This window comes from Pseudomonas sp. FG35, from assembly GCF_057809295.1.
Genome location: NZ_JBMDJR010000016.1, coordinates 1 through 99,405 on the forward strand (window position 1 = coordinate 1; position 99,405 = coordinate 99,405).

The window sequence follows — 99,405 nt, forward strand, 5'->3', positions numbered from 1 at the left end:
GGCCGCCCCCCCCCCCCCCACGGCTGTCAGCTCAGATAGTCGGCGAGGCCGCGGTAGCAGGTCGCCAAGTGATACGGCGTGGTCGACGGCATGTCCTTGCGGCTGACCTCGCCCTGTTCGTCGCGGCATTCATGCCAGCCACCGGCATGCAGGAAGCGCTGCTGCAACGCCTGCAACTGGCGCAGCACGGCGGCTTCGCTGTCCGGACGCAGCGTCAGCGCGCGCAGGTATTCGGCCTGGGCCCAGATGCGTTGGGTCGAATCCTTCGGACGCCCGCCCATATTCAGATCGAGCATGGCCCGCACCGCGCCGGACGGCTGCACCACGCCGTACTGCTCGGTGAACGCAAAGGCCCGGTCCAGCGCGGCATGCAGTTTCGAGCCGCGCAGCAGGGGCGAGGATTCCAGCAGGAAATACCACTCGAACTGGTGGCCCGGCTCATACCAGTTATCCACAGCACCCAGCGGTTTTTCCATCAGCACACCGGCCTGAGGATCGACGAAACGCTTGTGCATGGCTGTGCATAACTCGCTCAGCGCTTGCTTGACCTGTGCATCTTCGCGCACGGCCAGAGTGGCCAGGAACGCTTCGGCCAGGTGCATCAATGGGTTTTGCAGCGGGCCGGTTTCCAGCGTGATCCAGTCGCGGTCGAGGCAGGCTTCGTAGAGGCCGTCACCGGTGGCGAAACGTCGGCCGATGACTTCCAGCGCGGCATTCAGGGTCGATTCGACCAAGGGCTCGCGGGACTTTTCCCAGTAATGCGCGCAGGCAAACAGGATGAAGGCGTGGGTGTAGAGATCCTTGCGCTTATCCAGCGGTTTGCCCTGCGGATCGATGCTGTAGAACCAGCCGCCGTGCTCGGCATCGTGGAAGTGCCGTTGCAGGGAACGGAACAACGCAGCCGCGCGGACTTCGGCGTTATCCACAACCCCGATCAGGCTTGAGAACAAGTACAGCTGCCGTGCGCAGGCCATCGCCCGGTAGCGCTGTGGTGGCAGCGGCTGATGTGCAGCGTCCAGCGCCTCATAAGGCAACGCCATGTCGGCGTTCCAGCCCGGCCCTTGCCAGAGGGGCACGATCACGTCGAGAAAGTGCTGTTGCACTTCACCGAACAGGGCGGTCAGTTCAGGCAGGGAGGTGGAGCGGGAGGCGTGGGGCATGGGCGGACGTCGTCACGGCAGGGGCGATTGCGCGACATGGTAGCAGAGAGTGGCGATCGATCGTTCCCGCGCCATACGCGGGAACGATCAGAGGTGCAATTCAGCCGGCCAGCAACCACGCGCCCGTCACCGCCGAAGCGGCGCCGGCCAGTCGCACCAGCGGCGCGGCCGCCTGAGGCAGAAAACGCACGACCGCATAACCCGCCGCATGCAGCGCAGCCGTTGCGACCACGAATCCGGCGGCATACGCCCATGGGCTCGACATGTCCGGCAACTCCAGGCCATGGGCCACGCCATGGAACAGCGCAAACAGCGCCGTCGCCGCCACCGCCATCACCAGCGGTGGACGCACGGCCAGCGCCACCGCCAGGCCCAGCGCCAGCACCGAGGCGGCAATCCCGCTTTCCAGCGCCGGCAGCTCCAGCCCTTCAAAGCCGAGCAAACCGCCGATCAGCATGGTGCCGACAAAGGTGCACGGCAGCGCCAAGCGCGCGGCGCCTTGCTGCTGCGCGGCCCACAGACCGACGGCCACCATCGCCAGCAAATGGTCGAGGCCACCGATCGGGTGGCTGATGCCGGCCACCAGGCCAGAGTCGCCGTGGCCGGGGTGAGCGAAGGCCAGGGCCGGGGTCAGCAGCAGCGCGACGGCGCCGAGAATGCGTTTGAGTGTCATGGATAAGCTTCCTTGTTGATCAGTGAATCAGGCTGCAGTCAGCAGGCCCTGGCGTTCGATGAAGGCGATGATTTCTTCCAGGCCTTGCCCGGTTTTCTGATTGCTGAACACGAACGGCTTGCCGTTGCGCATGCGCTGGGTGTCGCTGTTCATCATCTCCAGCGAGGCGCCGACCAGCGGTGCGAGGTCGATCTTGTTGATCACCAGCAGGTCGGATTTGCAAATGCCGGGCCCGCCCTTGCGTGGGAGTTTGTCGCCGGCCGACACGTCGATCACGTAGATGGTCAGGTCGGACAGTTCCGGGCTGAAGGTCGCGGACAGGTTGTCGCCGCCGGATTCCACCAGAATCAGGTCCAGCCCCGGAAAACGCCGGTTCAGCTGATCCACCGCTTCGAGGTTGATCGAGGCGTCCTCCCGAATCGCGGTGTGCGGGCAGCCACCGGTTTCCACGCCGATGATGCGCTCCGGTGCCAGGGCCTCGTTGCGCACCAGGAAGTCGGCGTCTTCGCGGGTGTAGATGTCGTTGGTGACCACCGCCAGGTTGTAACGCTCGCGCAGGGCCAGGCACAGGGCCAGGGTCAACGCGGTCTTGCCGGAACCGACCGGGCCGCCGATGCCGACGCGCAGGGGTTGTGTGTTCATGTGATTCTCCTGATAAAAGGCCCTAGGAACGGAACAGGCGGCTGTACTGGCGCTCATGGGCCATGCACGCCAGGGACAGACCGAACGCGGCGCTGCCGAGGTGTTCGGGATTGATTCGGGTGGCGTCCTGCTGGGCCTGTTGCAGTAGCGGCAGCAGTTCGCTGGTCAGGCGCTGGGCGGCTTGCTGGCCCAGCGGCAGGGTTTTCATCAGCACCGCGAGCTGGTTTTCCAGCCAGCTCCACAGCCACGCGGCGAGGGCGTCCTGCGGGGTGATCTGCCAGGCGCGCGCGGCCAGAGCCCAGCACAGGGCCAGGTGCGGCTCGGCGCAATGTTCGAGAAAATCCCGCGCTGGCTGATCGAGTTCGGGCAGGCCGTTGAGCAATTGCTGCAACGAGTAGCCCATCTGCCGGCTCTCCAGATGCAGCTCGCGGGTTTCGCGGCTGGCGCGGTGGCTTTCGCAGAGCTTGCGCAATTCATCCCAGTGTTCGTCCGCGGCGGCCTGGCAATGGGCGAGCAGCAGGGGCGCTTCAAACCGCGCGAGGTTGAGCAGCAATTGATCGCTGATCCAGCGGCGGGCGCTGTCCGGGCTGTCGACACGGCCGTTATCCACAGCCATTTCCAGGCCCTGGGAATAGCTGTAGCCGCCAATCGGCAATTGCGGACTGGCCAGGCGCAGCAGCGCCCAGGCCGGGTTCACAAACGGACGCCGAACTGATGGAGTTTCGGCGCGTAGTTGAAGTCTTCGTCACCGTGCCGCGAATGATGATGGCCGCCACCGTAGGCGCCGTGTTCCGGCTGGAACGGGGCTTCGATCGATTCGACCTGCGCACCCAGTTGTTCAAGCATCGCCTTGAGCACGTAATCGTCGAGCAGCCGCAACCAGCCGTCACCGACTTGCAGCGCGACGTGGCGATTGCCCAAGTGATAGGCCGCGCGGGTCAGTTCAAAGGCGTTGGCGCAGGTGACGTGCAGCAATTGTTCAGGGCGGGCACAGACCCGGACGATCCGGCCATCTTCGGCTTGCAGGCACTCGCCGTCATACAGCGGCGGCTGACCGCGCTCCAGAAACAGTCCGACGTCCTCGCCTTCGGCACTGAAACAGCGCAAGCGGCTTTTGCTCCTGGCTTCGAAGGTCAGGTGCAACTCGGCGGCCCAGACGGGTTGGGGGTCGATTCTGCGATGAATCACCAGCATCGGAAAGCTTCCAGCAGTGGACAATGCTCAGGCTAGAGCAAGGGGCTTGCCAATCGGACAAGACGTAGGAAATCCCTGTCGGAGCCTAGTGGATGTTTCAAGATGTTGCAGGATTGTGGGGCGTTTTGGTGCATGAAGTTTTTTACATGCACCAATTTGCGGCGCAAAAAAAATCGCAGCTCCAGGCTGCGACTTTTTTTGCTTTCTCACTCGGTACTGCCGAGCCCTTGCCAGTGCTTCAACCCGATAAAGATGAAGCGCAACTGCTGGGTGATCTTCGCCTGTGGCGTCAGATGCTCCGGCAGAGCTTCGGCGGGCGGGTCGATGATGTCCGGCAGGGTGGCGAACACCGATTTGACGATCAGGTCGGCCATCACGCTCAGACCCTCGCGATTGAGGTGCTGAAGTTTGGGCATCAGGGCCAAGTCCGCCGCCAGGTCGGAGCTGATGTCCTCACGCAAGCGGCCAATGGCCTGACGCACCGGCAACGATCCGCCGTACTGCTCGCGGGCCAGAAACAGAAATTGCGAACGGTTGGCGCTGACCACGTCGAGGAAGATCCGCACCGACGCATCGATGATCCCGCCCATGACGAATTCGTTGTGGCGCACCAGGCGGATGGTTTCGCGGAAGGTCTGGCCGACTTCGCTGACCAGTACCAGGCCGAGTTCGTCCATGTCGGCGAAATGCCGGTAGAAACCGGTGGGCACGATGCCGGCGGTTTTTGTCACTTCACGCAGGCTCAGGCTGCCGAATCCTCGGCCGCTTTCCATCAAGTGGCGGGCAGCGTCCATCAGGGCGTTGCGGGTCTGTTGTTTCTGTTCGGCGCGGGGCAGCATCGCAAGGGTGTGTTCTTAGGCAAGACAAGCGCCGCACTCTAGCAAATCGGCTTTGTCGGCGTCGAACGGCAGCGGGGGAGATGGAGCAGGGAAATCGCGACTTCTTTATACCGGCTTATGAAAAGTCAAAAGCCCAATCCGGGGATTGGGCTTTTTTTCCAGGCCGCCATGGGCTTAGCTCAAAGCGCTGTTGCGTTCGATTACACGGTCACCACCACCTTCGGCCAGGGTTTGACCTTGTGGGGTTTTGTCGTAACCGTCAGCAGCGAGGGTCTGGCCTTGTGGGGTGCGGTCGCCACCGTCAGATGCCAGGGTTTGACCTTGTGGAGTGCGATCCGAACCGTCTTGCACCAGACCTTTTTCTTCCAGACGATCACGGCCGCCTTCAGCTACGGTTTGACCTTGTGGGGTTTTGTCATAGCCATCTTGAACCAGACCTTTTTCTTCCAGGCGGTTACGACCGTTTTCAGCCAGGGTCTGGCCTTGTGGAGTGCGGTCCGAGCCATCAGCGGCAACAGTCTGGCTGAACACCGAGTGGTTGGTTTTGACTTGCGGAGTCGCTTGATCGGCAGCTGGCAGAGCGAAAGCGGTGCTGGCCAGCATCGAGAGGGTAAGACTGAACAGAAGTTGGCGTTTCATGATGGGTTGCTCCTTGGGAGGGCGATAAAGTGGGTACGAAGCTAATGCTACTCTCGATAAGTCGATATAAAAGTTCATAAACACAATGGTAATAATCAACAGAATTGATTGTTCCATTGGGAGGCTCTAGCTCGGGCGTTTCAGGCGGGCGGTTTTGCACTGCGGTGGGTATTTTCCACCCACTTGCGCCCCGCAAATGTGCGGGGCCGGTAACGCCAAATCGACCGATCGGTCAGAATGGCGACCGTTTTTTCCCCTCGCTGGGGCTTTGGATTAAACCTGCGGGCTGTTTGTCAGTCACAGATTTCATGAGGGCCATCATGGCCTGCCGTTTCAGCTGCGTCGTGCCTATGGATGCAGTCGTCTTCAGGAGCTTTGTGCATGACGCGCACCCGTAAAATCTTCGCCTGGACCTTCGCCACCCTTGTGCTGCTTCTGGCGGTGCTGGTGTTGGTCATCGTGTTTTTCGACTGGAACCGGATCAAGCCGCCGCTCAATGCCAAAGTCTCGGAAGAATTGCACCGACCGTTCGCCATCAACGGCAACCTGTCGGTGGTCTGGCGGCGCGAAATCGACGAGGGCGGCTGGCGCGCCTGGGTGCCGTGGCCGCATGTGGTGGCCGAAGACCTGACGCTGGGCAATCCGGACTGGTCGAAACAGCCGCAGATGGTCACCCTCAAACGGGTCGAGCTGCGCATCTCGCCACTGGCCTTGCTGGCGCAACGGGTGACGATCCCTCGGATCGACCTGACTGAGCCGAACGCACAATTGCAGCGCCTGGCCGACGGTCGCGCCAACTGGACCTTCAAGTTCGATCCCAAGGACCCGAACGCCGAGCCCTCGAACTGGGTGGTCGACATCGGCGCCATCGGTTTCGACAAGGGCCACGTCACCCTGGATGACCAGACCCTCAGGACCAACCTCGACTTGCTGATCGATCCGCTGGGCAAGCCGATTCCGTTCAGCGACATCGTCGGTGACAAAGCCGCGAAAACCGCACAGGACAAGGGCGGTGCACCGCAGGATTACGCCTTCGGCCTGAAAGTCACCGGCCAGTACCACGGCCAGAAACTTGCCGGTCAGGGCAAGATCGGCGGCCTGCTGGCGCTACAGGACGCGAGCAAACCGTTCCCGTTGCAGGCCCAGGCGAAGATCGGTGATACCAGCGTCGAACTCGCCGGCACCCTGACCGATCCGCTGAATCTCGGCGCCCTCGATCTGCGCCTGAAACTGGCCGGCGCCAGCCTCGGCAATCTGTATCCGCTGACCGGCGTAACCCTGCCGGACACCCCGCCTTATGCCACCGACGGCCATTTGATCGCCAAGCTGCATGAGCCGGGCGGCGCGCAGTTCCGCTACGAACAGTTCAACGGCAAGATCGGCAGCAGCGACATCCATGGCGATCTGGCCTACGTCGCCAGCCAGCCACGGCCCAAGCTGAGTGGCGCGCTGCTGTCCAATCAATTGCTGTTCGCTGACCTCGCGCCGCTGATCGGTGCCGACTCCAATGCCAAGCAGAAGGCCCGTGGCGGCGAGAGCAAGCAGCCGGCGGACAAGGTGTTGCCGGTGGAAGAGTTCAAGACCGAGCGCTGGCGCGACATGGACGCCGACGTTGAATTCACCGGCAAACGCATCGTCCACAGCGAAGAACTGCCGTTCACCGACCTCTATACCCACCTCAAACTCAACGACGGCGAACTGAGTCTGGAGCCACTGCGCTTCGGCGTGGCCGGCGGCAATCTCGACGCGCAGATTCGTCTCAACGGTCGTACCGAACCACTGGAAGGCCGGGCCAGACTGACCGCGCGCAAGTTCAAGCTCAAACAGCTGTTCCCGACCTTCGAACCGATGAAGACCAGTTTCGGCGAGCTCAACGGCGATGCCGACATCGCCGGTCGCGGCAACTCGGTGGCCAAGTTGCTGGGCGGCGCCAACGGCAACCTGAAGATGCTGATCAACGACGGCGCGATCAGTCGTGAGTTGATGGAGCTGGCAGGCCTCAACGTCGGCAACTACGTGGTCGGCAAGATCTTTGGCGACAAGGAAGTGAAGATCAATTGCGCGGCGGCGGACTTCGATATCAAGACCGGTCTGGCGACGACAAGACTGTTTGTGTTCGATACCGAGAACGCAATCATCTACATCGACGGCACGGCGAACATGGCCACCGAGCAACTGGATCTGACGGTGACGCCGGAATCCAAGGGCTGGCGCCTGATTTCCCTGCGCTCGCCGTTGTATGTACGGGGCAAGTTCATCAAGCCGGATGCGGGGGTGAAAGCGGTGCCGTTGATGTTGCGCGGGGCGGGGATGGTGGCGCTGGGCGTGATCGCTGCGCCGGCGGCGGGGCTGCTGGCGCTGGTGGCGCCGAGTGGTGGCGAGCCGAATCAGTGCGCGCCGTTGCTGGAGCAGATGAAGGCGGGCAAGGCGCCAGCGACTGTCAAACCGACCAAATGATTTTGTAGCGTTTAGAAGAAAGCAATCGCGGGCAAGCCCGCTCCCACAGGTTCAGTGAAATCCTGTGGGAGCGGGCTTGCCCGCGATTGGATCTGGAGGACTCAGAGGTCTTTCAGAATATCCGCCATGTCATCCGCATGCTCTTCCTCCTGAGCCAGGATGTCTTCGAAGATCCGGCGCGTGGTCGGGTCCTTTTCACCGATGTACTGGATGATTTCGCGGTAGCTGTCGATGGCGATCCGCTCGGCCACCAGGTCTTCGTAAACCATTTCCTTCAAGGTGTTGCCGGCCACGTATTGCGCGTGGGACATCTTCGACAGCAGGTCAGGGTTGAATTCAGGCTCGCCACCCAGTTGCACGATGCGCTCGGCGAGACGGTCGGCGTGTTCGGCTTCCTGAGTGGCGTGCTCGAGGAACTCGTCGGCGGCGACGTTGGCTTTCAGGCCGTTGGCCATGAAGTAGTGGCGCTTGTAGCGCAAGACGCAGACCAGTTCCGTGGCCAGCGATTCGTTGAGCAGGCGCAGCACTTCTTCACGGTTGGCGCTGTAGCTTTCGGTCACCGCGCCATTTTCCACGTGCTGGCGGGCGCGCTCGCGCAGGGTTTGAACATCAGACAATTGCAGGTCACTCATTTCAGTCTCCTGGAGGCTAATCCGATTGGCGTCACGTTCTGCTGACGTGATCGTTACCAGGTTGTGAGTGATGAATGCTGCAAAAAGTTTTGTCGGATTCAGCGCGGCACATGCCCGGAAAGCTGTGCCTCTTCGCGCAGCCAGGCAAAAAACGCCTTCACCGGTGGATGCCGCTCGCGACCCGGTACGCAAAGTGCGCTGTAACCGGCGCCATCGACCTGGACCTCGCCCTTGTACGGCACAAGCAGACCGCTGGCGACGCTTTGCGACACCAGGATGTTGCTCGCCAGCACCAGCCCTTGTCCGGCAATGGCCGCTTGCAGGGCGTAATGCTCTTCATCGTATTCGCGGACGGCCGGGTGCTGATTCAGCCAGTTCTCGCCCGACTGCGCGCACCAGGCCTCCCAGCCGTGGGCGTAGAGCTTCGAATTGTGCCAATGCACGCTGATCAGCGCCGGAGTGCGGCGGGCGGCCAGCGCCACCTGTTCCGGCGAGCCGTATACGCCGAACGATTCATCGAACAGGCACAACCCATAGAGGTTCGGGTAATCGTCGAGGCTGTAGCGCAGCACCAGATCGACGCTGGCGTCCTGATGCAGGTCGATGACTTCGCAATGCGTGTCCAGCCGCACATTGATGTTCGGATGCTTCGCATAAAACCGCCCCAGCCGTGGCACCAGCCACAACGCGGCGAACGCGGCGGTGGTCGACAGCGTGAGGCTGCTGCCGCTGCGTTGCGGGCGCAGGGTGTCGACGCTTTGCGCCACCTCCAGAAATGCGCCGTGCAGGCTGCGGAACAGCCGCTCGCCGCCCTCGGTCAGGCGCACCTGACGCGGCAGGCGTTCGAACAGCGCCACGCCGAGCCAATCCTCCAGCGAGCGGATCTGATGGGAAATCGCCGTCGGCGTCACCGCCAGCTCTTCGGCGGCTGCCTTGAAACTCAGCAGACGGGAGGCGGATTCGAACGCGCGCAGGGCGGTCAGCGGCAATGAAGCGAACATGGAAACTCCACGGATGAAATCAATTCATCCCGACTGATTTTTGCTCATTTGAGGCGATGAGGTGATGCCTGCAATCTGGCGCCACACAGTCACTCAAGTCTAGTCCCAAGGAGATTCAGATGAGCAAGATTCTTGCGATCCATGCCAGTCCACGCGGTGAGCGTTCTCATTCGCGGCGTCTGGCAGAAACCTTTCTCAGCGCCTGGCAAGTCCGCCATCCCCAGGCGCAGGTTACCCGCCGTGAAGTCGGGCGGGCGCTGATTCCGGCGGTTAATGAGGCGTTTGTCGCGGCGGCGTTTTACCCGGAGCCCGAAGCACGACCGCTGACGATGCAGGCCGATCTGGCGCTCAGCGATCAACTGGTGGGCGAGCTGTTCGATCACGACCTGCTGCTGATTTCCACGCCGATGTACAACTTCAACGTGCCCAGCGGCCTCAAGGCCTGGGTCGATCAGATCGTCCGGTTGGGCCTGACGTTCGACCACACCCTGGACAACGGCATCGCCCAATACACGCCGCTGCTGCACGGCAAAAAAGCGCTGATCGTCACCAGTCGCGGCGGCTTCGGTTTCGGCCCGGGCGGCGAACTGGAAGCGCTGAACCACGCCGATCCATGGCTGCGCACCGCGCTGGGCTTCATCGGCATCAACGATGTCACGGTGGTCGCCGCCGAGGGCGAGGAATCCGCCGAGCGCACCTTCGCGGTGTCGGTGGCCGAGGCCGAGCAGCGCTTGCTCGACCTGGCCCGGGAGTTCTAGGTGGCCTGGCTGTTTCTGCTGATCGCGGCCGGGTTCGAGGTCACATTCGCCATGGGCATGAAGTACGCCGAGGGTTTCACCCGGCTCTGGCCGTCGTTGATTACGGTCGTCGCGGCAGTGGGCGGGGTGTACTTCCTGACCCTGGCGATGCGCGAGTTGCCGGTGAGCATCGCCTATCCGATCTGGACCGCCATCGGCTCGCTCGGCACGGTGTTTCTCGGTTTCGCCCTGCTGGGCGAGAGTCTGACGCTGGTGAAGTTGCTGTCGGTGGGGCTGATTGTGGCGGGGGTGGTGGGGCTGAAGTAGGCTGGTCGTGGAGTTGTCATCATCGAGGAGGATGCTTGGCGGGCGTTTTGCACGCCCTGCATCCACTCACCGACCACAAGGATGTTTGCCCATGTCGCAAGATTCGGCCACACGTTACCCACTGGTGCTGGTGCCGGGAATGCTCGGTTTCATCCGTCTGGTGCTGTACCCCTACTGGTACGGGATCATCAAAGCGTTGCGCCGGGGTGGGGCGACGGTGATTGCGGTGCAGGTGTCGCCGCTCAATTCCACCGAAGTGCGCGGCGAGCAGTTGCTGACGCGCATCGATGAAATCCTGCGCAAGACCGGCGCGGCCAAGGTCAATCTGTTCGGCCATAGCCAGGGCTCGCTGACGGCACGTTACGCGGCGGCCAAGCGTCCGGATCTGGTGGCATCGGTGACCTCGGTGGCCGGGCCCAATCACGGTTCGGAACTGGCCGACTACCTGGCGAAACACTACCCGGCGGACAGTGCCAAGGGGCGCATTCTGGAAGCGCTGTTACGCTTTGTCGGCTGGCTGATGGCGCTGCTGGAAACCGGCTACCACGGGCCGAAACTGCCGGTGGATATCCACGCCTCGCACCATTCCCTGACCACTGAAGGCGTGGCGCTGTTCAACCAGCGTTATCCACAGGGCTTGCCTGAGACCTGGGGCGGGCACGGGCCGGAAGAGGTCAACGGCGTGCGTTATTACTCGTGGTCCGGCACCTTGCAGCCGGGCAAGACCGACCGTGGGGGCAACCTGTTCGATGGCACCAACCGCAGTTGCCGGTTGTTCGCCAAAACCTTCGTGCGCGAGCCGGGGCAGTGCGACGGCATGGTCGGCCGCTACAGCTCGCACCTGGGCACGGTCATCGGCGATGACTACCCGATGGATCACTTCGACATCGTCAACCAGTCACTGGGACTGGTCGGCAAAGGCGCGGATCCGGTGCGGCTGTTCGTCGAGCATGCCGCGCGGTTGAAAGCCGCCGGGGTCTAGGCGGTGCTCGGGGGGCGGGAGCGACCGAGGACGGTGGTCCAGCGCTCGGAAAGAATCACCCCACCCAGTGTCAGCAAACCACCGACCAGGTGATACATCGCCAGTTGTTCCTTCAATACCACCGCAGCAATCAGCGCGGTGATCAACGGCAGCAGGTTAAAGAACAGTGTGGTCCGGCTCGGGCCCAGACGCTGCACGGCCTGCATCCACGCCAGCGGCGCGAGCATCGAGGCCAGCAGGCACGCATACAGCACCAGCGGAATGTTCTGCAGGGTCAGGCCGGTTTTCGGCGACACGGCGTACAGCGGAAACAGCACCACCACCGCCACCAGCACCTGCAAATACAGCAACACCAGCGGCGGCAGGCGCAGCTGCCACTTTTTCAGCAGGGTGCTATAGATCGCGTAGGCGAGGGTGGCGACCAGCATCATCGCGTCACCCAGGTTCACCCCGTGTTGCAGCAGTGCGCCGAGGCTGCCGGAGGACACCACCACCAATACACCCGCGAATGAAAGTACGGCTCCGACCAGTGCGCCGGCGGTCAGGCGCTGGCCGAGGCTGATGATCGCCATGGCCAGCGACATCAATGGCATCAACGACAGGATGATGCCCATGTTGGTGGCGCTGGTCATGGTCGCAGCGAAGTAGGCCAGGCTCTGATAGACCGCCATGCCGAGCACGCCGAGGATGAAAATCTTGCCCAGATTCGGGCGAATCTGCGGCCAGTGCGCGATCACTTTCTTGAGCATGAACGGCGTGAACAGCAGGCCGGCGAGCAGCCAGCGATAGAAGCCGATCTCGGCGGGGAAGATCGCACCGACCGCAAGCTTGTTGATCACGGTGTTGCCGGCCCAGATGAAAATCGCCAGCAGGGGAAACGCGTATTGCATGGGAGGAGAAACCAGAACGTTGATGAACGGTGATTATCCCTTGTCTGGATGCAGGCCTATACTGCGAACCGGACAACCCGCCCCTGATTCCGGACAGCATGAACAGTAAACACATCGATCTGCTGGATTTCAGCGAACTGCCGTCGGCGGTGTATTTCCGCTATGCCGACTTCAACGCCCATGAATACGCCGCGCCGCACCGCCATCCGTGGGGCACGCTGGAGTACGCGGCCCACGGCGTGCTGCACATGGATGTCGACGGCAGCCGCTTCATGTCGCCGCCGCAATACGCGGTGTGGGTGCCGCCGCAGGTCGAGCACAGTTTCTACAGTCATCAGCCGGTCAATTATCGGGCGGTGTGCCTAGCGCCGGATGTGTGTTCCGATTTGCCGGCGCAGGCCTGCACCCTGGCGATCAGCGACATTCTCAAGGCGATCCTCAAGGACTTCGCCGCCCGCGATGTGAAGATCCCGGCGTTCGAAGCCGACCAGCGCCTGGCCCAGGTGCTGGTGGATCAATTGCGCCAGGCCCCGGTTCATCAATGCTATTTGCCTTACGCCAGCAGCCCCGGTTTGCTGACCATTCTCGAAACCCTGCAGGCCGAGCCCGGCAACAATCAGCCGCTGGCGCACTGGGCGGCGCAGGTGCATGTCAGCGAGCGCACCCTGGCCCGGCAATTCGTGCGGGAGCTGGGGATGAGTTTCGGCGAGTGGCGTCAGCGCCTGCGGTATCTCGCGGCCATCGAGGCGCTGGAAAGTTCGCGCAGTGTGCAGGAAATCGCCTTCGATCTCGGCTACAGCAGCGGTTCGGCCTTCATCGCCATGTTTGCCCGGCAGGCCGGATGTACCCCGGAACAGTATCGGCGCAGCCATCTTGAGGCTAGGAAGGTGTAACAAGCTTTGACTACACTCCAGCAGAGGCCACCTCCATCGAGGCGGCGCCAAGGAGAAAACTCCATGAAGATGTTGCGTGTCCCTTTGTTGATGATCGGTCTGCTGCTGTGCTCCCAGGGTTTCGCCGCCACGGCGCAACAGAACAAGATGACCACCTGCAACGCCGACGCCACGGCCAAGAGCCTCAAGGGCGACGAGCGCAAAGCCTTCATGAGCACCTGCCTCAAGGCAGCTCCGGCGGCCAACGACGCCAAGGCCCTGACCCCGCAGCAACAGAAAATGAAAACCTGCAACGCCGATGCGGCCACCAAGGCGCTGACGGGTGATGCGCGCAAGACGTTCATGAGTGATTGCCTGAAGAAAAAATAAAGCGGGTTTGAGTGGTGACCGGCAGATGTGTCCGGCTTGGGATCCAGGCCCTCACCCTAACCCTCTCCCAGAGGGAGAGGGGACTGACCGCGTTGTTTCCAGACATTCTTCGACCTGAAACATCCGGTCGATTATGGATTCGATACAGAGCTTTCAGGTTGCCGGATCACCCGAGCATCCCGCAATCAGTTTCCCTCTCCCTCCGGGAGAGGGCTAGGGTGAGGGTTGGGCCGCAAGTCAGACACCAAACCCCAAACACCGCATATCCCTAGTGCTCCCCAAGGATCGCTGGCAGACTGCCAATCCTTTTACGCCGTTCGTTTTGAGGCTGTATGCCAACGTTTTCTGAGCGTCATGTAGTGTTCTGGGTCAGTTGCATCATCATTTTCGGCGGTCTGTTGCTGGTGTTGCCATTGCGTTTGCTGCCCAGTCTGCTGGCCGGGTTGCTGGTGTTCGAACTGGTCAACATGCTCACCCCGCAACTGCAGCGGCTGATCGAAGGTCGCCGTGCGCGGTGGCTGGCGGTGGCGCTGCTGGGCACGCTGGTGGTGAGTGTGCTGACGCTGGTCTTCGCTGGCGCCATCAGTTTCCTGCTGCACGAGGCGGAAAACCCTGGCGCTTCCCTCGACAAATTCATGGGCGTGGTCGACCGAGCGCGTGGACAGTTGCCGCCGTTCATCGACGCCTACCTGCCGGCCAGCGCTGCCGAATTCCGGGTGGCCATCGGTGAATGGGCGAGCAAGCATTTGTCCGAACTGCAACTGGTGGGCAAGGACGCGGCGCATATGTTCGTGACCTTGCTGATCGGCATGGTGCTGGGCGCGATCATCGCCTTGCAGCGCGTGCCGGACGTCACCAAGCGCAAGCCGCTGGCGGCCGCACTGTTCGATCGTCTGCACCTGCTGGTTCAGGCGTTTCGCAACATTGTGTTCGCGCAGATCAAGATTTCCCTGCTCAACACCTTCTTCACCGGGATCTTCCTGGCGGTGGTCCTGCCGCTGTTCGGGATAAAGCTGCCGCTGACCAAGACCCTGATCGTGCTGACCTTCCTGCTCGGTCTGCTGCCGGTGATCGGCAATCTGATGTCGAACACGCTGATCACTATCGTCGGCCTGTCGCTGTCGATCTGGGTGGCGATTGCGGCGCTGGGTTACCTGATCTTTATCCACAAGCTCGAATACTTCCTCAACGCACGCATCGTCGGCGGGCAGATCAGTGCCAAGTCCTGGGAGTTGCTGCTGGCAATGCTGGTGTTCGAGGCCGCGTTCGGCCTGCCGGGAGTGGTGGCGGGGCCGATTTATTACGCATATTTGAAGAGTGAGCTGAAGCTGGGCGGGATGGTTTAGAAGCCGCAATGATCGTTCCCGCGCGGAGCGTGGGAACGATCAACTGTGTCAGTTTACTGAGCCGTAACGTTTCATGGCCTCAATCGCCAGACCGCTACCAATGCTGCCAAAAATATTCCCTTCCACATGCCGCGCGTTCGGCAGCATCGCCGAGACGCTGTTGCGCAGTGCCGGAATGCCGCTCGAACCACCGGTGAAGAACACCGTATCGACCTGACCCACCGCCACGTTGGCGTCTGCCAGCAACTGGGTGACGCTGCCGCGCACGCGCTCGAGCTGCGACTCGATCGCCGATTCGAACAGCGCCCGGGTCAGTTCCACGCTCAGGCCCGACTCGATGCGATCCAGCGGCACGTGGCGACTGTCGTTGTGGGTCAGGTGGATCTTGGTTTCTTCCACTTCCATCGCCAGCCAGTGCCCGGCGCGCTGTTCGATCAGCTTGAACAGACGGTCGATGCCGCCGGTGTCTTCGATGTCGTAACGCATGCTGCCCAGGGCCAGGGTCGATTTCTGCGAGTACACCGAGTTGATGGTGTGCCAGGTTGCCAGGTTCATGTGGTGGCTGGTCGGCATGAACGCGCCGCTTTTCATCCGGCTGCCGTAGCCGAACAGCGGCATCAGGCCTTGCAGGCTCAGCTGTTTGTCGAAGTCGGTCCCGCCGATGTGCACGCCGCCGGTGGCAAGGATGTCGTCGTGACGGTTATCCACACCACGACGCTCGGGCGACAGGCGCACCAGCGAGAAGTCCGAGGTACCACCGCCGATGTCGACGATCAGCACCAGTTCTTCCTTTTCGATGGTCGACTCGTAGTCGAAGGCTGCGGCAATCGGCTCGTACTGGAACGACACGTCCTTGAAACCGAGTTTGCGCGCCACTTCCACCAGGGTGTCTTCGGCTTCCTGGTCGGCCAGCGGATCGTCGTCGACGAAGAACACCGGGCGGCCCAGCACCACCTGCTCGAACTCCCGACCGGCGGCGGCTTCGGCGCGGCTCTTGAGCTGGCCGATGAACAGCCCGAGCAGGTCCTTGAACGGCATTGCGGTGCCGAGAACGCTGGTGTCGTGCTTGATCAGCTTGGAACCGAGCAGGCTCTTGAGCGAGCGCATCAGTCGGCCTTCGTAGCCTTCCAGGTACTCGTGCAGCGCCAGACGGCCGTATACCGGACGGCGCTCTTCGATATTGAAAAAGACCACCGATGGCAGGGTGATCTTGTCGTCTTCCAGCGCGATCATCGTTTCCATGCCGGGGCGCAGCCAGCCGACGGTGGAGTTGGACGTGCCGAAGTCGATGCCGCAGGCACGGGCTGGAGAGGCGTCTTTCATGGTCTTTCGGTTCCGGTCAAAAAAACGGCCGCGCAGTGTATGTCAGTGCGCGACAGATTCGAAGGCCGGTCATCTGCTATTTCACGACTAAGCTTGCTTGAAACTCGGCGGTTTGCCCCAAACTTGCTGGCATGGGCCGGCAGACATACCGGCGGTCGCAAGAACCGCCGTCCACTGCCGATAAACTTCTGCTGCGCCACCCGGTCACAAACTTGAGATCGGTCAACCCGGCACGCGCGAATAGGCGCATGCTGGGATCGGCGCGAAATCGATAACGGATGGTGATTCCTTCGATGGACTTCAAAGACTATTACAAGATACTCGGCGTGGAGCCGACGGCTGACGACAAGGCAATCAAGGCTGCCTATCGCAAGCTGGCGCGCAAATACCACCCCGATGTCAGCAAGGAAAAGGACGCCGAGGCCAAGTTCAAGGACGCCTCGGAAGCCTACGAAGCGCTGAAAAGCGCCGACAAGCGCGCCGAATACGACGAACTGCGTCGTTATGGTCAGCACGGCCAGCCGTTTCAGGGCCCACCGGGGTGGCAGAGCCGTGGCGGCTTTGGCGGCGGCGGTGGCGACACCGGCGACTTCTCGGACTTCTTCAGTTCGATCTTCGGCAATCGCGGCCCCGGTTTCGGTGGCGGCGCTGGCCGGCAATCCCGCAGCGCCGGACGGCGAGGGCAAGACGTGGAACTGGAACTGCCGATCTTTCTGGAAGAGACGCTTTCGAACGAATCGAAAAAGATCAGCTTCCAGGTGCCGCAATACAACGGTTCGGGCCAGCACGTCAGCAACACCAGCAAAAGCCTGAACGTGAAGATCCCGGCGGGCGTGACCGATGGCGAGCGCATCCGCCTCAAGGGCCAGGGCGCACCGGGCATCGGTGGCGGCGCCAATGGCGATCTGTACCTGACCATCCGTTTCGCGCCGCACCCGAAATTCGACGTTGAAGGCGAAAACCTGATCATCACCCTGCCGCTCGCTCCCTGGGAGCTGGCGCTGGGCGCCGAAGTGGCCGTGCCGACCCTGACCGGCAAGATCAACCTCAAGGTCCCGGCCGGCAGCCAGAACGGCCAGCGCATGCGCGCCAAGGGCCATGGCTTGCAGAACAAGGCCGGCGAACGCGGTTATCTGTTCGTCCAGCTCAAGGCCGTGATGCCGAAAGCCAACGGCGATGACGTCAAGGCGCTGTGGCAGGAACTGGCGAAGAAGGCCGCCTTCAATCCGCGAGAGAACTTCTGATACTGACGACGGAGTAGCCCATCATGAGCAGCCCCCTGATCGTTCAACTGGACATGGCAGAATTCTGTGAGGCGGCCGACCTGTCGGACGTCTACGTGATCGAAATCGTCGAGCACGGCATCCTCGAACCTCAGGGCACGCAGCCCAGGGAATGGCGCTTCACCGACTACGAACTGGCCCTGGCCAAACGCGCCGCCAAGCTGCGGCGCGACCTGGAGCTGGAATGGGAAGGCGTCGCCCTGGCGCTGGACCTGCTGGAAGAAGTGCAGGAGCTGCGGGCCGAGAACCGGATGCTCAGGCAGCGCCTGGCGCGGCTGGTGGTCGAATAGTTCTCGGATGTGATTGAGGGCCCCATCGCTGGCAACCCAGCTCCCACAAGTTCATCGCCGATCGAAACTTCTGTGAACTTCGCAGAACCCTGTGGGAGCTGGCTTGCCAGCGATGAAAGCGCCGCGTTTTTCCTGCTTAAACCTGTCGGGGCAGCATCACGCTGAACAGCGTGCCGTTGGCTGCGCTTGAGCTGACTTCGATCGTCCCGCCATGGGCGGTCACCACTTCCTTGACGATGAACAGGCCCAGACCCAGGCTGGTCGACGGCTGGCCGAGTTTTTCGTCGGCGCTGCGTACCAAGGGGTCGAAAATGGTGCCGATGGCCTCTTCGGAAATGGGCGGGCCGTAATTGTGCACGGTCAGAAGCACCTGCCTGGCTTCCCCCTTCAACGTCACGATCACTTCGCGCGGATCAGAGCCATGCTGCAAGGCATTGCCGATCAGGTTCTGCAGCAGTTGATCGATCCGACCAGCGTCCCAGACACCACGGGTGTCACCCTCGGTGTTCAATGTCGGGTCACTGTCCGGATTGCCGGCGCACGCTTCGGCAATGGCTGCTCGCGCCGCGTCGGCCAGATCCATTGGCGCCGGTTCGATCGGCAGGCTTCTGCCCAGGCGGCTGCGTACCAGTTCCAGCAGGTCGCTGACCATGGCCGCCATGTGCCGCGCGCCCTGTTTGATGTTCAGCGCACAAGTCAGCGCATCGCCTTCCAGCGTGGTTTTGCGCATCAGCAACTCGGTGGACATGCTCACCGCTTGCAGGGGCGCGCGCAGGTCATGGCCGAGAATGGCGAGAAAAATGTCCCGTGAGCGGTTGACCTGTTCGGCATAGGCGGCGGTCGATTCGGCCAGGGCTTCGTCGATGGCTTCGTTGAAGCGGATCATGTCCTGGAAGCAGGTGGTGTCCGGTAATTCGATATGCTCGACCCAGCGTCGGATCACCACGGCGCGCAGGTGGCGAAACTCCGAGGTCATCTGTACCAGATCGAAACCGACGGTGTGGCGCAGCTCGCCATGGCTGGCTCCGGCTTCATCCAGGCTCGGGCTTTTCTCCGGGCCTTCGCCCTTGGCCTTGGCGACCTGTTCGTCGCGGCTTTGCGGTTTGCTCATGTCGCGAGCGGCGGCCCGCAGGATGGCGCTGGCGTGATCGCGCAGACCGGCCGAGTCCAGATGGTCGGCGGGCGGGGTAATGGTAGCGGCAAACTTTTCCCATTCATCGACGATTGCGTCGATATTGGCCAGGATGAACTCGGAAAGACGCATGGGCAGTTCCTGAATAAAGGCGACAGCGAATCGAATATTAGTCCCTTTGGCGAGAAATACACGACCCATTGCCCAGTGGTTTTCCAGCATCACGAAAAAGGCCCCGAGACCGTGCGTCAGGCAGGTGCTCGGGGCCTTTTTTGCGTTTGTCGGTTGTCAGAACAGGAAGTAACGCTGCGCCATCGGCAGGGTTTCGGCCGGTTCACACCAGAGCAGCACGCCATCGGCCTTGACCTGATAGGTCTGCGGGTCGACGTCGATGTTCGGCAGATAGTCGTTGTGGATCAGGTCGGTTTTCTGCACGTCGCGGCAACCTTTGACCACCGCGATTTTCTTCTTCAGGCCCAATGCTTCGGGCAATCCCGACGCCTGCGCCGCCTGACTGATGAAGGTCAGGCTGGTGGCGTGCAGCGAGCCGCCGTAACTGGCGAACATCGGGCGGTAGTGCACCGGTTGCGGGGTCGGGATCGACGCGTTGGCGTCGCCCATCAGGCTCGCGGCGATGGCGCCGCCCTTGAGGATCAGCGTCGGTTTCACGCCGAAGAATGCCGGGCGCCACAGCACCAGATCGGCCCACTTGCCGACTTCCACCGAACCCACTTCATGGCTGATGCCATGGGTGATCGCCGGGTTGATGGTGTACTTGGCGATGTAGCGTTTGGCGCGGAAGTTATCGTTGCCTTCACCGTCCTGAGGCAGCGGGCCGCGCTGCTTTTTCATCTTGTCGGCGGTCTGCCAGGTGCGCGTGATGACTTCGCCGACGCGGCCCATGGCCTGGCTGTCGGAGCTGATCATCGAGAACGCGCCGAGGTCGTGGAGGATGTCTTCGGCGGCAATCGTTTCGCGGCGGATGCGGCTTTCGGCGAACGCCACGTCTTCGGCAATGCTCGGGTCGAGGTGGTGGCAGACCATCAGCATGTCGAGGTGTTCGTCGATGGTGTTGCGGGTGAACGGCCGGGTCGGGTTGGTCGAACTCGGCAGTACGTTGGCGAAACCGCAGGCCTTGATGATGTCCGGCGCGTGGCCGCCACCGGCACCTTCGGTGTGATAGGTGTGGATGGTCCGGCCCTTGAACGCGCCGAGGGTGGTTTCGACGAAACCGGACTCGTTGAGGGTGTCGGTATGGATTGCCACTTGCACGTCGTACTGGTCGGCGACGCTCAGGCAGTTGTCGATGCTCGCCGGGGTGGTGCCCCAGTCTTCGTGCAGCTTGAGGCCGATGGCGCCGGCCTTGACCTGTTCGATCAACGGCTCCGGCAGGCTGGCGTTGCCCTTGCCGGTGAGGCCGATGTTCATCGGGAACGCGTCGGCGGCCTGGAGCATCCGCGCCAGGTGCCACGGCCCCGAAGTGCAGGTCGTTGCATTGGTGCCGGTGGCCGGACCGGTGCCACCACCGATCATGGTGGTGACGCCGCTCATCAGCGCTTCTTCGATCTGCTGCGGGCAAATGAAGTGGATGTGGGTGTCGATGCCGCCGGCGGTGAGGATCATGCCTTCGCCGGCGATCACTTCGCTGCTGGCGCCGATGGCGATGGTCACGCCGGGCTGCACGTCCGGATTGCCGGCCTTGCCGATCGCGGCGATGCGTCCGTCCTTGAGGCCGACGTCGGCTTTGACGATGCCCCAGTGGTCGATGATCAGCGCGTTGGTGATGACGGTGTCGACCACTTCGGCCGCCAGCAACTGGCTCTGGCCCTGGCCGTCGCGGATCACTTTGCCGCCGCCGAATTTCACTTCTTCGCCGTAGGTGGTGAAGTCCTGTTCGACCTCGATCCACAGCTCGGTGTCGGCCAGGCGCACCTTGTCGCCGACGGTGGGGCCGAACATGTCGGCGTAGGCTTGTCTGGAAATCTTCATCTGGCGTCCTTCAGGAAAATAGCGGTGAGCCATCGACCCTCACCCTAACCCTCTCCCAGAGGGAGAGGGGACTGATCGCGGTGGGGCAGTTATCGGTGGTTGGCTCCCTCTCCCCTGGGAGAGGGCTGGGGTGAGGGGCTGCGGTACACGCGGACTCAGAGGTCACCCATGACCCGCCCGGCAAACCCGAACACCCGCCGGTGCCCGGCGTAATCCACCAGCTCTACCTCGCGGCTCTGGCCCGGCTCGAAGCGCACCGCGGTGCCCGCGGGAATGTTCAGGCGCATGCCACGGCTGGCGGCGCGGTCGAAGGTCAGGGCGTCGTTGGTTTCGAAGAAATGGTAGTGCGAGCCGACCTGGATCGGTCGGTCGCCGCTGTTCGCCACTTTCAGGCTGATCGTGCGGCGACCGACGTTGAGTTCGATGTCGCCGGGCTGGATCCGGTATTCGCCGGGAATCATCAGTTCGCTCCTTGCAGGACTTTGTAATAGAGGGCCGTCGGGCGATAGGTGCCGTTCGGGTCGCAGGCGTAGTCGGGGATTTCCCCGGCGCGGGTGTAACCCAGGGCCTTGTAGAAATCTTCGGCGGGGGAGCCGGCCTCGGTGTCGAGGTAAAGCATGCCGCGCTTGTACTGGCGGGCCGTCAGCTCCAGCGCTTCCATCAATTGCTGACCGAGGCCGCGCCGCCGGGCGTGTTCGCGAACCAGCAGTTTCTGCACTTCGGCGCGGTTCAGGCCGTTGGCCTTCTGGCACAGGCCCAGTTGCACGCTGGCCTGCACCTGTTCGTCCTTGACCACCACCCACAGCAAGACGTTGCCCTTGTTCAGGTTGTCCTGCACTTCATCGAAATAGGCGCGAGCCTGGGTGGCATCCAGATCAGCCATGAAGCCGACGCTGGCGCCATAACCCACGGCGTCCAGCAGCAGCTCGATCAGGCCCTGACGATAGTGCGCAAAACTTTCCGCATTGACGCGTCGCAGTTGGGCGGGGTTCATCGGTGTCACTCCTTGTTGGCGGGCGGCGGCTCCGCGCCAGGATTGAGGGTCAGTTGCATGAACGTCAGGTCGAGCCAGCGGCCGAACTTGGTGCCGACCTGGGGCATCTGCCCGGTGGTGATGAAACCGGCGCGCTCGTGCAGGCGGATCGATGCGGCGTTGCCGCTTTCGATGGCGGCGACCATGACGTGCTTGTCGCAGGTTTTCGCGCGTTCGATCAGCGCGGTCATCAGTTGCGGGCCGAGGCCGTTACCGCGCTGGTCGCTGCGCACGTAGACCGAGTGCTCGACGGTGTGGCGGAAACCGTCGAACGGCCGCCAGTCGCCGAACGAAGCGTAGCCGAGGGTGGTGTTGTCGGCGTTGACGATCACCAGGATCGGATAGCCCTGGGCCTGGCGTGCGCTGAACCACGCCTGACGGTTGCCGAGGTCGACGGCGGATTCGTTCCAGATTGCCGTGGTGTTGAGCACCGCGTCGTTGTAGATGTCGCGGATCGCCGGCAGGTCAGCGTGCAGGGCATCGCGGATGGTGTAGGTCATGGCACGGCCTCAGACGATCGGTTGGTGGACGGTGACCAGTTTGGTGCCGTCGGGAAACGTCGCTTCGACCTGGATCTCCGGGATCATTTCCGGGATGCCTTCCATCACCTGATCGCGGGTCAGCAGGGTGGTGCCGTAGTGCATCAGTTCGGCAACGGTCTGGCCGTCACGGGCGCCTTCGAGCAGCGCCGCCGAGATGTAGGCCATGGCTTCCGGGTAGTTGAGCTTCACGCCACGGGCCAGTCGCCGCTCGGCCACGAGGCCGGCGGTGAAGATCAGCAGCTTGTCTTTTTCGCGTGGGGTCAGGTCCATCGTTTGAAATCCATTGTCGGCAGTTGAAGAAAATCAGGTGTTCCAGATTCGGGGGGGCAGGGCTTCGCGGCCAAGCAGCGCAGGCCTGAGCAATCGCCACAGATCGATCAGCCACGCCCGCGCCAGCAACGCTTCACTGGCCAGGCAACGGGCGACCAAAAGACCGGGCAATTGCGTCAGATCCCCGCGTACTTCGTGGCCCAGCGAGCGGCAGCGTTCCAGCAATTCAGCATCGATCTCACCGGTCACCAGCAAGGTCGCAAACACCGGATGGCCATCCAGCCCGATCGGCGAATCCAGCAAGCCGTCAGCGCCAACGATGCGCTGGCGCTCATGCCACAACAACCGGCCATCACGGCGAATATCCAGATGTGCCTGGAAATGCCCGAGGTCGAAACGCTCGCCACTGGCCGGCCGCCCGAGGGCTACCACGTCCCAGTAGAACAGCCGCGCATCGCCTTCAAGCTCAATCGATGTCGTGAGTTCAGCCTGGGCGGCGCTGTAGACGATGGTTTCCTGGGGCAGCCATTCCAGTGTCGCGCCATCAGCGACATGCAGCTTCAGCGACTGATAAGCGGGCCCCGCCGCGCGATACCACTTGGCCGCGCCGGGGCTGGTGATCTGTGCCCAGGCGCCTTGTGCGACGCGGGCGCTGATGTCGAGCCGGTCACCGCCGGCAATCCCGCCCGGCGGGTGGACAATGATGTGCTGGCAGACCTCGGGCCCTTCGGCGTACAGATGCTTTTGCACCCGCAGCGGACCGAGGTGGCGACGACGGGTAGGGCGCGTGCAATCGCCGAAGCGGGCATAGGCCAGCTCAAGCTCGGCATGCCAGCTCGGGGTAAACAGGGCAGTCGCAACAGGTAAGTTCATGTTTTCTGATTATCGTTAGGACGCTACAGGTTAGATCGTAACCAGTCCGCGTACACCCTCGCTTTCCATATTTTCTCCACGGCCCTGCTGCACGATCTCGCCCCGGGACATCACCAGGTACTGATCGGCCAGTTCGGCGGCGAAATCGTAGAACTGCTCCACCAGCAGAATCGCCATGTCGCCACGGGCCGCGAGCTTCTTGATCACTGCGCCGATTTCCTTGATCACCGACGGCTGGATGCCTTCGGTGGGTTCGTCGAGGATCAGCAGACGCGGACGGCTGGCCAGTGCACGACCGATGGCCAGCTGTTGTTGCTGTCCGCCGGACAGATCGCCGCCGCGCCGCTGTTTCATTTGCAGCAGCACCGGGAACAGCTCGTAAATGAACGCGGGAACCTCTTTGGCTTCGCTGCCGGGGAAACGCGACAGGCCCATCAGCAGGTTTTCTTCCACGGTCAGTCGGCCGAAGATCTCCCGGCCCTGGGGCACGTAGGCGATTCCGGCGTGCACCCGTTGATGCGGCTTGTACGTGGTGATCGGTTGGCCTTCCCAGTTCACCGCGCCTTCCTTGGCCGGCAACAGGCCCATCAGGCATTTGAGCAGCGTGGTCTTGCCCACGCCGTTACGGCCGAGCAGGCAGGTCACTTCGCCGACCTTCACCTCAAAGCTCAGGCCGCGCAGGATGTGGCTTCCGCCGTAGTACTGGTGCAGCTTGTCGACTTGCAGCATGTTCAAATTCCTTCTGTTGCACACAGAACCCTGTGGGAGCTGGCTTGCCAGCGATAGCGGTGGATCAGTCGATATCAATGCTGGATGTGCCGGCCTCATCGCTGGCAATTCGGAGCGCCGAACCGCAGCTCCCACAAGTTTTGTATTTGCAGGTTTCAGCGGCCGAGGTAAACCTCGATCACGCGCTCGTTGTCCTGCACCTGTTCCAGCGACCCCTCGGCCAGCACGCTACCCTGATGCAACACCGTGACGTGGTCGGCAATCGAGCCGACGAAGCCCATGTCGTGTTCCACCACCATCAGCGAATGCTTGCCCGCGAGCGACTTGAACAGCTCGGCGGTGAACTCGGTTTCGGCGTCGGTCATGCCCGCCACCGGTTCATCGAGCAGCAGCAATTGCGGGTCCTGCATCAGCAACATGCCGATTTCCAGAAACTGTTTCTGTCCGTGGGACAGCAGCCCCGCCGGGCGATTGACCGAGGTGGTCAGACGAATCGTGTCGAGCACTTCGCTGATCCGGTCTTTCTGCTCGCCGCTCAACTTCGCCCGCAGGCTGGCCCACACCGACTTGTCGGTTTTCTGCGCCAGCTCCAGGTTCTCGAACACGCTCAGCGCTTCGAACACCGTCGGTTTCTGGAACTTGCGACCGATGCCGGCCTGGGCGATCTGCACTTCGCTCATCTGCGTCAGGTCGAGGGTTTCACCGAACCACGCCTTGCCGTGGCTCGGCCGGGTCTTGCCGGTGATCACGTCCATCAGCGTGGTCTTGCCCGCGCCGTTGGGGCCGATGATGCAGCGCAGTTCGCCGACGCCGATGTACAGGTTCAGATTGTTCAGCGCCCGGAAGCCGTCGAAGCTGACGCTGATGTCTTCCAGCGTCAGGATTGTGCCGTGGCGGGTGTCGAGGCCCGGACCGACGCGTTGCCCGAGGCCGATCGAGTCGCGGCTGGTGCCTTCGTCCTTGTTCGGTTCCACCGGGAAAAACGCCGGTTCCAGCATGAATTCAGCGCTCGCCGTGACTCTCATGATTCACCTCGTTTCTTCAGCAGACCGATCACGCCCTTGGGCAGGTACAACGTCACGACGATGAACAGCGCGCCGAGGAAGAACAGCCAGTATTCGGGGAAGGCCACGGTGAACCAGCTCTTCATGCCGTTGACCACCCCAGCGCCGAGCAGCGGGCCGATCAGCGTGCCGCGCCCGCCAAGGGCCACCCACACGGCGGCTTCGATCGAGTTGGTCGGCGACATTTCGCTCGGGTTGATGATCCCTACTTGTGGCACGTACAACGCACCGGCCAGGCCGCACAACACCGCACTCAACACCCAGACGAACAGCTTGAAACCGCGCGGATCGTAGCCGCAGAACATCAGGCGATTCTCCGCATCGCGCAGGGCAGTCAGCACCCGGCCGAACTTGCTGCGAGCCAGGCGCCAGCCGATGAACAGACTCGCCACCAGCAACAGCACCGTCGCCAGAAACAGCACCGCGCGCGTGCCGGGTTCGGTGATGCCGAAACCGAGGATCGTGCGGAAATTGGTGAAGCCGTTGTTGCCGCCGAAGCCGGTCTCGTTGCGGAAAAACAGCAGCATCCCGGCGAAGGTCAGGGCCTGGGTCATGATCGAGAAATACACGCCCTTGATCCGCGAACGGAAGGCGAAGAAACCGAACACCAGTGCCAGCAACCCCGGCGCCAACACCACCAGGCACATCGCCCAGAGGAAGCTGCCGGTGCCGCTCCAGTACCACGGCAACTCGGTCCACGACAGAAAGGTCATGAACGCCGGCAGACCATCACCGGCGGCCTGACGCATCAGGTACATGCCCATCGCATAACCGCCGAGGGCGAAGAACAGACCGTGGCCCAGCGACAGGAGACCGGCGTAACCCCAGACCAGATCCAGCGCCAGGGCGACGATGGCGTAGCAGAGAATCTTGCCCACCAGCGTCAGGGTGTAAGCCGAGACATGCAGCGCGCTGTCTGCCGGCAACAGCGACAGCAGCGGCAGGGCGACCAGCAAGGCGAGGACCACCGCGCCGATGGCGAGCGTGACTTTCGGGCCGGCCTTTTGTGTGGCCGTGACTAGTAGAGGCTGGTTCATCAGTCGATCACCCGTCCTTTCAGTGCGAAGAGGCCTTGCGGACGTTTCTGGATGAACAGAATGATCAGCGCGAGGATCAGGATCTTGCCGAGCACCGCACCGATCTGCGGTTCGAGAATCTTGTTGGCGATGCCCAGGCCGAACGCGGCGAACACACTGCCGGCCAGTTGGCCGACGCCGCCGAGCACCACCACCAGGAACGAGTCGATGATGTAGCTCTGGCCGAGGTCCGGGCCGACGTTGCCGATCTGGCTCAGGGCCACGCCACCGAGCCCGGCGATGCCCGAACCGAGGCCGAAGGCGAGCATGTCGACGCGCCCGGTGGGCACGCCGCAGCAGGCGGCCATGTTGCGGTTCTGGGTGACGGCGCGCACGTTCAGACCGAGGCGGGTCTTGTTCAGCAGCAGCCAGGTCAGCACCACCACAAACAGCGCAAACGCGATGATCACGATGCGGTTGTACGGCAGCACCAGATTCGGCAACACCTGAATCCCGCCGGACAGCCACGCCGGGTTCGCCACTTCAACGTTCTGCGCACCGAACACCAGACGCACCAGTTGAATCAGCATCAGGCTGATGCCCCAGGTGGCGAGCAGGGTTTCCAGTGGGCGGCCGTAGAGGTGACGAATCACCGTGCGCTCCAGGGCCATGCCGATGGCGGCGGTGACGAAGAACGCCACCGGCAGGGCGATCAGCGGATAGAACTCGATGGCTTGCGGGGCGTAGCGCTGGAACATCAACTGCACGACGTAGGTCGAGTAGGCGCCGAGCATCAGCATCTCGCCGTGGGCCATGTTGATCACGCCGAGCAGGCCGAAAGTGATCGCCAGGCCGAGTGCCGCGAGCAGCAGAATCGAACCGAGGGACATGCCGCTGAACGCCTGACCGAGCAGTTCGCCGATCAGCAGTTTGCGCTTGACCTGGGCGAGGCTGGTTTCGGCGGCGGTGCGCACGTTGGTATCGGTTTCGACACCGGGTTCGAGCAGGCCTTCGAGGCGGGTACGGGCCAGCGGGTCGCCGGTTTCACCGAGCAGACGCACGGCCGCGAGGCGTACTGCCGGGTCAGTGTCGACCAGTTGCAGATTGGCCAGCGCCAGGCTCAGGGCGGCGTGGACGCTTTCGTCTTGTTCGCCAGCCAGTTGCCGGTCGAGGAATTTCAGCTGCGCCGGTTTGGCGCCTTTCTGCAATTGCTGCGCGGCGGTCAGACGGGTTTTGGCGTCGGCGGCGAGCAATTGGTGGCTGGCCAGCGCGGTGTCGATCAGACCCCGCAGGCGGTTGTTCAGGCGCAGGGTCTTGGGTTGGCCGTCGACGGTCAGTTCGCCTTGTTGCAGGGCGTTGATCAGTTCGACACGCGCCGGATCGGGCTGCGCGGCCCAGGCTTCCAGCAGTTTGGCCTGTTGCGTGGGGTTGGCGGCGACGAAGTCTTCGGCGTCGCTGGCGTGGGTCATCATGGGCAGCAGGAGCAAGATGGCCAGGATAACGCGGTAAAAGGCAGTGGGCATGGGTGGTGCTTCCTGTGTTGCGGTGGCCGATGGAGCGGTGTCCGACTGCGAAATCCAGCCCTCACCCTAGCCCTCTCCCGGAGGGAGAGGGGACTGACCGAGTTGTCTGTTCATCAAGCATCGACCTGAAAAAACAGAGTCGAACTCAGGCTTTGAAAACGATGGAGATCTGCTCCCTTTCCCCCTCTCCCTGAGGGAGAGGGCTGGGGTGAGGGGGGAAGGTCTCAAGTCCGCCTCAAGGTCTGAATCCGCCTCAGTTGCTCTTCACCGCATACTCCGGCTTCTTGTCATTACCCGGAATGAACGGACTCCACGGTTGCGCCCGAATCGGCCCCTCGGTCTGCCACACCACGTTGAACTGACCGTCGCTCTGGATCTCGCCGATCATCACCGGTTTGTGCAGGTGGTGATTGGTCTTGTCCATGGTCAGGGTGTAACCGGACGGCGCGGCGAAGGTCTGGCCGCCGAGGGCTTCGCGGACCTTGTCGACGTCGGTGGATTTGGCTTTCTCCGCCGCCTGCGCCCACATGTGAATGCCGACGTAAGTGGCCTCCATCGGGTCGTTGGTCACGGCCTTGTCGGCGCCCGGCAGGTTGTGTTTCTTCGCGTAGGCTTTCCAGTCATCGACGAACTTCTTGTTCACCGGGTTCTCCACCGACTCGAAGTAGTTCCATGCCGCGAGGTTGCCCACCAGCGGCTTGGTGTCGATGCCGCGCAGTTCTTCTTCGCCCACCGAGAACGCCACCACCGGTACGTCGGTGGCTTTCAGGCCCTGGTTGGCCAGCTCTTTGTAGAACGGCACGTTGGAGTCGCCGTTGACGGTGGAGATCACCGCGGTCTTGCCGCCGGCCGAGAATTTTTTGATGTTGGCGACGATGGTTTGATAGTCGCTGTGGCCGAACGGGGTGTAGACCTCTTCGATGTCTTTGTCCGCGACGCCTTTGGAATGCAGGAACGAACGCAGAATCTTGTTGGTGGTGCGCGGGTAGACGTAGTCGGTGCCGAGCAGGAAGTAGCGCTTGGCGCTGCCGCCTTCTTCGCTCATCAGGTACTCAACCGCAGGGATCGCTTGCTGGTTCGGCGCGGCGCCGGTGTAGAACACGTTCGGCGACATCTCTTCGCCTTCGTATTGCACCGGGTAGAACAGCAGGCCGTTGAGTTCTTCGAACACCGGCAGCACCGATTTGCGCGATACCGAGGTCCAGCAGCCGAACACCACCGCGACCTTGTCCTGAGTCAGCAACTGGCGGCCCTTTTCCGCGAACAGCGGCCAGTTCGACGCCGGGTCGACCACCACCGGTTCCAGCATCTTGCCGTTCACCCCGCCCTTGGCGTTGATCTCGTCGATGGTCATCAACGCCATGTCCTTGAGCGACGTTTCGGAGATCGCCATGGTGCCGGACAACGAATGCAGAATCCCGACCTTGATGGTCTCGGCGGCCTGTACGGTCCAGGTCATGCCCATCGCGGCAATGGATGCCGTGAGTGTGAAAGCCTTGATCAAACTGCGACGCTTCATTGTGCGATCTCCATGAACGTTAAAGTTTTTTATGGTTGGCAGATGCGAACGACTGAAGGCTGTTTTGCAAGGGCTGTGCCCGGTCGGGTTTGAGCAGGGAAATGTCGGTTTAGAGCGGTCGCGCGCGGAGGCGGCGCACCATGAGGGGACGTGTTGCATGCAAAGGTGCAACGGGGTGCGCCAGGTTGGGGCGCACCCGGAGGATTCAGCGGCGGCGCATCAGGCCGATGAAGAACAGGCCGCCAAGGGCTGCGGTAGCGACGCCGATGGGCAGGTCTTCGGGGGCGATCAGCGTCCGCGCCGCGACGTCGACCCAGACGAGGAAAACGCTGCCGAGCAACACGCACACCGGCAGCAGACGCCGATGCTCGGCACCGATCAGGCGCCGGGCAATGTGCGGCACCATCAGCCCGACAAAGCCGATGGAGCCGCTGATCGACACCAGCACTCCGGTCATCAACGAAGCAATCACGAACACCCGCAGACGCACCGCCCGGGCATTCAGGCCAAGGGTGACGGCGGTCTGTTCGCCGGCCATCAAGGCGTTCAGCGGACGGGCCATGCCGATCAGCAGAATCAATCCGAGCAGGACGCTCAACGCCGGCACCGCCAACAATTCCCAGCGGGCCAGTCCGAGGCCACCGAGCATCCAGAACATCACCGCCGAACTGGCCCGGTGATCGCCCATGAACAGCAGCAGATTGGCGATCGCCATCATTACGAACGACACCGCCACGCCACACAGCAGCAGACGATCACTGTCCAGCCGGCCCTGACGGTTGGCGATGCCCAGCACCAGAAACATGCTCAACAACGCGCCGATGAACGCGGCAATCGGCAAGGTCAGCAGGCCGACGATTTCACCGACGTGCAGTACCACGATCACCGCGCCGAGGGTTGCGCCGGAAGTGACGCCGAGCAGGTGCGGATCGGCCAGCGGATTACGCGTGACTGCTTGCAGCACCGCGCCGATCAACGCCAGCCCGGCGCCCACCAATGCACCGAGCAGCATGCGCGGCACACGGATCAGCCAGACGATGTGTTCCTGGCCGGCGCTCCAGTCCGGCACGCCGAGGCCGAACAGTTTGTGCAGCAGAATCCGCCACACAACGTCCACCGGCACCCGCGCCGGGCCGAAGCCCAGCGACACCACGCACGACACCAGCAGCACGGCACCGAGGGCGATCAGCAGCAGCGCATAGCGACGATCGATCATTCGCCGTGGAAACCTTTGGCCAGGGTTTCAACCGCCAGCACGTTGTCGATCCCCGGCGTGGCCTGCACGTAAGGGATGACGATGAAGCGCTGGTTGTTGATCGCGTCCACCGATTGCAGCGCCTTGTTCTTCAGCAGGAATTCAATCTTCTGCTCGGCGGTGATTTCGCTGTAGTCGACGATCACGATCACCTGCGGATTGCGCTCGACCACGGTTTCCCAATTGACCCGGGTCCAGCTCGCTTCGACGTCATCGAGAACGTTGCGCCCGCCGGCGGCGTCGATCAGCGCTTGCGGCATGCCGAGGCGGCCGGAGGTCATGGCGCGGTCTTCGCCGCTGTCGTACAGGAATACCCGTGGTTTTTCGGCAGGCAGGTCTTTGCGAATTTCCGCGACCTGACTTTGCATGTCTGCGATCAATGCGTTGGCACGGTCCTGCACGTCGAAAATCTTTCCGAGGTTGCGCAGGTCGTTGTAAGTGTCGTCCAGCGTGGCGGCCGGGCGTTTCATCACGAAGGCGCAGGACTCGGTCAGCTCATAGACGTTGATGCCCAGCGGTTGCAGGGTCTGCGGGGTGAGATCGCCACCGACGCGCATGCCGTAATCCCAGCCGGCGAAGAAGAAATCGACGTTGGCGTTGAGCAGGGTTTCTACCGACGGGTACTTGGCCGCCAGTTCCGGCAAACCGTCGAGCAGCGACTGCATTTCAGGCGTCACCGATTTCCAGCCACTGACGCCGCTGTAGCCGGCCATCTTCGATTTGAGGCCGAGGACGAGCATCATCTGGGTCATGTTGATGTCGTGACTGACCGCGTGTTTCGGCGCTTGCTTGAAGGTCACTTCGCGATTGCAGCTGTGGATCGTCAGCGGGTACTTCGTGGCCTCGGCAAAGGCTTGGGTGGTGCCCAGCAACAGGGCGAGGCAAAGCAGGGAGCGCACAGTCATGGTCGGGTTATCCAGGTGATTCGCGGGTAGCCGTGGAGGGGGTGGGAATCGATCAATGCTTCGACGCCGAACACGTCGCGCAGCAGTTCTACGGTGAGCACTTCCTGCGGCGTGCCGCTGGCGACGATCCGGCCGTGGTTGATCACATACAAACGGTCGCAGAACGCGGCAGCCAGGTTCAGGTCGTGGATGCTCGCCAACGTGCCGATCTGCAAGCGCTTGACCAGTTGCAGCAGCTCCAGCTGATAGCGCGGGTCGAGGTGGTTGGTCGGCTCGTCGAGGATCAGCAGTTGCGGTTGCTGGGTCAGGGCGCGGGCGAGGATCACTCGCTGTTTTTCTCCACCGGACAGCGTGGCGAACGCGTGGTCTTCGAAGCCGTCGAGGCCCACGGATTTGAGGGCCTGGGTAGCGAGATTGCGGTCTTCCAGCGTGTCGCCATCGAACAGGCCTTTGTGCGGCGTGCGGCCCATGGCGACCACTTCTTCGACGGTCAGGCCGAAGGCGTCGGGGAACTCCTGCAGCACCACAGCGATGCGTTGCGCGCACCAGCGCGAGGATTGTTTCCACACGTTGTGGTGATCGAGCCTGACCTCACCGTGTTCCGGCTGACTGAAGCGATAGGCGCAGCGCAACAGGCTGGTCTTGCCGCTGCCGTTGGGCCCGATCAGCCCGACGAACTCACCGGCGGCCACTTGCAACGAGGCGTCACGCAGCTGGAACTGGTGATGGCAATGGCCGTGGCCCAGAGGTGTCCAGGCGAGATCGGTGAGGGACAGTGAGCTCATTTCGTTCCTGTTCTAGAAGGTGTAGTCAGCGGTGACAAAGAACGAACGAGGCTCACCCAGAATCCACTGCTGGCCCTCATTGTATTGGCTTTGCGCGTACGTCCGGTCAAACAGATTGTTCACCTGCAAGCCCAGCGTGGTGTTGCGCAGGGCTTTCCACGACAGCGTTGCATCGACCACGGTGTAGCTCGGCAGCTCGTTGCGGTTGGCCATGTCGGCGTAGCGCGCATCGACATAACGCACGCCGGCACCGGCTTTCAGGTCATCGGTCAGCGCCTTGCTCAGCCACAGATTGGCAGTGCGGCGTGGCACGTCCACCGGGCGATTGCCGTTGCGCGACACGGGCACGCCACCGACCACTTCTTCGAAATCGTCGTACTTGGCCTTCACGATTGCAGCGTTGGCTTGCAGTTGCCAGGCGTTCTGCAGTTGCAGGTCGAGGCTGGCCTCCACACCGTTCGACGATTGCTGGCCGACCTGCTGCTTGAGCGTCGGGTTGCCCGGGTCGTCAGTCAGCAGCTTCTTCTTCACGATGCGATACGCCGCCAGGGTGAACTCACCACGCTGATCCCAGAACAACTGCTTCAGGCCGATCTCGGTTTGCCGCGCGGTCGACAGGTCATATTGCTGCTGGCTCGGGCTCAGGGAAATCAAACCGCCGATGCCATCGGTGCTGGTGGCGACCTGGCCGTAGAACGAGGTGTCCTGGGTCAGCGCGAACACCAGACCGGCCTTCCAGTTGTTGCCGGTCAGGGTCTTGTCGCTCTGGCTGCCGTCGACCAGGTTGTTGCGATCCACGTGTACGTAGTCGCGGCGCACACCGGTCACCAGCGACCAGCGTTCGCTCAGTTGCGTGCGGTTTTCGGCGAACACCGACATCTGTTTGGTGGTGCTGTCGAACTGATCGCGATACGGATCGGCGCTCTCGAAATAGCCGGTCTGCGGGTGATAGCGATCCAGCGGCTGGCCGTTCGGCAATACGTCGTTGAACGGCGAGTTGCTGTCGAGCTGGAAGCGGATGCGGTTGTAATCAACGCCGGTCACGGTCTGGCTGTCGAGGCCGAACAGCGAGTGCTTGAAGGTGAAGGTCTGGCGGTCGCCGACCTGTTCCTGTTGGTGGCCGATACCGAAGTAGCCGCTGCGGCTGAGCTGCTGACTTTCAACGTCGAAGTTGTAGTTCTCGGCGTTCTGCCAGCGGCGCTGGGCCTTGAGGTAGTACAGCTCGTTGTTGGCGCTGACTGCATCGTTGATCTGCCAGTCGCTGGTCAGGCGCGTCCATTGATCGTTGTAGTGCTGTTTGTCGTCGCGCACGTTGTAGTTCTTGTTGCGCAGGCTGTCCTTCAACTGGCCGTTGATCAGTGGCGTACCGAAGTAGTTCTGCGGGCGCTGATCGCCGTAATCGTGAGCGAGGGTGAAACTCAGATCGTCGGTGGCCTGCCAGCGCAGGGCGGCGCTGATGAAGTCGCTGGACGAATCACCGCGATCGACCCAGCCGTTGCTGCGCAGGCGATTGAGGTTGAGGCGATAGCTCAGGGTGTCGGTCAGCGAGCCGCCGCTGTCGAACGCCTGCTGCTGGCGGTCGAACGAGCCGTAACCGACGCGCACGTGGTTTTCGATTTCGCCTTCGAACGGCTTTTTCGGGATCACGTTGACCACCGCGCCGGTCGCGCCTTCGCCGTACAGCACCGAGGCCGGGCCGCGCAGGACATCGACGCGTTCTACCGACCAGGTGTCGACCGGGAACGTCACGGTGCCCATGCCGGTGTACAGGCGGTTGCCGTCATACAACTGCATCACCGAGCTCTGCCCGGTAAAACCCCGGGCCTGCAACGAGGTGCCGCCATCGCCCGGCGTGCCGGTGCGGCTGATGCCGGTGCTGCGCGACACCGCGTCCTGCACGCTGCGGTCGCCACGGGCGCGGACTTGTTCGCCGCTCAGGCTTTCGACACTGGCCGGGGTTTCCATGGCGCTGAGGTTCAGACGCGAGCCGGCGCTGGTTGGCGTGCTCAGGCTGACGGTCTGGTCGTCATTGGCCAGGGCGGTGATGGTGCCGGTGGGCAGCGTCAGCGGGGCGTTGTCGGCGTGGGCGCTGTGGTTCAGGGCGAACAGACAGAGGCTGGACAAGAGGTACTTGTTCATCGGGACGGTGAATCACTTCTTCAAAAGAAAAGCCCGCAGCCTCATGACAGTGCATGGCTGCGGGCAGAGCAGCAAATTTGCGTTATACAGTAACACTAAAAATTGCCGGAGATTAAGCCCCGGCAGTTTAAAGATCTGTCTGGATCGCGCATCTCGCGAGATTCACGATGAAGTTGAGGCAGATTCAGTTTGCCGGGCCAGACGCGACAACAGCAGCCGATCCAGCAACCACACCACCACCAGCGAAGCCCCCACCAGCGGAAACACCACCGCCAGAACCAGCATGATCGCCACCCCGGTTTTCCACTTCGGCAGATCGTGGCGCAGCGGCGGCACGCCGAACTTGCCCTGTGGTCGACGCTTCCACCAGATCACCACGCCGCTGACGGCGCTGAGCAAAATCATCAGGCAGATCAGCAGCACGATGATCTGGTTGAAAGTGCCGAACATCTTGCCTTCGTGGAGCATCACGCCGATCTCGGTGGCCCGGGCAACCGCGCCGTACTGCTCGAAGCGCACATCGGCGAGAACCTTGCCGGTGTACTGATCGATGTGCAGGGTCGCGTCGTTGCGTGGGTCGTCGGCGAACACGGCGATGGTGAACACGCCGGCGGCGGTGGTCGGCATTGTGATGCTGTAGCCCGGCTCGACCTTGCGCTCAACGGCGATGTTTTGCACGTCCTGCAGGCGGATGGTCGGTGCAGCGGGGCCGTGTTGCATACCGCCGTGGGCCATGTGTTCGGCGTGGTCGCCGGACATCGGCATCGGGGTGTTTTCCATCGCCCACGGCACGGTCTGGCGCGCGGCGTTATTGAGGCTGCCGGCCTCGACATCGGAAGTCGGCACGTTGTCCCACATCGCCGCCGGGAACACGTTCCACACCTGCGCGTACTGCTTGCCCCAGAAACCGGTCCAGGTCATGCCGCTGAGCAGCATCACCAGCAGCAACGCGGCGCCCCAGAATCCGGTAACGGCATGCAGGTCACGCCACAGCACGCGGCCGCGACTGCTCAGGCGTGGCCACAGAATCCCCGCTGCCTGACCTCGCGGCCACCACAGGAAAACCCCGGACACCACCAGCACCACGCCCCAGCCGGCGGCCATTTCGATCAGTCGGTCACCGACGGTGCCGATCATCAACTCGCCGTGAATCGCCCGGGCGATGGCTTGCAGGTTCTGCCTGGCATCCTGCTCGCCAAGGATGTCGCCGTGGTACGGATCGACGAACACGTTCAGCTCATGGCCGGCATTGGCCACGACAAACTGCGCGCTGCGCTCGGCATTCACCGGCGGCAGGTACTGGGTGACCTGGCCCTGTGGATAAGCGCTTTTGACCTTTTGCAGCAAGTCATCGGCCGGCACCGTGTGATGCCCGGCGGGGACGTTCAGCAGGCTGCTGTACATCAGCGAATCGAGCTGCGGCTTGAACAGGTAAATGATGCCGGTCAGGGCCAGCATCACCATGAATGGGGCGACGAACAATCCGGCATAAAAATGCCAACGCCAGGCCAGGTTGTAGAAATTCGGTTTGGGCTGTTTCATCACGTGTGCTCCGCTTGGCTTGGATCTTCTCGTTGTCTGTTGCCGCCCGCTCCCTGAAGGGAGCGAGCGCCCTTCAGGGTTAGAAACTCATGTCCACCTTGGTCCAGAGCGTGCGCCCCGGTTCATTGATCGCTTGCGGGTCGTTGGCCGGGTAGCCGAACCCGGCGTTGCCCGCCAGGTTCAGGTGTTCGGCGTAAGCCTTGCCGAACAGGTTGTCGACGCCGGTACTGACCTTCCAGTGTTTGTTGATCCGGTAGGCGCCGTTGAGCGAGAACACGCCGAAGCCCGAACTCTTGTCGTAATCCTTGCCGACCACGTTGCCCTTGTTCTGGTCGATACGGTTTTGCGCGGCAACCACCCTCCACAGTGCGCCGGCGCTCCAGTTGTCTTCGCTGTAGGTCAGGCCGAAGCGGGCATCCAGCGGCGGCATCTGCGGCAGTGCCTTTCCGTCGCTGCTGTTTTTGCCCCAGGCGTAGGCCAAGGTCGCATCGGCTTTCCAGTTGTCGGTGAGTTTGTAGGCGGCACCGAGTTCACCGCCCATGATCCGCGCGTCGATGTTCTCGGCGCGGGAAGTGCTCATGCCCATCATCGTCGGGGTGTAATCGAACAGGATGTAGTCGCGCACCACGCCGATGTAGCCCGAGGCCCAGGCTTCGAGATTGGCGTCCTTGTAGTTCACGCCGAAGTCCAGCTGAGTGGTCTTCTCCGGTTTGATCGAATCGAACGCATTGACCGAACCCGCCGGGCCGGACTTGGGCGAAAACAGCTCCCAGTAATCCGGAAAACGTTGCGCGTGGCCGAGGCCGGCGTAGAGCGTGGTCGGGCTGTCGGCGAGGTCATGCTCGTAACGGATGAAGCCGCTCGGCAGGGTGTCGGCACGGGTATCGCCGGCAGTCGGATTCGGCCGGGACATCATTCCCGAGCCGGTGCTCTGCCGATAATCCTTGGCCAAGGCGCGGTCGACCCGGGCGCCGGTGATCAGCCGGTCGCGGTCGGCGGCGTACCAGGTCATTTCGCTGAACACACCGTAGTTATGGAAGTCGGCGTCCTTGGTGTACGGCTGATCCTTGTAGGTATCGATGCCCATGCCGCTGCGCTGCCGGTGTTCGTTGGTCTGCGCATCGAGGCCGGTGATCAGCTGGATATCGGCCCAGCGCCAGGTGGCCTTGATCCGGGCGCCGAGGGTGCGGCGGTCGACGTTGGACGCCATGGGACCTGCCATCATCCCGGTGCCGGACGGCGTGCGCAGGGTGTAGTTATCCATCACGTGGTCGGCGTAGTTGTAGTAGACCTGCGCTTCGAGCTTCTCCAGCACATCGGTGATGTTGGATTTCTCGACGCGCAGGCCGAGGCTTTCGCGCAGGAATTGCGAGCCGTCCATGCCGCGTCCGGCGTAGCGCGCTTCGCCGTCGCCCTTGCCGGCAGTGAGTTCGATCAGGGTGTCGGCATCCGGGGTCCAGCCCAGCGCCACGTCGCCGTTCCACTTGTCATAGCGCGAGGCAACGATGTCGTTGTTGCCGTCGCGGTAGTCGTCGGAATGCGCGGTGTTGCCGATCACCCGCACATAGCCCAGCGAGCCGCCGGCCGCCGCATCAACGACCTTGTCGAAGCGCCCGTGGGAGCCGGCCAGCACGCTGGCGTTCACCCGGGTGCCGAGTTCGCCGAAGCTTTCTGGCTCGCGGTCGAACAGGATCGTGCCGGCCGACGCGCCCGGTCCGTAGAGCACGGTTTGCGGGCCTTTGATCACGGTGAGTTTGTCGTAGGTTTCGGGCGAGATGTACGAGGTCGGCGCGTCCATCCGGCCGGGGCAGGCGCCGAGCATCATGCTGCCGTTGGTGAGGATGTTCAGGCGCGAACCGAACATCCCGCGCAGCACCGGATCACCGTTGGTGCCGCCGTTGCGCACCAGGGCGAAGCCTGGAATGGTCTTCAGGTAGTCGCCGCCGTCGCTGGCGGGCACCGGTTGGCGCGGGTCTTTCGGGTTGGTGACGATGGTCAGCGGCGAGCTCGGAGCGATGGCGGTAATCACCGTCGGGCTCAGTTCGTCAGCATGGCCGGCGTGTTCGTCGGCGTGGACCAGCGGGGACAGCAGGACGCCGCAAAGGACGGCGGTAGCGTGTCTGAAGCGAACGCGGGATTCGTTCAGGGCAAAGGACGCCGGGGCAGAACCCGGGCGTGGGACAGCAGAAAACCTGGACATGACAATTTCCATCGAACAGTCGTAAACGACACGGCCGGCAGCCTGAGGCTGTCTTCTCAACCGTGTGCAATCAGAGGTGGGTGTTTACGCTGCGATGGGCGGGGCGCGGGTGCGGGCGCCGGGGAAGAAAGTCTGCCGGGCATGGCCCAGGCGCGGGGAGGGTGGGGTGAAGGTGTTGACCAGTGGAATGCTGAAAGTGGCGAAGCTGCCACCGCCGGTCAGCGCCGGGCAGTTGAACAGCAGGCTGCAATAGCCGCACTTTTCCCACAGCACGTGGTGTGCGGATTGCGGCGGACAGTGTTCCGCGGAGGGCTGTGCACCGTGCCCGGAATGATCCATGCCCGGCATGTCCATCGACATGTCCATGCTCATCGGCATGGAGGTCGAGGCGTGCTGATCCATCGGCATCGACTGGGAAATCAGCGGGCCGATGAAGATCATCAACATGGCGAACAGGGCGATCCAGCTGCCGCGGGTCAGGTGTTCAGTCTGACGGCGTTGCAGGGAGGGCCTGGCGCTCAGGGGGCGCATGGGCGGGGTCTGCCGGAACGGTTACTGGGCGTGCGCGTGGGCTTGCGTGGCTTCCGGCGGCTTCTTCTGCACGGCGACTTCGACGGTCACGTCACCGGCCTTTTCAAAGTGCATCGTCAGGGGAAAGCGCTTGCCGTCGGTCAGCAGACTGCGGTCGGTCGGATTCATCAGCATCACGTGATAGGCCATCGGCGCGAAGGTCACGTTTCCACCGGCCGGGATGGCCACGTTCGACACCTGTTGCATCTTCATCAGATCACCCTGCATCACGTGCTCGTGCAGTTCGGCCGTCGGGGCGATCGGCGAATCGACGCTGAGCAGGCGGTCAGCCGTCTTGCCGGCGTTGTGAATGATGAAATACGCGGCAACCGTCGGCGCATTCGGCGGCAGTTCCTGCGACCACGGGTGGGCGATTTCCAGCTCGCCGGCCTTGTATTCGTGGGCATGGGCGAAGCACGCAGGCAGCAACAGCGCAGCGATGACGATGAGTTTGTTCAACATGGCAGTTCTCCAGAACGATTTGAAACGCAGGTCAAATGCGGGAACAAATCAAACCAGAGGAGAGGCGCGGGGATTGAGGCTCGGCCATTGCTGGCGCGGTGTCGGGGTTTGCAGCAAGGCGGGCGCCACGCTGCGGTTGCTTTCGTATCGGGCGAAATACAGCTGCGGCGAATGCCCCGGCAACGCCACCACCGGCGCCGATCCGGAACAGCACCAGCAATGCTGCATGGTCGAATGATGGTCACCACTCTGCGGCGCTTTCTGATCGAGGCTGCCGATGTCGATCGCCACCATCTTCGTCCCGCTGCCGGTGCAGAAACTGCTCCACAGCAACTGCTCGGCCGGCGTCTGCGCCGCCTGCGCCATCGCTCCCGTCAACGGCATGGCGAGCATGTTGAACAGCACTGCGAAGCAGGCGATCCAGGCAAATGCGAGCCGGTGTCGGTTCATGGGACAGATCCGTAGGGTGGGCGATCAGGCGCGGCTATTTAGCCTGATCAGGGCCGATAAGTAAAAAAGCGTCGTGCGGTTTGGTGTCGCAGCGCTACATGCAATTGTGCGAGTAGCATGCTTGCCAGTTCCGTCTCGCCGTTATGAAAGAGTGTAGCGGCTTCGATTCGCAATGCCTGTGCGAAATCCGGATCAGATTGAATTCTCAATCGGATGGTCTGCTTATAGTCTCGGAGCGCCACGCGGTTGAATCGTCCATCGCCTGAGTCCAGTTCCGAACATGCCTTGACGTAGTGCACCAGTTCAGCAGGCGTGTGGAGAAAGTCCTTGATGTCGAAGCGGGTGAATTTTCCGGTCATTGGAACGTGCTCACAAATTCGATGAAACGCTAAACGTAAGCCTGGGCCGCTCGTGCAGATAGTCAGCGATTCTTTAAGTTCTTGTGGGCAGTGTCCTAGCACTCAGTAGGACTTGAGCTTTTTGTTTTTCACGGTCGGACTCCGGCCGCGAGGGCAGCGATGGCGTCAGCAACCGTCCAAAACTCCCGATCAACCCTCGCCAACTCCGGCCGCTTCAACACCATCACCGGCACCCCAAGCTCTCGCGCCACTTCCAGCTTGGGCTCGGTTGCGGTGCTGCCGCTGTTCTTGCTGATCAGCACGTCGATCTGCCGGCGTTCGAACAGCGCTCGCTCGTCCTCCAGCAGAAACGGTCCACGGGCGCCGATGACTTCGCAGCGTTCGTTGCCGGGGTAGACGTCGAGGGCGCGCAGGGTCCAGAACTGGTGCGCGGGGATTTCATCGAGGTGTTGCAGCGGTTCGCGGCCGAGGGTGAACAGGGGGCGGCGGAAGGGTTCGAGGGCGGTGATCAGTTCGGCCCAGTCGGCGACTTCGCGCCAGTCATCGCCCGGTTGCGGTTGCCAGGCCGGGCGGCGCAGGGCCCAGCAGGGGATGCCGGTGAGTTGCGCGGCGGTGGCGGCGTTCTGGCTGATCTGTGCGGCGTAGGGATGGGTCGCGTCGAGTAAAAGCGTGATGCCTTTAGCGCGAATGAACTGCGCCAGACCTTCGGCGCCACCGTAGCCGCCGACGCGCACCTGACAGGTCAGATCGGTCGGCACCCGGCCGACGCCGGCCAGGCTGTAAATGTGTTCCGGCCCCAACGTGCGCGCGATGGCCAGCGCTTCAGTCACACCGCCCAGCAACAAGATTCGCTTCATACAAAGGCTCCCGCATGGCCGACGATGCCGCCCTGACGATCTATCGCAAACACTTCGACCTGGACCTGCGCCGGTACCACGCTGCGTGCGAACTCCAGAGCATGGCGACAGACCTCATCACCGAGGGCAACGCCAGCCGCACTGGCGATCGCCAACGCCTGCTGACTGGTGTTCGCCCCACGAATGGCTTGTTGCAAGGTGTCGTCGGCGCCAATCGCCGCCGCCCATTCGGCCAGTTGCGGCAGGTCGATGCTCGAATGACGCGAATGCAGGTCCATGTGCCCGGCCGCCAGTTTGCTGATTTTGCCGAAGCCGCCGCACAGGCTGAGTTTATCCACAGGTACTTTGCGCAGGTGCTTGAGCACCGCGCCGACGAAGTCGCCCATTTCGATCAGGGCAATTTCCGGCAGGTTGTAGACCCGGCGCATGGTGTCTTCGCTGGCGTTGCCGGTGCAGGCGGCGATGTGCAGGAAGCCGTTGGTTTTCGCCACGTCGATGCCTTGGTGGATCGAAGCGATGTACGCCGCGCAGGAAAACGGCCGGACGATGCCGCTGGTACCGAGGATCGACAGCCCGCCGAGGATGCCCAGGCGTGGGTTCATGGTCTTCAGCGCCAGGGCTTCGCCGCCCTCGACGTTGACCGTCACCTCGAAGCCGCCGCGATAGCCGGTTTCTTCGGCGAGCAGCGTCAGGTGATCGCTGATCATCTTGCGCGGCACCGGGTTGATCGCCGGTTCGCCGACGGGCAGCACCAAACCCGGACGGGTCACGGTGCCGACGCCTTTGCCGGCGATGAAGCGAATTCCCGGCTCGGCCATCAGCTGCACGCGGGAATAGAGCAATGCGCCGTGAGTCACGTCCGGGTCGTCACCGGCATCCTTGATGGTTCCAGCCTCGGCGCCGTCCTTGGTCAGCCGACAGAACTCCAGGCGCATCTGCACCTGCTTGCCCTTGGGCAAGACGATCTGCACGGCGTCCGCCACCACTCCACCGAGCAACAGGCGCGCGGCGGCGAGGCTGGTGGCCGTGGCGCAGCTGCCGGTAGTCAGGCCGCTGCGCAGGGGCGCGGGTTGTTCGGCGGTTTCGTCACGCATCGAGGGGTTTGACCAGATCGAGCAGGGTGATCGGCAACGCCTGGCGCCAGGTGTCGAATTCGCCCAGCGGCTGTGCCTGGGCGATGTGGATGCGGGTCAGTTCGCCGCCGTGGCGTTCGCGCCAGCTCATCAAGGTCATTTCGCTTTGCAGGGTCACAGCGTTGGCGACCAGTCGGCCACCGGGTTTGAGTTGTGCCCAGCAGGTTTCCAGCACGCCTTCGCGGGTCACGCCGCCGCCGATGAAAATCGCGTCCGGTCGCTCCAGCCCGGCGAGAGCTTGCGGGGCGCTGCCACGAATCAGTTGCAGGCCGGGCACACCCAGCGCATCGCGGTTGTGTTCGATCAGCTGCTGGCGACCATCGTCAGCCTCGATGGCCAGTGCGCGACAGCTCGGGTGCGCGCGCATCCACTCGATGCCGATCGAGCCGCTGCCCGCGCCGACGTCCCAGAGCAATTCGCCCGGTGTCGGGGCGAGGCGGGCGAGGGTGATCGCGCGCACGTCGCGCTTGGTCAGTTGGCCGTCGTGCCGGAAGGCCGAGTCCGGCAGGCCGGCGAGGCGCGACAGGCGCGGTGTCTGCGGATCGGCGAGGCACTCGAGGGCGATCACGTTGAGGTCGGCAATGAGCGGATCGTTCCAGTCGTTGGCGCTGCCGTCGATCCGGCGTTCGGCGCTGCCGCCCAGATGTTCCAGCACGCTCAGGCGACTGGCGCCGAATCCGCGTTCACGCAGCAACGTGGCAACCGCCGCCGGGCTCTGGCCGTCATTGCTCAGCAGCAACAGGCGCACGCCGCCAAACAGTTGTGCATTGAGAGCCGCCAGCGGGCGAGCCACCAGCGACAGCACGCTGACGTCCTGCAACGGCCAGCCCAGTCGGGCCGCCGCCAGCGAGCAGGACGACGGGGCCGGCAGGACCAGCATCTCGGCTTCCGGAACCTGACGCGCCAGACTCGCGCCAACGCCGTAGAACATCGGATCACCACTGGCCAGCACACACACGGCTTCACCGCGACGCTCGAGCACCGGGGCCAGGGAAAACGGGCTCGGCCACAACTGGCGCTCGCCACGGATGCACACCGGCAACAGATCCAGCTGACGCTGACCGCCGATGATCCGCGAAGCGTCCATCAAGGCGCGCCGGGCATTCTTGCCCAGGCCTTTGAAGCCGTCTTCACCGATTCCTACTACTGTCAGCCAGGGTGACATCTGTAGCCCCTCAAAAAAGTGTCCGCAAACGCGCCGTTCCGACGGGCAGACTTTTCATGCCGTCGGACAAAGCAGGCATAATACCGCGCCTTCGCCCGCGAAGCGCCTTTCCCACAGAGCTGTCAGCCCTTGAACGAACGTCCGATGTCCAACGCCATACGCCCCTCGGCCTGTCCGGGGTTGCTGCGTATCGTCCAGGCGCTGGATGGTGGCATCTGCCGGATCAAGCTCGATGGAGGTTCGATCACGGCCGATCAGGCCGATGCGGTGGCCAATGCCGCCGAGCGGTTTGCCGGCGGGGCGATCGAGGCGACCAACCGGGGCAATCTGCAGATTCGCGGGATCGGCGACCAGTCCGCCGCGCTGATCGACAGCCTGCTGGCCGCCGGTCTCGGGCCGCGAACCGCCGCCGGCGACGACGTGCGCAACCTGATGCTCAGCCCCGCCGCCGGCATTGACCGACAGATGCGCTTCGATACCCGTCCATTGGCCGGGCAGATCCTCGAGACCCTGCAAAGCCATCCGCGCTTCCACGAGCTGAGCGCCAAGTTCGCCGTGCAACTGGATGGCGGTGAAGCGCTGGCGATGCTCAAACATCCCCATGATCTGTGGTTGTCGGCATTCGAAAGCGGTGAAAACACGCTGTTGGCGTTTGGCCTGGCGGGTTGCCCGACGGAGCGACCGTTGGCCGCCGTGGCGCTTGTGGACGGACATGCGCTGGTGGTCGCGGTGCTGGAGTTGTTCCTTGATCTCGCCCGACCGGAGCAGACGCGGATGCGCCATCTGCTGGATGAATGCCCGGCGCCGCTGTTCCTGGAAAAACTCGGTCAGCGGATCAGCCTGAAAGCCGCTGGTGATTGGCAGCGGGCAGCCGGACCGGAAGGGTTGCACCTCGGCATTCACCCTCAGCCATCGGCCGGTCAGGTCTATGTCGGTGCCGCACCGCCGCTCGGCCGCCTCGGTCCGGACATGCTGCGTGGCGCTGCGCAACTGGCCATAACCTTCGGCGACGGCAGCCTGCGCTTCACCCCTTGGCAGAGTCTGTTGCTGCCCAATGTGCGGGAAACCGATGCGGTTCAAGTGCTCGACGAATTGGGCAAGCTGAACCTGCTGACCCATGTCGAAGAGCCTTTAACGCACCTGATCGCCTGCACCGGCGCCAACGGCTGCGGCAAAGGCCTGGCCGACACCAAACACGATGCCCGCCTGCTGGCTACGCTGTTGCCACATGCCGTGGATGTGCACCTGTCCGGCTGCCCGCGTTCCTGCGCCGCCGCACATCGGGCTGCGGTGACTCTGCTGGCGGTCGGCCCCGGTCACTACGATCTCTATTTTCGCGATGCAGCGCTGCCGGGTTTCGGCGCGCTGCACGCTCACAACCTTACTATCGAAGCGGCCGCGACCCTGCTCGCCGCCCGCTCACGGAGCCCCCTTGATGCTTGATTACATCCGCGACGGTCAGGAGATCTATCGCAACTCCTTCGCGATCATTCGCAGCGAGGCCAACCTGGCTCGTATCCCGGCCGACCTGGAAAAACTCGCGGTGCGGGTGATTCACGCCTGCGGCATGGTCGAGGCCATCGACGGGCTGCAGTTCTCCGAAGGCGCCGGCAAGGCCGGGCGCGATGCGCTGGCCGCTGGCGCGCCGATCCTCTGTGATGCGCGGATGGTTTCCGAAGGTGTGACCCGCGCGCGCCTGCCGGCCAACAACCAAGTGATCTGCACCTTGCGCGACGACAGTGTGCCCGAACTGGCGCGCGAGCTGGGCAACACTCGCTCGGCAGCTGCGCTGGAACTGTGGCGTCCGCATCTGGAAGGCAGCGTGGTGGTGATCGGCAACGCGCCGACGGCGCTGTTCTATCTGCTGGAAATGCTCGACGCCGGCGCCCCGAAACCGGCGCTGATCCTCGGCTTCCCGGTGGGCTTTGTCGGCGCTGCCGAATCCAAGGCCGAGCTGGCCGCCAACAGCCGTGGCGTGCCGTTCGTGATCATGCAGGGCCGCCTCGGCGGCAGCGCCATGGCCGCCGCTGCGGTCAATGCCCTCGCCACGGAGATCGAATGATGCAGGCTCAAGGACGTTTGATTGGCCTGGGCGTCGGCCCCGGTGATCCGGAACTGATTACCGTCAAGGCCCTGCGCCTGCTGCGCGAATCGCCGGTGGTGGCGTACTTTGTGGCCAAGGGCAAGAAGGGTAACGCGTTCGGCATCATCGAAGCGCACCTGCAGGACGCGCAGAATCTGCTGCCGCTGGTGTACCCGGTGACCACCGAAGTACTGCCGGCACCGCTGTCCTACGAACAGGTGATCAGCGACTTCTACGATGACGCCGCCGAGGAAGTGGCCGCGCATCTGGATGCCGGTCGCGATGTGGCCGTGATCTGCGAAGGTGATCCGTTCTTCTACGGCTCCTACATGTACCTGCATGACCGCCTCGCCGGCCGCTATGAAGCCGAAGTGGTGCCGGGCGTCTGCTCGATGCTCGGCGGCGCGTCGGTGCTCGGCGCGCCGCTGGTGTATCGCAATCAGAGCCTGTCGGTGCTGTCCGGCGTGCTGCCTCACGAAGAACTCAAGCGCCGTCTGGCCGATGCCGATGCGGCGGTGATCATGAAACTGGGGCGCAATTTCCCGAAAGTGCGCGACGTGTTGGCAGAGCTGGGTCTGGCCGAACGTGCGCTGTACGTCGAGCGCGCGACCATGGCCAACCAGAAGATCGTGTCGCTGGATGAGGTCGAGCCGATGTCATCGCCGTACTTCTCGCTGATCATTGTTCCCGGCGAACGGTGGCAAGGCTGATGACCCATTCCACACCGGCCATCGTCATTCTCGGCCAGGGCGCGCTGGCCACGGCCCGTCGCCTTCAGCAGGTCTATCCGGCTGCAAAGATTCACGGCCTCAATGGACGCGTCGAAGGCGCCGACCTGACTTACAGCGACTTCGGCGCGACCCTGCGCGAGTTGTATCAACAGGACACGCCGATCATTGCCCTGTGCGCGGCCGGCATTGTCATTCGCACCCTGGCGCCGCTGTTGCTGGAGAAAGGTGTCGAGCCACCGGTGCTCGCCGTGGCTGAAGACGGCAGCGCCGTGGTGCCGCTGCTCGGCGGCTTGGGCGGGGTGAATGTCATGGCCCGCGAGATCGCAGCTGCGCTTGAAGTGGCAGCGGCGATCACCACCAGCGGTGAGTTGCGTTTCGGCACCTGCCTGCTCAACCCGCCCGGCGGTTATGCCCTTGGCGATCTGGAGCAGGGCAAGCGTTTTGTCTCCGATCTGCTCGCCGGCCACAGCGTGCGCATCGACGGCGCTGCGCCGTGGCTTGAGCAGGCGCAACTGCCGGAAGATCCACAGGCACAGCGCTCGATTCATGTGGGTAGCGCCGCTCGCGCGGCGAATACCAGTGAGTTACTGATTTATCCGCGCAGCGTGGCGGTGGCGGTGGGTTCGTCAGTGACTGACGTGCCGGGCACCCTTCGCGATGCATTGCAGCAGGCCGGTGTGGCGATTCAATCGCTGGCCTGTCTGGTGGCGGCCGATGCTCAGATGGCCAGTCCGGCATTGCGTGAAGCAGCGCTTGAACTGGCAGTGCCGCTGCGCTTTGTCGTGCCGGCGAATGACATCGGTGAGTTGGTTCGCGATGCAGTCCCCGGCGCTCGAATCATCACAACATCCCGAGACATTGCCATCGCCGTGGCCGAACAGCCGCTGGATGTTTCGCAGATCGGTCGTCCGCGCGGCCGTCTGGCCGTCATCGGCCTCGGCCCGGGCGCGGCAGAGCTGATGGTGCCTGCGGTGAAAGCCGAACTGGCCCGCGCCACCGACGTTCTCGGTTACGAAACCTACGTGCGCATGGCCGGCCCCTTCCGCGACGATCAGGTGCAGCATTGCACCGACAACCGCGAAGAAATGCAGCGTGCCCGTCACGCCTTCAGACTGGCCGCTCAGGGACGTTCGGTGATTGTGGTTTCGTCGGGCGATCCGGGCGTGTTCGCCATGGCGGCAGCGGTGCTCGAAGCGTTGCACGAGTCGACGGACCCGGCGTGGCACAGCGTCGATCTGGAAATCCTGCCGGGTGTTTCGGCGTCGCTCGCCACCGCCGCTCAGGCCGGTGCACCGCTGGGCCATGACTTCTGCGTGATGTCGCTGTCGGACAACCTCAAGCCGTGGTCGATCATCGAAAAGCGTCTGGATCTGGCCGCCGAGGCGGATCTGGCGCTGGCCTTCTACAACCCGATCTCTCGTTCGCGACCGTGGCAGTTGGGCCGAGCCCTGGAAATCGTTGCGCAACACCGTACATCGCAGACACCGGTGGTGCTCGGGCGTGACATCGGCCGGCCGGGGCAGACGTTGCGGGTGACGACGCTCGGCGCGTTGACCCCGGATCAAGTGGACATGCGCACTATGGTGTTGATCGGTTCGTCCACCACCTGCACGTTCCCCCGCGCCGAAGGCGGGAAGTGGGTCTACACGCCACGTTGGTACGGTAGCAAGCCAGCGGGCTGAGCCTCTCGCTCCGACGTATCAGGAAGCTGGAGCAGTACTAAATAAAACAGGGCGCGAACAGGAGTTCGCGACCCTGTTTTTTTGGGGACAAGGAAAGTTTCTATTTCGACCGTGTTCAATTTTTAAATTGAATGTCTTTGGATGTTTCCATTGACATTGTTTGAATGGTTTCGTGTTTGTCTGGGTTGGTTGTTTTTTTCTATATTGGTTTCGCGCTTTTGGTTGGCGTGTATTTGGGTTTTTAACATGCGTTTTATATCGCTCTGGAGACTTTCTCCTGGCGAGGCATTCATGTGTGCGTTTGTTTTTTTTGAACGAGTTGTTACTTAAAGAGTATTTAAAAATGCAAGGTGCTGAAAATTCAAAAGTTGAGAAAGGCTTTGTAAAGTTCGTCGACTTGTTCAAGCTGGCCGACCTGGAGCGGGCATTATTGCCGCATAAAGGAACTGAGCAGTACGACGCAGTGATTCGTTATTACTTCGCCTGCATCGGTCTGCTCGATTCGCCACGCCTGCTGCAGCCGCTGACATTGTTCAAGCAGGCTCTGGGAGAGCTGGGAAACCATCGAGTGCGCCGTGAAGCGGAAAATGCACCGGCCCCGAGCCCGGACAGCGAGGCGGCCCTCAGCCTTGCGCAAGTAAGCGACCGGGTCGAGGGTTTTGAGGCGCGTCTGCGCTACGGCGTTGAACTGATGAAGACTCCTGCCACCCAAGTGCCGAAAATCCTGCACTTTGTATGGCTCGGTGGCGGGCTGGGTGATATTCAGCGTGATTACATCAATGTCTGGAAAAAGGTACTTGCCGGGCAGGGTTATAAAATCAATGTCTGGTATGACAATGATGCTTTGCTCGCATATCGAACCAACCAGCTTGTTGTAGAAGCTGCCAAAGCCGATGCCATGCAGCACGGTGGTGTCGACAGTGCGACCGAGCGGGAATTGGGGGAGCTCTATGTCGCGCGTGTCATTGCGCTAAAACAGCAGATGTACCAATACATTAATGATGCGGTCGCCAAGGGCGAGTCGGCCGATGCAGCGCGAATGCAGTTACTGGTTCGAGGATACGGGCAGGACGCACAGGAACTACGGCGTCTGAAAACAACTAACCGTGACAGTATCCAGGCGCTTGTCGACGGTGATGTGCAGGTGCGCGATCTGGCTGGCGCCGAGAAGCCTTTGCAGCTGCAGGCCCTTTACCAGCGTGAAATGCGTTTGCGCGGCAATTTCGCCGCAGCGTCGGATGTTGTAAGAGCCGAGGTGTTGCACCTGGAGGGTGGCAGTTACACCGATGTGGATAATTTGCCGCCACTGTTGAAGTCGGTTGGGGGGGTCGATATCAGTGGCTTCAGTGACGATGCCCGATTGGGTCTGTTGCAATTGTTGCTCAACGAAAACCCGGAATGGATGCCGGGGCGGCAAGCGCTGAAAAGCCGCTATGTGGACAGAACCGACCAGATTCCCGAAGCGCATCGGCAGGCACTGCAAGCGTTTGCCAAAGGCAAACCGCTGCTAGCCCAGGTTTTTCAACCACCTCAGGATTTGCTTGTCCGCCCCTACGCTTTGCGAGCGGTGGCGGTGAGATCGACGATCAGTAACGGGTACATGATGGCGCACCCGGGCTCGGCGGTGCTGGAGTCTGTACTCAAGCGTCTTGAGTTCAACCTCGGACTGGTGGATGCCACCGCTCGACTGGCTGTGCAGAGGGGGGTCAAACCCGAGGATTCCGAGGCAATGCAATCACTGGCGCTCGAAGAGCTCGAGCGCACCTACGGGTCTATCAATGACCTGCCGGACATGGAGTCGGTCTTTGCGACCTACCTGGCCGATGCGGCCGCCAGTTACTACAACGATGGCATTCGCCCGCAGAGTGAAGGGACGATTTATCTGACCGGTCCAGTGGGGATAAAGGATGGCACGAGTGATTTCGAGAAGGCCCGTTTAACGCCTCGGGGGGCGCAGGTGTCACGCGAGGAAATGGCGATCGAACCCTTGCTCGTCGTCAATCGAGCCACCGAGGAAGAGTTGGATCACTCGTGGAAAGATAACGAAACCGACTTCGACAAGTGGGTGGAATCCGAAAAGCAGCGCTGGCGCGACGGTCAATTCAAGACCCGCTACGCCGGCAATATTGACGAACTGCTCAAGCACTCCACCGTTGAATTCGAACTTGGCTGGCCCTTGATCGAGGGGCGCCATGTGATCAATACCGAACTGTTGCAACGCATGGCTGACCATCTTGGCGAGCCCTTCACCCGAGCAATGATGAGCGGCCATGATGGCCCGGTCACGTTTGCCGATAGGATACCGCTTGATTTCAATGATCGTCAGTTGATCCGCAATCAGGACACCAGGCGGCGCCCGCCCGCGTCACGGAGTCATGAGGTGACACGAAGTCTTGCGCTGGATGAAATTCTCACAGGTCTGGGTACAGGCGCATGGCAACTGGCGCACCTCAGCCCGCTGCAGCGTCTGACGCTCGGGGCATTGCTCGGTGCAGAGTCACTGGATGAGCAGAGTTTTGCCGCACTGGGCGGCGCGCTGGACAACCTGATCAACAGCCTCAGCGAACGCGGGACTTCCGGGCGTTACGCTGCGATCGAGCAGCATCTCTACCAGCGGCGCCCAGCCGAGTTCGTTGCCGGGCTGAAAAGTGTCGCCGACGTGTTGCCGACGAGTTCGAGCAATGCGCTGAGCCTGAAGAAAACAGCATTGTCCACCGCGGTGACCCTGCATGACTGGGGACGTCAGGTCGCGCTGATTCAGTATGTCGCCACCCAGGAACACCGTCAGCAAGTTCAGGAACGGGTGGAGCAGGTGCTCAACCAATTCGAGGCCGGTACCGTCAAGATGGTACCGCAGGATCTGTTGCTGCACGGGGCGGGTGACACGGTCGCCGGTCGCTGCTTCCCTCTCGTGCTGGCGATGAGTGCGGCCCTGACGCAAGGTGAAGCGGCCAGCCGACGCTTGCGCGAAAGGTTCTTCCTCGCGGTACTTGAGCCGGATCAGGCTGACTCCCAGGCGTTTTTGCAGGCTGTGGAGGAAATGCACGGGGTCAAGGCCGGCGACGTGGGTACCGTTCTGGGGCGGCTGGATCTGGAGACAGTCGCCGCAACGCTGGAGGCATCAGTCGGTACCCGAACCCTGATGCTCAACTCCGACAATCACTCGATGCTGGTAGCCAGAACCGAGAGCGGCACCAACGTTACGTATCACTTTTACGATCCAAACTTTGGTGTGTTCGAATTCGACAGTTCCGTCTCGTTTAAAGTGGCGCTGGGAAAATTCTTCCGGTTGGGGATGGCCAGACATTACGCTGCCTACGGTGAGGCCGACCATCCGCGGTTCGATTTGATCGACATAAAGGGCCAGCAGGTCTCGGAGCAGATGCTGTCGACAGGCGTCAAAGTGGCACACTTGTTCACGGAGGACACCTTGCCGAACGTACCGTTGCGCAAGGTTCGCCAGCGGCTGAACAGTGCGCACGGTCGAGCCTTGATGGAAAATCCGCGCCTGGGCCGCGCGTTGTTTGATGCCGACCATCACTGGTGGGCCGAGCAGATTGCCAGCGCGACGTCGCGCTTGCAGGAAGGGCATGACTCGGTGTCGCCGCTGGTGCCATTGTTCAGCTCGCTGGAGTTCACACACGAGGGCCCGTACCGGCTTGGCATGCTGGACCCGAATACGGGTGAGCTCGTGGCGACGGTGACCAGCATCGACGGGCGCCTGTTGCGTATCAGGAACTATCTGTCCGAGCTGTTCTCGACCCTCGGACGCAAGCCGGTCAAGGCGGGTGCAACGCAGCAAGCCACAGAAGCGGCGGCTGTTCACACCCTCAATGCCGGATTCGCAGTTCAGGCATTGATGAATGCCCTGCGTGGACGCGAAGGCGACGACCGGACCATGACCACTGCCGTGCGCTGGCATGCGTATGTCAACTATGCACAACTGGCACATGGCACTCTGTTCGACGCGGCGGGACTGATCGCGCTGGTAAAGGAGGCACTGCGCGATGAAAAAATCATTGCCCGGACCAGTGCGCGGGTCGTCGGCGAAGCGCTGGCGCCATTGACAGGTAAAACCATCGGGGCGGTGGCTGGACATGTGGCCAATGAGGGCGTGGGGGCTGTGCTGGGGCTGGCCAACGTCGGGTTCGATATTTATCAGTTGGCGACGGCGCAGAACGATCTCGAAACCGTGACCTACGCCACCCAGCTGACATTCGATGCCACCAGCCTCGCCCTGACCGGTGCCGGAATGGGCGCGGGGCTTGCCGGGGCCGGAACGGCGGCAGCAGTGCTGGGTGGCGCGGGCGTGATTATCGGCGGGCTGGCGGTGGGCGTGACTGCATTGGCACAGGCGTACGCGATCATTGCGGAGGAGGCGAAAGCGGTCGGTCTGTTTTTCAACGAGCTCGAACAGGCTCACCGCGGCCAGGCCTACCACTACAAACCCACGCAGGATGTCTGGCTGCCGCGCGCGTCTCTGATAGTCACTGACATTGACATGGACACTGGAGAGGTGTCGCTGGAGAGCACCAAACTCTACCCGCTGCGCGATCATTTCGGTGTGCCGGAATTCGAGGCGGACTACGCGCGTGCAATCAACCTCAGCAAGGAACTGGGTTATCCCGACCGCATGCGTTTCGTTCCCCCGGCCGACCAGGCGATCGTGTTGCCGTGTACGCCCCAGGCCTGCTATCGCTACGAATACCAGACATTGCCTTTCTCCTCGCAACGCCATGACACGGGCTTCGATATCGCCCGGCGTCTGGAGAAGAGGAAGCCGGATGGCAAATGGCTGTTCCTGCATTCGTTCTACTCGTTCCCCAGCCACTACATCGTCAATCGGCTGTGGCCGGATTACCGTGCGACCCAAATCAGCGTCAAGCTCGATGCGCGGGAGCGCAAACTGGTGGTGCCGAATATCCCGCCGGCGTGGCAGGACAAACTTTCCTATCGACTGCAAGGTGGCGCAAGCCTCTGCACCTTGGTGCTCAGTCCCGGTGCCAATGTCGAACTGGTGTCAGCGGGCACACAGAACAATCGCTGGATTCTGGTAGCACCCTGGGCGAGTGAAAGCGACATTCAATTCGGCAAGACCGGCGCGTTCAGTGTGAAGGACTGTCAGTTCAAAATGTCGGGAACCGGACCGTCCGAGGTGTTTCTGGTCATCGACGGTGGCCGCCTGCTGAAGGTCGAGGGCAGTCAGCAACGCCGGTTGGTGGTGGTACAGGAACAGGCGCCGAAGGGCATCGACGGTCAGGTGTTGCAGGATCATCTGCTGGCGTTGGCCAGGGACCATCGATTGGCGCTGCCCTATACGCGGATCAACAACTATCCGATCCCCTTTGAAAAAGCCGAAGCGCCGCGTTACACCACCGGTTGGTATGACGCCGCAGAGGATCGTGTTCTGCACATCCGTAACGACTACGATCTCTCGGAAGAGGATCTGATGTTGTCCGCCGTAGCCGGCGAGTTTGCGTATTTCCATGAAAAAGACGGTTTCGACATCTTGCAGGTCGATGCGAGCACCGGACTGCTCAGCCATCGCTATCGCCTGCTGGTCAGGAAGCAGGGGACCGGTACGATTCGCAGTGTGGAAGCCGACGGCCATGGGGTTCTCCACGTCGTGCAGGAATATGTCCAGCCGGACGCAACGGTTGAGCGCTTCAATTACCTGATTCACGACGGACAGATGTGGCTGAGTTCGGTGAACCGCGGTCTTGAATTGCAATTCGAGGCGTTGCTCGATGACCGTCATGCCCTGACTGACTGGGTGCCTGTGCTGGGGGACAGGTTTTTGTTCCCGCCGGTTCTCGGCGAGCGGGAATACACGACGGTCGACTGGCAGTTCGCGCCTTACGTTTCCATCTGCTGGAAAATGGATGAGACACTGCGCGACATGGCGTGGATTCGTTCCCGGGACAACCTGATCATCCGTCCGGTGCCACGTCGTCATCATCTGCGCGGCTGGCGTGACTCTGTGCAGAATCTGAATGATCTGATGTTGCTCACCGTTGCTGGTGACAACGATGTATTCGTCATCTACGACCGACTCTTCCAGAAGTTGTGCCGGGTGGAGCGCACCGTGGTGCAGGGCGAGAATCGCTGGTCGCATCGTTGGGTCCAGCCTGATCGGCTCAAGGAGGTAATCGCCGAGCAGAACAGTTATCTGGCGAAGACCGAAGACGGGCTGGTCTTCGAGATGGGGGCCGATGGCAACGCGCAGTTTGCCGGAGTCGGCGAGCGCTGGCTCAAGGGCCGTGCACAATGGTGGCTGGCGCTGGAATCTCTGGCCCTTCAGCACGAGGCTGAGCAGTTCTCCATCGTTGGCATTGCAAATGTCGCCGCCGATGCAGGTGTCCACGGTTGGTTCGTGGGCAACCGCCTGTTGTTGAGTGAGGTGGGTAGCGCCGATGTGCGTCTGCTGGGACTGACTCCCGATAATCAGTCGGCCTGGTTGTTCGATCCGGCGGCGGGAGCGGTCTGGCGGCAGGCGTTCGTTGATCCGCAGCGACTCGGCCCGGCATTCGGAAGTGGCTCGCAGTTGCGTCAGGCTGACGCCGTGCCCAAGCCGGAACGGGAATGGGAGCGGCAGAGTTTCACCGATGTCTGGATTGAGGGCGCCGGTCTCATGGGAACGACCCGCGATGGCGTGGTGTTTGAATTGCATTATCAGGAACAGCCGATGATTGTCGCGGTGGCGCCTGACTGGGTGGCGGCGCAGGGCGAGTCCGTGACCGAGAGTCTGCATGCCCTTCTGGCGACGGAAGCGCATCGTCCGTTCATTTCCGTTGCGTCCCGAGACCCCATCGAGCAGTGGTACATCGTCGACAGCGGGCGATTGGTCCGCGTCGCCGCTGCGGATTTGCCCAAGGACTTCCAGTTGCTGGGAACCCGTCGATACGCCGACGTCTTGCTGCACGAGCCTGAGGCGCGTTTAGTCCAGGGCTTCCCGAGCAAGCATCGGATCGGCCCTCTGGATTACGTCCGGCGCGTCGGCGAGGTGCTCGTGATCCAGGGACGGATGGATGCGAACGACCTCATGCCGTTGATCCCCGACGACGTGCTCATGTTGGTGGTGCGCATGGGCCGTGGCTCGATGAAATGTCATCTGACGCCGGCGCTGGCGCGCAAGCTTGATTCTCTGGTGGTCGATTGCCGTTTCCCTTTGGGCGGCACGCCTTTGGTTCCGGGCCGATTGATCTGGTCGCCGGATTCGCCACAGAAGCTTGAGGCAAGTCTGGTCGGGGATCATTTGATCGTGGTGGATCCGGACAGCGAGCACAATCTGATCTGGCGCAATGCGTGTGCGAGTGATACCAGTCTGCGTGGCGATGCGATGCTCGAGGTTCAGGGCTTGCGACGTTGCAAGGTATCGTCGCTCGTGCGTTGGTTGATGGAGCGCAGAGGTGGGAGCAATAGTGTGAAACTTAAAGAACTGTTGGATGAGGCGAAGGGTAAAGTCACTGCCGACTCTACGCTTTAACGTCGAGGACTTGCGTCTGCCGATTCGTGAACACTGACAAAAAAGACCGCCGATACGAACATCGGCGGTCTTTTTGTTTGTGCGCGCAACAGGCTGTTTGCCAATGCCGAAACTTAATTTGTGGTGCGGAAAGTTTATTGTTTTTTTTTGTTTTCAGGTCGGCAGGCGAGAGTTTTTTGGTAGTTAGTGTGTTGTTCTTCGAGTTGGTGTTTTTTAATGTTTCGATTGTAATGTTTGGAATTTCCATGGTTTTGCCATGTTTGTGTTGTTTGGGTAGTTTTGAACCGGACTTCAATGGATGGTTGGTTAAAGGTGGTTTTTATGGAATATGTCCCAGGGGATGTTGCAGAATTGTCCTGGTTTTCTTCAGTGTCCGAATTTAAGACAATAAAGGCAGCGTTCGCCGAGTATTCGGCGAGTGCCGAATACTCGGCGCTGGAACGTTATTTTCAATCTGTCGTTGCAACTGCGCCGATCGCCGAAAAGCAGTTGCCGGTCAAACTCTTTCTGGAAACCTTCGAATCGTTGGCCGGGCGAATGGAAGGGCCCGCCTCGCCGGTCATCGAACGGGCGCGTGTCGGTATTAAAAGTTACGCATCGCGGCTTTCCGCAACCGTTTCCATGCTTTCGGGTGTCGCTCGTCCCGTGCCGAAAATCATGCACTTCGTCTGGGTAGGCGGCAGTGAAGTCGGCAACATCCAGCGCGACTACATGAATATCTGGCGCGCCTTGCTGGGCCCGGAGGATTACCGATTCAATCTCTGGTACGACAGCGATGCGCTGCTGGCTTTCGAGATGAACCGCGTCATTCTCGACAGCGCCAGGGCGCATGCGATGGAGTCCGGGGGAGATCAAGTCAGCAAACCTTCGCAGCTGTCGCAAATGATTGAAGACCGCGCGCGTATCCTGAAACTCCAGATGTCGGATTACATCAACCAGCCACAATGGGCCGGACGCAGGGATGACGCCCGCATCCAGTTGATGGTCAGCGCTTATGGCAAGGACCGGACGGTGCTGGAGGCGTTCCGCCAGAAGTGTCTGGATTCGCATCTGGCGATGGCAAGTGACGATCTGCATCTGCGTGACGTTGGCCATGAGTTTGCCGGACATTTTCTGCAGGATGTCTATCAGCGGGAAGTCGGCATGCGCGGAAATTTCGCGGCAGCCAGCGATGTCGTCAGGTTGCAGGCCGGGTTTCTGGAGGGCGGCCGCTACAGTGACATGGACTATTTGCCTCCGTTTGCCGACGGGCTGGGCGGGGTGGACATCAGCAAGTTCAGCGCAGATGCGAAGGTCGGCGTTCTACAACTTCTACTCAACGAAGATGCCGCGTTGATGCCCGGTCGAGATCGGTCCCGATACACAGACAGAACCGACAAAATTCCTGCGGAGCATAAAGATAAACTGCTCGCGTTCGCCCGCGAGAAGCCGGGTCTTTCTAGAATATTCGTTGCCCCGAAGGACCGCTCGGTACCGCAGGACGCTGTTCGCCTGGGGGTCGCGCGAGGCATTGCATCCAACAACGAAATGAACGCGCATTTTCTGGCCCACCCGCGCAGCGCAATGACCATGGCCTACATGCAAGCGATCCGTTTGAATTATGACTGTTTGTATGAAGTCGAACGTCGTCTGGACGCAGCGGGCATCGTGGCGACGGATGATAGCCGTGTTATCAGCGTCATTCAGAACGTCGTCAATGAAAAACAGGCTGAAGGAAGATTTCCAGGTTCAAAAAATCACTATTCATCGGCGAGTCTCATTGAAGCCATTGCTACGTATTATCAAGACGGAATTCGTATCGGCGCACGAGGAACTATCACGCTGACCGGGCCGGGTGGGGCGGTGGCGGGAGTGGCAAAGTATATAGAAGATAAATTATTGCCCGATCATGTTGATGATGTCCGTAATCATCTCAAGTTGGTAAGTGGTTATAACGTCTATACCGAAGAGGAAATGATCTCTGGCTGGACCGTCAATGATGATCCAGAACAATGGCTGACGAAAGAACACAACAAGTGGAAGGATGGAAAGCTCCTGTCACGTTATGGCGCCAACCTGACGGAGTTGCTCAATGAGCACCATATGACATTCAAGCAGGGCTGGCCGGTTATTGAAGGTAAACCGGTTTTCTTGACCGATGTATTGCAGAAGCTGATGAATGATCTGGGCGAGCCCTTGATCAATGCCATGCGAGACAAACTCAGTGGTGAAATCGATGTCGGCAGGCGCGTCGACCTGGGTTTCGATGTTCGACAGCAAATCCTTGCGCAGCCTGACAGCGCCCTGCCTGTTTCCAACGGGGAACAGGTCGCCGGCAATCTCAATGATTTCCTGACCCGGCTTGCCCACGGATCGGTTGCACTGGATCAATTGAGTCCTTTGCAGAGGGCTGTCATCGGGGGATTGTTCCGCGCACCGAACGTGGATGCCCAAGGTTTTGCCGAGGCCTGGGAAAAAGTCCAGGAGGTCGCCCTGGGAACCGCCGATGAGAGTTTTTTCAAACGCTACAACGCTATCGAAAAGGTCCTCCACGAGAGCAAGGCTCCCGCGTTTGAAGCAGGCCTTGCCCATGGGGGTACACCTGGCGTGGAGACAGCGGGCGAACTGAAAGTGCGTGCATTGGCCGAGCCGCTGACCCTGTACCAGTGGGGGCAGCGCATTGCACAGATCAACAGCACCGCGCGCCGCGACTATCAGACGAAAATCCTTGAAAGTGCCGCGCGGGTCCGGGAGCGGTTTTACAACGCGGGGGCCATTTCGGCGCGACAGTTTCCCCAGGATCTGTTGAGACTGGGCACCGACGATCCCGGCCGCCGCTGCTTTCCCTTGGCATTGCTGATGGCCGCTGCGCTGGGGCTCGGGGACGAGGCCGAGCGTGCGCTGGTCGGCCGGATTGCCAATGCCAGTCTTGACCCCACTGACGCCGAGTCCCGAGCCATGTTTGCCGCGCTGGATGATTTGTCGGGCGTTGCAACGACCGAGATCGGGCGCTCGAACGGGGTACTTGGGCTTGACGTGATTGTCCGCAATCTTGAGATGAAAACCGGATCTGCTGTCTACCTGCTCGACACCGGCAAGCATGCATTGCTGGTAGCCAGGATTCACATTGACGGTAAACCGGCCTATCGCTTTTTCGACCCGAATTTTGCAATTTACGGATTCTCCCGGGCAGATCAACTCCAGCAAGCCATTCAAGGTCACCTCGCCAGTGACGGTGATTTGGCAGCGCTCTATGGTCTGGCCGGTTCGACCGACTCCGTGTTCACGGTGATCGAACTGGATACGAAGGCGATTGCCGACAAGGTATTGCCTTCGAAACTGTCCGTGAACGACCTTCTGAAGAGCGAACGGGTTACCGTCGGCCGAACGGTTTCGGTATGGGATGAACAGGCGTCGGCACGCATGCGCTCGCTTTCTGAAAACGTGCGGATGGGAGAGGGCCTGGCGCAACTTGATGCGCGCTACCAGGCAGGCGAGTTCGAAGAAGCAACCCGGCGTTTGCGCAGTGACAATAAACTTGGGGAGCACTATCTGCCATTGCTTGAGACGGTGAAGGAAACATCGAAAACGCACTACACGCTGACCCTGGTTGACGCTCGCAATCCCCAGGTCTCGGTCGAGGTCAGTACCGTCGACTCACGCTTCATCAAACTCGCAAGGCACATCAAGCGTCTGGCAAAAAACCTTGCGGGTCCGGCGCGAGGTCCGGCGGATTCTGACGGCGGCAGCCGCTTGAGTTTTGCCTTCGCTATCCAGGCCATCATCAATGAGATGCGCAGTCGAGAGTATCAACGTCAAGGGGGGCAGATTCCTGCATTGACCACCGCTTTGCAGGTCCAGGCATACGTGAGCTATGCGCAACTGAGTTTCGGTGTCGCGACAGATGCACTGCAGATGGTCAGTCTGGTGCGACAAGTGGCGGCGAGTGAACGGGCTCTTGCCGCGGGTCACGCTTCGCTGTCCTCGCGTCTGCTGGGTCGCGCCGCGTCGGGAGTGGGCCTCGGGTTCTCGGCGGTCAACATCGGTTTCGACATCCATGGCCTGACCGTGGCCACCAATGATGAGCAACGCTCGCGATTCGCCACCCAGCTTGCCTTCAATGTGGCGGCGTTGGGTCTGGATATAGCTGCGCTGGCTGTCGGCGGTACGGTGGGGGCAGCCGCCGCTGTGCTGTCGGTTCCTTTGTTGGGCATCGGTATCGGTGCAGCGGCCATTGCCAGCAACCTGGGACAAATCAGCGACAAGGCCAGAGCGGTCGGACGGCACTTGTTTCTGATCAATGAAGCCTACACAGAGTCGGGGCACAACATAGAGGAGGGTGTCCTGAGGTTCGAACCTGAAGCCGTCATTACAGCGCTGGATCTACGGCGGGGCAGCGTGGAGTTCGATAGCCAGAAGTTCTTTCCGACGATCTTTCAGACTGTAGGGCTTCCCTCCTTCGATGCAAGAGACCAGGAACAGCACCGGGCGATCAATATTCGCGAAGCGCTGCGCCTCCCATCAACTCTGAGAATCGACAGGCAGAATAAGGTCAATGCAGTTGTATTGCCCTGCACGCCAACCTGTTACTACGGATATGAATACCAATTGGGCTCGTCCGGTTTTGCTCCCGACGAGGATGTGTCAGAACGCCTGACGGCTTATCAGCGTTTCTGGGATTACGGGGACTATCCATTACCGGTTGCGCAAGACAGCAGCAGACTGCGTACGTCCTATCCCAATATCATCGACGGGTGGAAGAAACGCCTGGAGTTCGATGAGCGGGGCGAGCAACGGTTCCAGTTCTTTTCCACGGCCCCGTTCCCTCATGTCCTCTACAAACTGCATCCGTTCAACAAGCCGACCACTGTCCGCATCAGCCTGAATGAACACTGCCGCCAGTTGGTCGTACCTCAATTGCCGGCCGAATGGAACAACCTGATTTCCTATGAGATCACCGCCCATTCTGGACAAGTGCAGCTGACGCTCAGTCCGGGTGTGGTATCGGTTGTCCTCAATTCGCCGCCTCTGGTTGACGGACCTTCCGTCGTGGCGTTTTCGCCTCGTGCCACAGCCGACTGGGTAATTTCCGCGCCTTGGGCCGGTGAGGAACAGGTCCGGTTCGAGGACGCTGTACTTATCGTCGACGGCATCCGGATCGATGGCTTTGAAGGTTTTATACGGCTCAAGGGCGGCGAACTGTTTCAGGTCGATCGCAGCAAAAACAATGCGTTGCTGCTGGTTCGCATGGATCTGGAAAGCGACAGGGTTTGGCAAACAAGTAAATCCGCTGTTGGCATCACAATCGATCCGCCGGACGTGGATCGGATTTCCGATACCGTTCTGGCAAGGCTCAGGAGCCTGCGCCGGGCGAATCGACTGGCGTCGTCACACATTCCAGTATCCGGTTTCCATGTGCCTTTGACCGTCTCGAACAGGCCTGTCTCGACCACCGGGTACTACGACGCCGGGCGGGATCGCATGCTGTATCCGCGCAATCTGCCGGACGCAGTGAACACAGGCATCGTTCTTGGGGCTGTCGTCGCAGAGCATGCGTGGTTCTACCATCCCGACCACCCGACGATATGGCGTGTCGATGCCCTTTCCGGAACGGTCAATCATCGCTATCGCCTGATGAATCCTGCGCAGGGTTCAAGAATCAAGGGTTTCGAAGGCACAGTCGGCGGAGATCTGCGTGTCGTTCAGGAAATCACCGGGTCGGGTGAGACCGACTATTCGCTGGAATATCTGATTCGCGGACAAAAGCTGACATTCACCCACTTCCATGCCAGTAGTCACTCTGAAGATTTACTTCAAAGGACACTGGAGTACTGGAAACAACCTTTGAGTCAGTTCATGCGATCCAGGCCGTATGCCGATGACTCCAGCGAAATGTCCGCGTCGCTGAGCTCCTGGAAATCCGCGCCGTTTATTGGGTTGCGCTGTATTGACCACGGTGAGTTTGCGTACTCTGGATGGCTTCGGCCGCATGACAACCAATTCATCCTCAATGATTTCGATGTCACGCAGCGGACGATGTTGATGTGGGACCGGGTCGATAATCAGGACGCGATTATTTATGACAAGGAAGATGAAACGCTCATTCGAGTTGCGCTGAGCCGGATCGAAGACAGGGAGACCCTGGACGACGTTATCGAAAACGATGTCGTCGAGATGACTTCCACCGCAGGTCGTTACATTGCCACCAAAAAGGACGGGCGTCTGTTCGAAGTCGACAGGGACGGCGAACTGCGGTTCATCGGTGTCGGTCAGCGCTGGTTCGAACTGAATCCGCAATGGATCGATGCATTGGCGAAGCTGGCTCAAGCGTATAAGGCCGCGCCGTTTGCGGTCATTGGTCTGACTCGTACTTCCAGTCCCGGATTCCTGGCGGCTTGGTGCATCGCCGGGCAGTTGTTGCTGGTGGACGGCGGCTCTGGCGGGGAACTGACGTTGCTCGCCATGACGCCGGAAGGAAAGGCAGCCTGGGTGTTCGACAAGGAGGCGGGCAAGCTCTATCGCCAGGCATTTGTCGATTTCGCAGCCGTTCGGGTCGCCTTTGCCGAAGGCTCGAAGCTGTTGAACCGGGAGCATTTGCCGAAGGTGGAGCCCGTCTGGGATCAGTGGCAGGTTGCGGAGGTCGAGGTTCATGGTCAAGGATTGCTGGCGCAGACTCTGGACGGTGTGAACCTGGCGTTGATCGAGGGCCGGCCGGCCAGAATCCTCGGTGTCGAAAATCGCTGGTCCGCCCTTGATCATTCAACCGACGTCCAGCTGCGCGGCCGTTTACAAAAGCTGGTCTCGGCATTTCCTCATGCCGCCTTCATGCCGGTCGGAGAGAAGGATGGTCGCTATCGGTACTATGTCCCCGAGTCCGATCAGCTGTTTGACGTTCGCAAACCGTCAGACGGGCAATGGCCGGCGTTTCTGGGCATTAAAAGTGGATCTGTGCCGCTGACGTTTGACTCCGCGGATAACGTTGTCTTCACTCAGCGCTTTGATCCGGCCCCTTCAATCTCGGTCTGGATGCAGGATTGCCTGGCGAAACGGGATGAAGAGGTCATGTTCATTGCATCTCGCGGTGACTTTCCGGGTTCGCAGGCAGTAGTGCCGCAGGGCGTTGAAAGGCTGTTGCTGACATTCGGCTCGCCGCAACAGGTCTGTCGCCTGAACGACGAGGACTGGCAGCGTATGGACTGCATCGTGCTCGAATGCCAGCCTTCCCCGGACATTCAGCCTTCAAAACTGCCCGTCCTGATCCTTGAGATGTCTGCGAACGAACATCTGTTGCTGACGGTGCAGGACGGACAACTGGTGTTGATCGATCCGGACAACGCTCACAGTCTGATAGTGCGCGATATGTACGCCTCGGAAGGCGGGCCGGTCATTGCGATGGAGATCCATGTCAGGACCGGAACAAGTGACCACCGGTTCAGTCTTGAACGGTTGCTGCTCACGGTCATGGCTGATCAGGTCGACAAAGGATACGTGGAAATGAAGGCGTTGATCGCAACGAGTGAATCGTTCACCCGCTGATTCGATGGCCACCAAAAAAGGCCGCTGATGTCTGCATCGGCGGCCTTGTGTATTTCTGCTTCACGGCACCAGATAACCTTTCACACCGGTAAAGATGATTTGCGCAGCGAGGGCGCAGACAAACAGTCCCATCAGGCGGCTGACGATCTGCAGACCCTGATCGCCAAGAATCCGTTCGATGCGGTTGGACAGATACAGCACCACGCCCACCGTGAAGCTGGCGAGGGCGATGCTCATGATCGCAAAGAGCTTGTCGTCCCAGTGTGGCTGGCTGACGCCCATCACCAATAGCGCACCGATGGTGCCGGGGCCGACGGTCAGCGGAATGGTCAGCGGGACAATCGTCACGTCCTGCTGCACGTTGTCGGTCTGCACGGCGGACTTGCCCTGCGCCATGCCCAGCGCCGAAATGAACAGTACGCTGCCGGCACCGATGCGGAAGGCATCCACGGTGATGCCGAACACATCGAAGATTACCCGCCCGAACAGGTACAGCAATACGCTCGAGACCAGGGTGGCGACAGCCACTTTCCAGGCCAGGCGGCGTTGTTCCTTGCGCGAGTAACCACGGGTCAGGCTGATGAAGCAGGACAACACGAAGAACGGGCTGTAGAGCACCAGCATCTTCAGGTAAACACTGAATAACACGTGGAGCATGGCGCGGGCTCGCTGGCGGGGAAAGTCGGGGGAGTCTAACAGGCGCTATCGTGTCTGTCGGCTCACGACGGTTGCGTCGTCGCTCGGTTCTGCTGATCACGCTGGGCCACCCAGTGCTCGATCAGCTCGCGCAGTTGCGACAGCTCCACCGGTTTGGCCATGTGCCCGTCCATCCCGGCCTGGCGCGCGCGTTCCTTGTGCTCGGCGAGGATGTGCGCGGTCAGCGCCACGATCGGCGTGCGGATGCGCTGGTTGCCGACTTCCCAGGCCCGCAGTTGCTGGGTGGCGGAGAAGCCGTCGAGGATCGGCATTTCGCAGTCCATCAACACCAGGTCGTAGCGCTGGGCTTTCATCGCCTGCAAGGCTTCTTCGCCATTGCTGGCGGTGTCGGGCTGCAGGTTGAGTTTGCCGAGCATGCCCCGGATCACCTTGGTCGAAATGGTGTTGTCTTCGGCCACCAGAATACGGAAATCACTCGGCACCTTGACCGGCGCGGCGGGGCTCGCAACCTGTGGCTGGAACACCACCTGGCCACGATTGCGCTGGTTCAGTTCATCGGCGAGCGTGGTCTTGAGGGTGTAGCCGGCCACCGGTTTGGCCAGGATGCGCTTGATCCCTGAGTTGCGCGCGATGATCTTGCTCGGCGCATTGCTGATGCCGGTGAGCATGATCAGCAGGATGTCGTGGTTCAGGCTCGGGTCTTCCTTGATCTTGGCCGCCAGTTGCATGCCGGTCATGCCGGGCATGTTCTGGTCCAGCAGGACCACGTCGAAGTAATCACGCAAATGCGCTTTGGTGCGCAGCAGGGCCAGCGCTTCCTTGCCCGACGGCACGGCGCTGACGTTCAGGCCCCAGGCGCTGCATTGCTGCACCAGCACCTTGCGGCAGGTGTCGTTGTCGTCCACCACCAGCACGCGCGCGCCTTGCAGCGGGCTGTCGAGATCCGAGGTCGGATGCTCCAGGCGATCTGGGTCCAGCGGCAGAGTCAGCCACAGCGTGCTGCCCTGGCTGGCGCCGCTCTTGATGCCGAACTCGCCCTGCATCAGGCGGATCAATTGGCGGGCGATCACCAGACCGAGGTTGCCGCCCAGGCGGTTGGCCGACAGGAAGTGCTTGCTGTGCAACTCGGCGTGCATCAGCGCGTCGCGCTCTTCCTGATCCATCGGCTGGCCGCTGTCCTGCACGGCAATGCGCAGGCGTGGGCCGGCGCTGCGTTCGTCGAGGGCGACCACCACCAGCACTTCGCCTTCTTCGGTTTTCTTCAGGGCGTTTTCCAGCAGGCTCAGCAGCGTCTGACGCAGGCGCGTCGGGTCGCCACTGATGACCCGTGGCACTTGCGGCTGGATGAAACTGATGAGCTCGACGTTCTGCTGTTCGGCCTTGGCGCGGTAGATGCTCAGGCAATCGTCGATCAGCGCGTTGAGATCGAACTGTACATCGTCGAGTTCGATCTGCCCGGACTCGAGCCGCGAGATGTCGAGTATCTCGTTGATCAGGGTCAGCAGTTCGTTGCCGGCGCTGTGGATGGTCTGCACGTAGTCGCGTTGTTTGACCGACAGTGGCGTGCCGAGCAGCAGTTCGGTCATGCCCAGTACGCCGTTCATCGGCGTGCGGATTTCGTGGCTGATCTTGGCCAGGAACTCGGCCTTGGCGTTGATTTCGGCGTTGCTCGCTGCGAGGTCGCGGCTGATGCTGAAACGGCTTTCGGTGATGCTGCGTTGACGCTCGCCGAGGGCGATGCTCATCAACAGGCCGCTGATGCAGATGAAACCCATCAGGGTCATGATCAGGCCCTGCGGCGCCACCAGGGTCAGCCCCAGCAAGGCCGGGAGGATGATCAGCGTGCCGATGTTGAACACCACCATTGCGGCAACGAACAGCCGGGCAGGGCGGTAGCCTTTCTGCCAGTGGTAGAAACCCACCAGCAGCATGCTCAGGCCGGCCAGGGCCACCAGCGCGTAGGTGATGATGTTCAGCGGCAGGGTGTTGACGAACAACAGCAACAGGCTGCAGATCACGATGAACAGGATGTCGCCGATCAGCAGCTTGTTCAGCGGATGCGGGCCGAGCGGGGCGAAGAAACGGTAGGCGAACATCAGGCCGGCGGGCGCGGTCAGCAGCAGGGCCAGATAGGCGCCGGGAGTCTGGATCGCGTGCCAGTTCGGCAACCACGGGCCGGCGAGGTTGAGCAACAGCAACAGGCTCAGGCTCAACAGACCTTCACACACCGCGAGCCACAGGCTGCTGCGCGAGCGGGTGTAGGCATAGCGGATCAGGTTGTGCAGGATCAACATCGCCAGACAGCCGAACAGCAGGCCGTAGATCAGCGTCTGGTTGTGATTGGCCGCGGCCATCACCGCCGCTTGCAGGGTGATGTACGGGCGCAGCTGGTGGTCTGAGACCAGTCGCAGGTAGACATCGAGGGGCTTGTCACTCTGGGGCAACGGCAGCATGAAATCGCTGCTGGGCAGCGGTCGCTCCGCCTGGGGCTGAGCGGTGCCGGTGTCGCGTTGTTCGATCAGTCGATCACCGTCGAGTACATACAGATTGAGGTGCGACAGGTCGGGGGCGAAGATCCGCAGCACTTGTTCGTGCTTGCCGGGCGCCAGTCTGAAACGCAGCCACAAGGCGCCATCGGGTTCGGCCGCGGTCAGGCGGTCAAGCTCGATGGGGCTGAATTGATTGGTGTAGCGGGCGGAGCGGATGTCGCTCAGCTGGAGGTTGCCCTGATCGTCAAGCAATACCGACCAGCCACTGCCTTGCGCGGCCTGGGCCGGGAGCATGCAGAGCAAGGTCAACAGCGTAACGGTGAAGCCTATGGCAATCCTGAGCCAGCGCACGGCGAAATCCCTTCGTAGGTTGATGCCAGAATATAACGATGCGCAGCGTCGGAACAGTCCGGCAGGGGCGATGGGCCCCTGCCGGAAACACAGCGTAGCTTATTACTGAGACTCACCGCGTTCACGGGCAATGGCGCGGTAGCCAATGTCGGTGCGGTAGAAGCAGCCTTCCCAGTCGATGGCCTTGGCCAGTTTGTAGGCCTGCTCCTGGGCGGCGCCGACGCTGGCGCCCATGGCGGTGGCGCAAAGCACCCGACCACCGGCCGTCACGACGTTGCCGTCCTTGAGCGCAGTACCGGCGTGGAAGACCTTGCCTTCCAGTGCGGCGGCTGCGTCCAGACCGTTGATCGGCGCGCCCTTGGCATAGTCGCCCGGGTAACCGCCGGCGGCCAGCACGATGCCGACGCTCGGGCGTGGATCCCACTGCGCTTCAACCTTGTCCAGCGCCTGAGCCAGCGCGGCTTCGACCAGCAGTACCAGGCTTGATTGCAGACGCAGCATCACTGGTTGGGTTTCCGGGTCGCCGAAGCGGCAGTTGAACTCGATGACCTTCGGATTGCCGGCCTTGTCGATCATCAGACCGGCGTACAGGAAACCGGTGTAGACATTGCCTTCGTCGGCCATGCCGCGCACGGTCGGCCAGATCACCTGGTCCATCACGCGCTGGTGCACCTCGGCGGTGACCACCGGTGCAGGGGAGTAAGCACCCATGCCGCCGGTGTTCGGGCCGCTGTCGCCGTCGCCGACGCGTTTGTGGTCCTGGCTGGTGGCCATCGGCAGGACGTTCTTGCCGTCGACCATGACGATGAAGCTGGCTTCTTCGCCGTCGAGGAATTCTTCGATGACAACGCGTGAACCGGCGTCGCCAAAGGCATTGCCGGCGAGCATGTCGCGCACGGCGTCTTCGGCTTCGGCCAGGGTCATGGCAACAATCACGCCTTTACCGGCGGCCAGGCCGTCGGCCTTGATCACGATCGGTGCGCCTTTTTCACGCAGATAAGCCAGGGCCGGCTCGATCTCGGTGAAGTTCTGGTAGTCGGCGGTCGGGATCTTGTGGCGTGCCAGGAAATCCTTGGTGAAGGCTTTCGAGCCTTCCAGCTGCGCGGCGCCAGCGGTCGGACCGAAGCAGTCCAGGCCACGGGAGCGGAACAGGTCGACGACGCCGGCCACCAATGGCACTTCCGGACCGACGATGGTCAGGGAAACGTTTTTCTCGGCGAAGTCAGCGAGTTGCTCGAGGGCCAGCACGTCGATGGCGACGTTTTCGCACTTGGCTTCAATCGCGGTGCCGGCGTTGCCCGGTGCGACGAAAACTTTCTGCACACGCGGATCCTGAGCCACTTTCCAGGCCAGGGCGTGTTCGCGGCCACCGCTGCCAATGATCAAAACATTCATTTCAAAAACCTCGGATGACGCTAATTCTGTTGAGCGCCGTTGGGGCGCTTTTCTGTGGGAGCTGGCTTGCCAGCGATGGCATCACTGCGGTCTATCTGAAGAACCAAGGTGTCTGCATCGCGGGCAAGCCCGCTCCCACAGGGAATCGGTTTATCAGTGACGGAAATGGCGCATGCCGGTGAAGACCATCGCGATGCCGGCTTCATCAGCAGCAGCAATCACTTCAGCATCACGCATCGAGCCGCCTGGCTGGATCACCGCCGTGATACCGACCTTGGCCGCATTGTCCAGGCCGTCGCGGAACGGGAAGAACGCATCGGATGCCATCACCGAACCGGCCACTTGCAGACCGGCGTGCTCAGCCTTGATCGCGGCGATACGCGCCGAGTTCACGCGGCTCATCTGGCCGGCGCCGACACCGATGGTCTGGCGGTTCTTGGCGTAGACGATGGCGTTGGATTTGACGAACTTGGCCACTTTCCAGGCGAAGATCAGGTCGTGGACTTCCTGCTCGGTCGGTGCGCGCTTGGTCACCACTTTCAGGTCGTCGGCACCGATCATGCCGATGTCGCGGCTCTGTACCAGCAGACCGCCGTTGACGCGCTTGTAGTCCCAGGCCGGAACGCGATCCGCCGACCACTCGCCGCAGGCCAGCAGGCGCACGTTGGCCTTGGCGGCGACAATGGCGCGGGCTTCTTCGCTGACACTTGGGGCGATGATCACTTCAACGAACTGACGCTCGACGATCGCCTTGGCGGTCTCGGCATCCAGTTCACGGTTGAAGGCGATGATGCCGCCGAACGCGGATTCGGTGTCGGTGGCGTAGGCCAGTTCGTAGGCCTGACGGATGCCACCTTCGGCGTCCGGGCTCACGGCCACGCCGCACGGGTTGGCGTGCTTGACGATCACGCAGGCCGGTTTGACGAAGCTCTTCACGCATTCCAGCGCGGCGTCGGTGTCGGCCACGTTGTTGTACGACAGTTCCTTGCCTTGCAACTGGGTGGCGGTGGCGATGCCGACTTCGGCAGGCTTGGCCTCAACGTAGAACGCCGCGCTCTGGTGCGGGTTCTCGCCGTAGCGCATTTCCTGGGCCTTGATGAACTGGCTGTTGAAGGTGCGCGGGAATTCGCTGCGACCTTCGGTGCTCAGGGTTTCGGCGGCCTGGTTCACGGTGCCCATGTAGTTGGCGATCATGCCGTCGTAGGCGGCGGTGTGTTCGAACGCCTTGAGCATCAGGTCGAAACGCTGAGCGTAGGTCAGGCCACCGGCCTTGAGGTTTTCCAGGACGTCGGCGTAATCGCTGGCATTCACCACGATGGCCACGTCTTTGTGGTTTTTCGCCGCCGAACGGACCATGGTCGGACCGCCGATGTCGATGTTCTCGATGGCGGTCGGCAGGTCGCAGCCTGGCTTGCTGATGGTGGCTTCGAACGGGTACAGGTTGACGGCTACCAGATCGATCGGCTTGATGCCGTGCTCGTTCATGATGGCGTCGTCGATACCGCGACGACCGAGGATCCCGCCGTGGATTTTCGGGTGCAGGGTTTTCACCCGACCGTCCATCATCTCTGCGAAACCGGTGTAATCCGCGACTTCCACTGCGGCCACGCCGTTGTCCTGCAGCAGTTTGAAGGTCCCGCCGGTGGAAAGGATTTCCACGCCCAGGGCTTCCAGCTCCCTGGCGAATTCGAGGATCCCGGTCTTGTCGGAAACACTGATCAAGGCGCGGCGGATCGGCAGGCGGGTAGTCTGGTCGGTCATCTCAATTTCCATCAAAAGCAAGGGAAGTCAGCAAAAAAGGCGACCGGTTTTACGCGGGCGCCTTTCTGGTTTGATTGAATGCTTACAGCAGATCGTACTGCTTGAGTTTCTTGCGCAGCGTGCCGCGGTTCAGTCCGAGCAGCTCGCTGGCCTTGGTCTGGTTGCCCTTGACGTAGTTCATCACGCTTTCGAGCAGGGGAGCCTCGACTTCGGAGAGCACCAGGTTGTACACGTCCGTGACGGACGCGCCCTCAAGGTGGGCGAAATAATTGTGCAGCGCCTTCTCGACACTCCCGCGAAGGGTCTGGCCTTCTTCGCTCGGGGTATTGAGGTGCTGTTTCAAATTCACGTTGTCGCTCACGGGTGTTGTTCCACTCACTAAAGTCTCGGTCATCATCGTCATGCGGCCACCCCTTCTCCGTCCCCTGTCAGGCTCTTGTAACGTTCGGCGAAGAACTCCCGAACGTTGGCGCATTGTGTTTCCGTACCATCCAAACGATTGAAGTGGGCGCGAAATTCCCTGGCGCCCGGCAAGGTTGCGAGATACCAGCCCACATGCTTGCGGGCAATTCGCACACCCATCACGTCCCCATAGAAGGCGTGAAGGGCGGCCAGATGCTCAAGCAGAATGCGTTCCACCTCGATCAGCTCCGGCGCCGGCAGTTTTTCGCCGGTACGCAGGAAGTGTTCGATCTCGCGAAAAATCCATGGCCGCCCCTGGGCAGCCCGGCCGATCAACAGGCCATCGGCACCGGTCGCGTCGAGCACGTAGCGGGCCTTTTCCGGCGATACGATGTCGCCGTTGGCAAAGACCGGAATCGACACCGCCTGCTTGATCGCGGCGATGGTGTCGTACTCGGCTTCACCGGTGTACAGGTCGGCGCGGGTGCGGCCATGCACCGCCAGCGCCGTGATCCCGGCCTGCTCGGCGATCTTCGCCACGGTCAGGCCGTTCTTGTTGTCGCGATCCCATCCGGTGCGGATCTTCAGGGTCACCGGCACATCAACCGCCGCCACAACGGCGTTCAGGATCTCGGTAACCAGTGCCTCATCCTTCAACAACGCGGAGCCGGCGGCCTTGTTGCAGACCTTCTTCGCCGGGCAACCCATGTTGATATCAATAATCTGTGCGCCCAGTTCGACGTTCGCCCGGGCCGCATCCGCCAGCATCTGCGCATCGCCACCGGCGATCTGCACCGAGCGCGGCTCGGGATCGCCTTCGTGGATCATGCGCATGCGCGACTTGCGGGTGTTCCACAGGCTCATGTCACTGGTGACCATTTCCGAGACTACAAGCCCTGCGCCCAGACGCTTGCACAACTGACGAAAGGGCTGGTCGGTGACACCCGCCATCGGGGCGAGGATCAAGCCGTTCTGCAATGTATATGGGCCGATGCGTACCGCCGACATAGGACTTCCCTGAAGTGGGGCCGGATCATGAGAGTTCGAAAAAGGGTTGGCATGATACCCGCTCTCGATGACTGGATAAAGGCTGAATTGAACAAAATCTGAACAGTTATTCTGTTATTACCGCCGGTTTGGTCGTGCGCTGCGCAGTCAGAAAACTGCCGTCAATCCGGGAGCGATGAAGCGTTTCACTCGGGCGAGTGGAAACTCAGGCTGTAGTTCACGGCTTTCGGGCCTGGATCGAGGATGTCCAGGGCGATGTGGATCGGCGTCTGCGGCGGCATTTCCGCCATGCCTTCGAGGTCGCCGTTGAGGTATTCGCCGGGTTTGAAGCGACGACTGGCGATCAGGTGGCCGTTGAGGTCGGCGAAGCGCAACTCCAGCAGCGGAAACGGCTGCGAGAACGGCGCGCGGTTATAAATGATCGCGTCCACCACCAGCGCACCGCTGAATTCCGGGTGGCTGCGCACCACCAGATTGCTGCTCTTGATCTTGGCGATATCCACCTTGGACGGCACCGTGCAGCCGACTTGCGGGCACAGTTGCTGGAACCATGGCCGGTATTGATCCTGGCGGGCCAGTTCATCGAAGTGATAGGCGATGTATTGTCCACCCAGACCGGCAGCGGCGAGTACGATCAGCAACAGCCAGAGCAGGCGACGGCCCCAGGGCGAGCGGCGTTTCTGCCAGTCCAGTTGCAGCGGGTCGTCGGTCAGATCCTGCAAGGCTTCTGCGCGAACGCTGGATTCGACGCGTTCGCGTTTTTTGCGTGCAGGTTCGATCAGTGGCAGTTCGTCGTCGACGTCGTCGCTGGCCGACAGGCGTTCGCGGCGCGCATTCGGGTCGATCGGATCGTGCAGGCGCAGTTGCGGGATCGGCGGTTCGTCGTCTAGATCCACCGGTTCCAGCGACAGCGAGGGTTCGGTGCGCTCTGATCGAATCGGCTCGGGCTCGATGGCTTCGGGTTCTTCTTCGACTTCGGGTGCGCGCTCATCCGCCGGCTCGCTGAACAGGCTGTCCGGCCATTTCGTGTCTTCCGGTTCGTGGCTGTCACGGCGAGCGCTCAGGGCGTCTTCGCGCGGGCGGCCGAACTCGGTGGTCGGCTGGATTTCCCGTTGTTCGAGGCGGGCCAGTTCTTCGTCCAGATCCAGACTGTCCAGATCCAGCTCGGTGGCGCTCCATTGCTTCTGGCTGACGGCGCGCGGCTCGGGCGTTTCGACGATGGCCGGTGGCTCGGCAGGCGCAGGCTCGCTGATCGGCGGTGGCTCGCTGATTAACGGCGCCACCGGCGTGACAGCTTCCTTGCCAGCGTGTTGCTCCAGCAATTGCTTGGCGGCATTGAACACTTGCAGACAGGAGCCGCAACGAACCACTCCGCGGGCCACGCTCAACTGAGCGTGGCTGACGCGGAAACTGGTTTGGCAATGCGGGCACTGGGTGACGAAGCTGTCGGTCATGCGGCGATCCGGATTGAGCAGGCGGTCATTCTAGCGCCGACGGCCGGTGATGCGCACCCAGCCATCACGATTGGCGATCGGGTCGAGATCGAAGTCCTGCGCGTAGGCAGCGGCGACTTCGTCACCTTGTTCGGCGAGGATCCCGGACAGTGCCAGACGCCCGCCGGACTTGACCAGGCCGGACAGTTGCGGCGCCAGGGAAACCAGCGGGCCGGCCAGAATGTTGGCGACCAGTACGTCGGCTTTGACCTGCGGCAGTTCTTCCGGAAGGTACAGCGGGAACAGTTCGTCAGCAATATTGTTGCGCCCGGCGTTGTCGCGGGACGCTTCCAGCGCCTGCACATCGATGTCGGTGCCCACGGCTTCTTTCGCGCCGAGCAGCAGGGCGGCAATCGCCAGAATCCCCGAGCCGCAGCCAAAGTCCAGCACGTTGCAGTCTTTCAGGTCCTGGCCGTCCAGCCATTCCAGGCACAGGGCGGTGGTCGGGTGGGTGCCGGTGCCGAACGCCAGGCCCGGGTCCAGCAGCAGGTTGACCGCGTCCGGCTCCGGGGCGGCGTGCCAGCTCGGCACGATCCACAGACGCTGGCCGAAACGCATCGGCTGGAAACCATCCATCCAGCTGCGTTCCCAGTCCTGGTCTTCGATTACTTCGCTGTGGTGCTCGGGCAGCGGGCTGCCGGTCAGCAGTTCCAGATGGGCCAGTACCGGGGCGGCTTCGGTGCCGCCCTCGAACAGGGCCAGCAGGTGGGTGTGCGCCCACAGCGGGGTGGTATTGAGTTCCGGTTCGAAGATCGGCTGATCTTCGGCGTCCATGAAGGTCACCGAAACGGCGCCCACTTCAAGAAAAGCGTCTTCGTAGGTTTCGGCTTGTTCTGGGCTGATGGCGAGACGGACTTGCAGCCAAGGCATGGCGGGCACCTGTGAAAAAGATTGATTGCAGCCTAGCGGCCTGCGAGAAGCGCGCAAGTTTACGCGAGCGCGACGGTTTTGTGGGAGCGGGGAATGTGTGAGCAGATGAAACCTTCGGAAACAACAAAGCCGCCCGAAGGCGGCCTTGTCAGGTGCGGGCTGAAGCTTAGTGCTTCTCGCCAGCCAGCTTGTGCTCGAGGTAGTGAATGTTCACGCCCCCTTTGCAGAAGCCTTCGTCGCGGGTCAGATCACGGTGCAGCGGGATGTTGGTCTTGATCCCGTCGACCACGATTTCGTCCAGGGCATTGCGCATGCGGGCCATGGCTTCGTCGCGGGTCGCGCCGTAAGTGATCAGCTTGCCGATCAGCGAGTCGTAGTTCGGCGGAACGGCATAACCGCTGTACAGGTGCGAATCGACGCGAACGCCGTTGCCGCCTGGAGCGTGGAAATGCTTGACCGTACCCGGGCTCGGCATGAAGGTTTTCGGGTCTTCGGCGTTGATCCGGCATTCCAGCGAGTGACCGCGGATGACCACATCATCCTGGGTATACGACAGCTTGTTGCCAGCGGCGATGCTGAGCATCTCCTTGACGATGTCGATACCGGTGACCATTTCCGAAACCGGGTGCTCCACCTGAACGCGGGTGTTCATTTCGATGAAGTAGAAACGGCCGTTCTCGTACAGGAACTCGAAGGTGCCGGCGCCACGGTAGCCGATGTCGATGCACGCCTTGACGCAGCGAGCCAGGACTTCCTTGCGCGCGTTCTCGTCGATGCCCGGTGCCGGCGCTTCTTCGAGAACCTTCTGGTGACGGCGTTGCAGCGAGCAATCGCGGTCGCCCAGATGGATGGCGTTGCCCTGGCCGTCGGACAGAACCTGCACTTCGACGTGACGCGGGTTGGTCAGGAATTTTTCCAGATAGACCATCGGGTTGCCGAACGCCGCGCCAGCTTCGGAGCGGGTCAGTTTCGCCGAGGCGATCAGGTCTTCTTCCTTGTGCACCACGCGCATGCCGCGACCACCACCGCCACCGGCGGCCTTGATGATCACCGGATAGCCGACTTCACGACCGATGCGCAGTGCCGTTTCCTCGTCTTCCGGCAGCGGGCCGTCGGAACCTGGAACGGTTGGCACGCCCGCTTCGATCATCGCGTGCTTGGCCGATACCTTGTCGCCCATCAGGCGAATGGTTTCGGCTTTCGGGCCGATGAAAGCGAAGCCGGAGTTCTCGACCTGCTCGGCGAAATCAGCGTTTTCCGCGAGGAAGCCGTAGCCTGGGTGAATGGCGGTAGCGCCAGTCACTTCGGCGGCAGCGATGATAGCCGGGATGTGCAGGTAGGACTGAGCGGCGGACGCCGGGCCGATGCAGACGGATTCGTCTGCCAGACCCAGGTGCATCAGCTCTTTGTCGGCCTTGGAGTAAACGGCGACGGTCTTGATGCCCATCTCTTTGCAGGCACGCAGAATCCGCAGGGCGATCTCACCGCGGTTAGCGATCAGAACTTTTTCCAACTTCGCAGTCATCAAAGGCTCTCCGCAGTTCAAACGATGGTGAACAGCGGTTGGTCGTACTCAACCGGCTGGCCGTCTTCGACGAGGATGGACTCGATCACACCGCTGGTTTCAGCTTCGATGTGGTTCATCATCTTCATGGCTTCGACGATGCACAGGGTGTCGCCTTTCTTCACGGTCTGGCCGACTTCAACGAAGGACGGCGAGGTGGGCGAAGATTTGCGATAGAAGGTGCCGACCATCGGCGAACGGGCAACGGTGCCGTTCAGCGCTGGAGCAGCAGCGGCAGCCGGAGCAGCTGCAGCAGCAACCGGAGCGGCAGCGGCGGCAGGTGCAGCGGCCGGAGCCTGCATCGGAGCCGGAGCGTAGTACTGCTGCGCCGGGGTCTTGCTGTGACGGCTGATGCGTACGGACTCTTCGCCTTCCTTGATCTCGAGCTCGTCGATGCCGGACTCTTCCAGCAATTCGATCAGTTTCTTAACTTTACGGATATCCATGAATCATCAACTCCCAAGGGTCGGTCAGGGGCGTTTAGCTTGGTGTTCAAGCTGCTCTAGTGCAGCCTCCAGGGCCAGTCGGTAACCGCTGGCGCCAAGGCCGCAGATCACTCCTACCGCTACATCGGAGAAGTAAGAGTGATGGCGGAAAGGTTCGCGTTTGTGCACGTTGGACAAATGCACTTCGATGAATGGGATGCTCACTCCCAGCAGCGCGTCACGTAATGCGACACTTGTGTGTGTAAATGCTGCCGGGTTGATCAGAATGAAGTCCACGCCCTCGCCGCGTGCGGCGTGGATGCGATCGATCAATTCGTACTCGGCATTGCTTTGCAGATACAGCAGATGATGGCCGGCTTCACGGGCGCGGCGTTCCAGATCCTGATTGATCTGCGCCAGGGTGGTCGACCCGTAGGTCCCGGGTTCCCGGGTGCCGAGCAGGTTCAGGTTGGGGCCGTGCAGCACCAGTAGCGTTGCCATCTGCGTGTTCCTTGTTATGGGTGAGCCTTCGTCAGAACCCGGCGACTATGCCGCAAAGACTTTGTGACTGTCCAGTTCTCTGCAATAGCCAGCACGATGTCCGATGTTTGCGCAAAATATGTGACTGACTGATTAAATCCGGTCATTCGCTTTGGCAACGCGTTCGGCGAAGTCGCCGGCGTTGATCTCGCCGATCACCCGAACATCGCGACGTTCCACCCCGTCCTTGCCGAAGAACATCAGCGCCGGTGGGCCGAACAGGCTGTAGCGGTCGAGCAGGGTGCGCTGTTCGGCATTGCTGGCGGTGATGTCGAAGCGGATCAGCCGGTAACCCTTGAGCCGATCGACGACCGTGGCGTCATTGAGCACTTCGTGTTCGATGACTTTGCAGCTGATGCACCAGTCGGCATACCAGTCGAGCAGCAGTGGGGTGCCGGCGGTTTTCGCCTCGAGCAGCACCCGATCCAGTTCCGCCGGGGTGCTGACGGTCTGCCACGAACCGCTGTTCTGCGCGGTCGAGCCACTGTCGGCAAGGCGTGTCGGGGCTATCGGGTTCAACGGGTCGGTCTGCCCGCTGAACGCGCCGTACCAGCAGGCCAGCGCGTAAAACAGCAGGAACATGCCGAGCAACTGGCCGAGGCGTTTGCGCGGCGGTTTGTAGACGAATTCCAGAGCGCCGAGGAACAGGCCGACACCGCCGGCCAACAAGCCGATCAGCAGCAACGTGATCTGCCCCGGCAGTACCCGGCTGAGCAGGCCGATCGCCAGACCGAGCAGCAATACGCCGATGCCGTTCTTCACGTACATCATCCACGGCCCGCTTTTCGGCAGCCACGCCGCGCCGCCGGTGGCCACCAGCAACAGCGGCGCGCCCATGCCCAGGCCGAGCATGAACAGCTTCAGGCCACCGCCCAGCGCATCGCCGCTGGCGCTTATATAAAGCAGTGCGCCGGCCAGCGGTGCGGAAACGCACGGCGAGACCAGCAGACTCGACACCACGCCCAACACTGCCGCGCCCCACAGCGAGCCGCCTTCGGTGCGCCCGGCAATCCGGTCGAGTCGGCTGCTGATGAAGTGCGGCAGTTTCAGCTCGAACACGCCGAACATCGCCAGTGCGAACACCGCAAAGAACATCGCGAACGGCACCAGTACCCAAGCCGATTGCAGCCGTGCCTGCAGATTCAGTTGCGCGCCGAACAGCCCCATCAATGCGCCGAGCAGCGCGAAACACGCGGCCATCGGCAGCACATAAGCCAGCGACAGATTGAAGCCGCGCAAACCGCCGACCTGTCCGCGCAACACCACGCCGGACAGGATCGGCAGCATCGGCAATACACAAGGCGTGAAGGTCAGGCCCAGGCCCGCCAGGAAAAACAGCGCCAGATCACGCCAGTCCCAACCCGCCACCGGAGCGGACGCGTCATTTGCCGCCGCGTTGCCCTCGATGCTCAGGCGTTCGGTTTCCGGTGGATAGCACAAACCCTTGTCGGCACAACCCTGATAGGTGACGGCCAGCGTGAACGACCGGGAATCATTGCGCGGCAGTTCTACATCGAGAATGCCGTGGTAGACCTCGACGTCGCCGAAATACTCGTCGTGCTTCTGTTCGCCTTGGGGCAGTTGTGCGGCGCCAAGTTTTACCTCGGCCGGCTCGGCGCGAAACTGGAAACGGTGGCGGTAGAGGTAATAGCCTTCGGTGGCGACGAAGCGCAGTTTGACCGATTGCGGCGTGCTCTCGACCAGGCTCAGTTGAAAGGCTTCGCGCACCGGCAGGAAATCGGCACTGTTGTTGACCGAGCCCAGTGTGGCGCTGGGTTTGCTGTCGAACAGACCGGCGGCGCCGGCCGGCAGGGCGAAGATGAAAAACAGCAGGCAGAGCAGACGGCGCATGACAATCTCGCGAATCAAAGGTGCGGGAATGATAGCGGACTTGGCCCTGCGCTGTGTGTCACACGCGGAACGCCTGCACGGCAGTGTGCAGCTGACCGCCCAGCAACAGCAGGTTCTCGCCTTGCTCGCGGCCCTGGCCGATGCGCAGCAGATTGTCCCCGCCCAATTGGTGAATCCGTTCGCTGTGATCGCGGATCTCGCTGACCGCACCGCTCTGTTGCGCGGTGATGTCGGCGATGCGGATCGCGGTGTCGGAGATGGTCTGGATCGCGCCGACAATCTTGTCCAGTGCCCCGTCCGCCGATTGCGCCTGATTGGCCGTGGCCTCGGCATGTTCGACCTGCGCGCGCATGCCCTCGACCGATTGCCGGGCGGCGGTTTGCAGGCCGGCGATCAGGGTCTGGATTTCGGCGGTGGCGCCGGCTGTGCGTTGTGCCAGCGAGCGCACTTCCTCGGCCACCACGGCAAACCCGCGGCCCATTTCCCCGGCGCGGGCGGCTTCGATCGCCGCGTTGAGCGCCAGCAGGTTGGTCTGGTCGGCAATCGAGCGGATCACCGTCAGCACGCCGCCGATGGTTGCCGACTCTTCGGCCAGGTGTTCGATCATCTGCGCATTGCCTTGCACTTCGCCGACCAGTGCGTGCAGACCGGTGAGGCTCTGGCCGATCACTTGTTGCCCGTGTTCGACGGCCAGCCCGGCATGGCGGCTGGCGTCGGCGGCCTGCCGTGCATCGCCGGCCACTTGCTGGATGGTCGCTTCCAGTTCGCCGAGGGAATCACGGATCAGCGCGGTATCGCCGGCCTGATGTTCGGCGCCGCTGTGCAAGTCATTGCTCAGCTCGGCGAGGGTGCGGCTGCTGCCGGCCACTTGCTCGGCATTGCCGCGAATCGTCCCGACGAGATCCACCAGATAGGCGCGCAGGCGATTGAGCGAGGCTTCGATGTCGTGCAGTTCGCGGTTGGTCTTGCCCAGATGAATGTCGCGGCTGAAATCGCCTTCGGCCCAGGTCGACAGCGCCGGCGCGAGGTTGGTCAGGGTGCGGGCCAGGCGTCGCTGCAGGGTGTCGATCAGCAGCGCGATCAGCAGAATCAGGCCGATCATCACGCCTTGCATCAGCCGCACTTCGCCCTGGATCTGCCCGTGCTGGGCGCGCACCACGGGTTCGAGACCGGCGATGGCTTGTTGCACGGCGGCGATTTTCTGGTGAGTCGCGGTGCTCAGATCGGTGCGTTTCTGGATCTGCTCGCGGGTGCGCGCCAGTTCCGCCGGGTATCGACCGAGCAAACTGTTGAGTTCGCGTTTGAGGCCGACCCCGGCATCTTCGGCGGCGGCTTTTGCTGTGCTTTCGATGCCCATCATCGCGGCGAAGTCGTCGCTGCCGGACTCACTGCTGGCGACCACGCCGAGCAAGGGCAGGGCATCGATTGTCTGGGCCTGGGCGCGGATGTTGCTGACTTCGCGCTCGACATCGGCGGCCAGTTCACTGCGTCCGCTGCTGACCAGTTTGTCTCGGGCCAGCGACAGTTTGCCCAGATGTTGAGAGGCAATCAGCAGGGGCGTTAGGTAAGTCGCATTGCCGCCGGCGTAGGTGCTGAGTTGATCGAGACTGGCGCTCAATTCGCGCTCGGCCTGCAGCAGCAGGGCCTGCGGATCGCCGGCCAGTTTGCCGGCGGCCAGCAGGTCGGTCTTGCTGAACCCATCGAGGTCGGCGAGGCTCGGGCGCAAGGTGTCGGCCAGCGCGGGCGGCAGCTCACCGAGTTCTTTCTGCAAATCATCGATGGCCTGACTGGCGCTGCTCAGGCGCAGGGCGTCGCCGCTGGCGAGGTAATCCTCGACGTTGCGTGCCACGACATTCTGAAATTGCTGCGACAGCCCCAGGTAACGCTCCATCAACAGATACGGGCGCTCCAGGGCTTTTTGCGACCACCACAGCGTGGCGCCGAGGGCCACGCAGACGGCGACCAGCAACAGAGTATTGAGATTGGTGAGCAACTTCAGGCGCATGACGGCTACCAACGGCAGAATGGTAAGCGCCTGAATTTATTGCGGTTCTGTTACACGGTTATGACCGATTGGGTCGAATCCGATGAAAAAGTGGCACTTTGCTTTGAGTCGCGAGCGGTCTGCACCCGATTGCGTCCTTCGCCCTTGGCGCGATACAGCGCCTCGTCGGCCTGGCTGGCCATCATCAGGCTGTCGGAGTCGTCGTGCATCTCCACCACGCCGGCGCTGAAGGTGCACCACAGATCCTGCGGCTGGGCCGGGTAGTGGATCTCGGCAAAGCGCTGGCGGATTTCGTCGAGCACTTTGTGCGCCGCTTCTATATCGGTGTCCGGCATGACGATGGCGAATTCTTCACCGCCGTAACGGCCGATGAAGTCGGTCTTGCGCAGACGCTGCTTGAGGAACAGCGCCAGGCTCTTGATGACCCGGTCGCCCATGGGGTGGCCGTGGCTATCATTGACCCGTTTGAAGTGGTCGATGTCGAGCATGGCAAAGCTCAACGGCTTGTTTTCACGGCGGGCGCGGAACGAGCAGTCTTCGAGCAATTGCAGAATGTGCGTGTGGTTGTACAGGCCGGTGAGGCTGTCGCGGACCATCCGTGCTTTCAGGTTGCGCGCGCGGGCGGCGCGGTTGCGCACGGTGGTGATCAGGTGGCGCGGCTTGATCGGTTTGGTCAGGAAGTCGTCGCCACCTTCGCTCATGGCGTCGAGCTGCTTGTCCAGGTCGTCTTCGGCCGACAGGTAAATGATCGGCACGCTGACGTAGCGGTCGTTGTGGCGGATGACCTTGGCCAGCTCGGTGCCGGTGCAGGCTGGCATGTACATGTCGAGGATGATCAGGTCTGGCTGGAAGTCCGCCAGCTCGGCCATCGCTTGAATCGGTTCGATCAGGGTGCGGGTGACGATCCCGGCGCTGTTGAGCAGGCGTTCGGTGTGCAGGGCCTGGGCGCGGGAGTCGTCGATGATCAGCACTTTATAGGGTTCGTACTGGGCGACGCAGGTCAGGACTTCGATCTTCTCCAGCAGGCTCGACGCTTCGAGGGTGCCGGTGAGGAATTCCTGGCCACCGGCGCGCACTGCCGCTAGGCGGGTCGGGGTGTCGGTTTCGTGCAGGCTGAAGAACAGCAGCGGCAGTGGTTCTTCCAGACCTTGCTGGGCTTCGGCAGCGAGTTTCAGGCCGACGCCGGCGCCGCTGAAATCCACGTCCATGACGATCGCGGCCGGCAGGCGCTCGACCATCGACGAGCGAAACGCCGACACGCTGTCCAGCGCCTGGGCGCTCAGACCGAAAAACTCCAGCTGCTTGGCCAGCCGCTCGGCGCGGTCGTGATCCTGCAGCATCACGTAGATCGGTTTGCGCAGGGGCGGCAGGAAGGTCTGATCAAGCTGATCGCCATGGCGCAGGCCGGTGCGCGACAAGCGCTGCATCAGGCGGTTGAGATCGGTGATCAGGCCGCTGCTCAGGCGTCCGCGATTGGCGTCCACCGCTTCCAGCGACTGGCTGATGTGGCGGGCCAGCTGCGTATGTTCGGGCTGTTCGAAACGCTCGGCAAAACGCAGCAGGCGCAAATTGGCCTCGCTCAGTTCGGCGAGATCGGCAGTGGACCACTCACTGCGTTGCAGGCGCTGCCATATCTCAAGAATCTGACGTGCCTGATGAATTACCCGCTGGGCAAAGTGGTGCTTGAGGCGCTCACGGCTGGGGTCTTCTGGCTCGGTCATATCCTGACTACTAGTTAGGGTGCATGCTGAGATCGACTGGTGGCTCTATGCTAGCACCTCTTTTCCCTTACATGAGTGTCGTACGTCAATAATCTGCGGTACGACATCATTCAGTTTCTGACTGGTGGGTTTCAATTTGAACCTGATCGTCGGGGAAGTCCCCATCTACCGGGCATTTGCCGATCTGCACACCGGTGAATTTGTCGCAGGCCGAGAAAGGTGGGGCGGGGTATTTGTGTTGTCCCGTTGCGGGTATCGGGGGCGGATTGGCGATGGTTCCGGTATCGGGGAATCCCTTAGGTTGGTCTGTCCGGACCTTGTGGCGGTCGGCGAGACAGCGCCTGTCAATATTGACGGGTGCCGGGTCGAGGCACGTTGTTGTATGGTTGTGGTCGAACCGTTGAACCCAAGATTGAAAGGATATCGCCATGCTGGACTGGAAGAACCGCGCGGGCAGCGCGCCTGAACGTGCCGCCGAGCCCAAGTCGGCCGCCCGCAGCTATGTCGGCGGGCTGTTGTTCAGCCGGGCGCTGGCCACGCTGGTTGCCATTTATCTGTTGGTGACTATTGCCCTTGGCTGGTATTGGAGTCAGGAACCGGCGCTGTTTCCCGTCGCGCAGAACGCTCAGGTTGCCGCCGAGAAGGAAGGCAAGCAGATGGTGGTCGGCTACACCACCGTCGAAACCCTGAAAACCGTTGCCGGTACTTTGCTCGACAAGCCGGGCGGCTACATTTCCAACGACCGTTTCCCGCCGGGCCTGTGGATGGACAACATGCCGAGCTGGGAATACGGCGTGCTGGTGCAGGTACGCGACCTGACCCGCGCCCTGCGCAAGGACTTCGCCCGTTCGCAGTCGCAATCGGCTGAAGACGCCGACCTGGCCAAGGCCGAGCCGCGCTTCAACTTCGACAACAAGAGCTGGGTCCTGCCGTCCAGCGAGTCGGAATATCAGGAAGGCATCAATTCCCTGAGCCGTTATCAGGCGCGTCTGTCCGATCCGACCCAGAAAAACGCGCTGTTCTACGCCCGCGCCGACAACCTGAACAACTGGCTGGGCGATGTCGGCACCCGTCTCGGTTCGCTGTCGCAACGCCTGTCGGCCAGCGTTGGCCGGGTCAAGCTCAACACCGCGCTGAAAACCGAAGTGCCGGCGGTGGGTGAAGTGCCGCAGGTCGACGAGGAGGTCGTCGAGACTCCGTGGATGCAGATCGACAACGTGTTCTACGAAGCCCGTGGCCAGGCCTGGGCGCTGTCGCACCTGCTGCGCGCGATCGAAGTCGATTTCGCCGACGTGCTGGCGAAGAAGAACGCGACCGTCAGCGTGCGTCAGATCATTCGTGAGCTGGAGGCGTCGCAGGAGCCGATCTGGAGCCCGATGATCCTCAATGGCAGTGGCTTCGGTGTGTTGGCCAACCACTCGCTGGTCATGGCCAACTACATTTCCCGGGCCAACGCCGCCGTGATCGATTTGCGTCAACTGCTCAATCAGGGCTGAGTCATGGACGAGAGCGCCAGAGAGGCGGCCCACCGCGCTGCCTCGGATGCTGAACAGATCGCCTGGGTCGACGAGCAGGACAACCTGCTCGGCGCCCTGGTACGTTCCGACCTGCGCGAGCGCGGGCTGATCGGCCGTGGCACCTACATCATGCTGTTCAACTCCGCCGGTGAACTCTGCGTGCATCGGCGCACGTTGAGCAAAGCCATCTATCCCGGTTACTGGGACGTGGCAGCAGGCGGCATGGTGCAGGCGCACGAGACCTACGCCGAGTCGGCGGCCCGTGAACTGGAAGAAGAGCTGGGCGTGAGTGGCGTAGAGCTGACGGCCCACGACCATTTCTACTTCGAAGACACCGGCAATCGTCTGTGGTGTTCGGCGTTTTCGGCGGTGTGGGACGGGCCGCTGATCCTGCAGCCTGAAGAAGTGCTCGAAGCGCGCTTCATTCCGGTCGAGCAGGTCATGCAGGAAATCCGGCAAAAGCCTTACTGCCCGGACTCTCTGGCAGCCTTGAAACGTTATCTGAAGGCTCAGCAAAGCAACGTCGCAAAGAACACATAAATTGGCGCCGATTGGCACTTAGCAATCGGTGTTTTTGCCGTTACACTGCGCGACCTTTTCAAGCTGCACCGGCCCGCTTTTATTGAAGAACCGGTGCAGTAGCGCTGCCCCTGCCTGAGTGGGGCTTCGCGGTCGATAGCCTTGCCCAAGGCTGCGATCAGTCTTTGTCCTCCCGAGAGGATTGCCGGTGGCCAAAAAAGCCGCATCCTTCGCCGCCCTGGGCGGCCTGGTATTTTCCACCGACGCAGGTCGTCATTGCCCGGAATGCAGCAAGCCGGTGGACGCCTGTATCTGCAAGCAAACCGTGATCCCGGCCGGCGACGGCATTGCCCGCGTACGCCGCGAGAGCAAGGGCCGTGGCGGCAAGACGGTGACCACCATCACCGGCGTGCCCCTGGCCGAGGACGCACTCAAGGAGCTGGCGACAACGTTGAAGAAACGTTGCGGCACCGGCGGTGCGTTGAAAGACGGGATCATCGAGATCCAGGGCGATCATGTCGAGCTGCTCCTGGCCGAGTTGGTCAAGCACGGTTTCAAAGCGAAGAAGTCCGGCGGCTAGCAGCCTCTGTGAAACCCACCGGCGGCTTGATTCAGCTCCAGGGTTCCTGGGTCTGACGTCGTTTCCATGGTTTTCACAGAGCCTGTTCATGACCGGTTTCTAAACTCAACGCTGTCAGCGCGGTCTACCGCCGCGCTGACGAACCGTCATTTTCATTCTTTAGACTGCGCCGGCCTGAGATCAGGCGACGCACTATGACTTCTTTATAGGGGACTTCGATGTCCGTACGACGCACACGCAAAGACGATGGCAGCCAATGGACAGTTGCGGACAGCCGCAGTGTTTACGGGATTCGCCATTGGGGGGCCGGGTATTTCGCGATCAATGACGCCGGTCGCGTCGAAGTTCGTCCGAACGGCCCGAGCAGCTCGCCTATCGATCTGTTCGAACAAGTCGACCAGTTGCGCAAGAGTGGCTTGTCCCTGCCGCTGCTGGTGCGTTTCCCCGACATCCTGCAAGACCGCGTCCGTCAGCTGACCGGCGCTTTCGATGCGAACATCGAGCGTCTGGAATACCAGAGCAAATACACCGCGCTGTACCCGATCAAGGTCAACCAGCAGGAAGCGGTGATCGAGAACATCATCGCCACCCAGAACGTTTCCATCGGTCTGGAAGCCGGCTCCAAGCCTGAGCTGCTGGCGGTGCTGGCGCTGGCGCCGAAGGGCGGCACCATCGTCTGTAACGGGTACAAGGACCGCGAGTTCATCCGTCTGGCGCTGATGGGCCAGAAGCTCGGCCACAACGTGTTCATCGTGATCGAGAAAGAATCCGAAGTCGGTCTGGTGATCGAAGAGGCCGCCTCGCTGAAGGTCAAGCCACAGGTCGGCCTGCGCGTGCGTCTGTCGTCCCTGGCGTCGTCGAAGTGGGCAGACACCGGTGGCGAGAAATCCAAGTTCGGTCTGTCGGCGGCGCAACTGTTGTCGGTAGTCGAGCGCTTCCGCGCGGCGGGCCTGGATCAGGGCATCCGCCTGCTGCACTTCCACATGGGTTCGCAGATCGCCAACCTCGCTGACTACCAGCATGGCTTCAAGGAGGCGATCCGTTACTACGGCGAGCTGCGCAATCTGGGCCTGCCAGTCGATCACATCGACGTCGGCGGTGGTCTGGGTGTGGACTACGACGGTACCCACTCGCGCAACGCCAGTTCGATCAACTACGACATGGACGACTACGCCGGTGTCGTGGTCGGCATGCTCAAGGAATTCTGCGACGCGCAGGCCCTGCCGCATCCGCACATCTTCTCCGAAAGCGGCCGTTCGCTGACCGCGCACCACGCGATGCTGGTGGTGCAGGTGACCGACGTCGAGAAACACAACGACGACGTGCCGCAGATCGAGAACAAGGAAGCGCTGCCGGAAACCGTGCAGTGGCTGGTTGACCTGCTCGGCCCGACCGACATCGAAATGGTCACCGAAACCTACTGGCGTGCCACTCACTACATGAGCGACGTAGCTGCCCAGTACGCCGACGGCAAACTGACCCTGGCCGAGAAAGCCCTGGCCGAGCAGTGCTACTTCGCCGTATGCCGTCGCCTGCACAACTCGTTGAAAGCACGTCAGCGTTCGCACCGTCAGGTGCTGGACGAACTCAACGACAAGCTGGCCGACAAGTACATCTGCAACTTCTCGGTGTTCCAGAGCCTGCCGGACACCTGGGCGATCGATCAGGTACTGCCGATCATCCCGCTGCACCGTCTCGACGAAGAACCGCTGCGTCGCGCCGTCCTGCAAGACCTGACCTGCGACTCCGACGGCAAGATCAACCAGTACGTCGACGAGCAGAGCATCGAGACCAGCCTGCCGGTGCACGCGCTGAACGAAGGTGAAGACTACCTGCTGGGCGTGTTCCTGGTCGGTGCCTACCAGGAAATCCTGGGCGACATGCACAACCTGTTCGGTGACACCGACTCGGTGAACATCTACCAGAACGCCGATGGCAGCGTGTACCACGCCGGTATTGAAACCCACGACACCATCGAAGACATGCTGCGTTATGTGCACCTGTCGCCGGAAGAACTGATGACTCACTACCGCGACAAGTGCGCCAGTGCCCGCATCAGCGCCAGCGAGCGCACCCAGTTCCTCGATGCATTGCGCCTGGGTCTGACCCGCTCCTCCTACCTGTCTTCCTGAGGCCAGGTTCCGCTTTCATCTGGTTGTCTGAAATTGTTCCGCTAACCGCGGACGTTTCAGATAACCGGGTGAGACGCTTCTTTTTCTCTTCGCGAAACGGCTTGTTCCAAGGCGAGCAAAGTGACGTCGTCTGCTTTTCGCGTAGGTCATTTCCGAATTTGTAGTTCGGCCCTCTACTCGGCCATGGGTCTCGGCGAGAATCCCCGCCCGCCCCCCTGTAGAGAATCCCCCCATGTTCGATCCAGCTGACGAGCCGTCGTTTCGTCTCGATGTAGCGGGCCTGTCCGACTCGCTTGAAGTCCTGGCATTCACGGGTTGCGAAGCCATCAGCGAGCCTTTTTCATTCGAGATCGACGTGCTGGCAGATGATCCGCATCTGGATCTTGCCGGCCTCATGTATCGTTCGGCGCGCCTGTGTTTCGGGTCTTGCGGCAATAGTGTTCACGGGCAGTTGCACAGTCTTGTCCAGCATGAACAGGGGCGCGGTGCGCGGTTGTTTCGGGCGCGGCTCGAGCCGCGGTTGAGCTGCCTGGGCCTGCGTTACAGCCAGCGCATCTTCAGTGATCTTTCGATACCGCAGATTCTTGATCAGGTGCTCAGGGAGCACGGTATCAGTGGCAACTGGCGCCGATTCGACCTGCAAGGCGCGTATCCGCCCCGGACATTCTGCACCCAATACGGCGAGTCGGATCTACAACTGGTGCAGCGGTTGTGCAGACAGGCACGCATTCACTATCACTTCGAACATGGGATTCGGAGACATTGCCTGGTGTTCGGGGACGATCCGACCCGGCTGCCACGCGCCGGGAGCCTGCGGTCCGATGTCGAGGATGGGGAACCGTCGCCGACAGTGCGCCGCTGGCAATCGGGCGAACATTCGCGCCTGCACGCAGAAGGCTCGCGGCGGACACGTACGGCGCAGGGGGAGTCCGATTCGCCAACCCTGCGCAGTGGTCACTGGTTGACGATTTCCGGCCAGCTCCTGGCAGACGCCAATCCGCACTGGCTGGTGAGCCGAATCGAGCATCGGGCCGATCAGTCGCTCGAGCCGCCCTACAGCAACCGGATTTATGCCGTTGACCAGTTGGCGCTACCCCGATCATCCGTCGGATACCGGGGGGCGCGCATGTGCAGTCCGCAACGTGCGTGGGTGGTGGCGGTCGAGGAGGCACAACCTGATGCCGTGCGGCCGGTGGCTGTCCAGTTCGACTGGCTTTATCAGGGTGAAGGGGCCCGCCCCAGCCACTGCTGGCTGCCGCTGGCTCCGGCGTTGGCCGATACGCCGATGGCCTCATTGAAGGACGGGGTGGAGGTGGTGGTGAGCTTTCTGGAAGGTGACCCTGAGCAGCCCGTGATCAGCGGCGTCTTGCAGGTCCCGGCACTCACCGAAGCGATCGCGGATGACGCACCGTCACCACTGCCCGAGCGTCTGGCGAGTGCGGGCTTGCCTCAGTGGTTGAAGGCGGCCGAGCCTTTGTTGTTGCTGTGCCTGATACCGGGGGGCGGCAGTTATCGCCATTGCTCGGCGTCACTGTGCAGCTGTCGATTGGTCGCCGGGCTCAAAACGAGCGACGGAAGATGAGCGTCGCGGCCCCCGGACAGCGCGCTCAATGGTTGTTGCTGGACATCGCACAAGCGCCGCAGGCAGTGCAGACGTTACGTCAGGGATTCGCCGGTGTGCACAGCCTGAAGCTGTTTGACGGTACGGAGTTTCAGCCGGTCAGTGAACAGGGCCCTTGGCTGATCGACCTGCGTGACAGCCCGGCGCTGTCGGCGCTTTGCCACACCGATCCCATGACCTGGCAAGGGCTGCTGCTGGGCAGCGAAGCCTCGGCGCAGGTATTGCGCGAACACTTGCAGCGGATGCTGACCGTGTCCGTCGGCCTGAATCACCGGGCACTGCTCAATTTCTACAATCGCCAGACCGCCAGCTACTTTTTCGACGCCTGCGATGCCCGGCAATTGAGCTGCTGGCTCGGGCCGATCGGATGGCTGCGCTGGTTCGGCGGGAACTGGGCCGATCTGGCTGGCGGCAGTCAGGGCTGGCAGCAACTTCGCAATCCGGGGCTGGCCGTGGAGCCGCTGCGGATCGAACAAAGCCTGACCCGCCGACAGCGCGAACGTCTGCACCGTTGCCTGCTGGATCAGCATGTCTGGCGCTGGAGTCAGGCGACAGGAAGCGACTATCGGCTGATGTCAGCCTTTCAGGAGCAAGGCCTGGCGCTGGGGTTCAGCGAGCAGACGCTGCTGGACGACTGGTTGTGGCTGCGTTTGCAGCATCCGCGTGCCGAGCTGACACCGCTGCCGCAAGGTTTGACCCCACGGCAGCGGCTCGAACTGTTGCGTCGGCGCTGGCTGAACGACCCGTCGTGAGGCGCCGCTTCAGTGAGCGGCACCGCTGAACCAGCCATCGGTGCGCCGCAGCCACCACGCCAGTCCCCCGAGCGTCAGGCTGCGCAGCACCATGAACAGCAGGAATGAAATCCACAGGCCGTGATTGCCCAGACCTTGCAGCGCCCAGGCGACCGGCAGCAGCAGGATCACGGTCGCCAGCATGCCGTTGCGCATTTCCCGGGCGCGGGTGGCACCGATGAACAAGCCGTCGAGCAAGTAGCTCCAGACTGCGATCAACGGCAGCACGGCCAGATAGGGCAGGTAGATGAACGCGGTCTCGCGCACGCTCTGGATGTCGGTCTGCATTTCGATGAACAAGTGGCCGGCCAACAGAAACAGCGCGGCAAAGCCCAGGCTCGCCAGCAACGACCAGCCACCGGCAACCACCAGCGAGCGGCGCAGGGCCAGACGATCCCGGGCGCCGATGGCGTGGCCGCACAAGGCTTCGACGGCGTGGGCCAGTCCGTCCAGCGCGTGGGCGGTCAACAGCAGGCCGTTGAGCAACAGCGCGTTCGCCGCGACGGTGGCATCGCCCAGTCGCGCGCCCTGCACGGTGATCAGGAAAAACACCGATTGCAGGGCCAGGCTGCGGATGAAAATGTCGCGGTTGACCGCCAGCAGCGGGCGCCAGCTCTGCCAGAGTTTCAGGGCGGCCCAGGCGATGTGGCCGGGATAGGCGCGCAAAGCCTTGCGAGTCATCCACAGACCGAGCAGGGCGCCGCTCCATTCGGCGATCACCGAGGCGCGCGCCGAACCGACCACGCCCCAGTCCAGGCCAATCACGAACCACAGGTTGAGCACGATGTTGATCAGGTTGGTGCTCAGCAGAATAGCCAGCGGCGCCCGGGCATTCTGGGTGCCGAGGAACCAGCCGACCAGCGCATAACTGGCCAGCGCTGCCGGCAATCCGAACAGGCGGGTGTGGAAGAAGTCGCGGGTCAGCTGATCCAGCTCCGCCGACGGTTGCATGAAGTGCAGCGCGACCCCGCTCAGCGGTACGCCCAGCGTTCCAAGCAGCAGCGCCAGCCCCATCGCCAGCAGCAGGCCCTGAAGCAGAATCTGCCGCAAGGCTGCACCATCGCTGCGACCCGCAGCCTGGGCGGCGAAGCCGGTGGTGCCCATGCGCAGGAATCCCATGGCCCAGGCCAGAAAGGTGTACAGGCTGGCACCCACGGCCACCGCGCCCAGTTGATGGGCATGGGGCAGGTGGCCGATGACGGTGCTGTCGACCAGCGCCACCAGTGGCACGGAAATGTTGGAGAGGATCATGGGGGCGGCGAGGGCCCAGACCCGGCGATGGGTCGGGCGGTCGCGCCAGTCGGTGATCAGGTTGGACATGCGGGCTCCTTGAGGAGCGGCATTGTAGCGGGCGGCGTCAGTGAATGATCCAGCTCAGCAGCCACAATCCCAGCAGCAACCAGATGATCCCGGCAATGATCGAGGCATTCATGAACGCGCGGATCGCCGACCACAGCAGCATCAGGCCGACGATCAGCGCGATGATGCTGATGATCGACGTGTCCATGCCCAGCGCCTTCGACAGCCCGTCGACAAAGTTGCCGCCCGCGTTGCCGAGCAGATTGAACAGGCCGCTGAGGCCGTCGACGATGAAGCGGATGATCGAGCCGAGCGCCTGGCCCAGCCATTCGAAAAAGCTTTCTACCTGCATGTCTGTTTCCTGATGAAAGAGCTGAGCCTTGGGCCGCAGCGGGTGCGGTCGAGTTCCCTGCAAGCATAGAGGGTTTTAACGGGCGGCTGGCGCTTGCCTTCGCTCGACATCCCCCCGAAGCTATACGCCTTCAGGAGAGCCCGATGAACCTTGTTGAACTGACCGAACGCCTGCACGCCATTCGCGACCGCAATGACTGGCGGCAATTTCACAGCCCGAAAAACCTGGCCATGGCCGCCAGCGTGGAGATGTCCGAACTGGTGGAAATCTTTCAGTGGCTGACCGAAGACCAGTCCCGCGAGTTGCCGGCGGACAAACTCGCCCACGCCGGGCAGGAAGTCGGCGACATCGTTCTGTATCTGTTGCTGCTGTGCAGCGAGCTGGGCCTGGACATGAATGAAGTGGTGCGCAGCAAACTCGCCGACAGCGAACGGCGGTTCAGCTGATGAGCGACCGTCATTTCGATCAGTTGGCGACCCGCTTCGCCGAAAAAATCTACGGTGGCGCCAAGGGCGCGATCCGCCTCGCTGTGCTGCAGGCCGACCTCGCCGAAGCCTTGCCGGATCGTCCGTTGCGGGTGCTCGACATCGGTGGCGGCCTGGGCCACATGTCGTTGTGGCTGGCTGAACGCGGGCACCAGGTGACGTTCACCGAGCCGGCCGAACCGATGCTCGAAGGCGCACGCCAGCGCTTTGCCGAAGCCGGGCAAACCGCGACGTTCATTCAGGCGCCCTGGCAGGAACTGCTCGGCCAGCTCACCGAACCCTTCGATCTGGTGCTGTGCCATGCGGTGCTGGAGTGGCTGGCCGAACCCCACGCGATTCTGCCGGTGCTGCATCAGTTGACCAAGCCCGGCGGCTGGCTGTCGCTGGCGTTCTACAACCGCGATGCACTGATTTACCGGAACCTGCTCAAAGGCCATTTCAAGAAAATGCGCAAGAACGACATGGCCGGTGAAAAGCAGAGCCTGACCCCGCAGCAGCCACTCGATCCACGGGAACTGGCGACGCAACTCGCCGGGTTGTGGCAGGTCGAAACTCAGAGCGGGGTGCGGGTTTTCCACGATTACATGCCGGTGGAATTCCAGGCCCGCGCCGAGTTGATTGATTTGCTCGAGATGGAACTCGCCCACCGTCGTCACCCAGGCTTCGCCGGGCTTGGGCGCTACTTGCACTGGATCTGCCGGCCGATCTGATCGGAGCGAGATATGAAAGGTCATTCAGGGTTACTGCTGATCTGTCTGGGGTTGGCCGCTTGCCAGGGCAGCAACCCCTACGTAGCGCAGTCGCGACCGTTGCCGCCGGCCCCTCCGCAGGCAGCGACCACTTTCGACCGCAGCGCTTATCCTGCGCCGCCACGGGATTACGGGCGCTATCGCAGTTGGGCGTGGCTCAACGGTCAGTTGCCGCCGGGTACGGCCTGGGCGGATTCGGCGCAAGTGGCCGAAGCCGTCAGCAGTGCGCTGGATCAGCGCGGCTTGCGCCCGCTGCATGACAATCGCCCGGCCGACCTGCTGGTCAGCGCCAACCTGAGCCTGGAAACCCGCCTGCGTCAGGTGCAGGACGATTACGGTTACTACGGCGGCTACGGCGGATATGACCGTTACGGCCGCGGTTACGGGATGTACAACACGGTGCCGATCGTGCGTACCTACCAGGAACAGGTCGTGGTGGTGCGAGTCGATCTGTTCGACGCCGGCAGTGGTCAGCCGGTCTGGAGCGCCAGCGCCGAAACCGGCACGCAAGGCAAGCAAAGTGATCGCACCGACGCGATTCGGGAGGCTGTCGAGAAGGCCATGTCGGCGTATCCTCCCAGTTAGCTTCTGGCAAATGAGAAGCTCCCTCAGGTTCATGTCTTCCACCGGAGAAAAACCATGTTCCGCCGTCTCGCTTTATTGGCTGTGGCCGCGCTGCTCAGTGCCTGCGCCGCCAACCAGGTCAACCATGACTTCGACGCCAGCCGCGACTTTGCCGCTTACCGCAGCTGGAGCTGGAAAGACCCCGCCCTGCAATACCGCCCCGACGATCCAAGGATCAAGAGCGACCTGACCGAACAGCGCATCCGTCAGGCCGTCGCCGACCAACTGGATCAGCGTGGCCTGCGCCCGGCCGCTTCGGGCGCCCGAGGCGATCTGTTTGTGCAGACCTACCTGATCGTCGAGGACCGTCAGCAACAGGTGACCACCAACTACGGCGGCGGTTGGGGCGGCCCGTGGAACGGTTACTGGGGCGCCCCGATGTACAACGAAACCCGCAACATCACCTATAAAGTAGCGACCATTCAGGTCGATCTGCTCGACGGCAAGGACGGCAAACTGGTGTGGCGTGGCAGCGACGAGCAGATGCTCAGCCGCACGCCGAACCCGGCGGATCGCAGCAATGCCATCCGCGAAACGGTGGCGCGGATCCTGTCCAACTATCCACCGCGTTAATCTGTTGAAAAAGTACGGGAGCCAAATGGCTCCCGTTTTTTATGGGCGGGTAAAACTGGCGTCTTGCCAGCAGTGTTGCCTGCGCGTGTCTACACTCATACCCATCCATGGAGGTCGCCCGGCCGTGCGCCGGCAAAGGAGTGCGCCATGTCGCGTCATTCGCAGTGCGGCGGGCCAGCCCGGCAGCGGGGAGCCATCGGCCTGATGGCGGCGCTGACCCTGGGCATGGCCCTGGTGTTCATCCTGGTGGTGGTCGACAGCGGCCGCCTGTATCTCGAGCGTCGTCACCTGCAACAGATCGCCGATGTCGCCGCCCTTGAAGCCGCGACCCGTGGCGGCAACTGCGGCGCCGGGGCCACGGCCAACGCTTATGCGCAGGCCAGCGTCGTGCGGAACAATTTCCCGATTCCCAGTGCCGGTCGCACCTTGGCCGTCGCCTGTGGCACGCTGAACCTGGACGCCAGCAATCTGCGGGTGTTTGCCGTCAATGCCGCCAGCACCGAAGCGATCCGTGTCGTCGTCAGTCATACCGTGCCTCAGAGCTTTGCCGGTGCCATCGGCGGACTCTTCGGCGGCGCGGGCCGCAATGCAACCATCAATCTCAGCGCCACGGCAGTCGCGGCGGTGCCGCCACCATTGGCATCCCTGACCATCCGCAGCACCGCATTGAGCGTCGATACGGGGCGGTCAGCCGTGCTCAATGCGTTGTTCGGTGGCTTGCTGGGCGGCAACCTCTCGCTCAGTGCCGCGAGCTGGAATGGCCTGGTCAACACCAATATCAATCTGCTCGGTTATCTGGACCGGTTGAAGGTCGATATCGGTCTCAGTGCGGGCGGCTACAGTGAAGTGCTCGGCAACACCATCGCCGTCAGTCAACTGGTCCAGACCGCGATCAACGTCCTCGACCCCAACGGCACCCTGAGTGCCACGGCGACCATCCTCGGTTTGCAGGCGATCAAGGCGGCGGCCGGTGCGACCCAAGTGGTGCTGGGCAGCCTGTTGAACGTTCAGGCCGGCACTCAGGCCACGGCGCTGGCGGTGGATTTGCGGGCATTCGATCTGATTCAGGGCTTCGTGCAACTGGCGAACAAGCAGAACGGCCTGGTGGCCAACCAGACGATCAACCTCGGCGTGGCGCAAATTACCGCCCGGGTGCAGGTGCTGGAGCCGCCGCAATTGTCGGCTATCGGTAACCCTCGGCTGGCAGCCGCCAACCCCTTGGGGCCGAACCGGATCTATGTGAAGACCGCGCAGGTGCGAACCCTGTTGTCGGTCAATCTACCTTTGCTGGATACGATTCTGTCGCTGGTCAACGCCGTGGCCGATCTCGCCGGGCCGCTGACCAATACGCTCAATGCCCTGCTCAGCCTGAATCTGGTGGGCGTGATCGATTCGCTGACGTGCGCCCTGGGCGCGCCTTGCCAGACACCGTCGATCGAGGTGCTGCCCGGGCCGATTCGTCTCGACGTGGCGCTGGATGTGGCGGCGGCCAACAGCTACGTCACCGCATTCAGTTGCCTGACGCCGACCAACAAGACCCTGACCACCAACACCACGACTTCAGTCGCCAACCTGAAAATCGGCCGGATGGATCCGGCAGCGGTGTTCGGCAATAACGTCACGCCGCCGGCCGTGGTGGTGCAACCGTTGAAGGTGATCGATATCGGCGTGAAGACCTGCCGACGCTTCCTGGTGCTGCCGGTCAGTTGCGATCCGCGCATCCCTTCCGTCGGTGGCGGGCTCGACATCTCGGCTGACACCACCGTCGGCCAGAACGCCAACATCCCTCATGTCTACTCCGCACCACCGGCCACCAGTCTGCCGGAGATCAACCAGCCGCCGTTCTATTACAGCTATACCACCAGCAACGTGGTCAGCAGCCTGAGCGACACCCTGAACAACCTCAACCTCAACATGCATGGCCCGACGGGCAGTCTGGTCAGTGGATTGGGGGCGATTCTGAGCTCCGTGAAGACCTTGCTGGTCACCACCATCAACACCGTGCTCAGTCCGTTGCTCGACACCCTCATCAACACGCTGTTGATGGCCCTGGGGATCAACCTCAATCAGGTCGATGTCGGCGCCAATCTCAGTTGTCAGTCGGGGCGGGCGACGCTGGTGATCTGATCGTCGAGGGCGATTGGCAATTCGATGCAGAACCGGGCGCCGTCGTCGCCGTTGCGCACGCTCAGGCGTCCGCCCATGTTCTCGACGATGCCATAGCTCACCGATAAGCCCAGGCCAGTGCCGACGCCCACCGGTTTGGTGGTGAAGAACGGCTCGAAAATCCGCTCCAGCAAGCGCGGGTCGATGCCACCGCCGTTGTCCTCGACCCACAGCCGCACCACGTGTTCGTCGTGTTCGGCACGCACGGCAATCCACGGCTGGAAGTCGCGATTGGATTCACGCTTGCTCAACAGCGCGTCCCGGGCGTTGACCATCAGGTTGATCAACACCTGTTCCAACTGATCGACGTACCCGCGCACCTGCAGCTGGAAGTTCGCCTCGCCGATTCGTAGCTCGACGCCTTTGCCGCGCAGACCTTCGGACAGCAACGACAAGGTGCCTTCGATGGCGTCGAGCGGATTGAACGGGTGCTGTTCGATTTCCGAGCGTCGGCCGAACACCCGCATATGATCGACCACCCGCGCCGCACGCTGGACCTGAGCGTCGATGCGGTTGAGTTTGTCGGTCAGGTAATCGATCTGCACATCGCCGTTGCCCAGACGTTTGAGCACGTTGACGATGGCCATGCGCATCACGTTCAGCGGCTGATTGATCTCGTGGGCCAGCCCCGTGGCCATCTCGCCGAGGGTGGCCATTTTCGCGCTTTGGGTCAGTTGTTGCTGCGAACGCCGGACCTCGGTGTTGTCACGGCCCACCGCTTGCACTTCAAGCAGACGGCCCTGCTCGTCGAACACTCCGCGATCCGACCAGATCCACCACGCATGTTCGCGCCCCGGCAGGCGCAGGTTGATTTCGGCACTGCTCACCGGCGCGTCCGGAGTCAGTTGCGCCAGGCGCTGGACGAAGGCCTCGCGTTGTTCGTCCGACATCCAGCTGCCCAGATTCACCCCCGGCAGTTGCTCCGGGGCGCACTCCAGATACATCGCCAGTGGCCGGTTGCCGAAGGTCAGGGTCAGGTCGGGGCGATAGCGGCAGATCATGGCCGGCGAATCTTCCACGAGGATGCGATAGCGTTCTTCGCTGGTCTTGATCCGCTCGGCGGCGAGGGTCGCGTCGGTAACGTCCAGCCACAGCCCGACAGCCTCCACTGGCAGACCGAGATCGTCGCGCAACAGTTTGGCTTCGTCGAGCAGCCAGTGGGTGTTGCCCTGGGTGTCGAGCATCCGGTAGCGCGTGCTCACCGAACCTTCGCGCAACAACTGCCGGGTGCGTTCGAAATACGCCGCGCGATCGTCGGGATGGACATGATTCACCAGCGCACCGTCGGCGCAGTCGGCAAGGCTCCAGCCCAGCAATGGTTGCAGGCTGGCGCTGAAAAACGTCGGCTGCAGCGCGCCCTCGACATAGCGCTGCACGTAGATCACCGCTGGCGCGCTGGCGATCAGGTTGTCCAGTCGCGCATGGGCAGCGGCGGCCTGCTGTTGCTGGTTCTTGATGTCGCTGATGTCGAGCATGAAGCCTACGAGACGCCGCTCGGCGCCGATGCCCAGTGACTGGCCCTGCAAGCGGAACCACTGCGGTTGCGCCTGATCAACGGGTTGCAGGCGCACGCACAGCTCCAGCGCCTGACCTTCGTCCTGCAAGGCTTGCAGGCGGCTGCGCAGTTCTTCGCGGTCGGCCGGGTGCACCCGGGCGAACCAGGCCTGAATCGGCAGGCGCCCGGCGCTCAAGCCGAGGCTGACGGCCAGCGCATCGGCGAGCAGCACTTCGGCGCTGTCGCTGAACACCTCCCACCAACCGGTGCCGAGCAGGCTTTGCAGGATTTCCAGACGTTCCAGCTGCAAGTGGTGACGATGTTCACGCAGGCGTTCCAGCAGCGGCGCGGCGACGGCGGCGGCCAGTTGCAGCCAGTCGTGATCGCTCAACTCGGCGGTGTGTGGCTGCGCGCTGAAACAGCCGAAGAGCAACCATGCCGCCACGCCATGGGCGTCGCGGTAAGGCACGGCAAACCCTTCGGCGGGGCCGAACACGCTGCTCAGGCGGGGATGCTCGGCGGGCAGCACGCGTTGCGGTGCGGCGCCGTTAAGGCTGTCGAGTCCGGTACCCAGGCGCTGCGCCATATCCCACAGTCGCGGGGCGTCGGGTGCGCTGTAATGCTGATGAATCTGCCAGCCCTCGGTCTCTTCATCCAGCAGCGCTACGGCCAGGCAAGGCACCTGAAAACGCTGGCTCAGGCACTGCAACTGTTCGCCCAGCACCTGTGGCAGACGCGCCAGGCCGCAGAGCCGCAAGTGGTCGCGGATGTGTGCGGCGAGCCACTGGCATTGCTCGCGGCTGTGCGCCTGACGTCTTTCGCTCAGCAGGTCGCCGATATCCAGCAGTTGAAGAACCCAGCCATCCCCCTGCGGCTGTACCCAGCCGCGCAAGTGCAGCGGCGGACCGGCGAGGCTGAAAAAATCCAGATCGAGCAACTGTCCCTGCCAGTCGGCGGGCACGCCTTCGACCGCAAGCGCGCTGTGCGGCAGCAGGTAATCGAGCAGATGCGGCGTGCGAGCGGCGGACAGTTGTTGCGCCAGCACATGGCGCAGTGGCCCGGTCAGGTGGATGACCTGGCCTTCGCCATCCAGATGCAGCTGCAAACCGACGCCGGGCACCACGGGGTCGTCCATGACCGCTGGCGGTGTGGACGTTTGACGATTGAGCAGGCGGTCGAACAGCTTGTCACCGGAACTCAAAATTGCAGGCTCGAGCTGGCGGTCAGGTTGGCCGGTAGATTGGGTACCGCCCCGATACCGGGCAAGACCAGAAACGGTAACGCCTGATTGAGCTTGTTGGTCGGGTAGTTGATGGTCACGGTCAGCAGGCCGCCCACGTAGGTGATCGTGGCGTCGGTGGCCGCGTTGAAGTTCAGTGCTGACGGTAGCCACGCCAGGCGTCGGGTCAGTTCGGCGCGTGCCACGTTCTGGATCGCGGTCGCGTAGTTGGCGGTCGCCGGATCCAGTGCCACGCCACGCCGCACTGCTTCGGACGTCGACTGGGTAAAGGCCTGCATCAGCAACATCGGCAGGCTGTAGCTCACAATCCCGTAAAACACGGCAAAGAAGATGACGAAGACCAAGGCGAATTCGATGGCGGCGGCGCCTTTTTGCTTGCGGGGGAGGCCGGTTTTCATGAGTGCGTCTACCCTGACAGTCACTACGTAGTATCAGCATAGAATCATTCAGCCAAAACGGACGATTTTTACCGGATGCACAGCTTTGTCCTACTGATCTGGCTGACACTCTGCGCCGCGCAGGATGCCCGCGAACGCCACATCGGCAACGGCCTGACCCTCGGCGTCGGCGCGCTGGCGCTGGTCTGGTTGCTGGTCACCGGCAGCACCTGGCTCGGGGCGGATGCGGCGCAGGGCGGCTGGGCGGTGTTGCTGGCGCTGGCGCTCACGCTGCCGGGTTACCTGCTGGGGCGAATGGGCGGCGGCGATGTGAAACTAATGACAGCCCTGGCCCTCGCGACAGACGGTCAGCACCTGCTCGGCGCGTTTATCGGCGCTGCTCTCTGCAGTGCGATGTGGGTGCTGCTGGTGCCAAAAGTCTGGCTGCATGCCAGTCAAGGGGTTAGAGAACGTCTTCGATATTTCAGTCCTGAAATGTCAAAAAAGCTGCCATTTGCGCCGTTTGTGCTGGTTGGAACAATCCTGACTTTTTATTGGATCCATTAGTCGCCACTCGCCACTACTGCTATGTACATAGTCGGAAAGTGCGTCTACTTTCAAATGAGCGGTTATACAGCCATAGGCTGGCGGTACAGGAATGGTCAGCTTTGGCCCGGGCATGGAGTGGCACGTGAACAAGCTTACGTCGGCGGTAAAAGTCCTTGTGGTCGATGATCAGGCGCTGATCGTTGAAGAACTCTGTGAGTTTCTTGAGAGCAGCGGTTATCGCTGCGTGCCCTGTGAGTCCAGCAGCGAGGCGGTCACGCGTTTCAGTGAAGACCCGGCCATCGGCCTGGTGTTGTGCGACCTGCACATGCCGGACATGGACGGCATCGAGCTGGTGCAGGCGCTGCAGGGGGTGTCCGGCAAGAGCCGGGCGTTCGAAGCAATCATGCTTACCGGCCGCGCCGACAAGCAGGATGTGATCAAGGCGTTGCGCGCGGGGATTGCCGATTACTACCAGAAACCGGTGGATCTGGATGAGTTGCTGGAGGGGTTGCGGCGTCAGGAAACGGTGCTGCAGGAGCGGCAGAAGACCCTGCAACTGGGGCACCTGAATCAGAAGCTGCAGGATCTTTCTTCGTCGATCGATGATTTGTATCAGGATCTGGACAAGGTTCGGCGCGGGCCTGCGCCGGCTGCCCAGACCGTGGCAGAGGGTGACAGTGCAGAGATACCGGCGATTTTCGAGCAGTTGTCGCCGCGCCAGCTCGATGTGGCCCGGCTGGTGGGCAAGGGGCAGACCAATTATCAGATTGCCTGTGAGTTGGGGATTACCGAGAACACGGTGAAGTTGTATGTGTCGCAGGTTTTGCGGTTGACGCATATGCATAATCGGACGCAGCTGGCGTTGGCTCTGGCGCCGGGGAGTTCTTCTGCTGTTCGGCGGGGGGTTACGGCGCATTGACCTTGGCGGCCTTTGGGCCGGCCAGGCCTTGGGTTTGTTTTGGGTGAATATCCGTTTCTTTGGGTGTTGCGGCTGGCGGTTCCGCCCTTACGGCGGGTCACTTTTGGCAAACGCCCCAAAAGTAACCAAAAGGTCTAGGCCCCTGCGTTCGGCACCTCGCTTTGGCTCGGTGTTCCTTCGTTCCGGGATTCATCCGGGG

The 99,405-nt window shown here is 62.0% G+C and carries 81 protein-coding genes and 1 pseudogene; 28 read left to right on the forward strand and 54 right to left on the reverse strand.

The window, feature by feature from the left end:
- Positions 1–26: 26 nt before the first annotated feature.
- The 7 genes from ACODTD_RS24710 to ACODTD_RS24740 all read right to left on the reverse strand — a co-directional run bounded on the left by ACODTD_RS24710 (position 27) and on the right by ACODTD_RS24740 (position 5,147).
- Entirely contained in the window at positions 27–1,160 is a 1,134-nt protein-coding gene (locus ACODTD_RS24710; RefSeq protein WP_011332211.1) for an AGE family epimerase/isomerase, read from the reverse strand.
- 100 nt (positions 1,161–1,260) lie between these two features.
- Entirely contained in the window at positions 1,261–1,833 is a 573-nt protein-coding gene (locus tag ACODTD_RS24715; RefSeq protein ID WP_489105323.1) for a HupE/UreJ family protein, read from the reverse strand.
- 27 nt (positions 1,834–1,860) lie between these two features.
- Entirely contained in the window at positions 1,861–2,475 is a 615-nt protein-coding gene (gene ureG, locus ACODTD_RS24720) for an urease accessory protein UreG (protein WP_008001031.1), read from the reverse strand.
- Positions 2,476–2,497: 22 nt separating this feature from the next.
- Positions 2,498–3,172, reverse strand: coding sequence for an urease accessory protein UreF (locus ACODTD_RS24725; protein ID WP_201817238.1), 675 nt, complete (start codon positions 3,170–3,172; stop codon positions 2,498–2,500).
- Positions 3,169–3,669, reverse strand: coding sequence for an urease accessory protein UreE (gene ureE / locus ACODTD_RS24730; protein WP_011332214.1), 501 nt, complete (start codon positions 3,667–3,669; stop codon positions 3,169–3,171). The genes ACODTD_RS24725 and ureE overlap by 4 nt, the downstream gene beginning before the upstream one ends.
- Positions 3,670–3,875: 206 nt before the next feature.
- The gene (locus ACODTD_RS24735) at positions 3,876–4,508 is read right to left on the reverse strand and encodes a TetR family transcriptional regulator (protein ID WP_007950628.1); all 633 of its coding nucleotides are present in this window, start codon (positions 4,506–4,508) and stop codon (positions 3,876–3,878) included.
- Between the two features lie 174 nt (positions 4,509–4,682).
- On the reverse strand, positions 4,683–5,147 hold the full coding sequence (locus ACODTD_RS24740; protein ID WP_489105324.1) for a hypothetical protein: 465 nt from the start codon (positions 5,145–5,147) through the stop codon (positions 4,683–4,685).
- A 381-nt stretch (positions 5,148–5,528) separates the two neighbouring features.
- On the opposite strand from ACODTD_RS24740, the gene ACODTD_RS24745 reads away from it, so the two are divergent.
- Positions 5,529–7,604, forward strand: a complete 2,076-nt coding sequence (locus tag ACODTD_RS24745) for an AsmA family protein (protein ID WP_489105325.1) — start codon at positions 5,529–5,531, stop codon at positions 7,602–7,604.
- A 101-nt stretch (positions 7,605–7,705) separates the two neighbouring features.
- Here ACODTD_RS24745 and ACODTD_RS24750 read toward each other — a convergent pair whose 3' ends face one another.
- Positions 7,706–8,236 (reverse strand): ferritin-like domain-containing protein, encoded by a 531-nt coding sequence (locus tag ACODTD_RS24750; protein WP_011332217.1) that lies wholly within the window; start codon positions 8,234–8,236, stop codon positions 7,706–7,708.
- A gap of 31 nt (positions 8,237–8,267) precedes the next feature.
- Positions 8,268–9,237, reverse strand: a pseudogene (locus ACODTD_RS24755) (LysR substrate-binding domain-containing protein).
- Positions 9,238–9,356: 119 nt separating this feature from the next.
- On the opposite strand from ACODTD_RS24755, the gene ACODTD_RS24760 reads away from it, so the two are divergent.
- The 3 genes from ACODTD_RS24760 (at position 9,357) to ACODTD_RS24770 (ending at position 11,283) form a co-directional block, all read left to right on the forward strand.
- Positions 9,357–9,995 carry an FMN-dependent NADH-azoreductase gene (locus ACODTD_RS24760; protein WP_103386766.1) on the forward strand — a complete coding sequence of 213 codons (639 nt, stop codon included), beginning with the start codon at positions 9,357–9,359 and terminating at the stop codon, positions 9,993–9,995.
- Positions 9,996–10,301, forward strand: coding sequence for a DMT family transporter (locus ACODTD_RS24765; RefSeq protein WP_011332220.1), 306 nt, complete (start codon positions 9,996–9,998; stop codon positions 10,299–10,301).
- Positions 10,302–10,392: 91 nt separating this feature from the next.
- Entirely contained in the window at positions 10,393–11,283 is an 891-nt protein-coding gene (locus ACODTD_RS24770; RefSeq protein WP_285413004.1) for an esterase/lipase family protein, read from the forward strand.
- Here ACODTD_RS24770 and ACODTD_RS24775 read toward each other — a convergent pair.
- Positions 11,280–12,173: a DMT family transporter gene (locus tag ACODTD_RS24775; protein WP_489105326.1), complete on the reverse strand. Its 894-nt coding sequence runs from the start codon at positions 12,171–12,173 to the stop codon at positions 11,280–11,282. The two genes, ACODTD_RS24770 and ACODTD_RS24775, sit on opposite strands and share 4 nt — an antisense overlap.
- A gap of 98 nt (positions 12,174–12,271) precedes the next feature.
- Here ACODTD_RS24775 and ACODTD_RS24780 point away from each other — a divergent pair, with 98 nt between their 5' ends.
- The 3 genes from ACODTD_RS24780 (at position 12,272) to ACODTD_RS24790 (ending at position 14,781) form a co-directional block, all read left to right on the forward strand.
- Positions 12,272–13,066, forward strand: a complete 795-nt coding sequence (locus tag ACODTD_RS24780) for an AraC family transcriptional regulator (protein ID WP_085611039.1) — start codon at positions 12,272–12,274, stop codon at positions 13,064–13,066.
- A gap of 63 nt (positions 13,067–13,129) precedes the next feature.
- On the forward strand, positions 13,130–13,435 hold the full coding sequence (locus ACODTD_RS24785; protein ID WP_011332224.1) for a PsiF family protein: 306 nt from the start codon (positions 13,130–13,132) through the stop codon (positions 13,433–13,435).
- 332 nt (positions 13,436–13,767) lie between these two features.
- Positions 13,768–14,781: an AI-2E family transporter gene (locus ACODTD_RS24790; protein ID WP_489105327.1), complete on the forward strand. Its 1,014-nt coding sequence runs from the start codon at positions 13,768–13,770 to the stop codon at positions 14,779–14,781.
- Positions 14,782–14,829: 48 nt separating this feature from the next.
- Here ACODTD_RS24790 and ACODTD_RS24795 read toward each other — a convergent pair whose 3' ends face one another.
- Entirely contained in the window at positions 14,830–16,104 is a 1,275-nt protein-coding gene (locus ACODTD_RS24795; protein ID WP_236195628.1) for an Hsp70 family protein, read from the reverse strand.
- A 293-nt stretch (positions 16,105–16,397) separates the two neighbouring features.
- Between ACODTD_RS24795 and ACODTD_RS24800 the strand changes: the two genes are divergently transcribed.
- Positions 16,398–17,348 (forward strand): DnaJ C-terminal domain-containing protein, encoded by a 951-nt coding sequence (locus ACODTD_RS24800; protein ID WP_011332227.1) that lies wholly within the window; start codon positions 16,398–16,400, stop codon positions 17,346–17,348.
- A gap of 23 nt (positions 17,349–17,371) precedes the next feature.
- Positions 17,372–17,677: a chaperone modulator CbpM gene (locus tag ACODTD_RS24805; RefSeq protein ID WP_201817254.1), complete on the forward strand. Its 306-nt coding sequence runs from the start codon at positions 17,372–17,374 to the stop codon at positions 17,675–17,677.
- A 136-nt stretch (positions 17,678–17,813) separates the two neighbouring features.
- On the opposite strand, the gene ACODTD_RS24810 is transcribed toward ACODTD_RS24805, so the two are convergent.
- From ACODTD_RS24810 to ACODTD_RS24930, 25 genes are all read right to left on the reverse strand, one after another.
- Positions 17,814–18,941, reverse strand: coding sequence for a sensor histidine kinase (locus ACODTD_RS24810; RefSeq protein WP_221615474.1), 1,128 nt, complete (start codon positions 18,939–18,941; stop codon positions 17,814–17,816).
- A gap of 156 nt (positions 18,942–19,097) precedes the next feature.
- Positions 19,098–20,798: an urease subunit alpha gene (gene ureC, locus ACODTD_RS24815; protein ID WP_011332230.1), complete on the reverse strand. Its 1,701-nt coding sequence runs from the start codon at positions 20,796–20,798 to the stop codon at positions 19,098–19,100.
- 155 nt (positions 20,799–20,953) lie between these two features.
- Complete coding sequence (locus ACODTD_RS24820) at positions 20,954–21,259, reverse strand: urease subunit beta (protein WP_096819774.1); 306 nt, start codon at positions 21,257–21,259, stop codon at positions 20,954–20,956.
- Positions 21,259–21,792: a GNAT family N-acetyltransferase gene (locus ACODTD_RS24825; protein WP_201817272.1), complete on the reverse strand. Its 534-nt coding sequence runs from the start codon at positions 21,790–21,792 to the stop codon at positions 21,259–21,261. Before ACODTD_RS24825 ends, ACODTD_RS24820 begins: the two co-directional genes overlap by 1 nt.
- 5 nt (positions 21,793–21,797) lie before the next feature.
- Complete coding sequence (locus ACODTD_RS24830) at positions 21,798–22,331, reverse strand: GNAT family N-acetyltransferase (RefSeq protein WP_201817274.1); 534 nt, start codon at positions 22,329–22,331, stop codon at positions 21,798–21,800.
- A gap of 9 nt (positions 22,332–22,340) precedes the next feature.
- Positions 22,341–22,643 carry an urease subunit gamma gene (gene ureA / locus ACODTD_RS24835; RefSeq protein WP_039766748.1) on the reverse strand — a complete coding sequence of 101 codons (303 nt, stop codon included), beginning with the start codon at positions 22,641–22,643 and terminating at the stop codon, positions 22,341–22,343.
- A gap of 33 nt (positions 22,644–22,676) precedes the next feature.
- Positions 22,677–23,516 carry an urease accessory protein UreD gene (locus ACODTD_RS24840; protein ID WP_489105328.1) on the reverse strand — a complete coding sequence of 280 codons (840 nt, stop codon included), beginning with the start codon at positions 23,514–23,516 and terminating at the stop codon, positions 22,677–22,679.
- 30 nt (positions 23,517–23,546) lie between these two features.
- Positions 23,547–24,245, reverse strand: coding sequence for an urea ABC transporter ATP-binding subunit UrtE (gene urtE / locus ACODTD_RS24845; RefSeq protein ID WP_236194665.1), 699 nt, complete (start codon positions 24,243–24,245; stop codon positions 23,547–23,549).
- A 155-nt stretch (positions 24,246–24,400) separates the two neighbouring features.
- The gene (urtD, locus tag ACODTD_RS24850) at positions 24,401–25,270 is read right to left on the reverse strand and encodes an urea ABC transporter ATP-binding protein UrtD (protein WP_007950599.1); all 870 of its coding nucleotides are present in this window, start codon (positions 25,268–25,270) and stop codon (positions 24,401–24,403) included.
- On the reverse strand, positions 25,267–26,346 hold the full coding sequence (gene urtC, locus ACODTD_RS24855; protein ID WP_489105329.1) for an urea ABC transporter permease subunit UrtC: 1,080 nt from the start codon (positions 26,344–26,346) through the stop codon (positions 25,267–25,269). The genes urtD and urtC overlap by 4 nt, the downstream gene beginning before the upstream one ends.
- On the reverse strand, positions 26,346–27,848 hold the full coding sequence (gene urtB / locus ACODTD_RS24860; RefSeq protein WP_285357067.1) for an urea ABC transporter permease subunit UrtB: 1,503 nt from the start codon (positions 27,846–27,848) through the stop codon (positions 26,346–26,348). Before urtB ends, urtC begins: the two co-directional genes overlap by 1 nt.
- A gap of 253 nt (positions 27,849–28,101) precedes the next feature.
- A complete protein-coding gene (gene urtA / locus ACODTD_RS24865; protein WP_011332239.1) occupies positions 28,102–29,367 on the reverse strand; it encodes an urea ABC transporter substrate-binding protein in 1,266 nt (421 codons plus the stop codon).
- 205 nt (positions 29,368–29,572) lie between these two features.
- Complete coding sequence (locus tag ACODTD_RS24870; protein WP_129973478.1) at positions 29,573–30,583, reverse strand: FecCD family ABC transporter permease; 1,011 nt, start codon at positions 30,581–30,583, stop codon at positions 29,573–29,575.
- Positions 30,580–31,527, reverse strand: a complete 948-nt coding sequence (locus ACODTD_RS24875; RefSeq protein ID WP_489105330.1) for an ABC transporter substrate-binding protein — start codon at positions 31,525–31,527, stop codon at positions 30,580–30,582. Before ACODTD_RS24875 ends, ACODTD_RS24870 begins: the two co-directional genes overlap by 4 nt.
- Positions 31,524–32,312 carry an ABC transporter ATP-binding protein gene (locus ACODTD_RS24880; RefSeq protein ID WP_011332242.1) on the reverse strand — a complete coding sequence of 263 codons (789 nt, stop codon included), beginning with the start codon at positions 32,310–32,312 and terminating at the stop codon, positions 31,524–31,526. Before ACODTD_RS24880 ends, ACODTD_RS24875 begins: the two co-directional genes overlap by 4 nt.
- A gap of 12 nt (positions 32,313–32,324) precedes the next feature.
- A complete protein-coding gene (locus tag ACODTD_RS24885) occupies positions 32,325–34,451 on the reverse strand; it encodes a TonB-dependent receptor (protein WP_489105331.1) in 2,127 nt (708 codons plus the stop codon).
- Between the two features lie 162 nt (positions 34,452–34,613).
- A complete protein-coding gene (locus ACODTD_RS24890) occupies positions 34,614–35,993 on the reverse strand; it encodes a PepSY-associated TM helix domain-containing protein (RefSeq protein WP_201817285.1) in 1,380 nt (459 codons plus the stop codon).
- Positions 35,994–36,072: 79 nt separating this feature from the next.
- The gene (locus ACODTD_RS24895) at positions 36,073–38,193 is read right to left on the reverse strand and encodes a TonB-dependent copper receptor (RefSeq protein ID WP_285357056.1); all 2,121 of its coding nucleotides are present in this window, start codon (positions 38,191–38,193) and stop codon (positions 36,073–36,075) included.
- 84 nt (positions 38,194–38,277) lie between these two features.
- Entirely contained in the window at positions 38,278–38,724 is a 447-nt protein-coding gene (locus ACODTD_RS24900) for a DUF2946 domain-containing protein (RefSeq protein ID WP_201817294.1), read from the reverse strand.
- A gap of 21 nt (positions 38,725–38,745) precedes the next feature.
- Entirely contained in the window at positions 38,746–39,225 is a 480-nt protein-coding gene (locus ACODTD_RS24905; RefSeq protein ID WP_103386781.1) for a copper chaperone PCu(A)C, read from the reverse strand.
- A 48-nt stretch (positions 39,226–39,273) separates the two neighbouring features.
- Complete coding sequence (locus ACODTD_RS24910; protein ID WP_007951042.1) at positions 39,274–39,675, reverse strand: DUF2946 domain-containing protein; 402 nt, start codon at positions 39,673–39,675, stop codon at positions 39,274–39,276.
- A gap of 47 nt (positions 39,676–39,722) precedes the next feature.
- The gene (locus tag ACODTD_RS24915; protein WP_039772019.1) at positions 39,723–40,034 is read right to left on the reverse strand and encodes a hypothetical protein; all 312 of its coding nucleotides are present in this window, start codon (positions 40,032–40,034) and stop codon (positions 39,723–39,725) included.
- 128 nt (positions 40,035–40,162) lie between these two features.
- Positions 40,163–40,891 (reverse strand): cobalt-precorrin-6A reductase, encoded by a 729-nt coding sequence (locus ACODTD_RS24920; RefSeq protein WP_011332249.1) that lies wholly within the window; start codon positions 40,889–40,891, stop codon positions 40,163–40,165.
- Entirely contained in the window at positions 40,888–41,985 is a 1,098-nt protein-coding gene (locus tag ACODTD_RS24925; RefSeq protein WP_011332250.1) for a cobalt-precorrin-5B (C(1))-methyltransferase, read from the reverse strand. The genes ACODTD_RS24920 and ACODTD_RS24925 overlap by 4 nt, the downstream gene beginning before the upstream one ends.
- The gene (locus tag ACODTD_RS24930; RefSeq protein WP_011332251.1) at positions 41,978–43,189 is read right to left on the reverse strand and encodes a bifunctional cobalt-precorrin-7 (C(5))-methyltransferase/cobalt-precorrin-6B (C(15))-methyltransferase; all 1,212 of its coding nucleotides are present in this window, start codon (positions 43,187–43,189) and stop codon (positions 41,978–41,980) included. Before ACODTD_RS24930 ends, ACODTD_RS24925 begins: the two co-directional genes overlap by 8 nt.
- 144 nt (positions 43,190–43,333) lie before the next feature.
- Between ACODTD_RS24930 and cobG the strand changes: the two genes are divergently transcribed.
- The 6 genes from cobG (at position 43,334) to ACODTD_RS24960 (ending at position 62,686) form a co-directional block, all read left to right on the forward strand.
- On the forward strand, positions 43,334–44,632 hold the full coding sequence (gene cobG / locus ACODTD_RS24935; RefSeq protein WP_011332252.1) for a precorrin-3B synthase: 1,299 nt from the start codon (positions 43,334–43,336) through the stop codon (positions 44,630–44,632).
- Positions 44,625–45,251, forward strand: coding sequence for a precorrin-8X methylmutase (locus ACODTD_RS24940; RefSeq protein ID WP_011332253.1), 627 nt, complete (start codon positions 44,625–44,627; stop codon positions 45,249–45,251). The genes cobG and ACODTD_RS24940 overlap by 8 nt, the downstream gene beginning before the upstream one ends.
- Positions 45,248–45,982, forward strand: a complete 735-nt coding sequence (locus ACODTD_RS24945; protein ID WP_011332254.1) for a precorrin-2 C(20)-methyltransferase — start codon at positions 45,248–45,250, stop codon at positions 45,980–45,982. The genes ACODTD_RS24940 and ACODTD_RS24945 overlap by 4 nt, the downstream gene beginning before the upstream one ends.
- On the forward strand, positions 45,982–47,685 hold the full coding sequence (gene cobJ / locus ACODTD_RS24950) for a precorrin-3B C(17)-methyltransferase (RefSeq protein WP_201817297.1): 1,704 nt from the start codon (positions 45,982–45,984) through the stop codon (positions 47,683–47,685). Before ACODTD_RS24945 ends, cobJ begins: the two co-directional genes overlap by 1 nt.
- A 343-nt stretch (positions 47,686–48,028) precedes the next feature.
- A complete protein-coding gene (locus ACODTD_RS24955) occupies positions 48,029–55,171 on the forward strand; it encodes a TcdA/TcdB pore-forming domain-containing protein (RefSeq protein WP_285357044.1) in 7,143 nt (2,380 codons plus the stop codon).
- A gap of 321 nt (positions 55,172–55,492) precedes the next feature.
- Positions 55,493–62,686: a TcdA/TcdB pore-forming domain-containing protein gene (locus ACODTD_RS24960; RefSeq protein ID WP_489105332.1), complete on the forward strand. Its 7,194-nt coding sequence runs from the start codon at positions 55,493–55,495 to the stop codon at positions 62,684–62,686.
- 60 nt (positions 62,687–62,746) lie between these two features.
- Here the strand turns inward: ACODTD_RS24960 and ACODTD_RS24965 are convergent, their stop codons facing one another.
- The 14 genes from ACODTD_RS24965 to gcbA all read right to left on the reverse strand — a co-directional run bounded on the left by ACODTD_RS24965 (position 62,747) and on the right by gcbA (position 81,218).
- Entirely contained in the window at positions 62,747–63,343 is a 597-nt protein-coding gene (locus tag ACODTD_RS24965; protein ID WP_007951032.1) for a MarC family protein, read from the reverse strand.
- Between the two features lie 62 nt (positions 63,344–63,405).
- Positions 63,406–66,183, reverse strand: a complete 2,778-nt coding sequence (locus ACODTD_RS24970; RefSeq protein ID WP_011332258.1) for a hybrid sensor histidine kinase/response regulator — start codon at positions 66,181–66,183, stop codon at positions 63,406–63,408.
- A 102-nt stretch (positions 66,184–66,285) separates the two neighbouring features.
- Positions 66,286–67,578: a phosphoribosylamine--glycine ligase gene (purD, locus tag ACODTD_RS24975; protein ID WP_201817300.1), complete on the reverse strand. Its 1,293-nt coding sequence runs from the start codon at positions 67,576–67,578 to the stop codon at positions 66,286–66,288.
- Positions 67,579–67,731: 153 nt separating this feature from the next.
- On the reverse strand, positions 67,732–69,339 hold the full coding sequence (gene purH, locus ACODTD_RS24980; protein ID WP_041475129.1) for a bifunctional phosphoribosylaminoimidazolecarboxamide formyltransferase/IMP cyclohydrolase: 1,608 nt from the start codon (positions 69,337–69,339) through the stop codon (positions 67,732–67,734).
- Between the two features lie 82 nt (positions 69,340–69,421).
- The gene (gene fis / locus ACODTD_RS24985) at positions 69,422–69,742 is read right to left on the reverse strand and encodes a DNA-binding transcriptional regulator Fis (protein ID WP_002555375.1); all 321 of its coding nucleotides are present in this window, start codon (positions 69,740–69,742) and stop codon (positions 69,422–69,424) included.
- Entirely contained in the window at positions 69,739–70,749 is a 1,011-nt protein-coding gene (dusB, locus tag ACODTD_RS24990; RefSeq protein ID WP_011332261.1) for a tRNA dihydrouridine synthase DusB, read from the reverse strand. The genes fis and dusB overlap by 4 nt, the downstream gene beginning before the upstream one ends.
- 185 nt (positions 70,750–70,934) lie before the next feature.
- Positions 70,935–72,203, reverse strand: coding sequence for a DUF3426 domain-containing protein (locus ACODTD_RS24995; RefSeq protein WP_011332262.1), 1,269 nt, complete (start codon positions 72,201–72,203; stop codon positions 70,935–70,937).
- 30 nt (positions 72,204–72,233) lie between these two features.
- The gene (gene prmA / locus ACODTD_RS25000) at positions 72,234–73,112 is read right to left on the reverse strand and encodes a 50S ribosomal protein L11 methyltransferase (protein ID WP_201817304.1); all 879 of its coding nucleotides are present in this window, start codon (positions 73,110–73,112) and stop codon (positions 72,234–72,236) included.
- A 166-nt stretch (positions 73,113–73,278) separates the two neighbouring features.
- Positions 73,279–74,637, reverse strand: a complete 1,359-nt coding sequence (gene accC / locus ACODTD_RS25005; protein ID WP_064593229.1) for an acetyl-CoA carboxylase biotin carboxylase subunit — start codon at positions 74,635–74,637, stop codon at positions 73,279–73,281.
- Positions 74,638–74,654: 17 nt separating this feature from the next.
- Positions 74,655–75,122 (reverse strand): acetyl-CoA carboxylase biotin carboxyl carrier protein, encoded by a 468-nt coding sequence (gene accB / locus ACODTD_RS25010; protein WP_007951023.1) that lies wholly within the window; start codon positions 75,120–75,122, stop codon positions 74,655–74,657.
- Between the two features lie 24 nt (positions 75,123–75,146).
- On the reverse strand, positions 75,147–75,602 hold the full coding sequence (aroQ, locus tag ACODTD_RS25015; RefSeq protein WP_011332265.1) for a type II 3-dehydroquinate dehydratase: 456 nt from the start codon (positions 75,600–75,602) through the stop codon (positions 75,147–75,149).
- 132 nt (positions 75,603–75,734) lie between these two features.
- The gene (locus tag ACODTD_RS25020) at positions 75,735–77,492 is read right to left on the reverse strand and encodes a protein-disulfide reductase DsbD (protein WP_201817306.1); all 1,758 of its coding nucleotides are present in this window, start codon (positions 77,490–77,492) and stop codon (positions 75,735–75,737) included.
- A gap of 58 nt (positions 77,493–77,550) precedes the next feature.
- Positions 77,551–79,497 (reverse strand): methyl-accepting chemotaxis protein, encoded by a 1,947-nt coding sequence (locus ACODTD_RS25025; RefSeq protein WP_011332267.1) that lies wholly within the window; start codon positions 79,495–79,497, stop codon positions 77,551–77,553.
- A 50-nt stretch (positions 79,498–79,547) separates the two neighbouring features.
- On the reverse strand, positions 79,548–81,218 hold the full coding sequence (gene gcbA, locus ACODTD_RS25030; protein ID WP_011332268.1) for a diguanylate cyclase GcbA: 1,671 nt from the start codon (positions 81,216–81,218) through the stop codon (positions 79,548–79,550).
- A 428-nt stretch (positions 81,219–81,646) separates the two neighbouring features.
- Here gcbA and ACODTD_RS25035 point away from each other — a divergent pair, with 428 nt between their 5' ends.
- The 6 genes from ACODTD_RS25035 (at position 81,647) to ACODTD_RS25060 (ending at position 88,339) form a co-directional block, all read left to right on the forward strand.
- Positions 81,647–82,714, forward strand: a complete 1,068-nt coding sequence (locus tag ACODTD_RS25035) for a DUF2333 family protein (RefSeq protein WP_011332269.1) — start codon at positions 81,647–81,649, stop codon at positions 82,712–82,714.
- A 3-nt stretch (positions 82,715–82,717) separates the two neighbouring features.
- Positions 82,718–83,275 (forward strand): NUDIX hydrolase, encoded by a 558-nt coding sequence (locus ACODTD_RS25040; protein ID WP_064379226.1) that lies wholly within the window; start codon positions 82,718–82,720, stop codon positions 83,273–83,275.
- Between the two features lie 187 nt (positions 83,276–83,462).
- Complete coding sequence (locus ACODTD_RS25045) at positions 83,463–83,834, forward strand: translation initiation factor Sui1 (RefSeq protein WP_007951016.1); 372 nt, start codon at positions 83,463–83,465, stop codon at positions 83,832–83,834.
- Between the two features lie 218 nt (positions 83,835–84,052).
- Positions 84,053–85,966 carry an arginine decarboxylase gene (gene speA, locus ACODTD_RS25050; protein WP_011332271.1) on the forward strand — a complete coding sequence of 638 codons (1,914 nt, stop codon included), beginning with the start codon at positions 84,053–84,055 and terminating at the stop codon, positions 85,964–85,966.
- 232 nt (positions 85,967–86,198) lie between these two features.
- Complete coding sequence (locus tag ACODTD_RS25055) at positions 86,199–87,548, forward strand: type VI secretion system Vgr family protein (protein ID WP_221615459.1); 1,350 nt, start codon at positions 86,199–86,201, stop codon at positions 87,546–87,548.
- Entirely contained in the window at positions 87,545–88,339 is a 795-nt protein-coding gene (locus tag ACODTD_RS25060; RefSeq protein ID WP_011332273.1) for a DUF4123 domain-containing protein, read from the forward strand. The genes ACODTD_RS25055 and ACODTD_RS25060 overlap by 4 nt, the downstream gene beginning before the upstream one ends.
- Positions 88,340–88,348: 9 nt before the next feature.
- Here the strand turns inward: ACODTD_RS25060 and ACODTD_RS25065 are convergent, their stop codons facing one another.
- Together ACODTD_RS25065 and ACODTD_RS25070 are read right to left on the reverse strand one after the other, a co-directional pair.
- Entirely contained in the window at positions 88,349–89,698 is a 1,350-nt protein-coding gene (locus tag ACODTD_RS25065; RefSeq protein ID WP_011332274.1) for an MATE family efflux transporter, read from the reverse strand.
- 37 nt (positions 89,699–89,735) lie between these two features.
- The gene (locus ACODTD_RS25070) at positions 89,736–90,029 is read right to left on the reverse strand and encodes a hypothetical protein (RefSeq protein WP_007951010.1); all 294 of its coding nucleotides are present in this window, start codon (positions 90,027–90,029) and stop codon (positions 89,736–89,738) included.
- A 143-nt stretch (positions 90,030–90,172) separates the two neighbouring features.
- On the opposite strand from ACODTD_RS25070, the gene ACODTD_RS25075 reads away from it, so the two are divergent.
- From ACODTD_RS25075 to ACODTD_RS25095, 5 genes are all read left to right on the forward strand, one after another.
- Positions 90,173–90,475: a MazG-like family protein gene (locus ACODTD_RS25075; RefSeq protein ID WP_011332275.1), complete on the forward strand. Its 303-nt coding sequence runs from the start codon at positions 90,173–90,175 to the stop codon at positions 90,473–90,475.
- Complete coding sequence (locus ACODTD_RS25080; protein ID WP_011332276.1) at positions 90,475–91,224, forward strand: methyltransferase; 750 nt, start codon at positions 90,475–90,477, stop codon at positions 91,222–91,224. The genes ACODTD_RS25075 and ACODTD_RS25080 overlap by 1 nt, the downstream gene beginning before the upstream one ends.
- 12 nt (positions 91,225–91,236) lie before the next feature.
- Positions 91,237–91,848: a DUF4136 domain-containing protein gene (locus ACODTD_RS25085; RefSeq protein WP_011332277.1), complete on the forward strand. Its 612-nt coding sequence runs from the start codon at positions 91,237–91,239 to the stop codon at positions 91,846–91,848.
- 54 nt (positions 91,849–91,902) lie between these two features.
- Positions 91,903–92,460 carry a DUF4136 domain-containing protein gene (locus ACODTD_RS25090; protein ID WP_007951006.1) on the forward strand — a complete coding sequence of 186 codons (558 nt, stop codon included), beginning with the start codon at positions 91,903–91,905 and terminating at the stop codon, positions 92,458–92,460.
- Between the two features lie 147 nt (positions 92,461–92,607).
- Positions 92,608–94,587, forward strand: coding sequence for a TadG family pilus assembly protein (locus ACODTD_RS25095; protein WP_489105333.1), 1,980 nt, complete (start codon positions 92,608–92,610; stop codon positions 94,585–94,587).
- Here the strand turns inward: ACODTD_RS25095 and ACODTD_RS25100 are convergent.
- Positions 94,557–97,322 carry a PAS domain-containing sensor histidine kinase gene (locus tag ACODTD_RS25100; protein WP_489105334.1) on the reverse strand — a complete coding sequence of 922 codons (2,766 nt, stop codon included), beginning with the start codon at positions 97,320–97,322 and terminating at the stop codon, positions 94,557–94,559. The two genes, ACODTD_RS25095 and ACODTD_RS25100, sit on opposite strands and share 31 nt — an antisense overlap.
- Positions 97,319–97,759: a TadE/TadG family type IV pilus assembly protein gene (locus tag ACODTD_RS25105; RefSeq protein ID WP_011332280.1), complete on the reverse strand. Its 441-nt coding sequence runs from the start codon at positions 97,757–97,759 to the stop codon at positions 97,319–97,321. Before ACODTD_RS25105 ends, ACODTD_RS25100 begins: the two co-directional genes overlap by 4 nt.
- A 75-nt stretch (positions 97,760–97,834) precedes the next feature.
- On the opposite strand from ACODTD_RS25105, the gene ACODTD_RS25110 reads away from it, so the two are divergent.
- Both ACODTD_RS25110 and ACODTD_RS25115 read left to right on the forward strand, forming a co-directional pair.
- On the forward strand, positions 97,835–98,305 hold the full coding sequence (locus tag ACODTD_RS25110) for an A24 family peptidase (protein ID WP_011332281.1): 471 nt from the start codon (positions 97,835–97,837) through the stop codon (positions 98,303–98,305).
- Positions 98,306–98,429: 124 nt separating this feature from the next.
- Complete coding sequence (locus ACODTD_RS25115; RefSeq protein WP_041475496.1) at positions 98,430–99,206, forward strand: response regulator transcription factor; 777 nt, start codon at positions 98,430–98,432, stop codon at positions 99,204–99,206.
- Positions 99,207–99,405 lie beyond the last annotated feature (199 nt).

What these genes read in the sequence shown, in the direction of transcription:
- ACODTD_RS24710 (WP_011332211.1), bottom strand. Translation starts at nt 1,160, where the DNA reads ATGCCCCACGCCTCCCGCTCCACCTCCCTGCCTGAACTGACCGCCCTG.
- ACODTD_RS24715 (WP_489105323.1), bottom strand. Translation starts at nt 1,833, where the DNA reads ATGACACTCAAACGCATTCTCGGCGCCGTCGCGCTGCTGCTGACCCCG.
- ureG (WP_008001031.1), bottom strand. Translation starts at nt 2,475, where the DNA reads ATGAACACACAACCCCTGCGCGTCGGCATCGGCGGCCCGGTCGGTTCC.
- ureE (WP_011332214.1), bottom strand. Translation starts at nt 3,669, where the DNA reads ATGCTGGTGATTCATCGCAGAATCGACCCCCAACCCGTCTGGGCCGCC.
- ACODTD_RS24735 (WP_007950628.1), bottom strand. Translation starts at nt 4,508, where the DNA reads ATGCTGCCCCGCGCCGAACAGAAACAACAGACCCGCAACGCCCTGATG.
- ACODTD_RS24740 (WP_489105324.1), bottom strand. Translation starts at nt 5,147, where the DNA reads ATGAAACGCCAACTTCTGTTCAGTCTTACCCTCTCGATGCTGGCCAGC.
- ACODTD_RS24745 (WP_489105325.1), top strand. Translation starts at nt 5,529, where the DNA reads ATGACGCGCACCCGTAAAATCTTCGCCTGGACCTTCGCCACCCTTGTG.
- ACODTD_RS24750 (WP_011332217.1), bottom strand. Translation starts at nt 8,236, where the DNA reads ATGAGTGACCTGCAATTGTCTGATGTTCAAACCCTGCGCGAGCGCGCC.
- ACODTD_RS24760 (WP_103386766.1), top strand. Translation starts at nt 9,357, where the DNA reads ATGAGCAAGATTCTTGCGATCCATGCCAGTCCACGCGGTGAGCGTTCT.
- ACODTD_RS24770 (WP_285413004.1), top strand. Translation starts at nt 10,393, where the DNA reads ATGTCGCAAGATTCGGCCACACGTTACCCACTGGTGCTGGTGCCGGGA.
- ACODTD_RS24775 (WP_489105326.1), bottom strand. Translation starts at nt 12,173, where the DNA reads ATGCAATACGCGTTTCCCCTGCTGGCGATTTTCATCTGGGCCGGCAAC.
- ACODTD_RS24780 (WP_085611039.1), top strand. Translation starts at nt 12,272, where the DNA reads ATGAACAGTAAACACATCGATCTGCTGGATTTCAGCGAACTGCCGTCG.
- ACODTD_RS24785 (WP_011332224.1), top strand. Translation starts at nt 13,130, where the DNA reads ATGAAGATGTTGCGTGTCCCTTTGTTGATGATCGGTCTGCTGCTGTGC.
- ACODTD_RS24790 (WP_489105327.1), top strand. Translation starts at nt 13,768, where the DNA reads ATGCCAACGTTTTCTGAGCGTCATGTAGTGTTCTGGGTCAGTTGCATC.
- ACODTD_RS24795 (WP_236195628.1), bottom strand. Translation starts at nt 16,104, where the DNA reads ATGAAAGACGCCTCTCCAGCCCGTGCCTGCGGCATCGACTTCGGCACG.
- ACODTD_RS24800 (WP_011332227.1), top strand. Translation starts at nt 16,398, where the DNA reads ATGGACTTCAAAGACTATTACAAGATACTCGGCGTGGAGCCGACGGCT.
- ACODTD_RS24805 (WP_201817254.1), top strand. Translation starts at nt 17,372, where the DNA reads ATGAGCAGCCCCCTGATCGTTCAACTGGACATGGCAGAATTCTGTGAG.
- ACODTD_RS24810 (WP_221615474.1), bottom strand. Translation starts at nt 18,941, where the DNA reads ATGCGTCTTTCCGAGTTCATCCTGGCCAATATCGACGCAATCGTCGAT.
- ureC (WP_011332230.1), bottom strand. Translation starts at nt 20,798, where the DNA reads ATGAAGATTTCCAGACAAGCCTACGCCGACATGTTCGGCCCCACCGTC.
- ACODTD_RS24820 (WP_096819774.1), bottom strand. Translation starts at nt 21,259, where the DNA reads ATGATTCCCGGCGAATACCGGATCCAGCCCGGCGACATCGAACTCAAC.
- ACODTD_RS24825 (WP_201817272.1), bottom strand. Translation starts at nt 21,792, where the DNA reads ATGAACCCCGCCCAACTGCGACGCGTCAATGCGGAAAGTTTTGCGCAC.
- ACODTD_RS24830 (WP_201817274.1), bottom strand. Translation starts at nt 22,331, where the DNA reads ATGACCTACACCATCCGCGATGCCCTGCACGCTGACCTGCCGGCGATC.
- ureA (WP_039766748.1), bottom strand. Translation starts at nt 22,643, where the DNA reads ATGGACCTGACCCCACGCGAAAAAGACAAGCTGCTGATCTTCACCGCC.
- ACODTD_RS24840 (WP_489105328.1), bottom strand. Translation starts at nt 23,516, where the DNA reads ATGAACTTACCTGTTGCGACTGCCCTGTTTACCCCGAGCTGGCATGCC.
- urtE (WP_236194665.1), bottom strand. Translation starts at nt 24,245, where the DNA reads ATGCTGCAAGTCGACAAGCTGCACCAGTACTACGGCGGAAGCCACATC.
- urtD (WP_007950599.1), bottom strand. Translation starts at nt 25,270, where the DNA reads ATGAGAGTCACGGCGAGCGCTGAATTCATGCTGGAACCGGCGTTTTTC.
- urtC (WP_489105329.1), bottom strand. Translation starts at nt 26,346, where the DNA reads ATGAACCAGCCTCTACTAGTCACGGCCACACAAAAGGCCGGCCCGAAA.
- urtB (WP_285357067.1), bottom strand. Translation starts at nt 27,848, where the DNA reads ATGCCCACTGCCTTTTACCGCGTTATCCTGGCCATCTTGCTCCTGCTG.
- urtA (WP_011332239.1), bottom strand. Translation starts at nt 29,367, where the DNA reads ATGAAGCGTCGCAGTTTGATCAAGGCTTTCACACTCACGGCATCCATT.
- ACODTD_RS24870 (WP_129973478.1), bottom strand. Translation starts at nt 30,583, where the DNA reads ATGATCGATCGTCGCTATGCGCTGCTGCTGATCGCCCTCGGTGCCGTG.
- ACODTD_RS24875 (WP_489105330.1), bottom strand. Translation starts at nt 31,527, where the DNA reads ATGACTGTGCGCTCCCTGCTTTGCCTCGCCCTGTTGCTGGGCACCACC.
- ACODTD_RS24880 (WP_011332242.1), bottom strand. Translation starts at nt 32,312, where the DNA reads ATGAGCTCACTGTCCCTCACCGATCTCGCCTGGACACCTCTGGGCCAC.
- ACODTD_RS24885 (WP_489105331.1), bottom strand. Translation starts at nt 34,451, where the DNA reads ATGAACAAGTACCTCTTGTCCAGCCTCTGTCTGTTCGCCCTGAACCAC.
- ACODTD_RS24890 (WP_201817285.1), bottom strand. Translation starts at nt 35,993, where the DNA reads ATGAAACAGCCCAAACCGAATTTCTACAACCTGGCCTGGCGTTGGCAT.
- ACODTD_RS24895 (WP_285357056.1), bottom strand. Translation starts at nt 38,193, where the DNA reads ATGTCCAGGTTTTCTGCTGTCCCACGCCCGGGTTCTGCCCCGGCGTCC.
- ACODTD_RS24900 (WP_201817294.1), bottom strand. Translation starts at nt 38,724, where the DNA reads ATGCGCCCCCTGAGCGCCAGGCCCTCCCTGCAACGCCGTCAGACTGAA.
- ACODTD_RS24905 (WP_103386781.1), bottom strand. Translation starts at nt 39,225, where the DNA reads ATGTTGAACAAACTCATCGTCATCGCTGCGCTGTTGCTGCCTGCGTGC.
- ACODTD_RS24910 (WP_007951042.1), bottom strand. Translation starts at nt 39,675, where the DNA reads ATGAACCGACACCGGCTCGCATTTGCCTGGATCGCCTGCTTCGCAGTG.
- ACODTD_RS24915 (WP_039772019.1), bottom strand. Translation starts at nt 40,034, where the DNA reads ATGACCGGAAAATTCACCCGCTTCGACATCAAGGACTTTCTCCACACG.
- ACODTD_RS24920 (WP_011332249.1), bottom strand. Translation starts at nt 40,891, where the DNA reads ATGAAGCGAATCTTGTTGCTGGGCGGTGTGACTGAAGCGCTGGCCATC.
- ACODTD_RS24925 (WP_011332250.1), bottom strand. Translation starts at nt 41,985, where the DNA reads ATGCGTGACGAAACCGCCGAACAACCCGCGCCCCTGCGCAGCGGCCTG.
- ACODTD_RS24930 (WP_011332251.1), bottom strand. Translation starts at nt 43,189, where the DNA reads ATGTCACCCTGGCTGACAGTAGTAGGAATCGGTGAAGACGGCTTCAAA.
- cobG (WP_011332252.1), top strand. Translation starts at nt 43,334, where the DNA reads ATGTCCAACGCCATACGCCCCTCGGCCTGTCCGGGGTTGCTGCGTATC.
- ACODTD_RS24940 (WP_011332253.1), top strand. Translation starts at nt 44,625, where the DNA reads ATGCTTGATTACATCCGCGACGGTCAGGAGATCTATCGCAACTCCTTC.
- ACODTD_RS24945 (WP_011332254.1), top strand. Translation starts at nt 45,248, where the DNA reads ATGATGCAGGCTCAAGGACGTTTGATTGGCCTGGGCGTCGGCCCCGGT.
- cobJ (WP_201817297.1), top strand. Translation starts at nt 45,982, where the DNA reads ATGACCCATTCCACACCGGCCATCGTCATTCTCGGCCAGGGCGCGCTG.
- ACODTD_RS24955 (WP_285357044.1), top strand. Translation starts at nt 48,029, where the DNA reads ATGCAAGGTGCTGAAAATTCAAAAGTTGAGAAAGGCTTTGTAAAGTTC.
- ACODTD_RS24960 (WP_489105332.1), top strand. Translation starts at nt 55,493, where the DNA reads ATGGAATATGTCCCAGGGGATGTTGCAGAATTGTCCTGGTTTTCTTCA.
- ACODTD_RS24965 (WP_007951032.1), bottom strand. Translation starts at nt 63,343, where the DNA reads ATGCTCCACGTGTTATTCAGTGTTTACCTGAAGATGCTGGTGCTCTAC.
- purD (WP_201817300.1), bottom strand. Translation starts at nt 67,578, where the DNA reads ATGAATGTTTTGATCATTGGCAGCGGTGGCCGCGAACACGCCCTGGCC.
- purH (WP_041475129.1), bottom strand. Translation starts at nt 69,339, where the DNA reads ATGACCGACCAGACTACCCGCCTGCCGATCCGCCGCGCCTTGATCAGT.
- fis (WP_002555375.1), bottom strand. Translation starts at nt 69,742, where the DNA reads ATGACGATGATGACCGAGACTTTAGTGAGTGGAACAACACCCGTGAGC.
- dusB (WP_011332261.1), bottom strand. Translation starts at nt 70,749, where the DNA reads ATGTCGGCGGTACGCATCGGCCCATATACATTGCAGAACGGCTTGATC.
- ACODTD_RS24995 (WP_011332262.1), bottom strand. Translation starts at nt 72,203, where the DNA reads ATGACCGACAGCTTCGTCACCCAGTGCCCGCATTGCCAAACCAGTTTC.
- prmA (WP_201817304.1), bottom strand. Translation starts at nt 73,112, where the DNA reads ATGCCTTGGCTGCAAGTCCGTCTCGCCATCAGCCCAGAACAAGCCGAA.
- accC (WP_064593229.1), bottom strand. Translation starts at nt 74,637, where the DNA reads ATGACTGCGAAGTTGGAAAAAGTTCTGATCGCTAACCGCGGTGAGATC.
- accB (WP_007951023.1), bottom strand. Translation starts at nt 75,122, where the DNA reads ATGGATATCCGTAAAGTTAAGAAACTGATCGAATTGCTGGAAGAGTCC.
- aroQ (WP_011332265.1), bottom strand. Translation starts at nt 75,602, where the DNA reads ATGGCAACGCTACTGGTGCTGCACGGCCCCAACCTGAACCTGCTCGGC.
- ACODTD_RS25020 (WP_201817306.1), bottom strand. Translation starts at nt 77,492, where the DNA reads ATGCGCCGTCTGCTCTGCCTGCTGTTTTTCATCTTCGCCCTGCCGGCC.
- ACODTD_RS25025 (WP_011332267.1), bottom strand. Translation starts at nt 79,497, where the DNA reads ATGCGCCTGAAGTTGCTCACCAATCTCAATACTCTGTTGCTGGTCGCC.
- gcbA (WP_011332268.1), bottom strand. Translation starts at nt 81,218, where the DNA reads ATGACCGAGCCAGAAGACCCCAGCCGTGAGCGCCTCAAGCACCACTTT.
- ACODTD_RS25035 (WP_011332269.1), top strand. Translation starts at nt 81,647, where the DNA reads ATGCTGGACTGGAAGAACCGCGCGGGCAGCGCGCCTGAACGTGCCGCC.
- ACODTD_RS25040 (WP_064379226.1), top strand. Translation starts at nt 82,718, where the DNA reads ATGGACGAGAGCGCCAGAGAGGCGGCCCACCGCGCTGCCTCGGATGCT.
- speA (WP_011332271.1), top strand. Translation starts at nt 84,053, where the DNA reads ATGTCCGTACGACGCACACGCAAAGACGATGGCAGCCAATGGACAGTT.
- ACODTD_RS25055 (WP_221615459.1), top strand. Translation starts at nt 86,199, where the DNA reads ATGTTCGATCCAGCTGACGAGCCGTCGTTTCGTCTCGATGTAGCGGGC.
- ACODTD_RS25060 (WP_011332273.1), top strand. Translation starts at nt 87,545, where the DNA reads ATGAGCGTCGCGGCCCCCGGACAGCGCGCTCAATGGTTGTTGCTGGAC.
- ACODTD_RS25065 (WP_011332274.1), bottom strand. Translation starts at nt 89,698, where the DNA reads ATGTCCAACCTGATCACCGACTGGCGCGACCGCCCGACCCATCGCCGG.
- ACODTD_RS25070 (WP_007951010.1), bottom strand. Translation starts at nt 90,029, where the DNA reads ATGCAGGTAGAAAGCTTTTTCGAATGGCTGGGCCAGGCGCTCGGCTCG.
- ACODTD_RS25075 (WP_011332275.1), top strand. Translation starts at nt 90,173, where the DNA reads ATGAACCTTGTTGAACTGACCGAACGCCTGCACGCCATTCGCGACCGC.
- ACODTD_RS25080 (WP_011332276.1), top strand. Translation starts at nt 90,475, where the DNA reads ATGAGCGACCGTCATTTCGATCAGTTGGCGACCCGCTTCGCCGAAAAA.
- ACODTD_RS25085 (WP_011332277.1), top strand. Translation starts at nt 91,237, where the DNA reads ATGAAAGGTCATTCAGGGTTACTGCTGATCTGTCTGGGGTTGGCCGCT.
- ACODTD_RS25090 (WP_007951006.1), top strand. Translation starts at nt 91,903, where the DNA reads ATGTTCCGCCGTCTCGCTTTATTGGCTGTGGCCGCGCTGCTCAGTGCC.
- ACODTD_RS25095 (WP_489105333.1), top strand. Translation starts at nt 92,608, where the DNA reads ATGTCGCGTCATTCGCAGTGCGGCGGGCCAGCCCGGCAGCGGGGAGCC.
- ACODTD_RS25105 (WP_011332280.1), bottom strand. Translation starts at nt 97,759, where the DNA reads ATGAAAACCGGCCTCCCCCGCAAGCAAAAAGGCGCCGCCGCCATCGAA.
- ACODTD_RS25110 (WP_011332281.1), top strand. Translation starts at nt 97,835, where the DNA reads ATGCACAGCTTTGTCCTACTGATCTGGCTGACACTCTGCGCCGCGCAG.